The following is a 112,385-nucleotide window of genomic DNA, read 5'->3' on the forward strand; positions in this document are numbered from 1 at the left end:
AACACGGCCACCCCGACGACCTCTTCGACCGACCCCAATCCCCCCGCCTCCGCCGATTCCTCAGCGAGGTGCTGTGATGACGGATGCCGCAGGCACGCCGATCCGCACCGCCGTCGTCGGCTTCGGTACGAGCGGCCGGGTGTTCCACGCCCCGTTCCTCGACGCCGACCCCGCCTACTCGCTCGACCTGATCGTCACGCGCGACGCGGGCCGGCGGGCCGCCGCCGAGGCGCGGCATCCGTCGGCCTCGACCGTCGCGACCGTCGACGAGCTGTGGACGGCCGCCGACCGGCTCGACCTCGTCGTGATCGGCTCGCCGAGCGGCACGCACGCGTCGCTCGCCGACGCGGCGCTGGACGCCGGGCTCGACGTCGTCGTCGACAAGCCGTTCGCGGTGACCGCCGACGAGGGCCGCGCGCTCATCGCGAAGGCGGCACGGCTCGGCCGCACGCTCACGGTGTTCCAGAACCGCCGCTGGGACGGCGACTTCGGCACCGTGCGGCGGCTCGTCGAGGCCGGGGAGCTCGGCGAGGTCCGCCGCTTCGAGTCGCGCTTCGAATGGTGGAAGCCCGAGCCGGCCGCCTCGTGGAAGACCGAAGCGACGGTCGCCGAGGGCGCCGGCATCCTCTACGACCTCGGCACGCACCTCATCGACCAGGCCGTGCAGCTGTTCGGCCCGGTCGCCGAACTGACGGCCGTCGAAGTCGAACGGAGGCGCCCCGGCGCCGCGGCCGACGACGACGTGTTCGTCGCGCTGCGGCACGAGTCGGGCGTGCGCTCGCACCTCTGGATGAACGCCGTCGCGCCGGCCTTCGGCCCGCGCTTCCACGTGCTCGGCTCGCGCGCCGGGTACACGAGCTGGGGCCTCGACGGACAGGAGCCCGCGCTCATCGCGGGTGCGCTGCCCGGCGACCCGGGCTTCGGCGAGACCGCCGAGGCCCGCTGGGGCATGCTCGGCGTCGACGGCGCCGCACGTCCCGTGCCCACCGAACGCGGCGACTACGGCGCGTTCTACCGCCTCCTCGCCGCCGCGATCCGCGACGGCGCACCCGTGCCCGTCGACCCGGCCGACGCGGTCGCCGTGCTCGAGCTCATCGAGCGGGCGCACGCCGCGGCATCCGTCACTGCCTGACCCCCGAGATCGAGAACACGAGAAGGACCACTGGAACCATGACCGCAACCGAACAGAAGCACGTCGTCGTCATCGGCGGAGGCATCCTCGGCGCGTCGACCGCGGCGCACCTCGCCCGCGGCGGCGCCCGGGTGACGCTCGTCACCGCCGGATCGCTCGCGGACGGCGCCTCCGGGCGCTCGATCGCCTGGCTGAACTCGTCGGGCGACCGCTCGGCCGAGTACCACTACCTCCGCCTCATCGCGCTCGACCGCTACCGAACGTGGAGCGCACGCCACCCCGAGAGCCGCGCCTACCTGCGCTTCGACGGGGCGATGAAGTGGGCCGGCCCGGGCGAGAGCTTCCGTGAGACGTTCGCGTTCGAGCGGGCCGGCGGCTACGACGCCGTCTGGGTCGACCGCGCCGACGTGGCCGCCGTCGCCCCCGACGTGAACGCCGACGCGGTCGCCGCGGAGGGCGCGATCTTCAATCCCGGCGAAGGCTGGGTCAGCCTGCCCGACCTCATCGGGGCACTCGTCGCCGAGGCTGTCGCCGACGGCGCGGAGGTCGTCGAGCATGCCGGCGACACGCGGGTCGACGTGCAGGACGGCGCGGCGACCGGCGTGATCCTCGGCGACGGGACGCGCCTGGCCGCCGACCGGGTCGTGGTCGCGACCGGCGGGTCGGTTCCGGCGCAACTCGCCGCCCTCGGCGTGACGGTGCCGGATGCCACGCCGGCAGCGTTCGTGCTGTTCACCGACCCCGTCGACGTCGAGGTGACGACCGTCCTCAACACGCCGCGCGTGGCCGTCCGCCCGACGCCGGACGGCCGACTGGTACTCGACGCGGACTGGGCCGAGCAATCCGTGCTGGTCGGCGACGACGGCTCGATCACGGTGCCCGAGTCGTCCGTGCAGGGCCTGCTCGACGAGGCGTCCAAGGTGCTCGCCGGCAATCCGAAGCTGACGGCCGAGCGCGTCGGCGCGGGTCTCAAGCCGATCCCCGGCGACGGCGAGCCCGTCATCGGCGCGGTACCGGGCATCGCCGGCCTGTTCACGCTGTTCACCCACTCGGGCGCGACGCTCGGGCTGGTCCTGGGCGAGCTGCTCGCCGAGGAGATCCTCTCCGGCGCGCCGTCGCCAGTCCTGGCGTCGTTCCGCCTCGACCGGTTCGATGTTGCCGGTATGCCCGCGGCTGTCGGAACCGGTGCTTGGTCACCCGTCTCGTAGGCCGGAACTGCCGCCGCAGCGGTTGAGCGGCGAAGTCGTGAGCGGCACTACTACCTTGCGGCTCATCCGGCGTCGTTCCGGTGCCCAGGGACCACAACAAGTCGTCGTGCAGCGAGCCGACGTGCTGGTGGGTGATGTCCACGGCGGCGACCGGGTCGCGCCGTTCGAGCGCGTCGACCTGGGCACGGCGCGGGTCGTTGGAATGCCTGAGCCCTGCGGGCCCGCCGATCCGCGCCGCCCGAGACCGCATCGGCTAGAGCGGCGCGGCTGCGGCGGCCGCAGGAACGGCTAGGCCTCGGCCTCCGGGGCTTCTGTTCGCGCGCTCCGTTCGGCGATGCGCAACATCAGGTCGGCGAGGTGGATGATGTCGGCCGCTTCAGTGGGGTCGTCGAACTCGACCGCGCGGTGGCTCGCGGGGTTCTTGAATGCGCCGATGGTGCCGGCGAAGAGGTTTGCGATCGCCTCCTTCTCCGACTTCACATCGCCCGTGGCAAGACGTCCGGACTCTGGATTGAAGGCCGCGCGCATGAGTCGGTCGCCGTACAGTTCTGGTCCGGCGCCGGAGAGCTCACGCACGCGCACCTCAACCTGATGAGTGGCGGCGAAGACCGCGGTTTGGTAGCTGCCGCGCTCGAAAAGCGTCCGCGCCTCCTCCAGCGCGGGGTGAAGGTCGGCTTGAAGGCGGTAGGCCGCCTCCGCGCGGCCACTGTCACCGGACTCTGCCGCAGCGATTCCAGCGGCGGTCAGGCTGTACTCCCCAGTCGCCCCACTGTTGAGGCAAGCCGGTCCTACGAGGGCACGCGAGATCAACCAGGCGAACGCGTCAGTCAGCACCTGCGGGAGATTCAACTGAAGGTATGCCTCAGGCAGTTCTCGCTGATTGCTGAGTCGGCGGGCCCGCATGCGAACACTCGCTTCGGCGTGCGCGCGCATGTTCGGAACGGACCATTCCGGTCTCTTCGAAGCGTGCATGGCGCGGAGGATCAGCAGGCCGGCCTCGGACGCGGTCATCAACCGCAGCTCATGCGCGCTCACGCTCACGACCTCAGCAATCGTGATCATGACTTCCTCGGATGACTCGCTGGCGGTAGTCATTCGCTCGCTCCGTGGACTTGCATTGGGTCAACGTAACGCACCGGCACGGATGCAGGCCCGGGGGCCCGCGGCTCCTCCTCCACCGTGCGCCCCGGGCTCATCGCGGGCTTCGTATTGGCCACCCGCGGTTGTGAACGCAGCCGGAGCCATATCGGCCGAAGAGTTGAGCGCAGTTCGCTCACCAAAACAAATCGAATCATTAACCGTGAGTAAACCGTGACTCGGCGAAATCAAATCGAATCGACGAGCATCGATCGACGGTCAGAAAGTTGCTCTGATCAGGCAAAAAGCACGAAGAGCCGATGACGGGAATCGAACCCGCGCTGTCTGCTTGGGAAGCAGAAGTTATCCAGTAGTGATTCACTCCACTTCACTCGGGCTCACGAGCCCCGGAATCGCGGGGAAGTGTGAACTCGAGTGAATCAACGTGAGCCCGATTTTGTGACTATTTAGTGACTACGAGGCGGGGTCCGGTGCCGCGACTGACCATCCGGCGGCCTCCTCGGCGAGTCTGACACGGTGCCGTCAACCGTGGGGCCCCGTCCGGGCGATTCATCGGGCAGGCCTATGGCGAATGACGCCGTAGCCGGCGCTCGGCTCCCTTCGCTGTGGAGACTGCCTCATCGAGGGAACGCGGCCGCGTCGGCCGACCCGTGGCACCAGGTTCGGCGGTGCTATCGCCCGCGCCATCCGCGGGCTTATCGCAACGAGTGGGGAGCTACGTTCCGATCAGGATAGTTGGCAGCCCAGCGCAACCTTCAGGGATGTAGCTATCTTCCGAGGCAGTTCCCCCGCCGCCGAACGATACCTCCTCGCCTGCACGATAGTCGTTTCCATTCCATGTCAGGACGCCGTCGTTCCACGACACATCGCTTGCATCGGGGAAGACGGGTACGACGTACGAGCCTTCGCCCCCCATCACGACACAGTTATCGACGAGCTGCAGCGTCCCCTGTATCGCTGCGTCAAAGCCGACGCCCGTTCCTGGGTATGTCGCCACTGGACTTGACTCTGTCGGCGCGGCCGACGCAGTTCGGTTCTCCTGCTGCGGGAGACCGTCACCGATGGCTGAGCAGCCCACCAGCGCTGAAGCAACGAGCGGCACGAGCGCGACGGAACAGGTGATCCGATCCATGTGGGACATGGTACGCACTAACCGATCTGCGTCGATACCGATCTCTGGACATCCCTTGGATTGGGACCCTACACTCCAATTCGAGTTGGTAGATACGGGAGAGTGGATGCGCACTGTGACATGGTCCGCGACTGCTGCGGCAGTTCTGATCGTCGGGTCTTTATACGCAAGCACTCCGGGGGATGCGGCGATAGCTGCCCCGTCTAGCGAGCCAGTAATTGAGTACGTCGACGCCTTGCCTGGATTCCCAGAGCCCGTGCGCGACGAGTCTTTGGCTGAGAGCGCCGAAAGTACTTACATCGCAGACGTGATCTGGTCCAACCCTGGTGTGTTTGCGAGCGGGGCGTGGATTGGCGGCGAAACACTTCGTGAGGTCTATGTCAAGTCTGGAATGCGGGCTATCGCCGCTGGAATCCTTAATGAAGCGGGCGTGTCGCCTGCTTCCTACGAACTCATCGATGTTCCGCTCTCTGCCGATGAGCTTGAAACTGCCCTATTAGATGCCTCCGCGGCGCTTCACGACACTGGTGTCGTGTACAGCTCGATCGCGCCTCTGCCAGAAACCGGAGAACTGAGCGTCGCTGCTCCATCCGGGTCCTCTCTGGTGACAGCTACTGATCCCACCTTGGCGAAGCTGCGTGTGAGCGAACCTACGGCAATACTGCTGGCGAAGCTCGAGGACCTAGGCGTTCGCTGGGTGACTACGCAGGAACTTGGAAGTGCTGACAGCGCCGTCGCCGACGATGCGACACCAAACGGCGGATCAAGGATCGCCGCGACAGATGGCCAGAATACATACTGGTGCAGCATCTCCTATCCAATCCAAATCCCGGCACTCTCGGTCAACGGCACCCTAACTGCCGGACACTGTTTAGACCGGTCCTGGTCAAACAATGGGTACTACCGTGGATCTCAGTTCACAACCACATACCCGAGCGCCGCAGATCTTCGTGGTGATTGGCAGATCCTCACGGGCGGAACTGCTGCGAGTACGCAGCGCTGGATCTGGACAGGCGGCATCACGTCGAGCACGTCATCCCAGATCACCGCGATGCAATTCAACTCCTATCGTTTGGCAGGACAGCAGTTGTGTGCCTCCGGATCAGTTACCGGCTCGACATGCCGCTACTACGTCGTGAACCCAGTCCTTCAGGTCAATCAGGATGGGGTTTACGTCTGGCCCGTCACGACTATGAATGCCGACTTTAACAATAACGGCGTGCGTGGTGAAAAACCTGCTGACTGTGGGGGGTGGACCTCCGGTGACTCTGGCGGCGCCACCTACTTTGGTAACGCGTCGGGCGTGACCGGATATGGAATCATCAATGGCTCCACGAAACCTTCCACCTGTCCAATTCGTGCTGACAATGGGAAGCACATGGGATCCTACTGGTGGACGACGCCGGTGAAGGCGGTCAAGGACTTCTATCCGGATGACACGGCGATCGGCGGGTTCAGTCGGTGTAGTGGAGACCCCTGCCCGCCAGGGGGATGAGTGAATGGCAGCGCTCTTGGCAGTCGATGCAGACGGCAAAGCGAACGGCGCCGGCGCCCCTACCCTCAACGCCCGGTTCACGCGCTGCGCCGCAGATGACCTACTTCGTACGAGACCGAACCTGGCCGCGCCGGGGTGGGGATGCGACTGCTCATGTTGGCGGGCCATGTCTCTCCTCGCCTGGGCCGACATGGTCACCACAACTCTGGCCTATTGCGGCGGGACCCGGCATAAGCGCAACGCCAATCACCCCTTGACCCTTCGAGGATCACTGCACCAGATCGCCATGCGCCGCATGTGTCGAGCGGTGCTTGCTGGCCAGACGATGCCTCATTGAGGGATGCTCTGTCGGCCCCGACGGCGAGACCTTCCTATATTCCAGTTGATTGAGTATTCTCGCCGTCATGAGGTCTGAGATGCGCGAGCCGACGTTCTGGACGTTGGTCTCCCTGAGCGGCGGCCGCCGGCACGGCTACGCGCTGATGCAGGAGGTCCGGGATGCCTCGGACGGGCGCGTGGAGCTGAAAGTGGCGACGCTGTACGCGGTCCTTGAGCGTTTGCAGCGGGAGGGGCTCGTGGCCGCGGACGGTGACGAAGCGGTCGACGGTCGGCTGCGCCGATACTTCCGCATCACTCAGCTCGGTGAGCAGGCCGTGGCGGCTGAGTTGGAACGCATGGAGACCGCCGCGCGACTTGCCCGGATCCGGTTGGGCTTGAGATCGGCAACAGCGCAGTGAACGCAGTTGGCATGAACGGAAGTGGGCGTATGGGTGAGACAGGGCGGGCGGAACGGTACCGGCGGATGCTGCGGTGGTACCCCGCCGATTGGCGCGCCGAGCATGAGGCGGTGGTCGTCGGTATCCTGCTTGATCAGGCCGACGCGCGCGGCGACGTCCGCCCGCGTTTCGGCGATCGGCTTGCGCTGGCCATCGGTGGCCTGCGACACCGGTTCGGCGTGGCAGAGGGCCGGCGGGCTGCCGTGATGGTTCCGTTGGTGCTCGCGGTCGCGTTCCTGCTGTTCTACGTGTCGGTGATCACCTGGTCGCCCGGGGTCGTCTACCCGGGAGCGTTGGGACCCTTCAGCAATCCGACTGTGATCGTCGCCGGGCTCTTCGTCGTGGCGCTTGCCGCGGCAGCAATCGGGCGCAACGCTGCCGCGCGCTGGATCGCACTCGGCGCCGTGGGCACGCAGCTCTGCCTCTCACTAGTGGCGGCGCTGTTCGGCTGGCTCGGACCGAGCCTGCCCACGACCGTGCTGATCGTTGGCTTCGGCGTGATCGCCGCGCTGCCCTGGCAAACGCCCCTCGCTACCGCTATCTCACTCAGTGCGCTGCTCGCGCTGTTCGGCTACATGCTGATCGGCGACATCGCCGCGGCGGCCCTGCCGATCCCCGGAGCCGACATAGGCATTGCATTCGCGCAGGTGGCAGTGCTCGTCGCCGTCATCGCGGTGATCGCGATCGCAGCCCGACACGCCCGCAGACTCGAGCCGCAAGCGAAGCCATCGTGAGACCTACTCGACGGTGGCTCGTTGAGGGATCGTCCTTGCGCCGACTTCATCGTGTTCGTCGGGCCCTGCGAGCCGAGTGCCACCTAGGGTGATCCATGATGGTCCACCCGATTTCCAAGTCTGCCGTGACAATCGCCATCGTGGGCTTCGTGATCGTGGCCGCATACGCCGTCTTGGGTGCGCTGCAGATTCTCGTGCTCAACCCCATGGCGGCCGCGCCGGACCTCACTCTTGCGGAGATTCAGGCTGCCGTGGCCGAGGCAGGTGAATCGTTGCCGCCCTTCCCGGTCGTCGTTTTCGTCAGTCTCGGTCTCCTCCTTGCAGCCCTCGTCATGCTCTACGCCATCACGGCGCCGGGCCCGCGGCCAGGGGTCGTCGCGGTCATGATGCTGGTCATCGTCGCTCTCGGTGCTCCCGCCTACTTCGCTGCGTCATTCCCTGCCGGTATGGCCCTCGCCGATACCTTCATGATCTCCGGCGGGGACCATTCGCGCTGGTCGGCGTTGCTCTTCCTGACCAGCGCGACTGCCCTCGTTTCCGCGATCGCTCTCGCGATCGTTCTCGCGCTTCGAGCGCGCCGCGCCGCACCTGCTGCCCGCGACCATTGACGCGGCCCGCTGAGAGATCGCCGGCGAGCAGACCGAGTAACGGGGCTTGAACCCGAAACTCACTCCGTGGAGAGATCCTCTCCGGCCGCGATCCGGCGCCGAGCCAACTGAGCCGCGTACGGTCGAGATGTAATGGGCTACGAGCGACCCGAGCTCCCGGCGGGTGTGTATGTCGATGAGGATGGCACGCCGATCGAGTACGGCAACCGGTGGGGCGTGAACGGACCTCCTGAGGACGCCTACTCGCGCACCAGCAACCTCGATCGCTTCGCGGGCCTGCACACCGTCGCGTATGCGCTGATCGAGTGGCTACGGTTCACGTTCGATGTCGATGTCGAGACCGGCCCGCAGGTGGCGGCGGACCTGCTTCTCCTACCCGTCGATCCGATTCACTCGGTGCGATTGACGCCCGGGTCGACTGAGTCGGCGCCGTTGACGTTCGTGCTGACGTCGTTCCCGGGCGTGTACTTGCACGCGGGGGTGCTGCATGACTTCCACTTCCCGGTGTGCGGGTGCGACGCGTGCGATGACGATGTCCGTTCCCTCGCCGACGAGCTGGAGTGGACGGTGCGCATGGTCGTCACCGGCCACTACCGCGAGTCCGTGAAACCGCAAGGGAGCGGCTGGCTCGGATACCGCCTGGAGGAACCCGGCGTCCGCACCAGCTCGAGTCGATCGCGAACAGACGAAGTACCGGTCGAGCGCCTCGAACGCACACGCGGCCTCGTTCCCGCTGATGGGCTGTGGCGACCGTGGCCGGCGCTGGTGCGCTGACCCAGCGTTCGATCGCTCAATCGTGCGCTGCCGGATAGCGCGTGCGAACCGAACCTTCGCGCCGAGCTCGTCACGCGGTCGGTGAACCGGTGCTCGCGTAAGTGATGACGACGGTGTCGTCGTCTCCGCAGAGGCGAGGGTCCGCTGGAATTTGTGACTATTAAGTGACTACGAGAGCGATTTCGCAATCGAGAGTCGCGGCTCCGCAGTAGTCGAAATCCCTGATCAGCCCCGCGAACTTATCGAGGTGCATCCGCGTGGACTGTTTCCGTGCGTAATGTGGGATTGCACGCCTGCTGTCGGAGCATCGAAAGTGCGTCTGATCTGGGGATTTGCGAAGAGCCGATGACGGGAATCGAACCCGCGCTGTCTGCTTGGGAAGCAGAAGTTCCTAAGTGCCGGTTCACGGCGGTTCACTCGGGCTCACGAGCCGCGGAATCCCGCGGAACATGAACCACAGTGAGTCAACGTGAGCTCGGCAAAACCGTGAGTTAACCGTGACGTACTCATTCGGGATAAGGCCCGCGCAATCACGGGACATCCACGCCCGGGAGTCCGGGTGCGCTCGGCGAAGCCACTCCCGGGTGTTTCCCCGGTTCGGTATCCCCTCGACCGGCGCCACGCTGTCGAGTGCAGGATCGATGCCACTCGAGCAGTTTGGAGGCCATCATGACCACGACACCTTCCACCACGCCGGTCCACTCGTATGCCGAGGCGGCAAGGCGGACACGGGAGGCTCCGACCCACCCTGTTCCCGAGAACGCGAAGGGACCGGCAGTGGGGAAGGGCGGCTACGTGATGCAGGAACTCGCGGATGGCGTGTTCTGGCTGAGCGACGGCTCCTATCAGAGCATCTTCATTCGCACCGACGAGGGCGTCATCGCTGTCGACGCTCCGCCGACCCTGGGCAACAACATCCTCCGGGCGATCGGAAAGGTCACGTCCAAGCCGATCAGCGCGGTGGTGTACAGCCACCAGCACTCAGACCACGTCGGCGCCATGTCCATCTTCCCTGCTGATGTGCCCTACTATGCTCAGCGGGCGACCGCCGAGCGGCTCGTCTCGCTGGGCGACCCGCATCGTCCGCAGGCGACGCACGTCTTCGACGAGACGATCACGATCGACGCCGGTTCCCACAGCGTTCGTCTCGACTTCCCGGGTCCCAACCACGCCGAAGGAAACATCTTCATCCACGTGCCCGAGCAGCGATTGCTCATGCTCGTCGACGTGATCTTCCCCGGCTGGGTCCCCTTCTCGAATCTGGCGCTCTCCGCGAACGTCCCCGGGTACATCAGGGCGCACGAGCAAGCACTCGCGTACGATTTCGACACGTTCGTCGGCGGCCACGTCACCCGCCCAGGAACGCCCGAGGACGTCCGCGTGCAGCTCGAATACATCACCGACTTGCGCAGTACCGCCGAAGCCGCGCTCTCCGGGGTGGATCTGCCCGTAGTCATGGCGTCGGTCGACCCGGAGAACGTCTGGGGGGTCTTCCGTGCCTACTTGGACGCCGTGGCCGCTCAGACCGCGGACGAGATCGTCCCCCGCTGGAAGGACAGGCTCGGCGGTGCCGACGTGTTCACGCTGCCCAACGCCTGGGCGATGGCGGAGACGTTGCGACTCGACCTGAACTCCATGGGGCCCTTCGGCATCACCCCGTGAGTATTGCGGCCCGAAAAAGCTGCTTCCATCCCACGCAGACAGGTTGAACCAATGGATCGCGTCAAGCTCTCGGTGATCATCTCGACGCCTTCGCGCCCGATCGAGTTCGAGAGCGCATTCCCGGCGCTGCTCGACGCCGTTGGCCTGCTGCCGGGGATGCTCGGCATCGAGGTCGCGCGCGTGCTCCCACGAACAGGCGGTGGACCGGCGGGCATCTACCGCACGCTAGACCTGTACTTCGATTCCTATCGTTCTGCCCTGCGGGCTGGCGATGGCCTGGAAGGCAGAATGTTCCTCCACCACCTCGCTGAGGCCGGTGGGGTATACAGCGTGCTGATCAGCCACGTCGAACGCCACACATGCAACCTGCAGGACGCGCATGAAATGGAGGCCGGGGTAAGCCCGCACGCTGCAGCCGTGCCCTAGGGGCCGGGCGGGCTCGGGTTCGGGCTGGCCCCGGCAAGGTGGGAGGAAGCACCGCTGGCAGTCGGTTACAGACAGGAGTGAAGCGCAGCCCGGACACCTCGGGGCGTGCCGCGCGGTCAGGATCAGCGAAGCTCGACCGCGATGAGGTCGAGCGACACGAGCACCGGCGTGTCCTCCGTGTTCCCGGTTCGGGCGTCGCGTGGGACAACGCGTCGACGCGTCGGCAGGACGAGACCGCCGAACTCCCTATGCCGCTCGCTGTAGTGGGCGGTCGGGGCGCCGCCGAAGACGTCGGCCGCGTAGTCATGCCGGCGTTGACGGCCGTCGGCGTCGTAGTAGAACACCTGTGTCCTGTTGTGGGTCGCGATCGCCTCCGGAAAGGTCACCTCGAGTCGACGCCACTCCTCGGGTCGACCCAGCGTGTGGGAACTCGTCTCGGTCCATGGCTCGACCTCCACCACACCGACATCCGGGCGGAGAAAGAGAAATGGCACGTTGAGGTAGTTCCAGAGCGCATAACCGGCGAAGTACGCCGTGTCCAACCGGTCCCAAGGCGGCCCGCCGCGCCCGACGATAGCCGAGCGCGGCTTGGTACGCCGTTCGTCCGGAGTCCCGTCCTTGTAGCGTAGAAGCACTTCGGAGGGGGTGTACTCGGCGCCCGCCGCGGCTTCGCCGAATGAGCGGTAGGCCACCCGTTGCTCGTGCGCGGAGACCGTCGCCGAGATGTGCCCAACGACGTCCGCCTGGCCGAGCTGGGCCCAGATCGCCCCGCCGAGCTCAAACTCTACGCCGAGCTCGGCAATACCGGCCCATTCTGCCTCGCCGCCCGCGGCCTCGACGATCTGCTCGATCAGAGTGGTCATTTCCTGCTCCTCGATGATTGGACTCGCCCTGCTAGACCGTGTGCGTCGATGGCGACGAGCACAAGATCCCGCCGCCCAGCCCGCCGCGCCGGCCCAGTCGAGCCGGCGGGACGGGCAGGCGGGACGGGCAGGCCTGCAGTCAGCGACCGACCGATGCGGCCTGGTGATGACGGGCACCCGCCGAATACGGGGCGAGGAATCGGCGAAGGGCTTCGAGCAACTGCCCAGGCTCCTCCTCGGCGACCCAGTGACCGGCCCCTGAAATGACGACGCCGGTGACGTCCTCGGCGAGGCCCTCCATGTTCTCTGCGACGTGGCCGCCGTAGCTGCGCTCTCCGCCGATCGCGAGGACCGGTGCAGCGATCTTGCGCTCGGCGCGTTTCGCGTTCTGCGCCAGTGTCTCGTCGAACCCGCGGTAGAACCCCAGGCTGCCGGTCAGCGACTCCGGATCGGCGATCAGGCTCACGTAGTAGTCGATCGTCTCCTGGGGGAGGCCTCCGCCCTGAATCGCGAATTCGTACCCGAAGTACACATCCTCACGCCCCGCGATGAGCTGCTCCGGCAGCCCTTCGGCCCGGTTGAACGGAATGTGCCAAAGCTTCTCGTTGAGCGGCCGGGGGACGAACAGCGGCGGAGACGGGGTCGCACCGGGAGGGGCCGGGATCTCGGCAAGGGCGGCGCGAGCCACACGGTGGGGGTGGTCTGCGGCCAGCGCGTATCCCACTGCGAAGCCCGTGTCATGGCCGACGACGGCGAAGCGTTCGTGACCGAGTGCATCCATGAGCCCCACAAGGTCGCGCGCGACGGTACCTGTGTCGTACCCGCTCGTCGGCTTTTCTGAGAGTCCGGCGCCGCGCTGGTCTACCGCGATGACGGTGAACTCGCGCGCGAGCGGGGGCATCAGCCGTCGCCATGCATACCACGTCTGTGGCCAACCATGGATAAGCAGGAGTGCGGGCCCCTGCCCGCCGATGACGGCGTGTAGCCGAACCTCGCCGGTGTCGATGATGCGGCTGGTGAAGGTGTCGGCGAATCCTGCCGGTAGGCCAGGAGCCCCGGCGGCAGAGCCGGGGCTTGCCGGGACGGCGGAACCGGCGAGTGAGATGTTCATGTCCGTGTCCTTGTTCTGTTCTGTTGCGCATTGTGGTCGTGATGATGCTGTTGCGTTCGGGTCAGGGACCTACCCGCGGCGGGGTCCGGCACCTTCTCGGCCGGTGGTCTCCGATTCGTGAACGGCTGACGCCGGCGGTGCAGCCCCAGCCTGACGGGCGGCCCGGAGATCCACACCCGTCGTAATCCCCGGTCCCCCTGCACCCGTCGCGATCGCGGAGGAACGCGTACCAGGCGAAACCAACCGCCCGGGATGAGTTCGGAGGGCACCCGTGGCTTCGACGGGCGCGAAAGGCCCCAGAAGTAGTGAGGCTGCAGTGTGGGGCAACTCCCCGCCGTTTCGAGAGGAGATCACCATGACGAAGGTTCCCCCGGGGGATCGGCCGGCCGCCCACTTGGGCTCCGCCGCCGAACGGGCCGGCATCTCGCGCCGGGGTATGGTCACGGGCATGGCCGTGGCTGCCGGCACGGCACTCATCGCTTCGGCCTCACCCGCCGCGGCGGCGGGCCGAGGCGCCGCTCAGGCGGGCTCGGTCGCCGGCGCACCGCAACTCGCCCGCGGCTTCACGGACACGTTCCGCGACCGGTTCGTCGAAGCCAACGGCATCCGGCAGCACATCGTGATCGGCGGGGAGGGTCCGCCGTTGCTGCTGGTGCACGGCTGGCCTGAGAACTGGTGGGCATGGCGGTTCATGATGATGGACCTCGCGCGCCAGTACACGGTCGTCGCCGTCGATCAGCGCGGAATCGGCCTGACCGACCTGACCCCCACGGGCTACGACGCCGGGACGCTGGCGGCCGACCTCGCCGCCCTGATGCAGGCGCTCGGATACGCACGGTACGCCGTCGTGGGCCACGACACGGGGTACATCATCAGCTACGCCCTGGCCGCCGACTACCCCGATCGGGTGGCACAGGTAGTCCTCGCCGAGATCCCCGGTCCACCCGGCGTCGGCGAGCACCCGCTGGGACCACCGTTCTTCGTGCCGGCGGCTGACAACAACCGCCTCTGGCACATCGCCTTCAACCGAGTCGACGACGAGTTGATCGTCGATATGGTCAAGAGCAACGCGCTCAAGTATTACGGGTACGAGTTCGCCGTTCAAAGCGGCGGACAGACGCTGCCGAAGGAGACGGTGCGCTACTACACCGACCTGTATACGCGGAACCGCGAGACTCTCCGCGCGAGCTTCGGGCTCTATCGAGCTTGGGACCAGACCCTCGGCCAGAACATGCAGCGTGGGACCGTGTCGCTGCCCATGCCCGTCCTCGGTGTCGGCGGCGAGAAGAGTTGGGGCGCAGCTGCCGCCGGTGCGCTGACCGGAGCGGCGAACGATCTGCGATCGGCGGTCGTCCCCGGTGTCGGACACTGGCTGGCTGAGCAGGCGCCGGAACAGATGGTCCACATCATCTCGGAGTTCCTTGCGCCCTATAAGGCGGGAGGGTAGTCGCGAGTCACGCCTGGTCGGCCGCCGCGGGTGGAGCGTGGCGGTCGGCCAGTCCGCGTCTCTATCCGGCCCCTTGATGCGGCCCGAAGGTCCGGCAGGTTACCGACCCGGCCGCACTGCCCAGCATGGCGGTCATCCACCGTACCGGGGCGCGGGCCGGCAGCACCGTCTCGAAGAGAGGTACACGATGGGCCACCCGCGAGACTATGACACGGCGAAGATCGCTGTATTGGAATTCGCTCCGGCATGCGACATCACCGCCTGCTACCGGGACGCCGCAGCAGGGATCCGATGTCGCTTCTGCGGTGACATCCGATCTCTGCTCTGCTTGCGCCATGCTGAAGCGTGGAAGTCCGCGGATCGTCCCGCTCGATGCGGCGCGTGCAACGCGGCAGCCGCGCGCTATGCGGCCCTGTACGCGATCGTACCGCTCGGGGCGTTCCTGATTGGTGGCGCGCGCTGAACCGGTCTGAGGGCGCGGTGGGTCGGTGCACTCTCTGCGGATGGTCAAGCCAGCGACGCGGCCAAGCCCGCGACGCGGCGCGAGGATGGGGTGAAGGCGGGGCGATCAGAGCCCGAAATCCCAGTCGTCCGCTGGATCGCCGGGGCTCTGGCTGCCCCCGGCTGCGGCCGCGTCAGGGTTCTGCCAGGTATGCCAGGCCGTAGACGCGAGCGCGTACCACACCACGAGGTCGATGATCGCTGCGCCCGCGAAGGTGTTCATGTCTGTCCTGGACTGCACCCCCTCGAGCGTCTTCGTGATGAGGCCGGGTCGACGCCGTTCCGCTCGGGCCGCCCAGCGCGCCAGCATCTCGGGCTGAGCGGCGGTGGGCCGCTCGTCGTCTGCGGAGGCAGACGCCGTCATGCGCCTGTAGAGCAGGTCGAGCTGGGCCGGGCTGAGGCGAGCGAACGCTTCGACGTGCGCTCGTTCGATGACCTCAGTGGGTGCCGTGCGCAACATCCGCTCGTATCGCCTGACGGCCTCAGCGTCTCGCGTTGGGATGTCGACTACGACCTGGTCGGGGTCGAATTCCAACTTTCGGCCGAACAGCCGGTCAAGGAGCCCCATGATTCCATTCCTTCTGTCGTGGTGCGGGAGATCGAAGTTGATTGCGAGCTGTCGGGACCGCTTCGGGGGGCGCTCGCGCCGGCATCGCGTTGCTTCGCGACCTCGCAGACGGCGCTCGGACGCCCTGCACGCAGCATCGATAGTCGGGTGCCCACTCACACCCGTCGAAGGCACTGGTCCTACAGGTCCCGGGAAACGACTGCCCGGGTCCGGGGACCCGAGGTGGCGCACCGCAGTTCGGATGACGGCCGATGGTTCAGCGCGGATGTACCGCCACGAGGTCGAGTGACACCAGGACGGGACCGTCCTCGGTCTGCCCGGTGGCCGGGTCGCGCGGCACCACTCGGCGGCGGGTCGGCAGGACGAGCCCGCCGAACTCGCGGTGGCGCTCGGTGTAGTGAGCGGTCGGCGCACCTCCGAAGACGTCGGCTGCATAGTCGTGCCGGCGCTGGAGTCCGTCGTCGTCGAAGTAGAACACCTGCGTGGCGTTGTGGGTCGCGATCGAGTCCGGGAACGTCACCTCGAGGCGCCGCCAGGTCTCGGGCAGGCCGATCGTGTGCGCGCTGACCTCGGTCCACGGCTCGATCTCGACCACGCGCACGTCCGGGCGCCGGAACAGGTGAGGGACGTTGAGGTAATTCCAGAGCGCATAGCCGGCGAAGTAGGTCGCGTCTGCGAGGTCCCAGGGAGGGCCGCCACGCGAGATGACGACGGGCCGGGGATCGGTTCGCCGCTCGAGCAGCGCGCCGTTCGGGTCTCGGAGGACCACCTCCGTAGGCGTGTACTCGGCACTGACCTCCGGAGAGCCGAACGAGCGGTACCGGACCGCCTGCTCCCGGGTCGAGACGGAGGCGTCGATGTAGCCGGTGAGGCCGGGCTGGCCGAACTGGGCCCAGAGCGCTCCTCCGAGTTCGAAGCCCACGTCGATGCGCGTGAGCCGGTTCCAGCGGGATGCACCGCCTGCGGCGTCGGCGATCTCATCGAGCAGGGGCGTCCCGTCGATCAGGGTGGTCATGATGGTGTTCCTTTCGATCTGTGGGTGATGATGATGCTGTCGGTGGGTCAGCCTGTCGGCGATGGCGGGCGGGCTCCCCGTCACGCCGCTCCGGCTTCGGATGCCGCCCCGGACGGGCGTCGCAGGATGGCGACCGCGGCGGTGACGAGCGCGAGGACGGCGATGGGAGCCGCGATCACCTGGAAGGTGACCTGCAGGCCGAACGCGCCGACGAGCGAGCCGGCAAGGACGGCGGGTACCGAGAGGGCGAGGTAGGCGACGAGGTAGAAGGCGGCCATGACCGCCGCACGGTCGCCGGCGGGGATCGCGCGGGTCAGGAGGCGCAGCCCGCCGAGGAATCCCGTGCCGAAGCCGAGGCCGGATACGGCTGCTCCGATGAGGAACCCCGCCCCCGATCCAGTCGCGGCCGCGTGGGCGATGAGGACGACGCCGATGGCTAGCGCCGCCGATCCGGCCGCAGCGGCCTGGCGCGGTGGCAGTCGGCGGAAGACGACCTGCGAGACGGTCGCCGTGGCCGCCTGGGCTACGATCGCGGCACTGGAGACGATGGCGTCGGTGGTGTCGAAGAGCCGGGCCCCGAGCGCCGGCCCGAGGCTGAAGAGCAGGCCTCCGAGCGACCAGGATGCGGTGACGGTGAGCGCCGCGACCGTGAACGGTCTTCGCACTGCGGCGGGGATGCTCGGGCGTCGGATCCGCCAGCGGATGGCGTCGCGCCGACCGACGGTCTCGGGCAACGCCATGACGCCGACGGCGGCGATGACGAGCAGGACCAGCTGCGCCAGGTAGGGCAGCAGGCGGGGCGCCCAGTCGAACTCGACCAGCAGCGACGCCACGAGCACGCCGAGCGCAATCCCGGCGGTGCTGGCGGCGGTGTTCGCGAGACCGGCGGCGGCGGCGTCGCGGCGGGGATGCAGTTCCAGCAGCGCCGCTCCGGCGGTGCTGAGTGCGAGTCCCGTGGCGACTCCCTGCACTGCGCGAGCGACGACGAGCCACACAACGCCTGGTGCGAGGGCGGAGAGGACGCTCGCGGCGATGAGACCAGCCACCGCGACCAGCAGCACCGGTCGCCGCCCGAATCGGTCGGAGGCCGATCCGGTAATCAGGAGGGCGAGCAGGACGCCGATGGCGTACGTCGCGTAGACGAGGGTGAGCGTCAGCGGCGATAGGTCCCACGCCGATCGATAGATCGAATACAGCGGCGACGGCGTCACTGAGGCGAACAGCCCGAGGCCGACGATCGCCGCGGCCAGCACGTACGCGGGCACCGGCGGGAGGGTCGGGCGACGTCGTTCTCGGGCGCGGCCGGTCCGGTCCGCTGATGCGGGGGTGAGGAGCTGGGTCGTCATGTGGGGTCTTCCGTTCCGTTCCGTTCCGGTCCCTTCCGGTCCGCCGCCCGCCGGCGATGTGCTCGGCGGGGCGGCGGACGCGTCGGCGGATCAGCGCGCGGCAGACGCCGCGAGGTCGGGAGCGAGGAAGGTGCGGAGCGCGTCGAGCAGCTGTTCCGGCGCCTCCTCGGCCACCCAGTGGCCCGCGCCCCGGAGGACGAGACCGGTCACGTCCTCGGCGAGGCCGTGCATGTTCTCCTCGACGTGGGCGCCGTAGCTGCGCTCGCCGCCGATCGCGAGGACCGGCACCGTGAGCTTGCGCTGGGCGCGCTCGGCGTTCTGTGCCAGCGTCTCGTCGAAGGACCGGTAGAAGCCGAGGCTCCCGGTGAGCGACGTCGGATCGGAGACCAGGCTGATGTAGTAGTCGATGGTCTTCTGGGCCACGCCGCCGCCCTGGATGGCGAACTCGTAGCCGAAGTAGACGTCTTCCCGGCCAGCGATGAGCTGCTCGGGGAGCCCGGCCGCGCGGTTGAACGGGATGTGCCAGAGCTTCTCGTTGAGCGGTCGGGGCACGAACAGCGGCGGAGCCGGGGTCGCACCGGGGGGCGCGGGGATCTCGGCGAGTGCGACGCGCGTCACCCGGTCGGCGTAGTCGGCGGCCAGGGCGTAGCCCACGGCGAAGCCGGTGTCGTGGCCCGCGACCGCGATGCGCTCGTGTCCGAGTGCGTCCATGAGGCCGATCAGGTCGCGGGCGACCGTGCCGGTGTCGTATCCGGATGCCGGCTTGTCGGACAGGCCGGCGCCGCGCTGGTCGACCGCGATGACCGTGAAGTCCTTCGCGAGTTCGGGCATCAGCAGGCGCCAGGCGTACCAGGTCTCCGGCCATCCGTGGATGAGCAGCAGGGCGGGACCGCGTCCGCCGATGACGGCGTGCAGCTGGACCTCGCCGGTGTTGATGATGCGGCTGGTGAAGGTGTCGCCGAATCCTGTGGGGAGGTCGGGGGCGCCGGTGACGGTTCCCGGTCCTTCGGGGATGACGGGGTCGGTGAGTGAGGTGTTCATGTTCGTTTCCTGTTCTTCGAATGCAGATGGATGGGAGAGGTGGGCGTTCAGGCGGTGATGGGGTGCAGGTCCCACCCCCTCTCGATGCGGGCGGGACGCTCGGCGCTGTCGCGGCCGTACGTTTCGAGCAGTCGCAGCCAGATCTCGCTGACGGTGGGATACGCGGGGACCGCGTGCCACAGGCGGTCGAGCGGCACCTCGCCGACGATCGCGGTCGTCGCGGCCTGCAGCAGTTCGGCTACGTCGGGGCCGACGAAGGTGGCGCCGATGATGACGGAGCGGTCCTCGTCGACGACCATGCGGGCCTGTCCGCGATAGTCGTCGGCGTGCAGGCTGGCACCTGCGACCCAGCCCAGCTCGTAGTCGACCGCGCGGGCCCGGTAGCCGGCCGCTTCGGCCGCTTCGAGGGTCAGACCCACGGATGCCACTTCGGGATCGGTGAATGTGACCTGCGGCACCGCGGCGTGGTCGGCGGTTGCGACGTGCGCCCCCCATGCGGCATCCGACACGGTGGTGCCGTTCGCCCGGGCGGCGATCACGTCGCCCGCGGCGCGCGCCTGGTACTTGCCCTGGTGGGTGAGCAGTGCGCGCCCGTTGACGTCGCCGACGGCGTAGAGCCAGTCGAAGCCCGGCACCCGGAGGGTGTCGTCGGTCTCGATCCAGGTGCCGGGGCTGAGCCCGACGGTCTCGAGGCCGATGTCGGTCGATCGGGGAGTGCGGCCCGTGGCGACGAGCAGCTGCTCGGCGCCGACGGCGTCGCCCGTCATCGTCTCGACGGTCACTCCGGCCTCACCGCGCAGGACACGCGCCGTGCCCGTGTGGAGCAGCAGGTCCACCCCTTCGGACCGCAGTGCGTCGGCGACGCGCTCGCGGGCGAACGGCTCCGTGCCGGGCAGTAGGTCGCCGCGGGCGATGAGCGTCACCTGGGTGCCGAACGCTGCGAATGCGGTCGCCATCTCGGCCGCGACGACGCCGCCGCCGATGATGGCGAGGCTCGCCGGGACCTCGCGGACGCTGGTCGCCTCGCGGCTCGTCCAGGGGTGCGCGTCGCGCAGGCCCTCGATGTCTGGGATGGCGGCGTCGGATCCGGTCGCGATCGCGACGGCGTGCCGCGCCGCGAGAACGAGGGTCGAGCCGTCGTCGGTCCGCACGGTCACTTCGCGGATGCCGCTCAGCCTGCCGTGTCCTCGGATGAGGTCGATCCCGGCGCCGCGGGCCCAGGCCACCTGCCCCTCGTCGGACCAGTTCGACGTGAACCGGTCGCGGCGTGCGAGCACGGCGGCCACGTCGAGATCGCCGGTGACCGCCTGGGCTGCGCCGGGAACACTGCGCGCTGCGCGGAGCGCGGACGGCGAACGGAGCAGCGCCTTCGAGGGCATGCACGCCCAGTAGGAGCATTCGCCGCCGAGCAACTCGTGTTCGACGATGACGGCGGTGAGGCCGCCCTGGACGGCCCGGTCGGCGATGTTCTCGCCGACCGCGCCTCCGCCCAGGACGACGAGGTCGTATTCCTCGATGAGGGTGGTGTCCATGCTGATCAGTGCTCCTCGCGCCGCGTGGGCGTCAGACCTGGCCGTTGACGATGCGGTAGCCCTGCGCGGCGAGCGCCACGGTCATGTGCGCCGCATACCACTGGGGCCAGCCTTCGTCGTAGATGCCGTCGAGTTCTTCTGCTTCGTAGATGCCGTGCGCCGCGGCTGCTCCCGTGAGCAGGCCGAGGATGGCGTCGTACGTGGTGTCGTCGTTCATGCGTCCGCTTCCGTCCGTCTCGTTCCGCTCAGCGGCCGGGGAGTCGATCGGTGACCTCCTGGACGATCCAGCGGTTCCCGTCGGGATCGGCGAAGGTCGCGTAGGAGCCGTAGGTGGCCCGCTCCGGGTGTGCGCCGGCGATGCGGTGCTCCTTGCCCGGGTGAATGAAGACCTCGGCCTCGTGGAAGACCTCAGAGATCTCGATCCCGCGCGCCGCGACCTCGGCCCGCGTCGCCTCAATGTCCCGAACAGCCAGCAGCAGGCCGTCGCTTGATCCCGCCGGCGATGTGGTGACGCCCGTGCCGAAGATGATCGAGGCGGTCGATCCGGGCGGGGTCAGCTGGACAACGCGGTACGAGTCGTCCACGATGAAGTCGCCGTCGAGCCGGAAATCCAGCCGACGGTAGAAGTCGATCGTGCGATCCACGTCGGTGACGGGGATCAGGGCCACTTCGAGCTTAAGTTCCATGATGTCGATACTCCTTTTCTAGGACTAAATCATCCTGATGTGGGAGTCAACCGTGCGAATGCGGTACTCTATTCCCATGAGTTCGAGAAAGTTTGCCGACGCCTGCGGGATCGCGAGGTCCCTCGATGTGATCGGCGAGCGGTGGGCGCTCCTAGTCGTACGCGAACTCGTGTTCGGCCCGAAGCGGTTCACCGACCTGCGCAACGGTCTGAACGGCATCAGCCAGAACGTGCTCAGCCAGCGGCTGCGAGACCTGGAGACGGCCGGCGTGGTCCGGCGGACCATGCTGGGCCCCCCTGCCAGCACGCAGGCGTACGAGTTGACGCCCGAGGGTCAGGCCCTCGAGCCGGTGCTCATCGCCATGTCGCGGTGGGGGGCGCGCACGCCGGTCGAGCCCGGAACCAGGATGAGCGACGACGCGTTCGCGTTGGCGCTAAAGGCACTGTTCGTACCCTCGGCCAATGCTGGCTTCGTGGGGCGCGTGCGACTCAGGCTCGGTCACGACGCCTTCGACGCCGAGCTCGGTCTGGCCGACATTTCGGTGGCGCGGGCCAGCGGTCCCGATCCGGACCTTGTCCTGATCGGAGACGAGTCGGTGCTGCGAGCGGTGATGTTCCGCCATGAGACGCTGAAGTCCGTCACGGCAACGGGAGCGATCGAGGTCCACGGCGAACTCGATCGGGCAGCCGAGTTCTTGGCGCGCTTCGCTCTGCCGGCGGCAGAACCGGCCGTGCGGGGCTGAGCTTCGGTTCCTCGATCGATCCGGGGGCGACTACCCGGCGCTCGTAGCGCGCGACCAGTGGGTTTCCAGGGTGCGGGGCTGTCCCCCGTCCGGTGACCCTCAGGGAGTGAGGATATTCGTGGAGGGGATGACGGGAGGCAGGGGGGTGACTGCTGCCGGCCCAAAGGCTGATCGAGCAGATTCCGGTCGCCCGATGCGCGAGCAGGTTTTAGGTGAGCGCGAGGTGCTTGGCCGGCCGCCGACGGCTGGAGTTGGCGGCCGGTCCGGTCCGCGAGGGCGGTGCTGCTGCAATGGGCGGCTCCTCTGGCGCTGCCTGCGGACACGACGACGCCGCCGGTCCCGATGCAGATTTCCCCGATCGAAGCCGACGGCGGGAGTGTCGTACAGAAGGGATCCGTTGTGAGTGGCGGTCGCCAATGTCTCAGCTAGGTGCGATCGCGCGTCGCGGAGTCACGGGGCGTGACATCCAGACGGGTGACGGGCAGCGGTGTTCCCGTCAACATCGCCGCCATCTCAGTCGCAGTGATCCGAGTGTGAGGGCTGCGTCCCAGCAATACGTCCGTGAGCCACATGTGTATCTCCGTTTCTATAGTAGTAGACCGGTCGTCTACTCAGTTAAGTGATAGAACCCCGCCACGGGGTGCCGCATTCCCACCGGCCTCGTGGGGAGCAGGAGGAGTTGATATGACGCAGAAGCGACGGGCGTCGGCGCGTGCGATCGCGCATCGGAGGCGCGGAGGCGAGTGGCAATTGCCGGACGAAGGGCGGCTGGGATCGCTCGACGGCGCCACCTCGTGGATCAACTCGTCACCGTTCACGAGCAGAGACCTCGAAGGACGTGTGGTGCTCGTGGACTTCTGGACGTACACCTGCATCAATTGGCTTCGAACCCTGCCGTACCTTCGCGCTTGGGAAGAGGCGTACTCAACTTCGGGCCTCGCGATCGTGGGCGTCCACACGCCTGAGTTCTCGTTCGAGCGCCGTCGGGAGAACGTAGTGCAGCAGGTGCGGCGGCTGGGCATCACCTATCCCGTCGCGATCGACAATGACGCGGTGGTCTGGACCGAGTTCGCGAACCACTACTGGCCGGCGGTCTACATCGCCGATGCACATGGTCGGGTGCGGTACCACCATTTCGGTGAAGGGGAGTACGCGCGGACGGAGATGGTCATTCAGCAGCTGCTCCTTGAAGCCGACGCGATGGACGTGGGCGAAGATCTTGCGACGGTGTCGCCTACAGGTCTAGAAGTCGCCGCGGACTGGTCGTCGCTCCGATCGCCGGAGACATACCTCGGCGGAAGTCAGGGGAGTGGGGGGAATCTAGCCCTGAACCAGTGGGGCGTAGAGGGGCGCTGGACCATCCGTCCCGAGTCGCTCGAGCTTGGCGCAGCGGATGGGTCGGTGCGCTTCCGCTTCCAGGCTCGTGATGTCAACCTGGTGATGGGACCGGGGGAGGCCGGCGCAGTGATTCCATTCGTCGTCCTCCTGGACGGAACCCCACCGGGCGACTCCGCCGGGGCCGACGTGGACCGACTGGGTCGCGGGGCATTAGCGGAGCAGAACGTGCACCAGCTGATCCGTCAGTCGGGAGTGATCCGGGAGCGGACGGTCGAGATCCGGTTCCTCGCGCCAGGAGCGCAGGTCTTCTGCTTCACCTTCGGGTAGGGGATCCGGCCGAAGGTCACCCAGCCGGTCGTAGGATGCGGTCATGGGCCGGACATCCGATTCGCGTTCGCGCATCCTCGCCTCGGCGACGAGGCTCTTCGGCCAGCGTTCGTACGCCTCGATCGGCGTTGCCGAGATCGCGGCAGATGCGGGCGTGCCGAAGGGGAGCTTCTACCACTTCTTCCGATCGAAACAGGGTCTCGCCCTAGCGGTCATCGATGCCCACTGGCAACAGCAGAGCGGCGCTTGGCGGAGCATCCTCACGCAATCGGCACCCCTTCAGGTCCGCCTTGGGGAACTCGTCGCGTACATGGCCGACGTGCAGAAGGAGACGGCAACGGGGACCGGTTCTGCGGCCGGATGTCTCTTCGGGAACCTATCCATCGAAGCCGGCGACGCGGAGAGCGACGCGGTCACAGCCAGACTCCGGGAGATCTTCGACGCGCAGGTCGACATGATCGAGGAAGCGATCCGAACCGCGTCGGATCTCTCGCCAAGCCGGCGAGCCGACGCCCGTGCCAGAGCCAAGGCGATCGTCACGCAACTGGAAGGCGCGTTGCTCTTTGCGAAGCTGTTCAACGACCCCCGTCAACTCGATCGTCTCTGGACGGACAGCATGCTTCTCCTTGGGGCGGAGGAGCGCGTCACCACAGGCGCGTAGCATCGGCGTGCGTACGGCGAGGGAAGGAACCCACGAGGGTCTCAGCCGGCTTCGATGTCGAGTTCCTGCGGGCGATTGCGAAGCGTGCTCCGCAGCGCGCGACGGGAGCTGATCCCCAGCTTGAGGAACACCTTCTTCAGGTGCCATTCGACGGTACGGGGACTCAGGTACAGCTTGGCCCCGATCTCGACGTTGGTATGCCCATCCGCGGCCAACTGTGCGATGTGGGCTTCCTGCGACGTGAGTTCCTCGTGGTCGACGGCGGCGCGCTTACCGACCACGACACCGGTAGCCAGCAGCTCGTGCCGTGCCCGGTCGGCAAAGCCCTCCGAGCGCATCTCGGCGAACATCGCATGGGCGGTCTGGAGATGCTCCCGTGCGTCGATGCGACGCTGCTCCCGACGCAGCCATTCGCCGTATACCAAATGCGCCCGGGCGATCTCCGGCTTCAGCCGTGTCGATTCGAGGTGCTGGATAGCACGCCGGTAGGCGGCTTCCGCGTCCGCTCCATCCGTGAGTAGCGCCGTGGAGCGCGCAGCGATTCCGGCGCCCCAGTCCGTTCCGCCGACGTCGGCGCTCGCGAGCAGGCGATCGTGCGCAGCCAAGACCGAGCCTGAGCGACCCAATCTGGCAGCGGCCTCGATCAATTCGGCGGCCGCGAAGATCGAGATGGACCAGTCCGGCCAGAGGTCCCAGGCTCGCTGGGCAGCGCGGAGTGCCTCCTCATACCGCCCGAGGCTGTTGTAGAGCATGGCCGTCGTCCATTGGGCCCATTGGAGTCCGAAGCCGGCACCACTGGCGTTCGCCTCCCGGGCGTTGCCTTCCATGAACGCGACCGCCACGGATTCCTGGCCGCGAAGTGCCGCGAACAACATGCCGCCGAAGGGCGGCACGCGGCTCCCGGTGGCCTCGGTGACGGCCTCAGCCTCAGCGCACAGTCGTGCCGCCGCCTCGAAGTCGCCGGTCCAAGCCGCGGTGATCGCGTTGCCGTTGAGGGCGAACGCGAGGGGAGCCAGTGCCCCGGCCTGGCGGGCCATCCTGAGGAATCGGGTGAGCACGGCGTCTCGACTCTCGAAGTCCCAGATCTCCAATGAGGCGATGGAGGCGATCACGCTCCAGCGCATGCCCTTGTCGACCGGCAACTCTTCAGCGAGGAAGCGCTCGATCGCATGGCGGAGCAATGGGGCGGCCGGCTCGCGCCCATCCGTCATCAGGACCGACATGCTCTCGAGGAGCAGATCCGATGCGTGTGGGTGAGGCGGCCGGATCGGCCGTGAACGAACCACCCGTGACACGTCGCGCATGTTCGCGTTGGCGAGACTTCCGGCGAAGAGGGCTGCGCCCCAAGCGTCGAGGTACGAGTCCCTCGCCAGCGCCATGTCCAGTGGTTCGAGTCGCTCGGCCGCCGCAAGGAGTAGCGCTGGTGTCTGGCCCAGCGCTCCGGACGCGGAGACGATCTGGGCGCGGAGCAGTTCCGCTCTGGCCTGTTGGAGTTCGTCGAGTGAGCCTGACCGGACGCTCTCGAGCAGGTCGAGCGCCGACTCGTACTCGGCGGCGTGAAGGCTGACGTGCGCGGCAGCGAGCGCGCGTTCGGCACGTCTGCTCGGGTTCTCGGTCAGCGCAACGGACCGCCTGAGGAACGCCGCGGCCGCCGAGAGTCCGCCCCGCGCACGCGCCCGTCCCGCGGATTTCTCGAGCTCACTGGCCACCGCCTCGTCGGGCCCGACTGCCGCAGCGGCGAGATGCCAGGCACGTCGATCCGGATCGGCGACGGCGTCTGTCTCGTGCGCCAGCGCGAGGTGCGCCGCTCGTCGATCGATTGGGTCGGCCGACCGGTAGACGGCCGACCGGACGAGTGGGTGGCGGAATCGCACCCCACCGTCGATGGACAGGAGCCCGTCGCTGGCGGCGAGTTTCCTCGATGAGACATCGATCCCGAGCCGCTTGGCGGCCTTCCAGAGCAGGAGGGGATCATCGCCGGGTTCGGCCGCAGCGAGCAAGAGGAGCAGGCGTGCGTCGCGCGAGAGCCCGGCGAGGCGGTCCACGAAGGAGTCCTCGATGCGCTCCGCGAGGTCCTTCGTGCCACGGCGAGTGGCCAACCCCGGCAACTGCTTCGAATCGAGACGACGGGGCAGCTCCAGCAACGCCAGCGGGTTGCCGCGCATCTCAGCAAGTAGTCGATTCCGCACATCGACATCGAGCGGAGCGCGGATCACCGACGCGAGGAGGACGCGCGCATCGTCATCGGGGAGTCCATCGAGCCGCAGTTCGGGGAGATCGTCGAGCTCGCGATTCGACGTCGGTTCCCGCACGGCGAACACCATCGCCACCGAGTCGGCCAGCAGTCGCCGGGCAACGAAACCCAGCGCCTGCGACGATGCACTGTCAAGCCACTGGGCATCGTCGATCACGCAGAGGATCGGCTGGTGCGCCGCAGCTTCAGACATGAGATTGAGCGTTGCCAGGGAGACGAGAAAGGGATTCGGCGGCGGCCCTTCAACGAGTCCGAGCGCCACGCCCAGAGCCCCCCGTTGCGGTGCCGGCAGTGAGTCGAGATGGACGAGCAGCGATCGGCACAGCTGGTGCAATGACGCATAGGGCAGTTGCATCTCCGACTGGACACCCACTGTCGTGTGCAGCTGGAAGGCGGAAGTAGCGCGATCGCGACAGTACCGCAGCAGCGCAGTTTTTCCGACGCCGGCTTCGCCGCGGATCACCTTCACCGCTCCGCGACCGGCCCGCGCTTCGACGAGGAGGCGGTCGAGCACGGCGCGTTCATCGGCACGCCCGAGCAGGACCGCCTCGTCCAGACCCACGTCCGACCTCTTCCCCGACCCCGCACACGGTTACCGCGCTCGGAAGCGCCTCGAGGCATCCCCCTACGGCCGCGGCCCCGTCGATTTACTCGACGGGGTCGCCGAACGCGAATAGCACGATCGTCAGCAGATATCTGAGGGAATCTCGATGTATATTCCAGCGTACGAGGGAGGTTCGGGGTTTGCAACGAACGCGGTGCGGACGTCGGTCAATGAGATGGATGTTCCCTCCACGGCAGGCGCCGGAGCGGCTCACGCAGGGCAGCTGCGCCGGCTGCGCCGTATCGCTCGGCCCAGCGCCCGAACCAGTCATCGTCGTCGAGGAAGAACTTCCAGTCGCTCACCACACCGTGACGCACGAACACGAACGGGACAGGCGACTGGAACGGGCGGAATTCAGAGTTGTAGATGGCGGTGCCGTCATTGCCCTCGTAGAACGGGCCGAAGACGATTCCTTCGTCGACGTACGAAGCGGCGGCGACCTCGTCCAGGATTCCCCCGAACACGTCGGCCGCGCGGTCGGCTGGAAGGTCGACGAAGACGACCACGATGACCCTGCCGTCGACGCCTTCGCCCTCGATCGGCTCCGCCTGCAGCAAGCGCCGCCTGTAGTCGTTCATGAGGTCCACGAGATCGCTCGGGCCGCGGTCTCCGATCGTCTCGGCAGCGAGCCACAGGGTGTTTCGGTCCAGCGCGCCGGGGACGAACGGGCAGATCGGTCCGGAGCGGCCGAGATGGGCATGCGGTTGTGTGATGAACGACTCGATCCAGTCGCCCACCTGGCGGAGGGCGGATCGCTCACGCGCGCTCAGTCCGCCCGTCTTCTCGGAGTCCTCGAGATCCTGGATGAGGAAGAGATCTCTTGTCTGCGTCGTCATCGGTTCCTCCTAGCCGTGGGTGGCCTGACCGAGCCTGGCGCGCGAGATCGCCACCGTCACCCGTCACCGTCACGGGTCGACCTACTGGTCGGCGGTGCGCTGAGCGACCAGTCATGCGGAGCCCGTCGAATCCGACCGGAGGAGACGGCAGAGTGCGAGGGTATGTGTATGGCGTCACTGCTTGAACAGGTCGTCGAGGCGAACGGTGGAGCTCGCCTCGCATCGTTCTCGAGAGTGACGGCTCGTGTGGACTACGGCGGCACCCTGTGGGGCGAGAAGGGCCATCCGAGCTTTCTCGGCGGGGCGGTCGTCGAGGCGAGGGTGCGCGACCAATGGATCCGGCAGACGAACGTCGCCAGTGGACGACAGATGATCTTCGACAGGTCACGCGACTGGATCGTCGTCATGGAACCGAACGGCGACGTCATCGAAGAGATGACCGATCCGCGTCGCACCTTCGACGGATACTCGCGGGGCTCGCCATGGGACGTCGCTCAAGCGGCCTACTTCCGGTGCTACACGACCTGGCACTACCTCCTCGAGCCGTTCGACTTCACCTTCCCGGGGACCACGAGCGGCGAGATCGAGGGACACGCAGAGCACGGGGAACGGTGGCGCGGCCTGCGCGTGACCTTCCCACCCGAGGTGGATAGCCACAACCAAACCCAGTTGTACTACTTCGACGAGGAGTATCGTCTCCGACGGACCGACCTCCAGCCTGAGGTGAACGACTTCTCACGGACGACGCAGTATTCGTACGACCACGTCACCGTCGACGGCATCACACTCCCTAGGAGCCGCCGGGTCTACCTCCGACGTCTCGACCGTTCTCCGGACACTGCGCACGTTCCACTGACCGTCGACGTCAGCGAGGTCCGCTACGCCTGAGTCGTGGTCTCCGCGAGGCGCCGTCACCGGAGCAGACCGAGGAGCTGGTCGGCCCTTTGACTAGGGGATGCACCAGTGGCTTCGCCGGGGTCGCCGAAACCCCTGACCGCTCATCGTTAACCGGGATCCGCCGTGGATACGTCGGATGGCCGCCCGTGGCGTCCAGCCGTTCGAGTCAGTTACCAGAGGAGTTCCAGCATGTCCGTTCCAGCTCTTCAACCGCGCTCCAGGAGAAGGAGGACGCTCGCGCTGGCGTCGACGATCTCGCTCCTCGTCGCGATGGGCGTCGCGACGGCAGCGCCGGCGAATGCGGCCACTCCCGAATGCGGCCCAGCGTGCATATCCGTGTTCAGCACGGAGCTCGGCCCGTCCTTCGTCGAGGCGGTCCTCGAGGGAGGAGACGCCCAAGTGGGTCAGCCGGTCGGACTGAGGCCGGCCAGCGGCACCGATTCGTCCCTCGATTTCGTACCCGGCGGGGCGACGACCACCGCTCAGGGCCAGTCGGCCACGGTCGCGGACTTCTTCGCAGACGGCATGGTGTCCGCGGAAGCGAATGAGGAATACGGCTCCCGGGTCGCTGTGCAGCAGATCTACGCGCCCTACGGCATCCGGACCGACTTGTGCGTCGGCGTCGAACGTGTGACCCAGGGCGAGGACCTCGTGCTCATTCCATGCAGCGAGCCGGGCAGAACCGTGTGGATCGTCTACCCGACCGCCCAGACGAGCCCTGGCTTCGCCATCGTCAACGCGGCGACGACCGACTTCGACCGGCCGTTCGCCATGCACCTTCCCGTGCAGGAGACCGCGACCGGCGGCCAGGAGTTCCAAATGGAACTGCGTCGTTTGCAGTTCGTCGCCGGGGACGGCGTGTTGCCGATGAGGCAGGTTTGGGGGGCCATCTTCGGCCCTCGGATGTGAACGCCTCGACGCGGGTGATGACCACCGGCCGATCGCGGTGGCGGTGGAAGGGCCGGCTGGAGGGTCGAGCGCGTCCACGAAGACAAACTGAGATATTCACCGTGAGTCACCGGGGACGCGACGAGATCAAATCGAATCGATCAATGTCGATGCATCGATGAAAACAGGATCTAATCCGCCTAAGCGGACGATGAGCCGATGACGAGAATCGAACCCGCGCTGTCTGCTTGCAGAAGATATCCAGTAGCAATTCTCTCGGCTTCACTCTGGTTCACCAGCGCCGGAATCACGGGGGAGTGTGAACTCGAGCGAAGCAACGTGATGCCGATTTTGTGACGATTAGGTGCTACGAGCCCGGCCCCCGGTCGGTCAGATCCCCTGCCATTCGGGCTTGTTGTTCCACGCGTGGCGATAGTAGTCGGCGAGTTGGAGCTGGGATGCAGCGTCCTCGTCGACGATCACGGTCGCGTGGGGATGCAGCTGGATGGCCGAACCCGGCCGTGTCGCAGATACGGGTCCCTCCACCGCGTCTGCGATCGCGCCCGCCTTTGCAGATCCGAACGCCAACAGCAACAGGTGCCGCGCCCGCAGGATGGTGCCGATTCCCTGGGTGATGCAGTGGGTTGGCACTTCGGCCGCCGCCGCGAAGAATCGGGCATTGTCGGCGCGGGTCGCCTCGGCCAGCGTCTTCACCCTGGTCAGGGATGCGAGCGAGGATCCGGGTTCGTTGAACCCAATGTGTCCGGTTCTGCCGATCCCGAGGATCTGAAGGTCGATGCCGCCAGCAGTGCGGATCGCCGTCTCGTAGTCGGCGGCGGAATGCTCGATGCTCGCCGGGTCGCCGCTGGGCACATGCACGAGGTCTGGAGTCAAGCGAAGGGGCTCGGTCACCTCGCGCGTGATCACCGATCGGTAACTCTGCGGGTGTTGCGGTGGCAAGCCCACGTACTCGTCCAGCGCGAACGCTCGCAGACGTGACACATCCAGTCCCTCGTCCGATATCCGGGTTGCCAGCAACCGATAGCTCGCCAGGGGGGTGGAGCCGGTCGCCAGGCCGACGACGGCGTCCGGCTTCCGACGTATGAGTTCCAGCATCGCCGCCGTGACCAGCGTCGCGGCCGCTTCTTCGCCGCTGACGATCACAACCTCGGCCATGTAGCTCCTCTGCTGTCGGTCACGGAGGGCGAGCGCCCCACGGCAACAGTATGCAGGAAAATTTCACACAACAGTTGACAGCGCGAAAATGAGTTTCCTATGCTGACCGCAACCCGCCGCTGACGAGCGGCCCAGCCACCCCCGACGAAGGGCCCAGAGGCAGAACATGAACGAACCCACTACCCGGGCGCGGCGTCTCGCCGCTCCGGTCACGCGCACCACCGCGCTGTTCCTCGGCGCGGCCATGCTTCTCACCGGCTGTGCGGTCGCGCAGCAGAATGCCACTGCCGAACCGGCCAGCGAGCCGGTTGAGGGTGGCACGCTCCGCGTCGCCGCCGCAGCCGACGCCCAGCCGCAGTTCGTGATGGCGAACCGCGCCGGCAACTGGTCCTGGCGCCGGCTCGTGTTCGAGTCGCTCGTCGAGATCGACGACAAATCCCAACCGCAGCCGCTGCTCGCGACAGCCTGGGAGTACAACGACGACCGGACGGAGCTCACTCTCGAGCTGCAGGAGGGTGTCACGTTCCATTCCGGTCGCCCGTTCACCGCAGACGACGTCGTCTACACCCTCGAGCAGGTGAAGGACCCGGCCAACGGCTCGCAGCTCGCGAAGGTCGCGGCGAACATCGAATCGATCGAGGCCGTCGATGACACCGAGGTCGTGATCGACCTCGCCGAACCGAGCGACAGCCTGTTCGACTTGCTCGACCTCACGCCGATCGTCGACGAAGCGTCCTGGCCGGGCATCGCGGACGGGGCCGAAGTCGTCGGCACCGGCCCGTTCACCTGGGAGGCCTGGACCCCGGGAGCCTCGATCGAGCTCGCCGCGAATGAGGACTACTGGGGCGACGGCGGCCCGTACCTCGATGGCGTCGAGGTCTCGATCATCCCCGATGCCACCGCCATCCAGTCGGCGTTGAAGGCCGGCGCGGCGGATGTCGCGATCGGGATGCCGCAGAGCGACGTCGCATTGCTTGCAGACGACGCCGACTACGTCCTCGAGAACGCCGGAGGCGTCTTCTACCCCTTCGGGATCGACGTCGACCAGGCGCCGTTCGACACTCCCGAAGCACGCCAGGCGCTCGGGTACGCACTCGACCGCGAGCGCATCGCGGAGCAGGTCTTCGGAGGCGACGCGGTCATCACCGACCTGTGGTGGACGCCCGGATCGCCCGGCTACCCGGACGACCTCGCGGACCGGTTCGACTACGACCCGGAGAAGGCACGCGAGCTCCTCGAATCCTCCGGTGCGGCCGGCGCCGACCTCACGATCACCTTCGCGAACCTGCCGGTGATGAAGAACCTGTTCGAGATCGTCCAGAACAACCTCAGCGAGGTCGGCCTGAACGTGACGGCAGAGGCGCTCGACCTGCCCGACTACGACAAGCGCCAGGTCGAGGGCACCCTCGGCCAGTCGTTCCTGCTCCTGCACGGCATGGTCGGCTTCTCGTCCGCCACGATCATCGACGCGATGCCGTCGATTCGCGATGGCAACCCGTCCCACTTCGACACGCCCGAGTACGCGGAACTGAAGGCCGCCGTGCGCGGGGCCGATGACGAGACCCGCGCCGCCGCACTCGAGGAGCTCTCGGCGTACATGCTCGAGCAGTCGTTCAACCACATCATCGCGGTCGCGCCGCAGTACCACGTGCACACCGCGGCGCTCCAGGAACTGGACGTGGTCACCCTCGGCAGCCTCGTGGCCACCGACGCGTTTCTGGCCGAGTGACGCCATGATCGCGTATCTGATCCGGCGGCTGCCCTCGGTCGCCTTCCTCCTGCTGGCGACGACGGTGGTCGCGTTCGCCCTGCCCCGCCTGGCGCCCGGTGACCCGGCCGCGGCAGTCGCCGGATCGGATGCGTCCCCCGAGACGCTCGCGCAGATTCGCGAGCAGATGGGTCTGGATCAGCCGATCCTCACCCAGTACCTGGACTGGATGGGCGGCGTGCTGACGGGCGATCTCGGCACCTCCTTCACCACCAACCGCCCGGTCTCGGAGCTCATCGCCGCACGGCTCACGAGCACCATCGAACTCGCCTTGGTCGCCGGCATCCTGATGGTCGCCATCGGAGTGCTGCTCGGGGTGGCAACCGCGACCACCCGCCGTCCCCTGACGCGGGGCCTCCTCGATGCGGTGAACTCGGCACTGCTCGCGGCGCCGCCGTTCCTCACCGGCCTCCTGCTCATCCTCCTGCTCGGCATCGCGGTGCCCATCCTGCCCGTGTCGGGCGAGGTCTCCCTGGCCGAGGACCCGATCATCGGCATCCAGTACCTGATCCTTCCGGCGCTCGCCCTCGCCCTGCCACAGGCCGCCGCGATCGGCCGCCTGGTCACGGCATCCATGATCGGCACCGCCGCAGAGGACTTCGTCGACCTCGCCACGGCGAAGGGGGTCCCCGGTTCGACGATCGTGCGGAGGCACGTGCTGCGCAACAGCATGGCTCCCGCACTGGTCACCATCGGACTGCGCTTCGGTGAACTGCTCGCCGGAGCGATCGTCATCGAGGCGATCTTCGCCCGACATGGCCTGGGCAGCCTCGCGGTCACGAGCGTCCAGACCCGTGACTACTTCGTCGTGCAGATCCTCATCGTCGGCGCCGTCGCGGTCGCAGTGGCAATGCAGGTGCTCACCGACCTCGGGGTCGCCGCCCTCGATCCTCGCATCCGGTTGGGAGCCGCATCATGACCGCCACCGACACCCTGGTGAAGTCCACGTCCGCGACGCACCGTTCGGGATTCCGGGCAGTCGCCCATCGCTACACCACCGCCTTCCGCTCGCCCCGCGGCGTCCTCGGCGGCCTGATCGTCCTCCTCCTCGTCACTCTCGCCCTCGCCGCGCCGCTGCTGTTCCCCGGCGGATACGACCAGCAAAGCCGCGACGCCCTCGCCGGCCCATCCCTGGCCGCCCCATTCGGCACGGACGAAGTGGGCCGCAACGTCTTCGTCCGCAGCATCTTCGGAGCCCGCACCGACCTGTCCCTCGTCGCGATCGCGGTGCCCGTCGCCGCGATCATCGGCACCCTGCTCGGCCTGCTCGGCGCCGTCAGCCGGCCGCTCGGCAGCCTCGCGCAGCGGCTGCTCGACCTCATCATGGGATTCCCGAGCCTGATCCTCGGCATCTGCGTGGCGCTCGTGATCGGGCCCGGGTGGTCGGCGCTCGTCATCGCCATGACGATCTACGCCCTCCCAGCTTTCGGCAGGCTGGCCAGGGCGACGCTCCTCGCCCAGGAGCATCGCGATTACGTGCTGGCAGCACGAATGCTCGGCGTGGGCAAAGGGCGCGTGATGATGCGCCACATCCTGCCGCACACGGTCGACACGATGATCGCGCAGATGGTGGTCGCCGTGACCGCGTCGATCTTCCTCGAATCCTCGCTCAGCATCGTCGGCCTCGGCGTGCAGCCACCCGAACCGTCGCTCGGCGTCCTCCTGAACAGCGGCGCCCGGTACATGGAGCAGCAGCCCTGGTACGTACTCGGACCCGCCGCGCTGCTGTTCCTGCTCGTCCTCGGGTTCAGCCTGATCGCCGATGCCATCACCCGGAAGGAAGGACGGCCGTGAGCGTCGTCGACGACACCGCCCGAGCCGCCATGACCGATTCGCAGCATCCCGCGAACGCGTCGTCCGCGTTGCTCTCCGTACGTGACCTCCACGTCCAATTCGGCGAAGGCCCCGCCGCGATCGAGGCCGTCCGTGGCGTCAGCGTCGACGTCGCAGCCCGACAGGTCGTCGGGCTGGTCGGCGAATCCGGCTCCGGCAAGTCCGTCACGGCCCGTTCGGTCATGAACCTGCTGCGCCCGCCCGGCCGTGTCACCGGCGGGAGCATCCGCTTCGACGGCCGAGAACTCCTCGGGCTGCCCGAGCCGGAATGGCGCAGCATCCGCGGCAAGCGGATCGCGATGATCTTCCAAGATCCGCTCTCGGTGCTGAACCCGTCGATGCGCATCGGAGCGCAGGTCGCGGAAGCCCTCGAGGCGCACGGAGTCGACCGTGCCGCCGCACGGACCCGCGCGATCGAACTGCTCGACCGGGTCGGCATCCCCCGCGCGGCGCAGCGTGCCCGGGCGTACCCGCATGAGTTCTCCGGGGGCATGCGCCAACGCGTCGTCATCGCCGCGGCACTCGCCAACGCCCCCCAACTGCTGATCGCCGACGAGCCGACGACGGCGCTCGACGTGACGGTGCAGGCGCAGATCCTCCGACTGCTTCGCGAACTCAAGGACGAGTTCGATCTCGCCACCCTGTTCATCACCCACGATCTCGGAGTGGTCGCCGAGCTCTGCGACGAGGTCACGGTCATGCGACGAGGCGTGGTCGTGGAAGCGGCATCCGCCGGCGACCTATTCACCTCGCCGGCGGAGGACTACACGCGGATGCTGCTGGATGCCGTGCCGCGAATCGACCGTGCCGCGGCCCGCACGGCCGGTCGGCCCGTGGCGGAGGCGCACGACGGTGCCGGGGCCTCGGCGCCCATCCTCCGCGTCACCGACCTGCGCGTCGATGTCTCGGGCGGCCGGCGCCTGCTTCGGCGCACGGAGCCCGTCTACGCGGTCGACGGAGTCAGCCTCGAGATCCGGCCGGGGGAGACGCTCGGCCTCGTCGGTGAGTCCGGATGCGGCAAGTCGACCCTCTCGCGAGCGATCTCCGGCCTGATGCCCGTCGCCTCAGGGCGCGTCGAGGTCGCAGGGGCCGACGTGACGAACCTGCCTGTCGGCCACCCGGACCGACGGGGCGTGCAGTTCGTGTTCCAGGACGCGTACGCCGCGCTCAATCCGCTGCGCACGGTCCGCCAGTCCTTGGAAGAGGCCCGCGCCTGCGCGGTCGCCGACGCTCCCGACGTCGACGAGCTCATGCGACTTGTCGGCCTCGACGACGACATGCTCGACCGCCGCCCGGCCGCATTCTCAGGCGGTCAGCGACAGCGCGTCGGAATCGCCCGTGCCCTGGCATCCCGACCGAGCATCCTCCTCTGCGACGAGCCCGTTTCGGCGCTCGACGTATCGGTGCAGGCCCAGGTCATCGCGCTGCTCGAACGGCTCCGCGACGAGCTGGGGCTCGCCCTGCTCTTCATCGCCCATGACCTCGCAGTGGTGAAGCACCTCAGTGACCGTGTCGCCGTGATGCGAAGCGGATGCCTCGTGGAGACCGGGCCGGTCGAGGAGATCTACGAGCGACCCACGCACCCCTACACCGTGCAGCTGCTGCAGGCATCGCCGTTGCCGGAAGTCGGCGAGGCGCGCGAACGTATCCTCGCGGCCCGTCGCGCCTGGAGCGATTCGTGACCGCGGCCGTCCTACCTCGCAGGTCCGCGTACCTGCGACCGTCGACCATCCGATCCTGGAGCCGGGACGAGTTGCGCACCTGGGCCCGAGCGGCGTCGAGCCACGGAATCGAGGCGCTCGTGACGAAGCTCGCGGTGATCGATGGCGACGTCGCCGCGATCGCCGCGGACGCCGGCATCCGCCTCATCGGCTCCTTCACCTGCTACTCGGATCACGACCCGGCCAGCAGGGTGCCCGGCGGCACCCGCCCGGTCGGTGCCGACGGGGTGCCGCTGTCCGCGATGGAGTGGTATCGAGGGATCGTCCCCGGCGATCCGGCGTTCGATGACCGGCTCGCTGAGGAGTTGTCGCGTCAGATCCGCGACGCGCCCACCGACCTCGTCTTCCTGGACTTCGCGCGGTGGCCCGGCCACTGGGAGCTTGAGAGTCGTCATGGAGGATCGCCCCGTCGCGCGTCGTTCGACCCCGGCACGCTGACGCGGTTCCGTACCTACCTCGCCGAGCGCGGTCTCGACGGCGCCGGCATCGACCCATCGGATGCCGCCGCCTCGGCTCAGGTCATCGCTGAGCGCCTCGCGGATCCCTGGACGGCGTTCCGCGCAATGACCATCACCGCCGTCGTCACCCGACTCGCCACGATCCTGCGGGAGGCCGGCACGGCAACCGGGATGTTCCTCGTTCCAGTCGACCACGAACGCCGCCGCCGCGACTACGGCCAGGACGTCGACGAACTCGCCACCGCCGTCGACGGCTTCGCCGTCATGACGTACCAGGCGATGACCGGACTCGACGCCGAATCGAGCATCCACCTCGCGGAGGAGACGTCGCTGCGCGCACGGCGCCCCGTCATCGCGATGCTGCAGACCACCAGCGACCGACGTCTCAGCGGCGGCCACGACTGGGGGCCACCGCGAAGCCCGGACCAGGTCGCCGCCGACGGCGATGCCCTCGACACCGCGGTGCGCGCAGGCCGACTCGCCGGCCTCTGCCTCTTCCCCGGCGAGGCACCGATGCCCTCGTTCGACCCGAACCTCTCGACAAACCCTGTCACCCGACTGGAAGGACCCATCCGATGACTCACGACACCGCTACCGCCCCAGATGTGCTCGAGCTCATCGAGATGCGACGTGCGACACTCTCCACCGCCGAGCGCGCGATCGCCGAGGTAATCCTCGCCGACCCGGTGGGCGCCAGCGGGAAGACCATCGGACAGCTCGCACAGCTGGCCGGGAGCTCCGAGGCGACCGTCACGCGGTTCTGCCGCAGCATCGGCCTGCCCGGCTACGCCCATCTCCGTCTGCGCCTGGCCGTTTCCGGCGACCGCCGGCGCAATGGCGAGGAGGTCGACGGCGGCATCGCGATGCTCGGCGACCTCGACCCCGCCGACCCGCTGTCGGAGATCGTACGAAAGGTCGCCCACGCGGACACCCGGGCCGTCGACGTCACACTGGCCCAGGTCGACGAAATCGAGCTTGCGACCGTGGTCGACCTGCTCGCCGACGCTCGCCGCGTGCTCACCTACGGCGTCGCCGCGAGCGCGACCGCGGCGTTCGATGCCGCAGCCAAGCTGAACCTCAGCGATTGCGCCGCCACGGCCGCTCACGATGTGCACTCGGCGCTGATGCTCGCCACCATGTACGGCCCCGATGACGTGCTCATCGCCTTCAGCCACTCAGGTCGGGCACGCGACGTCGTCGACCTCCTCCAGACCGCGAAAGAACGAGGAGTCGCGACCGTAGTCGTGACCAGTGACGCCGCCTCGCCCGCGGCCAGGGTCGCCGGCCACGTGCTGCTGACCGCGGCGCGGGAGCTGCGGTTCCGCAGCGGCGGCGTCGCATCGCGGATGGCACAGCTGGCCATCGTCGACGTGCTGTTCGTGCTCCTCGCCCACCGCAGATTCGACGCCTCCGTCGACGCGGCGGACGCCATGCACGAGGCAGTGGCCCCGTACGTCATCGGCTCCGAGAAGGGCGGCAAGTGACCCTCTCCGACACCGTCCACGACTCTGCCGTGACACCCTCGCCCACCGAGGTCCGCCTCCCGCGATCGGTCGAGATCGATCGGATGCCCGTCCTGGACCTGCTCCAGCTCATCAACGATGAAGACGCGGGCGTACCCCACGCGGTTCGAGCCGTGTTGCCGCTCCTTGCCGGTGTCGTCGAACGTGCGGTGGCGAGTATCGGTCACGGAGGTCGCATCCACTACTTCGGCGCCGGCACATCCGGGCGATTCGGAGTGCTCGACGCGGCAGAGGTGCCGCCGACCTACGGTGTGCCGAGCGGGCTGGTGGTGTCGCACATGGCCGGCGGCGCCCGTGCGATGACCGCCGCCGTCGAGGACGCCGAAGACAGCGAAGCGGCCGGCCGCCGAGAGGCGATCGCGTCGGTCGCCGCCGGCGACATCGTGTTCGGACTCGCCGCAAGCGGGCACACACCCTATGTGGCAGGTGCGCTCGCGGAGGCGCGCGCACTGGGCGCGCACACCGTCGCGGTGACATCCAACCCCAACGCCAGCCTCGCCGAACTGGCGGACCTGCACCTCTGCGTCGCGACCGGGCCCGAGGTCGTCACCGGGTCGACGCGGATGAAGGCCGGCACCGCGCAGAAGCTGGTGCTGCACTCCTTCTCCACCGCGGTGATGGTGCGATCGGGCCGCACCTTCTCGAACCTCATGATCGACGTCGTCCCGACGAACGAGAAACTCCGCCGCCGCGTCATCCGCCTCCTGCAAGAGGCGAGCGGCATGCCAGAGCCCGCGGTCGTCGAAGCGCTCACAACGGCCGACGGCGACACCAAGCTGGCCCTGGTGATGCTAGCCACCGGGCTGAGCGCGGATGCCTCCCGGCATTCGCTCCACGCGAGCGGCGGCGACGTGCGCGCCACCCTCGATCTCGCGCGGGCCGCTCGCCGGCCGATCGGTCCCGGCTCCGGGTATCTCGGCGTCGACATCGGAGCGAGCGGATACCGCATCGTGCTCGCCGACCGCAGCGGCGTGATCGCCGAGCGGCAGGGCGAGACGCGCCCGACCATCGGGGCCGGCGGACTGGACGCGGGTTCCGTGGTGCAACAGATCGAATCGGAACTGCGTCATCTGCGCGACGCTGGAATCGATACCGGCGTCGACGTCGCTGCGGTGGCAATCGCTGGCGGCGGGTTCTTCACCGCTGACTCGTCGGCGCTCGCCCGCGATCTCGCCGTCGCACTCGGCGCACCAGACGTCCTATGCATGTCCGACGCAGTCGCGGCATACGCGGGAGCCGTCGGCCTCGGTGCGGGCGCAGTGCTGGCGGCGGGCACCGGGGCGGTCGCCGTCGCAAGCGACGGCGCCTCCGAATGGCGTCGCGTCGACGGGCTCGGCCACCTGCTCGGCGACCTCGGTAGCGGCGCATGGATCGGACGCCGAGCCCTGGAAGCGGCAGTCGCTGGCGCAGCCGGACGCCGGCCCACCTCGCCGGCACTCGCCGAGGCCCTGAGACGCCGGTTCGGCGACGTCGAGCACCTGGTCCGCGACCTCTACGGCACCGCCGAGCGCTCAGCCCTGCTCGCGTCCTTCGTGCCCGAGGTCATCGCCGCAGCCGAAGACGGCGACCGACTGGCGAACACGCTGCTCGACGAGGCAGCCGATGCGCTCGCCGAAACGCTGCTCGCAGCGGCGCGTGGGATCGATGGACCGATCGCGGCGGTCGGCGGACTCGTCGCATCAGGTTCGATCATCCGAGCGCGTCTCGAAAGGCGCCTGGCCGATCATGGCACGACGCTCACGCCCGCTCACACAAGTCCCGCAGGAGGTGCGGCTGACCTCGCCCTCGCGGTCCGCGACGGCGAGCTCTCCCAAGCGCTGCAGTCCCAGCTCACGCACCACACCACGTAGATCCGACAGCTGGAGGTCTGAGGCGAACGTCCGCTCGAATTTGTGACTATTAAGTGACTACGAGAGCGGTTTTGCAATCGAGAGTCGCCGCTCGATGCTAGTCGAAATCCCTGATCAGCGCAGTGAACCTATCGAAGTGCATCCGCGTGGATTGTTTCCGTGCGATACGTGGGATTTGCATGCCTGCTGCCGGAGCATGGAAAGTGCATCTGATCAGGGAATTTGCGAAGAGCCGATGACGGGAATCGAACCCGCGCTGTCTGCTTGGGAAGCAGAAGTTATCCAGTAGTGATTCACTCGACTTCACTCGGGCTCACGGGCCCCGGAATCACGGGGAAGTGTGAACTCGAGTGAAGCAACGTGATCTCGATTTTGTGACTATTAAGTGACTACGAGCTCCTTCCAGCCTCCCTGAGATGTGTGCGAAATGGAGTTCCTTCCGGCGGTCCACCGTCGGGCATCTCATCGCACGCTTCACCATAATGGCGACGCCGATCGACCCGCCAGCGGCGAAGCGACCGGATCGCGCCGAGGGGATGTCCGAGCGGATGGAGCGTTACAGCTGGCGCCCCTTCATCGGGCACCCTTCTGCAACGGCTTTCGGAGATTCGGACCATCTTGGCGGCAGACGTCGTTTGCTGCCTGCGGTTTCGCCGAGTCGCGACCGGCTACCAGGCGACATACGATCGCGCGGAGAATGGCTTCGATGAACGAAAAGAGCCGCGCTTCGACGGAACGGTGCCGGGGTAGGCGGATGCTTCGTGGCTGACCCCTTTGAACCGGACGACTATTACACGGGACCGCGCCTGCAGCCCGGAATGGTCGAAGCGGCCGAGCGGCACTTGGGAGTGCGGCTCCCGCGCGCATACACAGAGCTGCTCCGCCAAAGAAACGGCGGCACCCCGCTGCGTCGATGTTTCCCGACAGACCTCCCGACATCCTGGGCGCCAGACCACTTCGAGATCAGCGCGATTCGCGGAATCGGCGGAGCGTGGGGAATCGACTCAACGGAAGGGCTCGGAAGCATCGACATGATCGCTGAATGGGGCTACCCAGCCATCGGCGTGGTCATCTGCGATACGCCCTCAGGCGGGCACGATGCGGTCATGCTCGACTACTCGGGATCAGGGCCGGACGGCGACCCCTCTGTGGCCTACGTCGACGAAGACCGCATTCCTCGGCGGATCGCTGCATCGTTCGACGAGTTCTTCTCACGGCTGATCCGGTGCGACGAAGTTGGTGCGCGCGCCGAGTGATTCGTCCGCGGCTCCCGGCCGAAGTCAGTCGATAGAGGACCGGCTACCGGGCCGATGTCTGGGTGGCCGGTTGAGACGGGATGCCATGCTTCTGAGGTGGGTACGCGTGGGCCGGGACGATTTGTTGCGACAGCAGGTGTGGCTGTCGCCTGTCTCGTGCTCGTAGGATGCACAGCGGCCGAGCGCGGGCTCGTGGGCATCAGTCTCGACCCGGACGGCGAGCCGGTGGCGGTCTTCGAGCCCTGCGAGAACCGCGTCGCCGGGGTCGCCGTGATCGAAGTAGACCACGACGGCAGAGCAATGAATCGGCTATCGCGAGTAGAGATGGACGGCTCCGAGGATGTCCGGGAGTATGCGTTCCTGAACGCCGACGTCCAGATTGAGGCAGGTCAGCGCTATGAACTTGCTGCTTGGGCCGAGGGGACAGCGGCGTGGCCGTTCAGCTCCGGTGCCAATCTCGCTTCCGTTTGGTTTGAGGCATCGGACATCGCCAAGCTCGAGCCCGGGAAAGTCATGTACCGGGATCCTGACCGGTTCACCGCTTCCCGCATAGGCGATCCCGAAGAGTTCGTAGCCGATGCCTGCCCCTAATGACGGTCATCCGCGCGCTGGCGGTCACCGATTGCGTCCGGATGGACATCGGCTTCGGTTCTAGCACGCCGGCTCGGACGACCTGACCGAAGCGTGGGCTTCGTCGGGGTCGGTACGTGTGAACTCACCGAAGTACCTGGGAGAGTCCGGATCGCCGGCGATGAACTCCAGGTACATCGCTCCGGTAGGACTCTCGACTGTCTGCCATTGCAGACTGATCGACTCTCCGTCCTCGCAAGTGAGAACGACGCGGGGCGATGGGGGCGGCACCCATGCCGCCTCGCCGGTGAAGGTCTCGGGGAGGTCGGGAGCGTCATCGAGCCACTCGAAGCTCCACGCTGCCATGGACGGCACATCCTCGACTCTCGCCGACCCATCCGATCTCAGTTCAATCGCGGCCGTGCCCTCCGAAGACTCGCTGACCCAGCGCCCGACCAGGTCACTGGCGGATACGGCGACGGGCGACCGCCACTCGACCAGAACCCAGACGACCCCGGCAGCGGTCGTCAGGAGAACGACAGCGGCCGAGACTCCGACCGTCCTGAGCATCGCGGCAATGCCGCGCTGCCGCGATCGCATGATCGTCCAGATCATGACGAAGATCACCACCCCGGCTGCCACCAGGAGGTACAGCAGGATGACGGGGGCAAACAGCACCCCCGAAGGTTACAGCTGGCGGCGCAGTCGCCTGATGCGGTCTCCGTGGCTCGTGACCCGACGATCTCGTCGAGGGATCGTCCGTGCACTACTTGCGTCCACGGCGACCCTCCGCCGCGGCGATTAGCATGAGCCAGCTGAGAAAGCCGAACCCGCCGATTGCGGCGAGCCCTCCGAACCCGAACAAGGCGACGAGGAAGAGAGTCGGGGCTCCCGCCCAGCGTCCTTCATCGACCGGCACGAGGACGTCCCCATCGACGGACGCATAGAGCAGGGCTGCGAGCCACCACATCCCAACTCCGATCGCAAGGATGCCTAGCATCCCGAGGGCGATGGCGAACCATGAACCACTCTCTTCCTCGCGGCGGCGTCTCACTGCTGCAGCGTAACCCGATTCGAAATGACCGCTGAGGATGGGCAGCGGTCGGCGTCCCGTTCGACGTGGCAGGCGCTGACGTGGGAGCATTCGGCCATGGCATCGCCCTGCAAGATCGCCTCGCTCGCCGGCACCTCGCTGTTCGCTGTACTCGCGCTGACAGGATGCATCGATTCGGGATCAGGCTTTGCCGTCTTGGAGCGTGAAGCCGTGGCTGCAGACGCGCTTCCAGCAGATCTCCCCGCCTACGCTGACGACGACTTGGAGCCATCGACTAGCCGGTTCGTTGGCGAGCACGACGGCAACATGCTCTTCTTGGCCAAGGGCAAGGAGCCCGGGACTGTCTGCCTTGCGGTCTACCCGAACGCTACGGACTGGGTGATCGGCTGTGGTGGTGGCGGCGCCGAGTTCGCAGTCGGCGGTCCCAGCGGTGGCTACACCGTCCGGCCCGATGGTGCTCCGGTGCCCGAGTTGCACCGCGAAGTCGCGACCAACGTATTCGCGCGCGGATAGCCCACGTCACCGCTGAGTGGTCGCGAAAGACCATCGGATCGTCGCACTGCGGGATCGTCCGCGTGACCTCGGCGGACGGACCTGCTGCCGACGATGGCCACGATCGGCGTCGCCGCTGCCCGACATATGCTGACTCGAGTGACCAGCGGGCCCGATTGGGACGAGCGGGAGATCCTCGCTCGATTCGACGACCTCGAGCTGCTCCTTCGAAGTATCGCCGGCGAGAACGCCAGCATCAGCAGCTCTCGAGATCCCGACTCGAACGGGATCGTTGCGGATCTGACTATGGAGCCTCGTGTGGGCGACGGATGCCCGGCCTACGTGGTCGCGTTCGGCGAACTGGTCGTGGGCGTAGGCCAGACGAACTGTCGAATCGAACTCGAGTACTCTGACCAGAACTTCCGGCTGGTCAAGCGAATCCTCGGCGCTGTCGTCGATGGCCGCGTGACTGAGACCTTCGGCATCCACCGATCCCGCGTAGTCATCACCTTCGAAGACGGCAAGACGATGTCCTTCACCGACCTCGACGGGTGCCTCTCACTCCTGGTTCCGCAGCCGGGTTGGCATCGATGGGGGCGACGACTTCACTATGCGCCGTACGTGTAGCGGGAAGCCCGCAGTAGGTGCGTTAGCAGGCCGGGAACGCTTCGCGTTGAGGGATGGTCACACGGACGGGTCCCAGGCTGCGAGCTGATCGAAGATACGACGGTCGCCTTCGAACTTCAGCGAATCCAGCGAAATGCGGCCGTAGAAGAACAGGACGAGGTCACTGGCCGTGCCCCGGGCGGAGGCGTCGATCGGGTCCGGGCTCTCCCCGGCAGCGGGCGTGAGGCGGGCGGCCTTTGCGCCGTCGTGGGAAAGGTGAAGGCGCCAGGAGTGGCCCTCGATTGCGTGGTAGTCGACAACGGCGGGTTCGTGTGGCCAGGCGACCGTGGTGGCGCAGAGGGTGAACTGGCAGTCGTCGAAGCCGTCGAGGGCGACCTCCGCTGGTATCGGCTCCGGGGCACCCCCGGTGAGCTGGGCGTCGTAGGTGAACACCCCGATCTCGCAGACCTGTCGCCGCGCCCAGGCGCCGGAGGTCTGCGGTGACGGCGAGTCATCCCACCATGTCCAACAACCGAGGGTCGGGCCGACCTCACGCAATACGCTCGTCAGTTGCTCAACGGACTCGGTCCACCAGGCCAGAAGAGCCTGTCGTTCCCGAGGCGCACCCAGGCCGTCATCCCAAAGCGACTTCTCCGGGGGCGCGTCCGCGGGCCCTGCGGCGACGATAGCGGCCGATTTGCGGCGGCCCATCCCCACGTGTTGCACGAGATCGAACAGCGTTCGCCCAGGATGCGTCGGCACCTGCAGGTCGAGGCTGGGTGCCGCGGCGACCGCAGCGCGGAAGGCGGCCGACCGTTCGTCGATCAGCCGCAGATGATCAGTGAACGTGAGAATCGTGGGCACCCCAGCTTTCTATCACTGTGCTCCGACGACGGGGCGGCGACTATCGCGGCCCACGAGGTATCTCGGCGATCTGGCCAGGAGCCGGCGATCTCTCGAAACCTGGTTGGGGACAGACGATTTCGGGAGCAGGGTTCTGGTGGAACGTCCGCATGAGGATCCCCTCGGGCACGCTGACCGGCCTCTGTGCAGTCGAGTTCGAAAAGCTGTGCAGTCGACTTCGGAGATCGACAATCGGCGGTTCGTGCACGGACTCGATGCGAGACGCCTCATATTCCATGGGTTACGAGACGATGCTTCCTTCGCCACCTTGCTCCTGCTCGCGGGCGGTTCTTGGTCAGCGGCTCCGCTCGGCTGCTGCCCGAGCCTTGTTTCGGCCCTCGGCATGTCGTTTCCGGTAGGCATCGCTTAGCTGGATCTCGGACGTTATGTCGAGCTTCTTCGCGGCTCTGCGTAGGGAGCTGCGGTAGAAGTCGTTCTTGCTGATGTAGGTCACCGCCCGCCCACTCCACACCATGCACGCATCCGTCAGGAAGAGAAGAAGGTCGTCACTCAGAGCGGTGTTGGGCGTCGAGCGCGGCAGCGGCAACATTTCCCCGGGTTCGGGTGGCGAGAAGTAGAGGTCCACAACACGTACCCCTGCGTGGCTGATCGAACTGAGTACCCGGTAGTAGATGTAGGCGTCGGTGCCACCGGGGGCGAGGTCCTCACAGATCAATTGAAAGTGGCGAGCATTGTCCGTCGATCCATCGTGATCCTCAAGGTTCGTGTCCGCGACGTCGCCGGCACCGTCACGGAACGTCGATATGATCGCTCGTTTCAACGTCGACTGAAGGTTGAACTGCTGCCTCGCGTACTCGTGCATGAACGCCTTCACACCGTCGTGGTCCTCGCTCTGCACGAGCCAGGTCGCAGTCAATGCGCATTCGTACGCCTGCCTTACCAAGGGCACGGCAGCATTGCGATGATCGCCGTCGATCAGCGCCCGGATGGCGCGTGCCGTCTCGTGGACGTGCCGGGCGAGGCCAACCACGGACAACATCCGCGCGACGTCCGCCTTCATAATCGGCTTCCCCGACCGGGCTCGGGGCTGCGACATTTCTGTCGGATGACCTTCCGCCTCCCACGCGTGAAGAAGCTCGTCCAGGAGTTCGCGCAGTTCGGACGCATCGAGAGCCACGAATGCACCCTACGGGATGCTCTTTCGGATGCCCGATCACACATCTGATAGAAAGTCGCCGCGCCGGGCTCGCTCAAGCGCAGCCCGCCGGTATGGAACGAAGTCGTCATCGTTTACGCGCGCGCCGTTGAACCAGCTCACCACGGCGGCGTTCGCCTCCCGCATGACGTCGACGGCCTCGTCAAACTGCTGCTGCTGCAGGAGTTCGTTCGCAGTACGAGCCTTTTCCTGGAACTGCGGAATCACACGTTTTACGTCTTCGACATCGTGATCCATCCCCTTCCAGCGTCTGCCCCGCTGACGCTGGGCATCTTCGTGCCTTTCCCCGAACGCGATGAGGATGATGCCGGCCTCGCTGTGTAGTCGTCTGAACTCGCTGATGCACTCCGCGATATGGGCGGCCTGTTCGGGTGTGGCATTGTCGAGATCGTCCATCTTGTGAACGCGCTTCGCGTGGTCATTGACCGCGACCACCTCGAGCGTCGACGGCGAGAATGAGAAAAGAGCGATGCCCAGCTCGTCGGCCACGCTGATGGCAGCGCGGGAGTAGCCCGCGGATGAGTAGAACAGGACGTTCTTGCTGCCGTGGGCCGCTCCCTTGAGGCGCTGGATGTCGGGAGAGCCCGCTGGCTGAGAGAGAAGTTTCACCTGTGCAACCGCGCGCACCGAGACAGCATCGATCCCCCGATCGGCGCCGCCCGCCGTCTTTCTCGCATCTGTGAAGCCGAGAACGTGCATGTGAATGACAGCGAGGTCTTCCGCCTCCTGCCAACTGATTGCCATGCGCGCCAGTGTGGCACGACGCGATGGTGCCCGAGAGCTGTGCAGTCGACTTCGGAAATCGACACCCGTCGCCAGAACACTCTCGCCCCCGGGTGGCATGACATGCGTACACCGCTAATCGCGACGTCGTATGTTGTTGATCCGGTAGTGGTCTCCCTCGAGGACGACATCCTCAAGTGCGGCGTTGTAGCCCCCGATCGACAGCTCTGAGCAAAGCTGTTCCCCGATGTTGCCGGGAATCAGATTCCGGTCGTAAGCGAGCCGTTCCCACACTGGGTTCGGGTCGTCATCGTTGAAGACCTCGATCTTCCATGCGTCCCGATTGGGCGGGAACGCGACGTTGTTCCTCTTCGCGATTGCATACATGATTTCAACCCCTACTTCGCCCAGCGGGCGTCTCCCTTACTATCGACCAGGCCGCGTGCTGCAGTGCACCAATAACGACCGTCTATCGGGCAGGCCCGGGTGTCAACAGCTGGGTTCGTCGGCGGGGTCTGGAAGGTAGGGGGTGAGGTCGGCCGGCTCGGGAGTTCGAGGCGAGGTGCCGAACGGCTCGGCAGCGGGATCGTCCACGTTCTGCGTCCTGTTCAGTTGGTCGGCGCGAGGCCGAGTTGCCGGCAGAACGGCTCGTGTGGTTCGCGTTGCTCGTTCGGGAACACCGCGGTCACGCCGTCCAGGCGGAGGCATGCCTCGAGCGGTGGGATCGCGTACTCGATCCCGTCGACGGGCGGTTGGGTGGCGTGGGGGCCGACGGCGCCGATCCGCCACACCGCTGCGCACATATCGAGCGCGTCCGCTTCTTGCGGGCGAGTGGTGCCGTCGGGTGCTTCGGCGGCGGGCGCCCCGACAGTGACGAACGCCGAGTTCTGGTCCTGTTCGCTGTAGCAGTACGCGGCGCTGTCTCTCAGGACGGGGTTGGCCAACGCGGCCCATGCGGCTCCCATTCCGGCGATGCCGACCAGACCGATCGCGCCCGCGATCGTGGCGCGCCGCTGCAGTGTGCGTCGCCGATCCTCGGTCGCGGCACGCGCGAGCAGCGTTTGCCCGAGCGCGGCGAACTCCTGTTCGGTCGGTTCGATAGATCGCATCAGTTGCCTTCCGTGTATGCGGCAGCATCCGCGCGCAGCACTGCCCGGGCCCGGCCGAGCCGATTGCGGACCGAGCCGTGGCTGATGCCGAGCGCGTCGGCCGCTTCTTGATAGGTGAGGCCCTCGACGGCGCACAGGCGCAGTATCTCTTGGTCGATGGGCTCGAGTCGTACGACCGACGCATCGATGCGGGCCATGAGTTGTGCGCGAACCACCTTGGCTTCGGGCTGGGAATCCGCGCCGGTAGGCAGGTCGGCGGGCAGTGCCTGGGTCGTGCGTCGGTGATTGTGTCGGCGGCGATTGGCGGACAGGTGCCGGGTACACACGAGCAGCCATGGCAGTGCCGAGGTTCCGGCGAACTGGATCTTCCGGCGCTTCTTCCACAGCAGCAGGAACACGTCCTGCATGAGCTCCTCCGCGTCGGCGCGCGAACCCGTTTCGAGGAAGGCGCGCGCGAACACCACTCGGCAGTACTGCTCGTAGAGCGCCGACAGCGCCCGGGTGTCGCCCTCTCGAGCCCGGCTCAACAGCTCCGCATCGTCAGCCATTCCACTCCTGTCGGATTACCTAATGATGGATGTCCGGTCAGGAGAAACCGTCTCAAACTCGCATCGGGCGCGGTCGCGCTGAGGGATCCCCCAGCGGGCACTTCCATCGGGCGGGCCATAAGAACGCATTGAAGGCAGAGTCCTCCCGTTCGCGCACCATCACACCTGCGAGCGGCTTCGCTGCCGTCGAGGACCCCAGCGGGACGGTTTATGTGAGTGATGGAAGTGGCGCTGCATCCTGAGCATGAGCACACGACAACACCGCGACGGATTCGCATGGAGTCGCGACTCGCCGTCAATAACCGACCTGAAGGGGGGCTATCGCGCGCATCTGAGCACCACTGCGACGGAAAGCCTCGACACGAACCCGATCCATCGGCCCGGTACGACAGTCTGGGTGCATGGAGAACGATGTTCGACAGAGCGATGTCGAAGAGGTGAAGGCCCAACTGGCCATCAATGGCGCCTTCGTCCTGCTCGGACTCGTTGCTACCGCAGTTGCTACGGTCCTGTTTACGCTCGCAGGGGTTTCCGCCGTCACCGACAGGCCGCCGCTCCTCGCCTGGGGGATCACCATCACTGTCGTTGCCGTGGCGGCCGCCGGTACCGGCGTCGTGCGCGACGTTCGTCAACAGATACGCACCGCTGCTGCTATCAAGACGGCCGATGACGCGGCCGCCGACGCGGAGACCGCCCTCGCCGCGGCCTACAAGGAGGGCCTCGAGCAGCTGGCGGACGCGATCGCAGAAATGCCGCACCTCACGCGTTCCAAGCACGACGCCCACCTCCGCATGGTGGCGAAGCTCGCGGTCGACGCCGTGAACCTCCTCGGCTCGCAGCGTGTCCCTGGAATGCGCGCGAACGTATTCGAGCTGACTCCAACGAAAGACGGACTCCGATGTGTCGAGTCCACTGCAAAACGGCATCCGGCAGACTTCACAGCGGGCGAGGATGAAACTGATGAGGCACTTGCGTTCCTGAACAGTGGCGACCCGCTACTGTTCTATCCAGATCTGAGCACGGAGACACCGAAGGCTGATGGGCGGCGCCGATCGGGCTACGAGACCTTCATGTCGCTTCCGATCGCAGCACCAATCCCGGACGCTGGTGGCCCACGTAGGAACGTCTACGGGATGCTCACGGTCGACGCTCCCGCGGCGAACTCCTTTGCGCAGCGCGATGTCGATACCGCAGAGCTCGTGGCGGACATACTCGCCACCGCCTTCGCGATCGTTGAGAAGGCTCGTTAGGAACTTGGCCCACGGTGGGCGAATTCTCGAAGCGACGCCCTACACTGGGGCCATGGTGGATGACCGCACCCCGGGGCTGGCGTCGAACTTCGGCGTCATCTCAGTGCGCCCGCGCGAGCTCAAAGAAGTCGTCGACTATTCCGAGCAGGAGAACGTCGATGCATTCTGGGCGAACGCCCGCCGCTCCGCTCAAATTGAACGGCTGCGGCGGAATGACGCTGCGCACCGGGGGCGGCTCGCTCGAAAGGCGGGCTGAGCAGCCCTTCACCGCTCGCGCTCAAGAGGAGCATTGGCTGCCGGGCCACCCTCGAGCTGACGTTGGCGAGAAGGCTGTCGTTCGACGTTCATCTCGGCGCGGCACGCTTTCCGCGTCGCTCCGGCTCGGTCAGCTCTCGCGCTGCACGGAGCCATCCGGCCCCTCGTGATCGGGGCTGCCCCGTGCCTCGTCACCCTCGTCAACGGACACTGGCCGCAGGTCTCCCTTGGAGTGCAGGTGTGCCCGCCGTTCTCACTTCGATCGAGCACAGCCAGTGTCTGGCCCTTGGTCGACGGGTGCTCTGCGCCGCCTGCGAGTGCAGTTCGCGTCTTGACGCCAGCGTGGGCTGGGCGGCGGACCGCGATGGGTGTGCTCATCGGAGTCGGAGTCGCCAGCGGCCCTTTCGGTCCTGGTCGCCGCCTTCTAGCCTCATACCGGCGCCAAGGATCGGCGTCTGCCGCGCGGCGCTCTCTGCGCAGCGGGGTACAGCGAGACATGTGTCGGGCTCAGCCTCCGATTGCGCGCACATAGTTCCCGACGTCGAAGCTCTGGAGCGGCCAGCTGTAGCTAGCTCTCGATGGGTGACGCGGGTGCCCGCTCTTGAGGAAGTCGCCAATCGAGACCCAGGTGCATCCTGAAGCGTCGGCGAGCGAGACAATGCGCTTGAGCATCTCCGTCAAGTAGGGCCGCGTCTGGATCAACTCGCCCCAGGCGGCAAGGAGCGTGAGCTGGCGGCCATCGAGTAGCTCGCTGATGTGTCGCTCGTTGTCGAATCTCAGCTCTGGGCTGAACGCGAGATGCATTCCCCGGGGGTCGGTCGATCGTTGTGGGTAGAGGTTGAGCATCACCCAACTGTCGAACCCGTTACGCGATGCGAAGCCCATCACCTTGCTGACCGTCAGGTCGGGGTCCCCCGGCGCCGCAGTGCTGGGGTTCACTCCGACGCACACGAGCGGGTTGTCGCCGATGGTGCCCAGCACGAAGCGCGCTGAGTTGTCCGGGTTGTGCTCGTAGATCCATTCCTCAGTCAATGCGATGCCCCTCGTCGTCCGGGTCCCACCGTAATGCGCGGAGCGCGAGCCCTTTGCCTGATGGTGGATGGGGCGTTTTTTCGGGATCGTTCGAGTCAGCGACAACCGCCCCGGGCCTCTTATCGGGCAGAGCGTCGACGGCGGCGACTGAGCGCGCCGAGCAGTGCGAATCCGGCGAGCATCGCCGCCACGATCAGCCACGGGCGGGCCTGGGTCGCGCTCGAACACGGCCCAGAGCTGCCCAGGCGCTCCGAGCAACGCGTTCAGGACCATGGCGCCGACGTCGGGAGATTCCATGGGACGGACACTAGGCCCAACCGCCCACAGCAAGGCAGGCGAGCTGACCGGGCGTCGATGGCCGGTGGGTCCACGTAGCATGTGAGCCTGGGCGGGCCTGCGCGCTTCCCGCGAGAGGAGCCGCCACCAGATTGGCCGTGGAGTACCGCCCGCGCTGGCATTCATTCCTCGCCGCCGACGAACGCGAGACGGGCGCTTGAACGCTGGTCGACACCCTGGGGCGCGACTAGGGCCGGGTGCGGATCGTTCGGGCCCGCTCGGAGGTCGGGTACGTCGGCGAGCTCGACGAGCACCTCGTCGGCCGGTATCGCCCGCTGCGCGCCGCGCTCGAGGCCGTGCACGTCGCGTTCATTCGTGCGCATGCTCCGGGCGGGGCACCGAACGGCGGCCAAGGATACGTGCTCGGCACGTGATGCGCGGCTAGCATGACGTCAACTCGGGGAAGGTGATCGCATGGCCGGGAAGGGCTACGAGCTCGCCGTGCAGGGCATGCCGGTGCCGGACGGGCAGATTCCCTTCGCAGAGCTCGGCGCGCTGGCGACCAGCATCCAAGACCTCGTGCTCAGGATCGGGCGTCAGCTCGATGAGCGCAGCGGTGCCGGCCGCACGCCGCTCTCGCTCGGGCGCGCGACTGAGGTGCGCCTGGTCGCGTTGCGGGAGGGCTCCACGCTGCTTGACTTCGAGATCGGCGATCCCGACACGATCGACCTTCCCGACGAGACGCACGCACTCCTCGCCGAACGGTTCGAGGAGATCGTGCAGCACGTGCAGATCAACGAACCGCCGCCGTGGACCGATCATCTCGTCGGAGAAGCAGCGGGCCGCGTCGTGGCCAGCCTCCGCTCGCTCGGCGCCTCTAGCGTCACGCTCAGCCGGACGGCCGCTGAACGGGTGCCTGTGGCCTCTCTGGAGCCGCTCGCGCTCGATCCCGCCGTGTGGGCCATTGAACCGCCTGCACTATCCGAGGCGACTTTGGTCCAGGTGCAGGCCTCCGGCGTGCTCGAGGCGGTCGACCTCCGCTCGCACCGCTTTCGCGTACGCGATGACACTGGCCGGGGCATCGCGCTCGAAAACGTCGCCGACGCCGAGGAGGTCGCTCGCCTCGTCGGCTCCCGAGTGATCGCACATGGCGCCGCACATCGAGACGCGCGCGGCATGCTCGCCAAGATCGAGGGCGCGAGCATCGTCCCGCAGGGCGATGTCAGCGTGAGCGATGACCTACCACTCGTGCGTGGCCGATACGGGCCCATCGAGCCGGCAGGGTTAAGTGACGACGAGCTCGACGCCTTCCTCCGGGACATTCGGTCGTGAGCCGCCTCGAGGTGCTCGTGGACACGAACGTCGCCACGTGGCTTTGGATGTCCACGGGAACGCAGCGGCGCGGCCGAGCGCAGACTCAGCTCGCGCGCTATGGCGACCAGCTCACCGGGAAGACGCTAGTCATAAGCGGGCAGACGCGCGCCGAACTCCTGCAGCTCAAGAACGGGCGCGGTGAGCATCACCACGGGGCGCTCCTCGCCGCGATCGACCGCATTGCCTACCTACCCCTGAACAAGGCCGTACAGGAGCGCTACGCCGAGCTTTCCCACTGGGGCCGGACGAACGGCCATGAGATCGCGCAGAAGCAGAACGCCGCCGACCGGTGGATCGCCGCGACCGCCGTCCAGTTCGCCCTTCCTCTCGCGAGCGAGGACCGGGTCTTCGACGGCCTGCCGCAACTCGAGCTGATCGCGCCGGTCGGCTAGGGGATGTCTGACAAATGCTTTGCCCAGGTGATGACGGCGTGGAGGATTGCGGCGGCTCGGTAGGTGATGGCGAGCTTGTCGTAGCGGGTCGCTAGACCGCGCCATTGTTTGAGATGGCAGAAGCGGCGCTCGATAACGTTGCGGCCGCGGTACTCGTCCGGGTCGAACAATGGTGGGCGCCCGCCGCGTGAGCCGCGGCGTTTCCGGTTGCGTTGCTGGTCGACCGGCTCGGGGATCACCGCGACGATGCCGCGCTCGCGCAGGTGGGCGCGGATCGCCTTCGACGAGTACGCCTTCTCGGCCCGCAGCGCATCCGGACGCACCCGGGGTCGTCCCGACCCGACCCGTTCGACACGTAACTGCTCGAGCATCGGCAGCAGCATCGGCGAGTCGCCGGCCTGTCCTGGCGTGCAGGAGATCACCAACGGCAGGCCGCGGCCGTCGACGAGCTGGTGGACTTCGTGGACAAGCCGCCGCGGGATCGGCCGACCGCGTGATCAGGAGGCTCGATCAGCGGATTCTTGTAGGTCGACCCAGCCACCTGTGAGGCGGGTCACATGGTCGCATGCTGATGGGCACGCGCGATCGTCGAGTCCGCCGACACCGACCAGTCCACCCCGCCAGTCGCATCGGCGGCCGCGAGGAGTCGGGCGTGGATCCGGTCCAATGTGCCCTCGCCGGCGAGGCGTCGGTGCCATGTCCATACCGTCTGCCACGGCCCGAATACCTCAGGCAGATCCCGCCAGGCGATCCCGCACCGGTACCGGTACGCGATCGCCTCGACTATCGTCCGCGCATCCGAGAACGGGCGACCCTTGCGGCCGGTCGGCCTCGGCAGCATCCCCTCGATCAACGACCACTGAGCATCCGAGAGCAACTGGAACCGCGACACCCCAAACGGTTCCCAGAAGCCAGCCCGACTACTTGTCAGACCTGCCCTATCTGTTCCCCAGCCGCAGGAAGTTCGATGATCTGGCGGCTGATCCGACGGCCCCTGACGCGCGCCTTGAGTCGCCGTATGGGCCAGGAGACCGGGCCGTTCTTGCGTGGGTTTGGTCCATCTGGGTCGATCACGAGAGTGGATCCGACGATGACGTCTCCATCGAAGTCCAGGGTGACCCGCGTGGGCCCGAGCGTGGCCGCGACTGCCAGGTCGATTCGCTCCTGAAGGGTTTCGGGGCGATCTTCGTCGTCGTATGCAAAGTCGGCACTGCTGTGACCGCAGAAGCCAACAAGGAAAACCTCAGCCCCCGCATTGACTCGGACTGTCGCAATACGCTCAGGGGCGGTCGTAGGAAACAGGGTGACCACGAGGTCCTCGCCCGCGCCCTTCGGCGACGTCAGGATCCACTCGTGCCCCGCGTGCTGGGCCATGAAGCCCGGAACCAGGGCGGCAAGTTCAGGTGTGTCCACAACCGGAAGTTAAGCACGGCCGATGAAGAGCTCCGTGGCCCGGGGCCCAGCCGACTACTCGATCGAAAGAGCCGCCGCCGTCCTCGACGCCGCATCGCCAGCGCAAAGCGTTTGTCGGACATGCCCTAGGTCCTGTCGGTCCCGCTTAGCGGCGGCCGGTCACTCATGGCCGCGGCCGCGCGCTCGATGTACGCCTAACCCTCGTCCGTCCGTGGCCACTTCCGGTCTGTCGCCGCCGCGCCAGCGCGTCTAGGAGGGTCCCCGACGACGCCTCGGCACCGCATCTTCGTTCAGGCGACGGGCGAGATCCACGTACGAAATCGATAGGCGCCGCATGATCATCACGCTCCGCCGGGCCTGACGCTTCTGCTCAACCAGGCCGTTGCGTTTCAAACTGAATCATTAACCGTGAGTTAACCGTGACAAGCGACGCCTGGCGGGCATGCCGGCGAGTGGAGAATCGGCGTAACCCCTGATCAGAGCCGATGACGGGAATCGAACCCGCGCTGTCTGCTTGGGAAGCAGAAGTTCTACCATTGAACTACATCGGCGTGCGGCATCCGGAGACGCCGCGGTGACCATCGTAGCAAGGTGACGGGTCTCGACACGCGTCCGCCTGCGGCGGGCGATACTCGACCACCGAGCGCGGGGTCTCGGGACGCTCCGCCACTCGACCACCGGCACCGCTCCTCGACCACCGGCCCTCGATAGGCTGGCACCGTGCTTCTCTCGGATCGCGACATCAGGGCCGAGCTCGATCGCGAGCGCATCCGCCTCGAACCCTACGACCCGGCGACGATCCAGCCGTCGTCGATCGACGTGCGGCTCGACCGGTACTTCCGGCTGTTCGACAACCACAAGTACCCGTTCATCGACCCGGCGGAAGACCAGCCCGAGCTCACCCATCTCATCGAGGTGCGGCCCGACGAGCCGTTCATTCTGCACCCGGGGGAGTTCGTGCTCGCGTCCACGTTCGAGGCCGTCACCCTCCCCGACGACGTCGCGGCGCGCCTCGAGGGCAAGAGCTCGCTCGGCCGGCTCGGCCTGCTCACGCACTCGACGGCCGGGTTCATCGACCCGGGCTTCACCGGGCACGTCACCCTCGAGCTCAGCAACGTCGCGACGCTGCCGATCAAGCTCTGGCCGGGCATGAAGATCGGCCAGCTCTGCTTCTTCCGGTTGTCGTCGCCGAGCGAGCGCCCCTACGGCTCGCCCGCATACTCGTCGCGCTACCAGGGCCAGCGGGGCCCGACGGCGTCGCGGTCGTTCCAGAACTTCAGCCGAGCGGATGTCGGCGTGACCGACGCCGGTTCGCAGGGCGGCTGAACGGCACGCGCCGCCCCCAGATGTGGGGACAACATGCCCGCTATCGGCGTGGGTGCCTACCCGGGCCCCTTCTGTCCTCCGAAATGCGAACATAGGATGCCGGTACGCGAGCCGCCCGCGTGACGGAAGCGGTCCGTCCGACAGGTGCGCCCCCGGAGCTCGCAAGGAAGCAGAAGCGCGTGCCCGAAATCGTCCTGGCCCATGACTACCTCGTCCAGTGCGGCGGGGCGGAGCGCGTGGTCGCGCACTGGGCCTCGGCGTTCGGCGCGCGCACCCTTTACACGCTGGCCTACTCGCCGGAGGGGACGTTCGCCGAGTTCCGCGATCTCGAGGTGCGTCCGAGCATCCGCGGATCGCTCACCGCGCAGGTCGAGCGGCTGCTCCCGGCGCTCCCCTCCATCGCGGCCCGCACCAGCGTCACGGGCGGTGACGTCGCCCTCGTCTCGAGCAGCGGCTGGGCGCACCGGTTCGCGTACGAGATCCCGCACGTGGTCTACGTGCACAGCCCCGCGCGCTGGCTGTACGCGGCATCCGACTACCGGATGAGGCTGAGCCCGCTGCGACGCGCGGGCCTCTGGGCGAGCACGCCCCTGCTGCGCCACGGCGACCGCGAGGCAATGCGACGCGCGCACAGCGTCATCGCGAACTCGGTCGTGACCCGCGACCGCATCCGCGAGGCGTACGGCCTCGACGCCGAGGTGGTGAACCCGCCCGTCGAGCCGGTCTCGGCCGAGGCGCGCGCCCCGCGGCATCCGCTGCCCGACGCCTTCACGCTCTGCGTCGCACGCGACCGCGGCTACAAGAATATCGCCCTGGCCGTCTCGGCCTCGCGTGCCGCGGGACTGCCGATCGTGCTCGCCGGGTCGGGCTCGGAGCACCTCGACCGGCCGGGCGAGGGAGTGCACGGCCTCGGCCGCGTCACCGATGCCGAGCTCGCCTGGCTGTACCGCCGCGCCGAGGTCGTCATCGGCTCCGGCCGCGAGGACTTCGGCCTCACGATCGTCGAGGCGGCGCTCGAGGGGACGCCCGCCGCCGTGGTGCCCGCCGGCGGGTACCTCGAGACCGTCAGCCCCGGCGTGAACGGGTTCCATGCCGCGTCGGCGACCGCCGACGGCCTCGCGGCCGCGATCCTGGCCGCCCGCGAACTCGACCCCGCGTGGAGCCGCGACTGGGCGCGCCGCTTCAGTCTGGCTGCCCATATCGACAAGATCGAGGGAGTGCTGGAAGACGTCGCGCAGCGCGCGTGACGCTGCTCTCGCCGCACGGGCCCGCATGCAGGATGCGGACTCGGTACTGTAGCAGTGTGGTGACCAAGGAGCGCGACGCGCACCGTCCGCGGTGGCGTCGTCTCCTCGGCGGGTTCTGGGCGCAGCTGCTGCTCGCGTTCGTCGTCGTCGGGCTGATTTTGTCGTTCATCGCGAAGCCGTATGTCGTGCCGTCCGGGTCCATGTTGCAGACCCTCGAACCCGGCGATCGAATCCTGGTCAACCGGCTCGCTTTTCTCGGCGGTTCTCCCGCGACTGGTGATGTCGTGGTCTTCGACGCGGATGACTCGTGGGAGACGCCCGCGGCGACTGAGGTCGATCCGGCGCGAGCGGTCCTGCGGTGGGTGGGGGAGGTGACCGGGTTCGGGCCCTCAGGGCCGCGCACGCTCGTGAAGCGGGTGATCGGGTCGCCTGGTCAAGTGGTCGCGTGCTGCGACGCTTCCGGCCGTGTGCTCGTGGATGGGGAACCGATCGAGGAGCCCTATGTCTCCGATGACTTCGCCTTCGAGCGTGGAGTGTTGGACTGCACGACGACTCCCAGGTCCTCGAGATGTTTCGACAGGGTGACCGTACCGGAGGATTCCTACCTCGTTTTGGGCGACCATCGCTCGGGATCCCGCGACTCAGCGCTGGGATGCCGCTCGTCCGGGCAGAGCGATGGCTGTTGGCGCTGGGCCACGCAGGCAGGCATCGTCGGAGAGGTGGTCGCCATCGTTTGGCCCATTCCACGATGGACGACGCTCGGCTGAACTGCCGCCACCGCATGCCCGGGTGGTGGTGGAGTACCTTGGATGGTTGTCCCACCTTCAGTGAGAGCGTGCACGGCGCCAACGCACGAGAGGATAGATGCATGGATATCCGCTGGTCTCTCGGCGCGGATCGGCTCGACCGACCCCCATCCTCGGAATCCCGAAACAAGCGGGCGGAGACCACCGCAGGCAGCGGTCGCGGGACGAGCAGGTGAACGGGGACACTGGAGCACCCGCCGATTACCTCGACGTCGCGGCCATGGGTTCCACGGTCCGTATCGAGTTCGCGCCGGACGTGTCGGACTCGAGGCGTGCACGCGTGCTCGATGCGTGGACGGGCGCGTTGGCCAGCACTGAGATGCCGGACGCGATCGTCCGGGTCGATGCACACGGTCGAATCGATTCATTGCTGGAACAGCTCTCGGTTCGCGTGACCCTGGCAGCGCTGGAGCACCAGCGTGGCCGAATGATAATGATGCACGCCGCAGGTGTCGCGCTGGACGACGGCCGTGTCGTCGCTTTCGTCGGCCCCTCCGGGCGGGGCAAGACGACGCTCAGCTCGGCCCTCGGGGCTCATTTCGGTTATGTCTCGGATGAGACAGTCGCTGTTGACCTGGACCTGGAGGTTCGGGCGTACCGCAAGCCGCTCTCGCTGGTGCGCTCGGATGGACCCAAGGAACAGGTCTCCCCCGTCCGGGCTGGGCTGATGGACTTACCGGACGCACCGCTGCGGCTCGCGGCACTGGTTCTGCTCGACCGCCGATCAGGTGTCACCGAGCCGGTTGCATCGCGCGTTCCCGTGATCGACGCGATCGCTGAGCTCGTTCCGCAGCTCAGCTTCATGAATGACTTCGACGCTCCACTGCAGCGGCTCGCAGGCCTCTGCGACGCCGTCGGCGGCGTCTGGCGGCTGTCGTACGGCGAAGCTGCCACGCTGGTCCCATTGGTCCCGGAGCTTGTGCGAGCGCCACCCGGGATCCGCGGCGCGTGGCGACCGGTCGTGCCGACGCGAGCCCGCCCGACGAGCGCACCGGCGCCGTTCGAGTGGGCTGCGATCTCAGACGCCATCGCAGCCGAAGAATCCGTCGCGGTGATGAACGACGGGGTCTACCGGGTCCTCGCCGGCATCGCTCCGAGCATCTGGCTTGGCATCGGTAGCGGCCTTTCGGTTGAGCAGCTGGTGGAACGGGCAATCGAGGACTTCGGCCCGCCACCGCATGGTGACGCGTCTGAGCTCGTCGCCGCAGCCATCGATGAGCTGGTCGGTGAAGGACTAGTCGTTCGGGGTACCGCACAATGAAGAACACCGGCCCGTAGACGGGCCGGTGTTCTTATCGGAGCTGCATTACGCCGGGCAGGTACCGATCGGGTTGGCGGTCTTGTTGCAGTCAGGCGGCGAGCTGACCTCTTGGGTCAGGACGGTGTCGGTGCCCTTGACCTTGTACTCGATGATCAAGAAGTTCCCGCTGTTGTTCGCAGCGCCCTCGATGACGATGCAGTCGCCGGTGGCAACCTCCTGGCTCCCTTCCCAGATGGTCCGGGGCTGGGCATTCGCCTTCGTGTAAACCTTGGTGACCACGAGTACCGCCGAGCTCTCGGGGCAAGCGACCCCTCCCGCGCAGATCCTGAGGAAGTAGTTCCAGGGGAGGCTGGTGCTCTGGCCAGGGCACTTACAGCTACCCGGGCCCAGCGAGACGGTGGGAATACAGCTCGCGGCGGCGAGCGGCGTGGTTGCGGCAATGGCGACGACGGGCGCTGCCCATGCCATTGCCTTGGTGACGGTCCGGCGGCTGACACCGGTCTGTTCGGGCTGATCGATCTCGGCCATGGCCTGGTCGCCTCCTGCGCTGTGGTTTGGGTGGGCCCTGATCCTGGGTGGGGACGGGAATGCTGAGAGAAACCCTAGAAGCGTATCGCATCGCCCGGTAGGAGCAACACTCGTTTTACCCCCTCATCGGGGGGCGAGGCAGTCGTCTCGCCCTGCTGACGGTCTCTCCGATACCGCGTATGGGTCGCGCGAAGAACTCGCGTACGAGATCCCAAGGCGTCGGGCGCCGTCCGAGCGCGTGCTCCAGGTGCGTGCCGTTGACCAGCGGCGCACGAAGGACGAGGACCAATCGCGCACCGAGTGTCGGTGCGGCCTGCACACGGCCAAGCCACTCGTCGATGCGGCCGCCGCCTTCAGTGACCGCCTTCCAGAGACGGTACTCCCGAGCTCCGCGGTGCTCGTCGAGCCTGCCGAAGGCTGCGTCGAAACCCAGCCGCGCGTCGAGTTGGTCGACCGCTGATTCGATCTCGCGTCGGCGATCGGCGTCGTTCCAAGCACCGTCGGGATCGAGTGAACGGCGGGCGCGAGCCGCATTCAGGATCACGATCACAGCCTGTGCCGGAAGGCTCGGCACGAAGCAGCGAACTCCGGCGAAATCCATGCTTCGACGCCCGTCCCACAGCCTTCGGAACGCTGGTGACGGGGCGAGACCGATGCCCGGGAAGAACCGGTGCACGTCCAAGAAGCCCCAGATGTCATGGTGATAGGTCTGCGCGTGGCCGAACGGCGACCCGCTGAAGAAGGTGCTGTACACCGACCAGCCCGACTGGCGGAGCGCGCGATCGAACGGTCTCGCGTGCTCCGGACGCACGAGCACGTCCACATCACTGCCGGGCGAGGACGGCGGGCGGACTGCGGCTTCCACTGCATCACCCTTGATGTGCAACAGGTCCACGCGACTTCGCTCGGCGAGCACCTGGACCGCCGCGCGCCCGAGATGCAGTCGCGCCACCGCCGGCGCTGCGGTCAGCGGAGGGTCCGCCGTTTCGCTCATACCGACGGCTCCTCAGCGACTGGACGCGGCCCCGACATCGGTCATGCCGACTCTGTCGCTGCCCGGCCCTGTGATCGCCTGCGGCTGTTCGCAGCGGCGTAATCCTGGACGTACGCGGCGGCCGCATACGGCGAGGCATCTCCGCCCTTCATCGGCGCCTTGTTGAGCACGAGGCCGAGAGGTCGACCGTTGGCCTTCCTCACCGTATCGAGCGCCTTCTCCACGAAGTCGTAGTTCGTCTTGCCGACGCCGACGACGAGCAGGGCCCCGTCGGCCTGCTGTGTGAGCACGGCACCGTCGGTGACGGCGAGCAGCGGTGGGGCGTCGATGATGAGCGTGGCGTGCTGAGCCATATCCTTCAGCAACCGCCGCATCCGGTCCGATCCGAGGACTTCGCTCGGGTTGGGTGGAATGGTCCCGGCCGCGAGGACGAGCAGATGCGGGTCGTGCGGAGTGCGCTGAAGGACCTCGGCCACGGCGGCCCGGCCGGTCAGCACATCGCTCAGGCCGGCACCGCCGGGAAGCCCCAGGTTCGTCGCCACCATCGGACGGCGCAGGTCACCGTCGATGAGCACTACGGGCTCACCGCTACGAGCAAGCGTCAGGGCGAGGTTGCACGCGATCGTCGACTTGCCATCGCCCGGCAGCGGGCTCGTGACGACGATCCTGCGCGGCGGACGGTCGACATCCATGAAGCGAAGATTGGTGCGCAGCGTGCGTAGCGCCTCGGCAACCGGGAAGGTCCGCTCATCGGCAGCGCCGGTCATCAGCGTGCTCGTGCCGCTGAGCGCTGGGGATGCGGGGATCGTTCCCATGACCGGGACGTGCAGCTTCGCCTCGACGTCATCGGTCACTCTGATGCGCCGATCCGACGCGGTACGGACGAGGGCGAACGCGATGCCGGCTCCGAGGCCGAGCACGCCGCCGACGATCAGGGCGGTCCGCGTGTCAGGAAACACCGGCGTACTCGGCACCGTGGCCGCGGCGGCGGAGTAGATGCTGATCTCCGTCACCGCGTCGTCGCCATCCACGGCTGCGACGGTGACCGCGAGCGCGTCGATCCATGCTTGAGCGAGGGCTGCGGCATCTTCCGGGGTGCTCGCCCTGGCGGTGAACCTGATGACGGAGGTGCCTTCGGGGTTCTCCACCGTGATGCGCGAAACGACCGACTCAGGGCTCTCGGCGATGCCGAGGTCGTCGATGGCGCGCTGCGCGACTTCCTCCCAGCCCGCCATGTCCAGGAGCGTTGGCACCTTCAGCCTGGCGGAGCTGTCGTCACTCAGGAGCTGGCCGTTCTCATACTCGGTCTTCGCCTGAACGAGTCCGCTCGCCGTCGCTTCATACACGGGCGACTGAAGGAGGGACCAGCCGTACGCCGCGCCGATGCCGAGCAGAGTCATGAGGGCGATCGCAAGCCAATGTCGGCGCAATCCACGTAGGTAGTCGCGCAGCTCCATGCGCCCCCCTGCTCGTCAGTGACCGCCGGCCGACCGGCCGACGCGTCTATCGTAGGCCAGCGGAATCCCAAGTCCGCGGGGAAACAGCCGCCGGAGCGGCGACCTGCGAATCTGCCGGCGATGATCGGTGCAGGGCCATGGCACCGAGACAGATCCCGGCGATCACGAATGGGACCGAGGTCTGGACGCCCGCCCAGAACAGGTCGAACTGGGCCTGGACGATCCGGCTCAGCACGGCCGCGAGAGCGAGAGTGCCGTAGTTCTTGTCGACGCGCCACAGCACGACGATGAATCCCACCCACATGACGATGAACCCAGCGAGCCCGACCAGGCCGGCAGAGGCGGCCACCTCGAGTTCGGCTTGAGGGGGCTGGTACGGCAGAGTCGGGTCGACGTACCAGAAGCGCAGCCCGTGTCCGAATATCGGGGAATGCTTCCAATAGGCGTACACCTCCCGGAACCACTCCAGCCGCTGGAACATGGAATTGTGGCGGTTCTGCGACTCGAGTTGCTCCAGAACCATCGACACGGCCAGCCAGATCGCCGGCACGGCGAGCACTACCAGCACCTTCGACTGGCCGCCGCGCCGAACGAGGATCACGATCGCAGCGACGATGAGCCCCATCCACGCCTGACGCGACTGGCTCATCGCGATCGCGATGAGCAGCAGCCACAGTGCCAGGCGCGTCCACCGAGGGGATAGACCCGCCCAAGGCGGATGCACATACGCGATCAGTGCGACGAATGCGAGTGCCGTCCCGACGAAGTTCTTGTGCATCGGCCAGGGGATCTGCGGGTAGACCGGGCCGAAATTCCCGCCCGCGTACTGGATGATCCCCCAGATGACCGTCCCCGCGGCGAGAGCGCACCCGGCGACGAGCATCGCCGTGAAGGCCCACCGAGCGTATCCGGCTCGGCCGACCGCCCAGCCCACCACCAGCGCGCCGGAGATGAGCAGCCAGGCGTGGAACCATTCCACGGTGTTCTGCATGAACGGGTTGACGATCACGGTGAAGAGCGTCGCGAACTGGTAACCCAGATTGAACCAGAGCATGGCGCGGAGTTCTGGGCTGTACGGACGGTGCCCAAGCAGCACGGCCGATCCGAATGCGGCGGCCAGCGCGACATCTGAGGCTGAGACGTCGGTGCCGCCGATCGCGGCTCGCTGGGCCACGAAGAGCGCGGGCATCGCCATCAGCGCGATTGCGAGCGGCTTGGACATGGTCAACACGACACCGACGATCAGCGCCGCGACGGCGGTCCCGGTGACGAGCAGGCCATCGCCCGCACGATCGAGCAGGATGAAGAGGGCCGCCACCATGGCTGCGGCGAGCGCGGACCAGCGCCACGCCCCGGCCCACCAGTCTGCAATTCGATCGCGTACCGAGCGGTCCATGCCGTGGGCTCTCATGAGTCCGACACCTCGAGGAGGACGCCGCGCGCGACGAGGTCGTCGAGGAACGCGCGCGTGTGCAAGGTGATCTCGTCGATCGGGCCGTCGATATGCGCGACGAGTCGGTCGAGAAGACCCGCCGCGTCGCCCCGGGTGGCCTCCCTGAAGATCAGGGCGGCGACGCCGTTGAGCGCGAGGATCGGCCCGTCGGGCAACGGGGCGAGGTAGACGGCGTCATCGTACGGTTCGAAGCCGACGTCCGGCGCGAGCGCGTACCTCATGGCCCGGGCGATTCTTCGCGCCGAGGGCGCTCGCCATGGAGGCTCTCGTAGATGTCGTCGACGAATGAGAGGATCGCCGTCGCGCCCTGCTCGGGCCCGCCCGCGAGGAGTCCGTCGATACCGAGCAGCACTGCTGCCGGGGTGCCCCAGTCAGCGATCGAGGCCCGCACATTTCGTTCGGGATCATGCAGCGTGTGGGGGTGCTCGCGCTCGGTGAGCGCGCTCAGTTCGGGTGGCGCCGAGACGAGCATCCGCACCTCGACTTCGGGCAGGAGCGCGCGCCACTCAGGTACCCGCTCGATCACCGCGGCGCATGAGCCGCACGTCTCGGAGACCGCGAGGAGCAGGATCGGCCGCGAGCGCGACAGGGTGCGCAGGTTCGCCGGCGTGCCGTCGCCGAGCGTCACCGGCACCGCCGGCGTCCTGGTTCGGATGTACTCCAGCTCTCCGCGGTCCGCGAGTGCGAGGTCGCCGGCCGTCGGGCGCGGGGCGACCTCGGTTCGTTCCGGGGCGCGCCAGACGATGAGGGCACTAGTCGCCGCCGCCGCCGCGAGAGCGACGATCCAGCCCCACTCCCCACCGAGCGCGGCGAGGGCGCCGCCGAGGGTCGGTGTCGCCCAGATCGTGGAAGTCGTCAGCAGAGCGACGAGGAGGAGCCAGGCATTGCGCACCAGGGTCACCCGTGTGACCGGCGTGGACTCTCCGAAGCACGCGCACGCGGCATCCGCGCCGGACTGCCGCGCCGTGTTCAAGGCCCGCGCGATCAGCCAGGTGTACGCGCCCATCAACGCGACCGAGGCGAGTCCAGCGAGCGCGCCGAGCCAACCGCCGAGCAGTGCGAGCGCCAGACCGAGCGCCAGCTCGCCCCATGGGTGCAGGCGAAGGAGCCACTCGCGGCGGAATGCGGAGGGAACGCCGAGCTCTGCCCACCCCGTCAGGTCGTCCGGTCGCCGCAACTTCCCGATGCCGCTCGCGACCATGACCCCCGCGAGGATGAGCGCGGGGGCGGTGATGAGAACGGTCGACACGACATGATCCTACCGAGGTCGCCCGTATAGGCTGCTCTCGCGAGTCGGGACGGGAACGGCCCGCGATGACGAGGGAACGATGGCATCACCGGCACGGGGCGACGGGCTCTTCGCTCAACTGAAGCGGCTGCTCGGCGTCGCAGGCGCGCGTCCGGCGAACTGGGTCGTGTCGACGGTCACGGTGTCGCTGGTGCTTGCCGCGCTCGACACCCTCGGCGTCGCCGCGATGGTGCCGCTCACCCAGCTCATCGGCGGTGCCGACCCCGAATCCGGTGCGCTCGGGGTGATCTCCGGCGTGGTCGGCACGACAGACCCGACGGTCCTCATCCCGGTGGTGGCCTCCGCCGTCGCCGTGCTCTTCGTGGTGAAGAGCCTCGCGTCGATCGCGTTCCGGTGGCAACTGCTCGGCCGCACGACTCGGGTGTCGGCCGACGCGGCATCCGCACTGCTCCGGGGGTACGTGCTCGCCCCGTACGCCTCACATCGTGCGCGACCGCTACGAGAGGTCTACCGGAACATCAACGATGCGGTCTCGCAGGCCACCTCGGTGCTGCTGGCGGTGGTCAGCATCTGCACGGACCTCGCGGTGCTCGTGGCGATCACCGCCGTGCTCGCGATCACCGATCCGGTCGTCACCATCGTCACGGTGGTCGTGTTCGGCGTCTTCGTCGTCGGCCTGCAGCGAATGCTCCGCCGGACGCAGACCCGCCTCGGGGAAGAAGCCGCGGAGGTGGGGCTGGAGGCGTGGCAGTACCTGCTGCCCAGTCTCGACGGCTTCCGCGAGGCCCGGCTCAGCTCGCGCGGCGAAGACTTCGTTCGCGGCTACCGGACCGCACGACTTCGTGGCGCACGACTCAATCGCGACATGGGGGTCATCGCCGAGATCCCGCGCTACTCGCTCGAGATCGGATTCGTTCTCACCGTCGCTGCGATCTCGGCGTACCTCTTCAACGTGGGCAGCCCGGCTGAAGCGCTCGTCGTCCTCGGCGTGTTCGCGGCAGCCGCCCTCCGGGCTCTCCCGACCCTCACCCGTGTGTCCGCCAACATCGCGACGCTGCGCACCGGGCGACCGGGTCTCCGCATCTTCCTCTCTGCCGCAGACGAGCTTCGTCGCGTCGGCGAACACGATGAGCGGCCGCGCGACCACAACCGGTACGACGGCGACATCGTCCTGGACGACGTGGAGTTCCGGTACCCCGATGCCGACTCGCCGGTCCTCGACGGCGTCTCCCTGAAGATCCCGAAGAACACCACGATGGCGTTCGTCGGGTCGAGCGGAGCGGGGAAGAGCACCCTCGTCGACCTCGTGCTCGGCCTGCTCGATCCGACGCACGGGTCGATCGAGTGCGGAGGCCGGAGCATCGCCGACGACCGGGCGGCCTGGTATGCGGGCCTCGGCGTCGTGCCGCAGGACGTCTTCCTGTTCAACGACACGGTGGCGATGAACGTGGCGTTCGAGGCGGACCCCGAGCGAGTCGACCTTGACCGTGTCCGAGCGGCGCTCTCGATGGCTCAGCTCGACTCCGTCGTCGACGCCATGCCCGACGGAGTGGATACGCTCGTCGGGGAACGCGGGGTCCGCCTCTCTGGTGGGCAGCGTCAGCGGCTGGGGATCGCGCGCGCGCTGTATCGCCGGCCGAGCCTCCTCGTGCTCGATGAGGCCACCTCCGCGCTCGACAACGAGACCGAACGGCAGATCTCCGAGACGATGGCCACCCTCGCGGGCACGATGACGATCCTCATCGTGGCGCACCGGCTCTCGACGGTCCGCCATGCCGACACCCTGATCTTCCTGAAGGGCGGCCGCATCGAAGCGCAGGGCGGCTATGAGGAGGTCCGTGCCACGAATGCGGAGTTCGCCCGGCTTGTCGAGCTCGGCCGGCTCGACTGAGGTCACGACGCCGGACCCCGAGCGTCGGCGAGCGCGCCCTTCAGAACACCCCACGCCCACGTCCAGTCGTGGGCTTCGGCCCATGCCCGGGACTCCGCCCCCACGCGGCGGCGCAGCTCGGGATCCGAGGCGAGCGACTCGATCTCACGCGCGAGTGCCGCCGGGTCGCCCGGGGGCACGAGCCTCGACGAGGGCGGGACGATCTCGGGGATGCCGCCGATACGGCTCGCGACGATCGGGAGGCCGGATGCCAGTCCCTCGCCCACCGTGAGCGGACACGGGTCCGGCCAGCGGGACGGGATGACGAACACCTCGGCGTCTGCCAGCACCGCAGGCAGCGACGCGCGATCGACGAAGGGCTCGAACCGGATGCTCGCGCTGCTCCGCTGCGCGAGTCGGCGCAGGCGCGCCTCGTACTCGGAGAGCGGAGCGTCGCGCGCGAAGCCGGCGCTGCCGACGACGACGAACTCGACGCTCGGGTCGTTCACGAGCGCCGCCGCGCGCACGAGAACGTCGGCGCCCTTGTCGGGGATCACCCGCCCGACGAACAGCACTCGGACGCGCTCGCCGGACTGAACTGGAGCGGGACGCGGCGCGGCGCCCTCCGTGAGCTCGGCCGAGCGGTCGGTCCAGGGGACGAACCTCGTCGTATCCGATCCGTTCCGCACCACTCGGACGCGGTCGGCGAGCGGCCGGGGCAACCGGGCCCGTGTCGCGTCGGCCAGGGAGTCGCTGACGCAGACGATGGCCGCGGCGCTCTGCAACATCCTGCCGGCCTCGGCTCGGGTGTACGTCCGCAGGAGTTCGTTGTGCGCGTAGAGCACGACCCGGTGTCCACTCCCCTCGAGGAGGTCGACCAGGACCGGCGCGTTGTGCGCGAGGACAACCCCGGGCGCGAGTCCGCGAATGGCGTCCGCGACCGGGCGATAGTACGCGGCGATCGCCGGTCGGCTCCCGCCGAGCGCTCCGCGGAGGACGTCGAGGCGGCGGGCGCGCCCGGCGGGAGCCGGCGCTCCGGTGTACTCGACGACCTCCGCGCTGTCGTAACGCGGCCGGTAGGTCGAGCCATCGATGACGACGCGGTGCGGAGCGTCGCCCGAGGCGACGGCCGCTGACGCGATACCGTGCACGACCGTGGGGATCGCCGACCCCGTGCGCGGGGAGAAGTGATCGCCCGGCGTGATCGCGTGGATGATCGACGGGCCCGGCATCAGGCGTATCCCCACGACGCCAGCAGCTGCGAGAAGCGGTGCTTCATGGTGTGCTCAGACAGGGTGCGCCGCTGACTCCGCTCGGCCATCGCCGCGGCGAGCGCCGGCTCTCTGAGCAGGCGCATGACCGGCTCGACCAGCTCATCCGGGTGCGACCAGTGGATCATCTCCGTATCGGGCTCGAAGAATTCGGGTGCATGCATGCCATCCGTGGCGACCACACCGCCCGCGCCTCCAATCTCGAAGACGCGCGGGCTCACCCCGGTTTCTGGACTGCGATGGCCGTTCACGCAGATCCTCGCGGCTCCCGACATCGAGACGGAGCGCTCGAGGCTCACATCGCCCTCGTGCCCGATCTGCGCTGACGGCGTCACCCACTGCGGCCACAGTTTCCCCACCACGTCGACCGCGATGCCGGCGCCGACCAGGGCGTGCACCGCTTCACGCCGGCTCGGGTACGGTGCTCCCAGCACGAGGGGACGCCCGGACGAGGGCATGGGCGCTGGCGCGATCGGTGCGAACCCCTGCGGGACGTAGTCGAAACGAATGCCGCGGGCGTCGGAGAGGGAGCGCGCCTCGATGGGATTGAAGGTCGCGCGATGGTCGAACGAGGCGAAGTCGAGCCCCGAGCGCGGGATCGTGTCGAAGTCGTCGAGGAGCCAGACGCCGGAGGCCCTCGCTCGTTCGTCGAGTTCGCCGAGGATCCGGTCGTTCGCCAGGCGGTCGGCGTTCACGAACAGTGCGAGATCGTAGGTCTCCTGCGTGCGGCGCACGAACGCCCGGAAACGCGATTGCTCGGACCACAGGTAATCGCGCTGGACGCCGAAGGCGGCGGGGACGGTCACGGTGAGCGTCCGCCGGGCTCGCGTGAGGAAGTCGTACTGACGGAGGCCGACGTACGTCGTGACCTCGTGCCCCAGTGAACGCAGCGCCTGCTCGTACGTCGCGGTGTACCCGCGATACCCGATCCCGACGAGCAACAGCTTCACACGTCGACCCTATGCCGTGCGTGCAGCGACCTCGGCCCGAGTCGACAGGCCCCGACTCTCGATGCCGTGACGGCGTTCACCTCGCAGAGGTCACGATGGAGATCAATTCGCTCAGCCTCCGCGCGTATGCGTCCGTGCCGTACCTCTCGCGCGCTTCTGAACCGACGCGCGCGTCGGAAGCGGTTCGCCCGAGAAGGACGTCGATGACGGCGTCGGCGAACGCGCCCGGTTCGTCCGTCACGATGAACGGATGCCGGCCGTGGGCGTCGAGCACGCCCTCAGCGCCGATCCTCGTCGAGACCACGGGAAGGTCCCGCACGAGCGCATCGATCGTCTTGAACTTCACGCCGGCACCCGAGTGCAGCGGAACCACGGCGACGGTGACGCGGCCGTAGAGCGCTTCGAGGTCGTCGACGTAGCCCGTCACCACGATGTCGGGACGTCGTTCGGCGGCTGCGCGGAGGGCATCCGGCGGATGCGCGCCCGCCAGCACGAGCCTGGCCTCGGGAACGGCAGCGGCGACGCGCGGCCAGACGTCGTGCATCAACCACGTGGCCGCCTCGACGTTCTCGCGTCGGTTGAAGGCCGCGACGAAAACGGCCGTCGGCTCCTCCGGCGCGTCGCGATGGGGGGGCTCCGGGCCGGAATCCCACAGCGGCGGATCGATCCATTCGGCCGGGCTGCGGCCCCGCGATCGGCCGGAGATGTGCGCATCCTTCGGGCTCAGCGTGACGAGGATGTCGGCCGCATCCGACGACCGCCGGTGCGTCGCGGCTGCGGCCGCCGTCCGCCAGGCACGCCAAAGCACCTTCTTCGGCGCTCGCTGGCGCCATGCCGCGATCAGCCACCTCACCTCGCGCTGGAGAGGGATGTCGTGGGCGAACAGCATGGTCCGCGTGGATGGCGTCGCGGTCCGAAGCGCGAACGCCATCTCGGACCAATGCGCCTCCACCAGATCCGCTGCCTCGACGAGGGCGATCACACCGGCATCGCGGAGTATCGCGGAGCGCCGGCTCCATTCGAGCTGATGCGGGGCGATGAGGCGACCCGCTCGGTCGATCAGCGCGGTCGTCCGACCGGCCCGTCGATCGACGAGCAGGATCCGATCAGGGCGTTCGGTGCGCCGGATGGCATCGCGGTTGAGTTCGCTGCTCGGTGCCACGATCACGACGTCGTGGCCGAGTCCTTCCAGGGTCGCGATGTGGCGACGGTAGAGCTCGCCGCCGGCGTGCGGGACGCCGGGGTAGGGGACGAAGAGCGAGAAGCTGACGATGTGCATATCGGGCGAGGATTCACTGAGCTTGTCTTGTGATGTGGTCGCTGGCGTCCGCGCGGCCACGCTCGGCAGGCGGATCTGAGGTTCGCACTCTACCGCTACGGCCGTGAAGGCGACCGTCCGTCAGCTCAGCGTCGCGCGACGATGAGCCCGTCGAGCGCGTCGAGCAGCGCCCCACTGACGATCGGGTCGACCTTGCGGCAGAAGGGCGATCCGGACGCGAGCAACGTCTCGAGATCGTCGCGAGTCCATGTCGTCGGCTCGTCGCGAGCGACGTCCCACACCATGCGGGTGACCGGCGGCATCGGGGCCGGTGGGCTCCGCCATGCGAGCGGGGTGACGAGGGCGGACTCGTCCGGGATGACGGAGCGACGGTACACGCGCCGGAGTCGGGAGCCGGGCGCGAGATCCACGTCGAGGAGCCGGTCCAGCTCCGGTCGTCGTAGAGCCAGCCACTGGCTGCCGTACCAGCACGGCATCGCCGGTTCGAAGGGCGACGGGATGCGACGCAGGCCCCAATGCACGCCACGCCCCCGATCCACGTGGCGCACGCTCAGGATCGGCTCCATGCGCAACGCCAGTGCGTCGCGGACGCGGCGCAGGAACGCTCCGCCCCTGCCGGGGACCCGGAGGCCCATACGGCTCGCCGGCGTGCGGAACCAGCGGTAGTCGTAGCGCGTGAGAATGTCGCTGCCCTCGCCGTGACGGCGACCCCATCGAGGGGTGTACGCGACGGGCTCGGCAGAGCCGATCCAGCTCTCGGCGGCCATCGCCTCGGACTCCCATTCCTCGAGCCTCCGGACCGGATAGTCCTGGCCGGAGACCAGGCAGACGAGGTCCGGATCGGTCCGCTCGCGCGCGGCGGACAGGCCGCTGAGCATCGCCTCGACGAGCTCCCACGAACCCCAATCAGCATCGAGACCGTGCTCGACGATGTCGACCCGTTCGTCGACCGGGTGCGCGGGGAATCGCTCCCGCCGGCTGTCATGGGCGATGAGCACCCTCGAGTGCGGACTCGACATCAGGATCGCCCGAGCCAGCCGGTGCACCTGCGGCCAGCCCCGGTGGCTGAGGATCACGTAGCAGATCCGAGGCCGCTGGGCGTCGGGCGCCGCTGGGGCTTCTTCCGAGTGCACGCAGCCAGCATAGGATCGAGCCGGCGCGTGGGCGATCGTGCCGGCACCCGGAGCCGACGGATTCCGGGCGGGTGGAGCTTGGAACATGAGCGAGGCGGTACGGCTCAGCGTGTGCGTCGTCACGTACGAGCGTACGGCGTTCCTCGAGCGGTGCCTGGCGGTCCTGGCCGCGGAGCTCGACGACGACGCCGAGGTCGTGGTGGTCGACGCTTCGCGCGCCGACCACACGCGCGAGGTCCGCGCCGTCATGCCCGCGGCGAGGTACGTGCACGCGCCCTCCCTCGCGGGGTGGATGACGCGATCGCGCAACGAGGCGCTCCGGCACGTCCGCGGTGACCTCGTCGCCTTCCTCGATGACGACGTGGTCGTCCGGCGGGGATGGCAGGCGGCCCTCGATGCGGCCTTCGCGGACGAGAGCGTCGCCGCGGTCGCCGGTCGCACGTGCAACGGGCTGCCGGGTGAGGAGGAGTACGACCGGGAGATCGGTCGCCTGCTTTCCGACGGCACCCTCACCGACGGCTTCGCCGCGGACGTCCCGCAGCTCGTCGACGTCGACCATGGCATCGGCGCGAACATGTCCTTCCGTCGCGCGGTCCTCGCCGAGTTGGGCGGCTTCCGCGACGACTACCCGGGCACGTCCATCCGCGAGGACACGGACATGTTCCTGAGGGTTCGCGCGATGGGCGGACGTTCGGTGTTCGCGCCCGAGGCGATCGTCGACCACCTGCCCGCGCCCCACGTGCGCGGTGCACGGTTCGACACCCGGTACAAGCTCTACGGTCGGCGCAATCACATGGTGCTGCTCGCGCGTGACGGAGGCATCGGTTCGCGCATGCTTCGGCGGTGGGTGGCCGCGCAGTTCCGGAACGTTCGGGCCGCCGGCGGCTTTGGGGCGGGGGCGAAGCGACTCGGGGTGACGACCCTCGGCGTGCTCTGGGGTGCGGGCGCCATGCTTCGGGATGCCCGCTGGCGACCGACGCCGCCGCAGCGGACCGACCCCGTCGGCAACGAGCTGCGGCGCATCCTCGGCGGCGAATCCGCCTGACCGCATCTCAGCGGGCAGGTCCATGCGGGTCCTCACCCCCGCGCAGCCGCTCCAGCGCCCCGGCCATGGCGTCCACACGCTCGCTCCAGTCGGCGACGCGCGCGTCGATCCGATCTGGGAAGTGCCACCTCGCGGGCAGAGACGCGGCGACGGCCTCGGGGAAGTAGCCCCGGCTCGCGACCGTGATGCGCGCATCGCCGGCGTCGCGGAACCCGGCGACCGCGGTGGTCACGACGGGCCGCCCCACCGCCTGGTACTCGTAGAGCTTCAGGGGGTCGAGGCTCTCGGTGAACGCGGTGACGACGTGCGGCACCACGAGCACGTCGGCGTGCTGGAGGTAGCCGATGACCTCGTCACGCGGGCGGGGGCCGAGTAGCCGCACACCGGCGTGCCGCAGCTGCTCCTCCTCGGTCGGGGTGAGCGCGTTCGGCCCGACGAGCACGAGCGAGCCGCGCGCACCGATCGCCCGTGCCGTGGCCGCGCAGAGGTCCACGTCGAGCCGGTCGCGGTGCAGCGTGCCGAGGTAGAGGGCGACGGCGCCCTCCGGCAGGTCGCTCGGTCGGAGAGCCGGTCGGCGGTACGCGGCGGTGTCGACCGCGTTGGGCACGAGCGTCACCTCCCGGACCGCCTGCTTGCGCCGGACCAGCTCCGGCGAGCAGACGACGACCACACGGGCGAGGCGCATGAGCGACGCCTCGCTAGCGGTGATCCTCTCGAGTTCGGCTGCCGGGCGGTCGGCCGCGAGCCAGTCGTCGGTGATGTCGTAGAGCGTCGGCCAGCCGGTGCGTTCGGCCAGTACCGCCATCCCGGGGTCGTTGATCCAGAGCAGCGGATGGCGCATGCCTAGTCGATCGGCTCCGATGAGGATGCCGCGCACGAGCCGGTCGTCGGCCCGCGGGTCGAGCCGGCGCGGCATCCACTTGGTCAGCTGAAGCCGGTGGAGCCGACCGTCGGCCACGCCCTCGACCTCGGCGAGTCCGGCTCCGCGGCGCGGCCGGCGCTTCGAGCGGAGGTCGTGCGTGGGGTCGGCGGGCGGCTCGACGAAGAGCACCCGAAGCGCCGGGTCGCGAGCGAGGAGACCGGCGACGAGGTGCTGGTTGCGTCGCCAGACCTGGTCCCAGCCCTCGAGCGAGACGACGATGAGGTCGGTCATTCGGCTCCGTCCGCGGGGAGGTGACGACTCAGCGTAACGGAGGCGGTCCGGGCGGGACGCGGCCGGGCGGCGGATATCGTGGTGCCGGGAGGTCCGATGCGCATCGTGCAGATCGTGCCGTTCATCGGCCCGGGAAGCGGTGTCGCGGGAGTCGCGTGGAACCTCGACCGGGAACTGCGGGCGCTCGGCGCGACCGTCGAGAGCTTCACCTACGCGTCGGCGGCGAAGGGGCTGCGCGAGGTCCGGGTCCGCGGATGGCGCACCGCGCGCATCGCGCAGGCGCAGCGCATGGTGTGGTTCAGCCTCGTCGGCACCCGGCGGGCCAAGGCCTTCCTCGCCGAGCGGCCCGACGCGGTCTCGATCTGCCACAACAACGCCATGGTGGGTGACGTGTACGTGAACCACGGCGTGCTGCTCGCCGCGATGCGCGCCCGCGGCAACTCGGCGTTCCGGTTCCTGCGCGATCCGACGCACATCTTCACCCACCTGCGCGACGTGATCCGCTACCGCTCGGGCATCCACCGTCGGATCGTCGCGCTGAGCGACGCCGAGATCGGCGTGCTGACCCGCACGTACGGGCAGGTGCGACCGCCGATCGTGGTGATCCCCAATGGCGTCGATCCGGAGCGGTTCCGCCCGCCCACCGATACCGAGCGCCGGGAGGCGCGCGCGCGGTTCCACCTGGACGATGAGGACCGGGTCGCCGTGTTCGTCGGACACGAGTTCGACCGCAAGGGATTGCCCATCGTGCTCGAGGCGTTGGCCTCGGCGCCGACCCTGCTCCTCATGGTCGTCGGAGGCAATGCACGGCTGCTCGAGCGGGCGAAGGCGACGGCCGACCGCTTCGGCGTCGCCGATCGCGTGCTCTTCGTCGGTCAGCACGGCGACGTGCGGCCGCTGCTCGCCGCCGCGGACCTGTTCGTGCTCCCGAGCTACTACGAGTCGAGTGGCCTGGTCTTCCTCGAGGCCCTCGCGAGCGGCCTGCCGGTGATCGCGACCCCGGTGGGCGTCGCGGCCGAGCTCGTGCGCAACGGCGAGAACGGGTACCTCGTGGGGCCCGACTCGCACGAGGTCGCAGATCGGCTCGAACAGCTCGCGGCCGTGGACCTCGCGTCGTGGCGCGAACGAGCCCGCGCGAGCATCGAGGGGTGGACCTGGACGGATGTCGCGCGCCGCTACCTCGAACTCGCTGAGCAGGTCGCGATCGAGAAGGCGCGCTGACCGGTGCCGATCAGCGCAGGACGCTCCGGTAGACGCGTTCGGTTCCGGCGGCCTGGGCCCGCAACGAGAAGCGTCGTTGCTGCACGCAGTGCATCACGCCGCCGAGCGCCAGCCGGCCATCGTCGTCGTCGGCCAAGCGGCGGAGGCGCGTCGCGGCATCCTCGATGTCATCGACCGCGAACAGGCACCGATCCTCGAGCCCCTCGAACACCTCGAGATGACCGGCGGCGCCGGCTGCCAGCACGGGCAGTCCTCCAGCCATGGCCTCGAGCACCGTCAGGCCGAGACCCTCGATCGGGCACGGCGCGATGAGCATCCCGGCACGATCCATGACGTCGGGGAGGTCGGCGCGATATCCGAGGAACCGCACGGCGGCGCCGACGCCGAGCTCGTGGGCCAGCCCCTCGAGCGCGGACCGCTCCGGGCCTCGGCCTGCGATCTCGAGTGTCCAGCCCGCCTCGGCGAGGCCCGCCGCGGCGAAGGCGCGGATGCCGACGTGCCCGTGCTTCTCTGGCTGCAGTCGCTGGGCCATGAGGACGGTCCGTTCGCGCAGCAGACCGTCGCGCAGTGGCCGAGCCTCGACGCCCGAGTAGACCACCGTGCTCGGCCCGTCGATCGCCGAGGCGACGGCCCGGCTGATGGACAACTGCGCGTCGATGGTGGGCCTGAGGAGCGGGCTCACGGGGACCGGGCCGATGCGCCCGCGAGGCTTGGCGAAGTGCCGGGTCGCGACGACTGCCGGGCGACGGAGCCGTCCGACCAGGCCGGCGGCCGTGCCCAGTTCCGCGGCGGTCATATGCGTGTTGACGACGTCGACGCCGGAGCCCAGTCGCCGGACGGCGCGCGCCACGTCGAGCGTCCGCGCGGCTGGGGCGTGCAGGACACCGATCGGATCGAGCGCCTCCCGCATGCTCTCCACCGCTCCGCCGATGACGGCGACCTCGTGCCCGTCGGCGTGCTGCTGCCGCGCCAGGCGCAGGACGAAGCGTTCAACGCCCGAGAACCCGTCGGAGCGAATGGCGTGGAGGACGCGCAGCCGCGTCACCGTCACCGCCGTCCCCGGCTGAGCAGCTCGCCGAGCAACTCGAGGTAGCGATCGGAGATCGCAGGCCATCCGTGCTGCTCGGCGGTGGCGCGAGCTCGGTCCCGCCACGCGGAGCGGTCGAGCTCAGAGAGCTCCTTCAGCCGCGCCCCGATCCGGTCGGCCCGACCGTCGACGAGGTACCCGTTCTCGCCGTCGGCGATGAGCTCGGGCGCGAAGCCGACCGGGGTCGCGATCACCGGCAACCCGCAGGCGAGCGCCTCGAGGAAGACCAACCCGCTCGACTCGTAGTGGCTCGGCAGGACGAACAGGTCGGCGGCGTGGTAGAACGGCACAACGTCCGGCCGAGAGCCGACGAACGCGACCCGGTCGGCCACGCCACGGCGCTCGGCCAGTGCCCTTGCCTGACGGATCATCGAGGATGTGCCGCCGACCACGACGAGTCCGACGTGCGGAGCCGCTCCGAGCGCCTCGAGCACGAGCGGAAGCCCTTTCCGCTCGAACTCATGGCCAACGAACACCGCGAGCACCAGGTCGTCGGAGAGCCCGACCCCGGCGCGCCCCGCGGCCCGCTCCTCCGGTGTGGGTGGTCGGTACGCCTCGGTGTCCACCCCGTTCGGGATCACCCGGATCGGCGGCCGCACGCGTCCGTAGGTCGATACGAGCAGTTCGGCCTCGTGCGCGGTCAGGGCGACGACCGCCCGGTGTGCGCGCCCCCGGTAGCGCACGCGGTCCCTGGCCGCCGTGAAGAGATGGACGGGGTTGCGCACCATGCGCCAGAAGTAGTTGCCGCGCGCCCGCATGGCCACCTGCAGCAGGCCGTGGTTGACGTAGACATCACCCGTCATGACGTCGTTGTGGCAGATGCTGACGGCGCCGGGTCGTTCAGCGAGGAACCGCTTCGCCCGCGCGGTTCCGACTGTGCTGAACCAGACCACGTTGACGGCGCGCTCGAGATGCATGCCGATCCCCGATCGCGGATGTCGCCGCCGGCGACGGCCCGCGGTGTCCGCGGTGAAGCGCTCGACCCTCGCGCCGCGCGCGAGGAACTCGCGCTCGAGTTCGAAGGCCACGCCCTCGACCCCGCTGCCACGGGCGATCGCCGGTGCGATCTGCACGATGTGGAGGTCGTTCGCGGAGGGCCCATCGGCTCGCGCCGGACCGGTGCGGTCGGCGCCGGGCACGTTGGAGTCGCTCCACGCATCCGATGCTGCACCCACGACTCTCCCAGCTCCTCGCGACCTCTCGGCGGCTTCGGCCGGCCGGAATCCAGCAGCAACCCTATCCGCACACGCACGTCGGTGCCTGAGCCCGCCGGCCGGAGCACGTAAGCTCCCATGTCGTGCAGGACAGCGCAGGCGACCGGTCCCGCCGGGCTCCGTCGGTGCTCACTATCGCAACCGTCGCGGTCGCGGCGCCGATGGGGGCGTCCGTCTACCAGGAACGCATCGCCGACCGCGCACCCGATGCGCTCGGCGCCGACTGGGCGGTGCGTCGGGCGGTCTTCCGATCGATGTCCTCCCCTCTGCCCGGCAATCGGCGACTGCCGTTCGGCGCTGTCACGCGAGCTTCCCCGCGGGTCAGGAGAGCGCTCGGGCGGCTCGTCTATCCCAGGGGCGCGGTCACGCACCGGATGAACCTGGAGCTGCCGCCTGCTCCGAACGGGGACGTCATCACGCTCCACGATGTCGTCGCCTGGAGGTTCCCCGATGAGTCGGCGCCGGTCGCGGCCGCCGAGGAGGAGGCCCGTCGAGCGGACGCCGTCATCTGCGTATCGGAGTTCAGCGCGAACGAGGCCGTCGACTTCCTCGGCATCCGCGACCCGTACGTCGTGCACAACGGCATCGACGACGCGTTCTTCGACGCGACGCCCCTCAGCGCCTCCGACCGGGGGGCGCTCGGCCTGCCCGCCCGCTACGTGCTCCATGCCGGCGGAGCATCCAGCCGGAAGAACCTGCCCGCGCTTGCCGAGGCGTGGCCGATCGTGCACCGGAACCGGCCCGACCTCGAGCTCGTTCTCAGCGGCCCCCCGCACCCGACGCGCACCGCGCTCTTCAGGGGCATGCCCGGCACCCGCATGCTCGGCCGGGTCGCCGACGCGCTCGTGCCAGGTCTCGTCGCCGGCGCGGCTGCCGTCGTCGTGCCATCGCTCTACGAGGGGTTCGGGCTGCCGGTCCTCGAGGCGATGGCCGCCAATGTGCCGGTGGTCGCCGCCCGGACGAGCAGCCTTCCCGAAGTGGCAGGAGATGCCGCGCTGCTGGTCGAGCCGACCGCTGCAGGCGTGGTCGAGGGGCTCCTCGCCGTCACTGTTGACGATCCGGCGGTCCGGGCACTCGTCGCCGCCGGGCGGGCGCGAGCCACGGGCTTCACCTGGGATGCCTCGGCGCGGGCGCACGCGCGCGTCTGGCGCTCGCTGGAGTGACCGGGCGTATCACGCCAGGTCGTAGAGCGAGCGGTACGCTCCTGCGACGCGACCCCAACGGAATTCGTCGATGCGTTCGCGGCCGGTGCGAGCGAGCCTCGAGCGCAGCGCGGCATCGTCGTGCAGGCGCCGCAGCGCACCTGCGAGGGCATCGCCGTCGAGAGGATCGACGAGGAGTCCGTCGATGCCGTCGTGAACGAACTCCGGGGCGCCGCCGCGGCTCGTCATGATCAGCGGCGCGGCGGCGCGCCATGCCTCCAGGGCGACGATGCCGAACGGCTCGAGTCTGCTCGGGACGGCGACGGCGATCGACCGCTCCATCACCGAGGCGACCTGACCGGCATCGAGGCGACCGAGCATCGCGACTCTGCCATCGAGGGCGAGGTCGGTGATGCGTCGCTGGAGTGCCGCGCGCTCGGGGCCGTCGCCGCCGATGAGCAGCCGCGTGTCCTCGGGTAGCTCTGCAGCGGCGAACGCATCCAGGAGCAGGTCGAATCCCTTGTGGGGACCGAGTCGGCCGACTGCGGTGAAGAACGGTCGCGGATCATCCAGCGCCGCGAGACGCGGTTCGGATTCGCTGGCGCGCACGGAGCCGTCGACCCCGTTCGGCACGACGCTCCCGCCGCGCAGGCCGTACGAGGTGCGCAACTCGTCGAGCACCCACTGGGATGGTGCGGTCACGAATCGGGCGCGGGCGAGTGCCGAGCGGAGCGAGCGTCTCAGGAGGGCCGATCTCGCGAATGCGCCGCGGTCGTCGGCGGAGGTCTCGCCGTGCGACGTCACGGCGATGGGCAAGCTCCAGAGCCGCCCCAACACCAAGGCGTAGACGCCGTTGGGTCCGAAGCAATGGACGTGCAGCAGCTCGGGCTCGAACGATCGCCGCGCTCGGGACCATGCGAGGAGGGCCGGTGGAGCGTCACGCACCAGCCCAGCGATCGAGCGGAGGTTGCGGGCCGGAAGCGGCGTGGGGAGGTATCGCACGACGACGCCGTCGACCTCGCGAACACCCAGGCGCTCACCCCGGTCGACGGTCCACACTTCGACATCGATGTCCGGATGCTGCGAGAGTTCATGCGCAACCTGGCGGACATGCTCCTCGACGCCACCGAAGTGCGGCGCGTAGGACGATGCGACGAGGGCGACCCGCCGTGGCCGCATTCTGCGAGCGTCGGCCTCCTCGACGGCCGGCCGGAATCGCCCCTCGACCCGCACCGGCCCGAGCCGGTAGATGGCCGCGCGCCGTCGCGCGGCCGCCCCGCGGTCGCCCCGCAGCACCACGGCGCGTGCCGACGCCCCGAGCCACTGCCCGATCCGCGCCCACTGCCAGCCCAGCGCGCCGTAGTGCTTGCGCAGGTAGCGCTCCTGCGAGGCGTGGAAGTGCGCCTCGCGTCGGCGCGGGTCGCCGCCCGTGCCGGCGCCGACGTGCACCGCGCGCGCAGCCGGGACCGCGGCGTGCCGCCATCCGAGCCGGTGCGCGCGGAACGCCCAGTCGGCCTCCTCGGCGTAGAGGAAGAAGCGCTCGTCGAAGCCGCCGACCTGCGCGAGGGCCTCGGCACGCAGGAGCAGCACGGAGCCGATGACGTAGGTGGGGTCGCGGCGCAGCCGCGCGAGGCCGATCGCCTCGAGCCAGGTTCCCGCGGGGGACGGCAGCCACCAGTCGACCCGGGCGGGACGACCGTCGTCGCCGACCTGCACCGGCCCGACGCTGGCGAGGTCGGGCTCCGCGCGCAGGGCGCGCTGCAGGATCCCGATGTCGTCGGGGGCGATCGCGGCGTCGGGGTTCAGCAGCAGCACGTCGGCACCGGGCACCAGCCGGTCGCCGAGGCCCACGTTGACGCCCGCGGCGAAGCCGCCGTTGCGGCCCGGGTCGACGTACCGGACGCCGAGCTCCGCGCAGAGGGCGGCGATCTCGGGCATCGACGAGTTGTCGACGACGGTCACGGGCAGCTCGCGAACGGGCTCGAGCGCGCGCCGGAGCAGGTCGGGGGAGCCGTAGGCCACGACCACGACCTCCACGGGTGGCGCGACCGCGCTCGGGGTCGCGGCGTCGACGGATGCCTCGTGGCGCACGGACCGGTAGAGCTCGAGGTAGTCGCGGGCCACCGCGGTCCAGCTGCATTCGCGGGCGCGGGCGGCGCCCAGTGCGCGGAGCTCCGCCGCGCGCGGACCCGCCGCGTCGCCGAGCGCGGTCGCGAGCGCCGCCGGGTCGCCCGCGGGCACCACGATCCCGGCGCCGCCCACCACGTCGGGCAGCGCGCCCGCGTCGCTCGAGACGACCGGAACGCCGCACGCCATCGCCTCGACCGCCACGCGCCCGAACTGCTCGGTCCACGACGTCGTCGGCAGGGACGGCACCGCGAGCACGTCGAGCGAGCGGAGGAAGCCTGGGACGTCGTCGGGGTCGACCGCGCCGACGAGGTCCACGCGGTCGGCGACGCCCGCAGCGGTCGCGAGCGACGGCAGGGCGTCGTGGAGCGGGCCCGTTCCGGCGATGCGGAGGCGCAGCCGCGGATCGCGCGCGAGCGCGTCGAGCAGCACCCCGAGGCCCTTCTCGGGGACCAGGCGGCCGAGGAAGCCGACGGTGATCGCGCCATCGCGCGCAGCGCCATCCGTCGTCGCGTCACCTCGCGTCACGGGACGGAACCGCTCGAGGTCGACGCCGAGCGGGATGACCCGCGCCCGCCCCGCGAACCCCTTCGCCTCGACGATGCGCGCGGCCTCGGTGTTGCACGCCGAGACGCCCGAGGCGGCGCGCAGCGCACGGCGCTCGAACCAGCGGAACGGGATCGGGTAGCGCTTGCGCAGGTTCTGCGCGGTGTAGAGCACGACCGGCGGGCGGTCGCGTCGACGCCTGCGCAGCGCCCGGAGCAGCAGGATCTCGGCCGTGGCCAGCGCGAACGGCTCCTCGTGCACGTCGAGCACGTCCCACGTCTCGCCGAGCGCTCGCCAGATGGGTCGCGGGTCGTAGACGAACAGGGCGGGGTGGCGGCCGAGCGTACGGGCGCCCACGACGCGCTCACCGTCGGATGGCGCTGCACGCCCACCGGCACCCAGGGCGACCTCGACGCCACCGGCGTGCCACGACCGCGCGCAGACGACCGCGACGTCGACGCCCAGTTCGGTGAGCTCGCGCTCGCGCCCGCGCCACTCGTCGACGACGGCGCTGTGCGACACCCGCAGTACGCGCACGGCACCCCCCTCTAGACTCTGAGGAAACCTTATCCGTGGCGAGCGCGGGTCGTCTGCGGAGCGTGGGGGTGATGACGTGCAGCGGGAGTCCTTCACCGTGCTCGTCGTCTGCACCGGCAACCTCAACCGGTCGGCGCTCGCCGGGGCGCTGCTGCGAACCTGGGCCGACTGGTACCTCCCCGCGGGCGTCGCGTCGCAGGTGACGGTGGCGAGCGGCGGACTGGCCGCGCCGGTCGGCAGCCACATGCGCAGCCGCACCCGAATCATCGCCGCGGCGCTCGGCGCCGACGGGTCCGAGCACCGTGCCGTCCAGGTGACCGAGGCGGGGATCCGCGCGGCCGACCTCGTGCTCGTCGCCGAGGCGACGCAGCGCGACCAGGTGCTCGGGTTCGCGCCGGGCGCCTTGAAGCACACGTTGACCATCCGCGAGGCGGGCGCCATCGCGGCCCGCATGACCTCCGGGGCGCCGCCCGCCTCGCTCGACGAGCTGCACGCGCGCGCCTCCGCACTCGCCGCGAACCGCGCGCTCGCCACGGGCGTCCCGACCGACGTCATCGACCCGCAGGGCCGGGACGACGACGCGTACCGCGAGATGGCCCGGCAGGAGGTTCCGGCGCTCGCCCGGTTCGCCTCGGTGCTCTTCGGCATGCCGCCGCGCGAGGTCGCCGCGTACGACGAGGCCGTGACGGATGCCGCGGCGTTCCCGTTCGAGGATGCTCGTGGCCGTGACGGCGGGGGCCGGGTCCGGCCCCGGGCCGGCGCGACGGCCGCCGACGGCGACGGATCGCGCACGCGCGGGCGGCGCCGGGCATGACGCCGGAGACGACCCCGGGGGCGCCGGCTCCGGCGACGCCTCCGGAGCTCGACCGGCGGCTGCGGGTGCTCCACCTCGATCACACCGGGGTGCCCGGCGGTGCCGAGTTCGCCCTGCTGCGGATGCTGCGCGCCCGGCCGCGCTGGGCGCCGGTCGTCCACCTGGCGCCGTCGCCCGAGGGGGCCGGCGTCTACGCGGGGCTCCCCGCGCGGGTTCCGACGAGGATCGCCGGCGTGCGGCAGCCGGCCGGGGCGAGTTCGGGCGGCCGGCTCGCGGCGCTCGGCGTCGGGCTTCGCGTCGTCGCCCAGGCCGTCGTCGTGCGCGCCTCCCGCGCCTTCCGCACCGCCGACGTGATCGACGCGAACACTGCGCGATCCGCGGCGTACGGGGCGCTCGCGGTCCGCGGCACGCGACGGACGTTCGTCGTCCACCTCCGCGACCTCGTCGAGCCCGAGGCGCTCGGCCGCGCCGGGCATGCGCTCATGGTGCGGGTCGTGCTCCCGCGCGCCGACGGCGTGGTCGCGAACTCGCGCGCGACGCTCGAGTCGGCGCACGCGCACCTGCGAACGGCGGCGCTCGCCGAGGTGATCCCGAGCGCGTCCGGGCTGCGCGTCGGCTCCACCCCCGCCGCGGGGTCACACGAGGCCGGCGTCCGGACGGTGGGCATGCTGGCGCGCATCGATCCGTGGAAGGGCCAGCTGCAGCTGCTCGAGGCCTTCGCCCGTGCGTTCCCCGCCCGCGACACGCGACTCCAGCTCGCGGGCTCGGCCCCCTTCGGGCACGAGGCGTTCGCCGCTGCGCTGGTCCGGCGTGCCGACGAACTGGGGGTGCGGGATCGGCTCGACCTCCTCGGGCACGTCGACGACGTCGACGCGGTGCTCGCCGGCTGGGATGTCGCGGTGCAGGCCTCGACGCGTCCCGAGCCGCTCGGGCAGAACGTGCTGCAGTACCTCGCCGCGGCTCGCGCGGTCATCGCCGCCGACGAGGGCGGACCCCGCGAATGGATCGTCGACGGCGTGAACGGCGTGCTCGTTCCGCCGCGCGAGGTCGACGCGCTCGCGGCGGCGCTCGTCCGGCTCGACGCGGATCCGGCGCTCCGCGCCCGCCTCGCCGCCGGAGCGGCCGCCACCCCGGGCCTGCTCGACGACGAGGCGGTGGCGCGGGCGCACCACGCGTTCTACGCGCGCGTGCTCGACTCGGTGGCGTCGCGCGGGTCGCGCTCGTCCGCCTGAACCGACGCATCCAGCGCGTCGACGCCCGCCGGTCCGGCGGTCACGAACGCCGTGATCGCGTCGAGCGCGGCATCCGCCCCCAGCACCCGGTTGTGCCCGTGCCCGTCGGTCACGACGAGGCGCGAGCGCTCGCCGTGCGCGGCGTGCAGCCGTTCGGCCTCGCCGACGGAGACCTCGCGATCGGTGCGATCGTGCACGACGAGCAGCGGCATCCGCTCGGGCAGCGGGCTCGAGACGCCGTCGAACCGCGGCCACGGGTCGGCGAGGTGGGGCAGGATGCGGCGGCCGAACCGGCGGGCGAGCGCGTCGGCGCTCGCGGGGCCGATGCCGACCCTCCCGGCGAACGTGTCGACCAGGTAGCGCGCGTCGGCCATGCCGGCGATCGCGACGAGGGCACCGGCGGCGACGCCCTCGCCGACCGCGGTGCGCGCGGCCATGGCGCCGAACGAGTGGCCGATCACGGTGTGGAAGCGCCCATGGCGGGACTGGAGCGCCTCGATCGCCGCGAGCCAGTCGCGGATGTCGGTGCGGCGCCCCGGTGAGTCGCCGTTCGCCGGCGCGTCGAAGGCGACGAGCCGGAAGCCCTCGGACCGCAGCTCGCGCACGATCGGGGCGAACTGCGAGGCGCGGCCGCGCCATCCGTGCACGAGGAGGATCGTGTCGGGACCGCTGCCCCACTCGTAGGCGACGACCTCGCGACCCCGCACGTGGAGCGTGCTGCGCCGCGCGGCGTCGTGGATCGCCCGGTCGCCCGGCCGGACGGGCAGGGGACTGCCGACCCGCATGAACAGGGGCAGGGCGAGGCGCGCGGCGGCCTGCGGGGAGACGCGCTCGGCGGCTCGGACGGTCGCGGCGACGGCGGCGAGGGCGCGGGACATGGTGGCTCCGATCCGGCGGTGGCGCGGGTCGGGGGCGGCCGCGGCATCCGCTCGATGAATCAATACGAACGATCGTGCGTTGAGTATACGAACGTTCGTACGTAGACTGCAAGCGATGACCGACGAACTGCTGACCCTGACGCCGACGGATGCCGCGTCCGCGACGGTCCACGCCGACGGGCGCCGCCTGCGCGGCGACGCCTCGCGTCGCGTCATCCTCGCCGCCGCGGTCGACCTCGCATCGGTCGAAGGGCTCGACCAGCTGTCGATCGGCCGGATCGCCCAGGCCGCCGGGCTCGCGAAGAGCAACGTCGCGACCCTGTTCGGCACGAAGGAACGGCTGCAGCTCGCCGCCGTCGAGACCGCGCGCGAGCGCTTCGTCGAGACCGTGATCCAGCCGGCGCGCGAACATCCGCGAGGCCTCGCACGCGTGCTCGCGCTCGTCGACGGCTGGATCGCGTACTCGCGCGACCGGGTCTTCCCCGGCGGGTGCTTCTTCGCCGAGGCCGCGGCCGACTTCGACGCGAAGCCGGGCGAGGTGCGGGACGCCGTCGCCTCGACCCTCCGCGAATGGGGCGGCTACCTCGCCGCGACCCTGCAGCACGCGCACGACCTCGGCGAGCTGCCCTCCCTCGACGACGCGAAGCAGGCGTCGTTCGAGTTCAGCGCGCTGCTCGAGCTCGCCAACCGCGACTCGCTGCTCACGGGGCGCAACTCGTCGTACCGCCGGGCGCGCGCGGGCATCGCCTCGCGCCTGAGCGCCGCGGGCGGCGACGCCGCGGCGATCGACGCGTTCGCGGCCGTGTCCGACGGCTGACCCTCGAGCGCCCGGCTCGCCGCGCCCCCGGCTCCAGCTCCGGCCACGGTCGGCTGCCCACGATTCAGGAACTCGCACGCAGGTCAGCACGGATTCCCCGATTCCGTCCTGATCCGGGCCCTGCTTCCTGAAACGGAAGGGATGAGTGCGGGGTCAGCCCGCGACGAGCGCGCCGTCGCGCGAGATCTCGACCTGCTCGTCGCGCGGCACGACCTTCACGCGCTCGCGCGCGACCGGGCCCTCGAACGCCTCGCCGAGCGAGCGCTCGTGCGCGTCGAGCGCCAGCCAGCCGTTCCAGGTCGTGTAGCGGACGCCGCGGGCCTCGAGCAGCTCGAGCACCTCGTCGCCGTCGGCGGCCCCGACGAGGGGCGCGGCGAGCACGCCGGCCGCGGCATCCGCCACGAGGTTCGTGATCGTCTCGAGCGCGTCGCCCTTCGTGTGGCCGATGAGGCCCACGGGGCCGCGCTTGATCCACCCCGTGGCGTAGACGCCGGGGATCGGCGCGCCCGTGGCATCCGTCACCCGGCCGCCCGCGTTCGGGACGACGCGCGCACGCTCGTCGAACGGCACGCCCGGGATGGGCGAGCTCGCGTACCCCACCGCGCGGTAGACCGCCTGCACCGGCACGTCGACGAACTCGCCCGTGCCCACGACGGAGCCGTCGCCGACGGGCCGGGTGCGCTCGAAGCGCACGCCCTCGACCGCGTCGGTGCCGAGCACCTCGACGGGGGAGTGGAAGAAGTGCAGGTGCAGGCGACGCGACGCGGTCGGCTGCCAGTCGGCGGGCTTGCGCCATCCGTTCAGGGTGCGCGTCATGACCTTGACCTGGTTGTTCGTCGCGAGCAGGTGCGCGGCGTGCTCGTCGCCCTCGGCGCGCGCGAAGTCGTCGTCGTAGACCACGATGTCGACGTCGGGCACCTCGCCGAGTTCGCGGAGCTCGATCGGCGTGAACTTCACCTGCGACGGGCCGCGGCGGCCGAACACGTGCACGTCGGTGACCGGCGACGCCTGCAGCCCGGCCACCACGTTCGCCGGGATGTCGGTCGAGAGCAGGTCGGCGGGGTGCTTGGCGAGCACGCGTGCGACGTCGAGCGCCACATTGCCGTTGCCGATCACGGCGATCGACTCGGCCTCGAGCGGCCACTCGCGCGAGACGTCCGGGTGGCCGTCGTACCAGGCGACGAAGTCGGCGGCGCCGTACGAACCCGGCAGATCGATGCCGGGGATGTCGAGCGGGGCGTCCTTCAGGGCGCCGGTCGCGAAGATCACCGCGTCGTAGCGCTCGCGCAGCTCGTCGACCGTGACATCGCGGCCCACCTCGACGTTGCCGGTGAGGCGGATGGTGCCCTCGTCGAGCATCTCGTGCAGCGAGTTCACGATGCCCTTGATGCGGGGGTGGTCGGGCGCGACGCCGTAGCGGATCAGGCCGTACGGCGCGGGCAGCGACTCGAACAGGTCGATCGCGACCCGCCCGCCTGCCTCGTCGACCTGGCGGCGCAGGATGTTGCCCGCGTAGATGCCGGCCGGGCCGGCTCCGACGATCGCGACACGGAGGGAGAGGGTCATGGGGTCATGGCCTTTCGAAGGGGTGCAGGGGAGGGTCAGTCGATGGTCGGCGGCGCCGCGAACGCGGAGGTCGCGAGCTCGGCGGGCGCGTACGGGCTGAGCCGCACGACGTCGCCGACCACCACGACCGCGGGCGAACGGACGCCCCGTACCGCCGCCTGGTGGGCGATCGTGTCGAGCGTGCCGATCGTCACTCGTTGGCGAGGGCCGTACCCATCCTCCACGATCGCGACTGGGCATTCGCCGCCACGCTCGCCGCGGGCGAGGGTGGTCGCCGAGTTCGCGAGCGTGCCGACGCCCATGAGCAGGACGACGGTGTGATCGGGTCCGCCCGAGAGCGAGCGGATCTGGTCGTGTCCGGTCACCACGGTGAACGTCGTCGCGAGGCCGCGATGCGTCAGGGGGATGCCGGCGATGGCGGGCACCGAGACCGCGCTCGTGATACCCGGCACGACCTCGACGTCGACGCCGCGGTCGCGGCAGTACGCGAGCTCCTCGCCGCCGCGCCCGAAGATGTACGGGTCGCCGCCCTTGAGTCGGACGACGCGCCTGCCGTCGCGGGCGAGCGTCACGAGCAGCTCGTTGATCGCGTCCTGCGGCACGGCGTGGTGGCCGGGCAGCTTGCCGACGTCGACGACCTCGGCCGAGAGCTCGACGCCGTCGGCGGCGAGGCCGTCGAGCACCGAGCGCGCGCCGAGGCGGTCGGCGACGATCACGTCGGCCGCCTCGAGGGCGCGCAGGCCCCGGATGGTGAGCAGGCCCGGGTCGCCGGGGCCTGCGCCGACGAGCGCGACGCGGCCGCTCACGAGTTCGCCCCCGTCAGTCCGCGTCGGCGCAGCAGGCCGCGCTCGATGGGCGCGAACACGAGCAGCTCGATCACGACGCCGATCGCGAGGATCACGAGGATCGTGCCGAGCGCGCCTGCGAGGTCGGCCAGGTCGCGGCTCTGCTGCAGCATCGAGCCGAGGCCGAAGCCGATCGTGCCGCCGAAGGCGATGATCTCGGCCGCCATCAGCGAGCGCCACGAGAACGCCCACCCCTGCTTGAGCCCGGCGAGGTACCCGGGCAGCGCCGCGGGCACGACGACTGCGGTGGCGAGCTGCCAGCGCGAGGCGCCGAGCACGGTGCCCACGCGACGCAGCTGCGGCGGCACCTGGTCGATGCCCGCGACGAGCCCGTTGGCGATGGATGGCACGGCGCCCATGAGGACGACGAAGTACACCGTGGCATCCGACAGCCCGAACCAGATGATCGCGGCGGGCACCCACGCGACCGACGGCAGCACCTGCAGGCCGGACAGCAGCGGGCCGAGCGCGCGGCGGAGCAGGCGCCACTCGGCGAGCAGCAGGCCGAGCGGCGTGCCGATCGCGATGGCGATGAGGAACCCGAGGACGCCGCGCTCGAGGCTCGTCGTCACGGCGAGCTGGAGGCGGCCGGACTCCCAGGCCTGCCCGAGCGCGGCGGCCACGTCGAGCGGGCCCGGCGAGAGGTCGGGGCGCGGCTGCGCGATGAGGGTGTAGGCCTGCCACGCGGCGATGAGCAGCGCGATGAGCACGACCGGCGGCAGCGCGCCGTCGATCAGGCGCCGCCACCTCGGGCGCGACGTGCGCCTCTCGGTCTGGAGGGCGTCGAGCCCGCGCAGGTCGGCGTTCAGCGAGTCGGCCGCCTCTGCGGGTCGAGGAGGCCGCGCAGCGGCCGTCTCGAGACCGGTCGGGTCGGTGGCGGGGGTCTCGAGACGGGCCTCCGGCCCTCCTCGATCCACGGAGACGAGGTCAGGCATTGCGACGGATCTCCCTTCGCAGGTGCTCGGTGATCTCGATCGAGAGCGTGCCGACCTGCGGCGACTCGATGCGACGGGGTCCCTCGTCGGCGATCTCCCACTCGCGCACGATGCGCCCCGGTCGGCTCGACATGAGCAGCACGCGCTGGCCGAGTCGCACGGCCTCGCGCACGTTGTGCGTGACGAACACGATCGTTCGGCCCGTCTCGCGCCAGACGCGCTGGAGCTCCTCGTGCAGCAGGTCGCGCGTGATCGCGTCGAGCGCCGCGAACGGCTCGTCCATGAGGAGCACCGGGCGGTCCTGCGCGAGGGCCCGCGCGAGGGCGACGCGCTGGCGCATGCCGCCCGACAGCTCGTGCGGGCGCTTCTCCGCGGCATCCGCGAGGTTCACGACCTCGAGCAGCTCGAGGGCGCGCGCCCGGCGGGCCGAGGCCGAGAGCCCCGACCCGCCGAGCCGCAGCGCGAGCTCGACGTTGCGCCGTGCCGTGAGCCACGGCAGCAGCGACGCGTCCTGGAACATCACCGCGGCGCCGCCGTCGGCGACCTCGACCGTGCCGCTGCTCGGCTTCTCGAGCCCGGCGACGATCGAGAGCAGCGTCGACTTGCCGCAGCCCGACGCGCCGAGCAGGCACGTGAACTGGCCCGGCGCGACGTCCAGGTCGATGCCCTCGAGCACGACCGGCCCGTCGTCGGCGTACCGCTTGCCGAGGCCGGCGATGCGGATGGCGGGGGCGTCGGTTCCCGGGGGTCGGGGCTCGAGACCCGCCTGCGGCGCGCCTCGACCCGCTGGGGGCGGCGCTCCTCGACCCGCGGAGCGTGCCGCGGTGATGGTGGACATGCCTACTCCGTCCCGAGGCCCGCCGCGCTCACGGGCTCCTCGCCGGCCTCGTCGAGCACGGCGTTCAGCGCCGACAGGTCGAACAGCCCGTCGATGTCCCCGGCCTTGGACGTGCCCGCGTCGACGCCGTCCTGGAGCAGCTGCTCGAACGTGCCGGCGTGCGGGTCGGTCGTGAAGGCGACGTGGTCGAGCGCCCGGTCGATGACCGCGTCGGAGAGCCCCTTGCCCGCGTCGGCGGTCAGCCGCGCGTTGATGACGTCGGCCGCGGCATCCGCGTTCTCGTGCAGCCAGTCGACGGATGCCGCGTGGCCGGCCACGAGCGCCCGGACCGTCTCGGGGTGCTCGGCCAGGAACTCGGCGCGCACGAGCAGCACCGTCGTCGGGAACTCGCCGTCCTCCCAGAGGTCGGCCTCGTCGACGAGCACGTCGGCGCCGGCGTCGACGACGAGCCGCGAGACCCACGGCTCGGGCAGCCACGCGCCGTCGATCTCGCCCGACTGGAAGAGCGTGAGCGTCTGCGCGTTCTCGGTCGGCGAGATCGTCACGTCTCCGCCGCCCGTGGTCGAGGTCGTGTACCCCTCCTCGGCGAGCCAGGTGCGCAGCGCGACATCCTGCGTGTTGCCGAGCTGCGGCGTCGCGAGGTTGGCGCCCTCGAGGTCCTCGGCGCCGTCGATGCCGGGCTGCACGACGAGCGCCGCACCGCCGCTCGCGGCGCCGGCGACGATGCGCGCCGACTGGCCGCCCGACGCGACGAACGTGTTGATCGCCGGGTTCGGGCCGATGTACGTCGCGTCGATCGCGCCGGCGGAGAGTGCCTCGATCGCGGCGGGGCCGGCGTTGAACACCTGCGTCGACAGCGCCGTGTCGCCGAGCGCGTCCTCGATGAGGCCCTCCTCGAGCCCGACGAGCGCGGGCGCGTGCGTGACGTTGGCGAAGTAGCCGAGGCGGAGCTCCTCGGCGGGCGTGCCGGTCGCCTCGGCCGCGGGCGCCTCGGGCTGCGTCCCCGCACCCGACGCGGGCGTGGCCGCGCAGCCGGAGAGGGTCGCGGTCGTGAGGATCGCACCCGCGAGCATCATGCCGGCGAGGTCTCCGAGTCGGGTCGAGCGGATGGCGCGCGGACGAGCGGTCATGCTGAATCTCCTTCGGTGACGATGCCGGCGGCGAGGGTTGCGCCGTCGTGCGGATGGATGACGAGGAACGCCCCCGCCCGGCGGTGTGCGGCGTAGGGCTCGACGGCGAGGTCCGCCGCGAGCTTCAGCCGCACGAGTCCGATGTCGTTGGTCTCGAGCGCCGCGGTCGGCGTCGACTCGAGCGTGTCGAGGTCGAGGCGGCCCCGGATGTCGGTGACGAGCGCCTGCACGGTCGTCGTGCCGTGCTTGACCAGGACGCGCGCGCCCGTGGTGAGCGGGCGCCCGTCGAGCTGGAACACGTCGGCGTCGATCTCGCGCCGCGGCGCGGAGAGCGACCCGGCCGCGGCGATCACGGCCCCGCGCGCCGCGTCGACGGGGTCGGCGAGCCGCAGCGACACCGAGAGCGGGGCGGAGGCCTCGTCGACGGCGACCGGTCCGCGGTCGATGGCCGCGACGGTGGTCCGGATGCCGGCGGGGAACACCTCGACTTCGTCGCCGACGCGAACGGTCCCCGACTCGATGCGGCCCGCGAAGGCGCGGTAGTCACGGAAGCGGTCCTCGGTCTCGAGACGCGACTCCGTCGCTCCTCGACCCGCAGCCAGGAGTTCCGGCGAGAGCGCGCCCTGCGGGCGGATCACGAGCTGCACCGGCAGCCGCAGCGCCTCGAGGTCGGTCTCGAGCTCGTCGATCGTCGCGAGCTCCTCGAGCAGCTCGAGCAGGCTCGGTCCGTCGTACCAGGGCGTCTCCGCCGAGCGCTCGACGACGTTGTCGCCCGCGAGCGCCGACACCGGGATGACGTGCGCGTCGGGCAGGCCGAGGTCGCGCGCGAGCGCGGCGACATCCGTCGCCACCGCCTCGAATGCGGCGCGGTCGTAGCCGACGAGGTCGATCTTGTTCACCGCCACGATGACGTGCGGCACGCGCAGCAGCTGCACGACCGCGAGGTGGCGGCGGGTCTGCTCCAGCACGCCGTTGCGGACGTCGACGAGCACGACGACCGCGTCGGCCGTCGCCGAGCCCGTGACCATGTTGCGCGTGTACTGCACGTGGCCGGGGCAGTCGGCGAGGATGAACGACCGACGGCCGGTCGAGAAGTAGCGGTAGGCGACGTCGATCGTGATGCCCTGCTCGCGCTCGGCGCGCAGGCCGTCGGTGAGGAGGGCGAAGTCGATCGCGCCGGGCTCGCCGCCGAAGCCGCGCTCGGCGCTCGTGCGCGCGACCGACTCGAGCTGGTCGGCGAGGATCGCCTTGGAGTCGTGCAGGAGGCGGCCGACGAGCGTCGACTTGCCGTCGTCGACCGACCCCGCGGTCGCGAAGCGGAACAGCGAACCCACGGTGGCAGCGGCGCCATCGATCGCGGTGGGGGCCGGAGTCGTCGCGCTCATCAGAAGTACCCGTCCTTCTTGCGGTCCTCCATGGCCGCCTCCGAGAGGCGGTCGTCGGCGCGGGTCGCGCCGCGCTCGGTGAGGGTGGATGCCGCGACCTCGCGGACGATGTCCGACAGCGTGGCGGCATCCGACACCACCGCGCCGGTGCAGCTCAGGTCGCCGACGGTGCGGTACCGCACGGTGCGGCGCTCGACCGTCTCGCCCTCGCGCGGCGCGGAGACGTCGCTCACCGCGAGCCACATGCCGTCGCGCGCATACACGTCGCGCTCGTGCGCGAAGTACAACGGCGGCAGCGCGATGCCCTCGCGCTCGATGTAGCGCCACACGTCCAGCTCGGTCCAGTTCGAGATCGGGAACGCGCGCACGTGCTGGCCGACCGTGTGCCGGCCGTTGTACAGGCTCCAGAGCTCGGGGCGCTGGTTGCGCGGATCCCACTGGCCGAACTCGTCGCGCAGCGAGATGATGCGCTCCTTGGCGCGGGCCTTGTCCTCGTCGCGGCGCGCGCCGCCGAACACGGCGTCGTGCCGGCCGGCCGCGATCGCATCGAGCAGCGGCTGCGTCTGCAGCGGATTGCGCGTGCCGTCCGCCCGCTCCTGCAAGCGCCCGTCGTCGAGGTAGTCCTGCACCGAGGCGACCTCGAGGCGGATGCCGAGGCGCTCGACGGTCTCGTCCCGGAACCGCAGCACCTCGGGGAAGTTGTGTCCGGTGTCGACGTGCAGCACCGGGAACGGCACGCGCCCCGGCCAGAACGCCTTCGCCGCGAGGTGCAGCACGACGACGGAGTCCTTGCCGCCCGAGAACAGCAGCACGGGCCGCTCGAACTCGGCGACGACCTCGCGGATGACGTGGATGGCCTCGGCCTCGAGCGCGTCGAGCGCGTCGAGGTGCGCCGCGGCCGGGCGCGCGGTCACGGTCGCATCGCTGGTGTCGGTCATAGGTGCAACCCGCATTCCGTCTTGGCGAGGCCGGCCCAGCGGCCCGACCTCGGGTCTTCGCCCGCGGCGACGGGCTTCGTGCACGGCTCGCAGCCGATCGAGGGATAGCCGTGCGACATGAGGAGGTTCACGGGCACCTGGTTGGCGCCCGCGTAGTCGAGGAGGTCGTCGAAGCTCCACGCCGCGACGGGGTTCACCTTCACGAGCCCGTTCCGCTCGTCGTACGTGACGAGCGGCGTGAGCGCGCGGGTCGGCGCCTCCTCGCGGCGGACGCCCGTGAACCACACCTCGTACCCGCCGAGTGCGCGCTGGAGCGGCTCGACCTTGCGGCGCGCGCAGCACAGCCCCGGGTCGCGCGCGAACAGCTCGGCGCCGAACCCGGCGTCCTGCTCCGCGACCGTCTGCTCGGGGAGCACGTCGACGATGCGCACGTCGAACGCGCGGGCGACCTCGTCACGCGTCGCGTGGGTCTCGGTGAAGTGGTAGCCCGTGTCGAGGAACAGCACGTCGACGCCGGGCAGGTGCTGCGCGACCAGGTGGGGGAGCGCGGCGTCGGCCATCGAGCACGCGACCGCCGCGGCATCCGTCGCGAAGTTCGCCGCGACCCAGGCGACGACCTCGGCGGGGGATGCCTCGCGGTCGGTGAGGCTCCCAAGGGCAGCGTTGCCGGCCTCGGCGAGGGCGCGGAGGTCGTCGGCGGAACGGAATCGTGCCGGTCGAGGGGGCCGCTCAGCGGCCGTCTCGAGACCGAGGCGCGACGGGGTCTCGAGACGCTCGCCGGCGTTCGCTCCTCGATCCGCGGGCGGGAGGCCGATGTTGCGCGCGCTCATCGCAGCGCCTCCTCGTCGGCGCGGTGCGCCCACTGCGCGAACGTCTCGCCCGCGCGCGCGTCGCGTTCGCCGAGGAACCGCGTCACCACCCGCTCGACGTAGTCCGCGATGCCGTCGGCCGTGACCTTGAGCCCGCGGACCGTGCGGCCGAGGCCGGCCTCGTCGCGGTCCTGCGAGGCGAGCCCGCCGCCGAGGTGCACCTGGTACCCGGGCACCTGCTCGCCGTCGATGGTGACGAGCTGGCCCTTCAGCCCGATGTCGGCGGTCTGGATGCGCGCGCACGAGTTCGGGCATCCGTTCACGTGCAGGGCGATCGGGTGCGGCAGGTCGAAGGCCGCGAGTCGCTCCTCCAGGTCGAGCACGGCGGCGGTCGCGAAGGCCTTGGTCTCCACGATCGCGAGCTTGCAGAACTCGATGCCCGTGCACGCGATCGTGCCGCGACGGATGAGGCTCGGCCGTGCCTGCAGGCCGAGCTCGTCCAAGCCCGCGATGAGCGACTCCACGCGCTCCTCGGCGACGTCGAGGATGACGACCTTCTGGTGCGGCGTGGTGCGCAGCCGGGTCGACCCGTGGGCCTCGACGAGATCCGCGAGGCGCGTGAGCGTCGGACCGGAGACGCGACCGACGATGGGCGTCGCGCCGACGTAGAAGCGTCCGTCCTTCTGCCGGTGCACGCCGACGTGGTCGCCGGGCGTCGCGGGCGTCGGCGCGGCCGGCCCGTCGGGCAGTGCGGCGCCGAGGTACTCGGTCTCGAGCACGGAGCGGAAGCGCTCGACGCCCCAGTCCGCGAGCAGGAACTTCAGCCGCGCCTTGTTGCGAAGCCGCCGGTAGCCGTAGTCGCGGAAGATCTGCGCGACCCCGTGCCAGACGTCGGCGACGAGTGACGGCGCGACCCACACGCCGAGCCGCTCCGCGAGCCGCGGCGCGGTCGACAGGCCGCCCCCGACCCACAGGTCGTACCCCGCGCCGAGCGTCGGATGCTCGACCGCGACGAACGCCACGTCGTTGATCTCGTGCACGACGTCCTGGCTCGGATGCCCGGTGATGGCCGACTTGAACTTGCGCGGCAGGTTCGCGAGCGACTCGTCGCCGATGAACCGCGCGGTGATCTCGTCGATCTGCGGCGTCGGGTCGATGAGCTCGTCGGCCGCGATGCCCGCGACGGGCGAGCCGAGGATGACGCGCGGCACGTCGCCGCACGCCTCGGTGGTGCCGAGCCCGACGGCCTCGAGTCGGCGCCAGATCTCGGGCACGTCCTCGACGCGCACCCAGTGCAGCTGCACGTTCTGGCGGTCCGTGAGGTCGGCCGTGCCACGGGCGAACTCGGTCGAGATGCCGCCGATGACGCGGAGCTGCTCGGTCGTGAGCTGCCCGCCGTCGATGCGGACGCGCAGCATGAAGTACTCGTCCTCGAGCTCGTGCGGCTCGAGCGTCGCGGTGCGGCCGCCGTCGATCCCGGGCTTGCGCTGCGTGTACAGCCCCCACCACCGGAAGCGCCCGTGCAGGTCGGTCGGGTCGATCGAGGCGAAGCCGCCGGCCGCGTAGGTCGTCTCGATGCGCTCGCGCACGCTCAGGCCGCCGTCGGCCTGCTTCCACTCCTCGTTGGCGTTGAGCGGCGTCGTGCCGTCGACCTTCCACTGCCCGTTGGGCTTCGCCGAGGGTCGGGGCGTGCGGATGTCGCGTGCCGGGCGCTCGGCGCGCGGCGCCCGCGGCGCGGCATCCGTCGTCTCGATCGTCACGGTTCCCTCCTCGTCCGCACCCCGTCCGGGGGCACGTGATCACCGAAGGTACGGATGTCGGCGATGGGCCGAAAGGCGCCTTCGTCACGTTCGGTCACCCCGTGTCGCACGGCGTCACATGCCGTCGCAGACGGTCACGCCGGTCGCTCGTCAGGGTCCCGCGCCTCGCGCAGGCCGTGTCCGGGTCCGGATCCGGGGCGCCGTGTCACCGGTGCGTGGGACGATCCGCACGACGGGCGATCGGCGGGAGGGCGTGGTGCGGGGCGAGGCGACCGTGTTGCACGCGGATCTCGACGCGTTCTACGCCTCGGTCGAGCAGCGCGACGCGCCCGAGCTGCGCGGCCGGCCGGTCATCGTCGGCGGCGGCGTCGTGCTGGCGGCGAGCTACGAGGCGAAGGCGCGAGGGGTGCGCACCGCCATGGGCGGTCGCCAGGCGCGCGAACTGTGCCCCGACGCGGTGGTCGTCCCGCCGCGGATGGAGGCCTATTCGACGGCCAGTCGAGCGGTGTTCGAGATCTTCCACGACACGACGCCCGTCGTGGAGGGGCTGTCCATCGACGAGGCGTTCCTGGAGGTCGGGGGCCTGCGTCGCATCGCCGGAACACCCGAGCAGGTCGCGGTGCGACTGCGCGAGCGGGTCCGCACCGAGGTCGGATTGCCCATCTCGGTCGGGATCGCGCGGACGAAGTTCCTGGCGAAGGTCGCGAGCGCGGTCAGCAAGCCCGACGGGTTGCTGGTGGTCGAACCCGAGCGCGAGGAGGCGTTCCTGCTGCCGCTGCCGGTCGAGCGGCTGTGGGGGGTCGGCGCCGTCACCGCCGAGAAGCTGCACCGGCTCGGCATCCGCACCGTCGGGCAACTCGCCGAGCTCGAGGCCGACGCCGCCGAGCGGCTGCTGGGCCGGGCGACCGGCGCGCACCTGCACGCGCTGGCGCGGCTCCGGGACCCGCGCCCGGTCGACACGACGCGACGCCGCGGCTCGATCGGTTCCCAGCGCGCCCTCGGCAGCCGGCCGCGCTCGGCGGAAGAACTGGACGTCATCCTGACCCAGATCGTCGACCGCCTCGCCCGCCGTCTCCGTGACCGGGACCGGGTGTGCCGCACGGTCGTCCTGCGCCTCCGCTTCGGCGACTTCGCGAAGGCGACCCGGTCGCGCACGCTGGGCTCGCCGTCCGATCGCACCGCGGTGCTGCTCACCGTCGCGAGAGGGCTGCTCGCGATCGCGCAGCCGCTGATCGCCGAGCGCGGCATCACGCTGATCGGCGTCTCCCTGTCGCAGCTGGCGCGCGCCGACAGCCTCCAGCCCGAGCTGCCGATCGACTGGGAGGACGGGGTGCGCCTCGATACCGTGCTCGATGCGGTTCGCGATCGCTTCGGCGCGGCGTCCGTCGCCCGGGCCGCGCAGCTCGGCCGCGACCCGGGCTGGGAGGCACCGCTGCTGCCCGAGCACGAGTGAGTCGGAAGTCCGGCGGTGCCGCACGCCCGAGACCGGCATGGCGGCAGCGTCGCGGCGCAACGCCACCCGTGAGGCGCGACGCCCGATCCCCGAGCGCGGCTACGCGGAGGCTCTCAGGTGCTCGAGGGCGGCGAGGACGAGGTCGAGGCCGATGGTGAACTCCCCTGCCGGGTCGTAGCCGGCGGCGACGAGCGCCGCGGCGGACTCGTTGAGGTACGGGAACTCGTCAGGCGGAAGCTGGGGCAGGTAGACGTCCTCGGTCATCTCCGCGAGCTCGTCGGCGGTGTCGAACGGCAGGCTCGCGGCCTGCAGGGCGTACCCGTAGACGTAGCTGTTGAGCAGCCAGTTGGCGTGCGTCGCCGTCAGGGCCGAGAAGCCGGCCTTCCGCAGGCAGGCGGTGAAGGCTTCGCGGTGGCGGAGGTTCGCGGGGCCGGGGGTCGTGCGCGACTCCATCAGGCCGATCGCCCACGGGTGCCGTGCGAGGACCTGTCGGGTGGAGACCGCCACCCGCCGCATGGCCGTCTGCCAGTCGGTGTCCTGCGGCGGGAGATCGATCTCCTCGAACACGACGTCGATCATGGCGTCCAGCAGCTCGTCCTTGCTCGCCACGTAGTGGTAGAGCGACATCGCGCCCGCGCCGAGCGCGCCGGCGAGTCGGCGCATGCTCAGCCCGTCGACCCCCTCGTGGTCGGCGAGCCGGATCGCCTCGACCACCACCCGCTGCGTGCTGAGGCCCGCGTCCGACGCGACCGGGCGGTGCTCCTTCGCAGACACGTGCCTCCTCGCTGCATCGAACGGCTTGACAATCGTACAGCGTACGCGCCATAGTACGGTGTACGACGTACGGTGTACGAAGAACGTGAGTCGCGGCTCGCACATGAGGAGGCTTCGGTGGGGATGGACAGCGATCGACCGCGGTGGCGCGTGCCGCACCCGCCGCCCATGCGCTCCGCTCCGTCGCGGCCGGCCACGCCCGAGGGAAGGTCGTGATCACCGTGTGACGACCGGACCGACGAGAACGACCCGACCCGTGCGCATGCACGCCCACACCTGCCGCCGCCCGGCGGACGGACCGCTCCTCTCGAAAGAAGAACCGATGACCGACCACACCACGAGCTCGAACCTGCTCGACGATCCGCCGATCCCCGTGCGGGCCAGGATCGCCGCCGCATGGACCAGCTTCATGTTCCTCTACGTCTACGTCGACATCCTGAACTTCTACAAGCCCGGCGTCGTCGACGGCATCCTGAACGGCCTCGTCTGGAGGTTCGACATCAGCTCGACGCTGCTGACGATCTTCCTGGTGTCCGTGTCGATCCCGGCCGTGATGGTGGTGCTCTCCATGACACTGCCCGCACGGGTGAACCGCGCCGTGAACCTGGTCGTGGCGTCGCTCCTGATCCCCTACTCGATGTTCAACGCGGCAGGGGCGACCTGGGAATGGGCCGCCTTCTACGGCATCTCGGTCGGAGTCGAAGTGCTGCTCCTGGCCTTCATCCTGCGCTCCGCCTGGACGTGGCCTCGAACTCCCGCCGTCCCCGCGGGTTCGGCGACGACCGGCCTGCGAGAGGGCGTTCGACCCTAGGCCTCCGTTCGCAGTCCCACGGCCCGGTGCCCGCCCCGCGGGCGCCGGGCCGATCGCGTGGGCGGCCCGGTCTCAGTCGAGTGCGCGAGCGGATGCCGCATAGCGGTCGAGCACGACGTCGACGAGTTCGCGCGGCGCCGGCTCGTCGGGCACGAGCAGGGGCTCGGCCGTGACATCCGCCCCCGCAGCGCGCGCGAGGTCGTCGAAATACCCGGGTGCGAGCAGGTAGTTCGCCACCACGACCCGACCGCCGGGGGCGAGCGACGCGCGCGCCGAAGCGACGGCGGTGGGCAGGCGCGGCTCGGCGGCCGAGAGGAAGCCGACCGTGACCTCGCGCTCGGCCGCCTCACCGAGGCGTCGCGCCTGCTCGAGGCAGTCGTGGACCGCGCGCCGGTCGCTCGAGCCGGCGACGGCGAGCACGATGCGGTCGCCGTCGCGCAGTCCGGCCTCGTGCAGGCGTCGCAGCAGCACGGTCGCGAGGCGGTCGTCGGGGCCGAGCGCGCCCGCGAGCACCACCGGGCGCGCCCGCTCCTCGTCGACCGCCTCGGTCAGGTCGACGTACACGTGGTATCCGGCCGAGAGCAGGAGCGGCACGACCACGGCCGGCTCGCCGTCGGCGAGGGAGGCCAGCGTCGCGGGCACGTCGGGCTGCTCGACGTCGACGTGTCCGAGTCGCACCGACGGCGGGGCATCCGGATGACGCCGCGCGACCGCCTCGACGACGGCGTCGTGGAGGCGGAGCACTGCGCGCCGTCCCTCGGGCGAGGAGGTGCCGTGGGAGATGCCCACGAGGGCGGGACGCCGTGTCATCCGATCATGCTCGCAGACGCGTCGCTCGCCCGCTCGCTCATGGCGTCCCGTTGCGGCGGGCGCCGGACCTCGACCCGGCGTCGGCGCGACGGTTCGACCGCCGGGACCGCCGGGGCCACCGGGACCGCCGGGGCTAGAAGCTCGTGACGAGGTCGCCGAGCACCTCGTCGACCTCGGTCGGGTCGGTCGCGTCGTAGTAGTGCGCGCCGGTCGCGCTCGAGATCGACTGCAGGGTCTTCACGTCGGCGTCGGCGCCGTACGCGAGCGTGAAGACGAGCACGGGCGTCGAGTGGTGCAGTTCCTCGAGCGTGCCGAGCATCTGCTGCGCCGAGATGCTCGGGGCCTCGGTCTCGTTCTTGCCGTCGCTCAGGAGCACGATCGCGTTGATGCGATCCGGGTCGAAGTCGTCCGCCTGCTGCGTGGCGAAGGTGTCGACGGCCTCGTACAGCGGCGTCCACTCCACCGGCTGGAGGGCGGCGAGGGCGGACTCGAACCGGTCGCGGGTGTCGGCGATGTCGGCCACGGCGCTCACCTCGCCCGGGGCGAGCGGGTTCGCGTCGACCTCGGAGAACGCCGCGAGGCCGACGCGGTCGCCCTCGGCGAAGTGGTCGAGCGCCTTCTCGATGGCGACCTTCGCGGCGGCGAGCTTCGACTCGCCCGTGGCGATCGGGTTGCCCATGGAGCCCGACACGTCGACCAGGAACAGCACGTTCGCGCGCTTCCGCACCTCGGGGAAGGCCTCGTGCACGGCGACGACGACCTGCGGATCGGGGAACGCCAGTCGGCCCTTCGGCGCCTCGGCCAGCGCGCCGACCTCGGCGACCTCGCGGTCGAGCTCGCGGTTCAGGTCGCGGTAGCCGGCCTCGCGGACGATCGCCTGGCCCTCCTTCGTGCCGGCGAACCGGATGAAGTCCTCGGCGGCGGCGGCCTCGAACTCGTTCACCCAGCTCCCCGTCAGCACGACGGCGGGGTTGTCGGCGACGTAGTGGCCGTCGGCGGGGTAGATCGGGACGAGCTGCTCGGCGGGCGGTTCGCTCTCGATGCGGGTGACCCCGTCACGGCTCGTGATGCCGCGGTTGTAGTCCCACACCGACTTCTCGTCGACGATGACGGCCGAGAGGAAGTCGGCCGCCGAACCGCCCTGCTCCTCGGTCTGCCGGGCGTGCCAGAGGAAGTGCTCCGGGGTCGCCATGTAGTGGCTCGTCGCGAGCTCGTGCTGCTGGACCTCGGCGGTGACCTCGTCGTCGGCGATGTCGTCGGCCGTGACGTCGGCGACCGAGCCGGCGGCGGACCCGTACGAGGCGAGCAGCGCGGCCTCGCCGGAGGTCGCGACGACCGGGCTGGTCTTGCCCAGCTTGAACTCGCCCCACTCCGGTCGGCCGAGGTCGGACCACACCTCGGCGTCGTCGGCGGTCTCGAACACCTCGGACCAGGTGGGCGGCTCGTCATCCCAGCCGATCTCGGAGGCGAGCTCCTCGGGCATCGCCAGGACGATCCCCGACGTGCCGATGCTCGTGCCCTCCTCGGGCACGTTGGCGGAGCCGCCCGCGGTGCGGGCGACGCCGAGCCACGTGCTGGCGTCGGGGATCCACGCGACGGGCCGCTCGTCCTCGCCCTGCTCGGTGAAGCCGACGGCCGCCTCCTCGGCGGCGACGCCGGACTTGTCCCTGCTCGCGACGACCTCGACGCACCTGCCGTCCACGTCGCGCGGCTCGGCGTTGTAGCCCTCGGCGAGCGAGGCGACCATCTCGGCGTTCTCGAACGACGAGAGCACGCGGATGGTGCCGCAGGGCTCCGCGCCGGCGACCGCGGCGGGCTCGTCGGCGGGGAAGACGACGGGCTCCGGCTCGGGCGTCGAGCTCGGGGCGGACGCGGTCGTGTCGCCCTGGCTGCCGACGACCGCCGCCGTGACGACCCCGGTCCCGATCAGGGCGACCGCGACGATGCCCGCGGCCGCGCCCCAGACGACGCGCTGGCGTCGCCGACGACCCTCCTCGCGGAGGCGGCGCCGGTCGCGTCGGGCGGGGGCAGGGGAATGGGTCATGTCGGTTCGTGAGCCTATCTCAGGTGGACTGGGCGAACACAGGGAGCCGTCCGCTCATGCGGTGGAGTTGAACATGCCGATGACGACCGCCGTCCACCAGGCGAGCTGCGACACCGCGCCGCTCGCCAGGTAGCCGATCCGCGCGGCGCGGGGGAGCGCGCGGAAGTGCGCCTTCGCGGGCATCCGGGCGAGGTCCGACGTCCACTTCGTGAGCGCGACGCCGTTGAGCGAGAGCACGAGCACGGCGACGAGCTTCACGACGGTGAGCGGCTGCGCGAGGTCGGGCTGCAGCAGCGCCCCGCTCGCGAGCAGCCCGCCCAGCCCGACCCACACGGGGAGGATGAGCGTCCGATCGGCCTGCCGAACCTCCCGGGCCGTGCTCCATCCCGTGGCCCAGAGCAGCCCGTGCCACTCGATCATGAGCACGGCGCCGAGCCCGACCACGAGGGAGGCGAGGTGGACGAACAGCACCGGCATCCGCGCCCACTCGGGCGCCGCGAGCATCGTGCTGAGCCAGACGGTCAGCGCCCACGCGAGGGTCACGCCCGCGTAGGCGGTCGCCCGCAGGCGGCGGCGACGGCGCCGCTTCTCGATCATGGTCACGCTCACGAGCCGACCACCGGTCCCTCGTCCGTCGCGCCCGGTGCTCCGGGCGCGTGCCATCCGTCGCCGTTCACCCTATCGAGCGACGGATGCCACGGACGAGACGCCGTGGCCCGGGGGCCGTGCTACTCGACGACGAGCGCGAGCGACGTGTCGCCGCACGGCACGACCGTGCCGCCGCCCGGCAGGTGCGCGGCATCCGTCACCCGCCCCGCGGCCTCGGCCTCGCGCAGCGGCGCGAGCGCCTCGGCGAGTCCCTCGAGGCGGAGCAGCGCGCCGGTCGCCCGGTGCGTCTCGCTCGACGCGACGATCCGGCTCGACGCGTTGACGATCGTGCACGTGCCGCCCGCGTCGCGGAGGACGGGCAGCAGCACCTGCTCGAGACGCGCCACGTAGACGTCGGCGCCCACGAGCCCGACCATCTCGCCGCCGACGCGCACGGGCGTGGTGATCGTGACCGTGTAGTCGTCGGTGCAGAGGTAGTCCACGTAGGGCCCGGTGAGGTGCCGGCTTCCGGTGCGCTCCGGCACGCGCCACCACTCGAGCGTCGTGTAGTCGCGGAACGCCTCGGCGTCGGGGTCGCTGACCGCGTCGAGACGCCGGATGCCGCTCGCGGCGTCCGATCGGAAGGGCGAGCCCCCGCTCAGCCACCAGGCGAGGTGCCAGGGCGCGTCGGCGAGGTAGCCGGGCGCGGCGACGAAGCCGGCGCCCGTGATGAGGGTGCCGGGACGCTCGAGCTCGCCGGCCACGAGGTCGTGGACGACGGGGTCGAGGACGGCCGCACGGGGCTCGGCTCCGGCGGCGAGTCGCCGCTCGGCCGCGTCGCGCCAGTCGTCGATCACGGCGAACACGGGATCGATCACGTCGGCGATGCGGCGCGCGATCGCGTCGGCATCGGTGGCGACGGCCTGCGTCATGACGCGCTCCCCTCCTTCGTCGGCGGAGTCCCGCCGGGCGGCTCGGACTCCGATTCCAACCGCGCCTTCTCATCGATGAGCCACTCGACGCACGACGTGATGTGGCCGACGGTCGCACGGCGGGCGGATGGCGCGTCCGCCGCGCGGATCGCGTCGATCACCTCGAGGCGCGACTCCCTGCTGCGGTCACGGTACTCCTGTCGGCGCAGGCACAGCCAGAGGAAGGAGCCGGATTCGGCCTGGAGGCGCAGCTCCTCGTGCACGAGCCGGGGCGACTGGCTGACCGCGGCGACCTCGAGCTGGAACCGGCTCACGGCGCGCCGCGCGCCGCCCGGGGTGCTGAGGTCGGCTCGCGCGTCGATCTCGACGAGCGACTGCACGTCATCGTCGCTGGCGCGGTCGGCCGCGACCTCGGCGGCCATGCCGGCGATCGCGGCGACGTGCAGGGAGAGGTCCCTCAGTTCGATGCGGCTCGTGGCGCGGAGGCGCTCGTCGAGGAGTCGTGCGGAGGTGTCGCGGTCGTAGGTGACGAAGCTGCCGCCGTCGCGGCCGCGCCGGGTGCGCACGAGACCCTTGTGGCGCAGGGCGACGAGGGCCTCGCGCGCCGTGACGAGGGCGACGCCCAGGCGCTTGGCCAGGTCCGCCTCGCTCGGGAGTCGCTCGCCGTCGTGGAGGACGCCCGACACGATCGCATCGGTCAGCCGCTGCTCCACGAGCTCGGCGCGCCCGGCGCCCTCGAGCGGAGAGAAGATCACGGCGCGGGCGGCGTCGGCGCGCGCGGTGGCGTGCGGCATCCGTCCTCCTCGATGGTGCGCCGCGGCCGGTCCCCCGGATTGGGGGCGGATCGGGCCGCTTCCGTGATCAGACCGTAACACGGGCCTATGGACTATGACATATGAAGCCATATGATTTTCCCCATCGACATCGAAGGAGATCGTCAATGACCGACCAGCAGCCGGCCATCCGGCTCACCGGGCTCACGAAGGAGTTCGGCGCCGTCACCGCCGTCGACCACGTCGATCTCGAGATCGGTGCGGGGGAGTTCTTCTCGATGCTCGGCCCCTCCGGGTCGGGCAAGACCACCGTGCTGCGCCTGATCGCCGGGTTCGAGCAGCCCACCGACGGCACGATCGAGCTGTTCGGCGACGACGTCACGAAGCGCGCGCCCTTCGATCGCGACGTGAACACGGTCTTCCAGGACTACGCCCTCTTCCCGCACATGAACGTCCTCGACAACGTCGCCTACGGACTCCGCGTGCGCGGCATCGGCAGGGCCGAGCGCAACGAGCGCGCGCGCCGCGCGCTGGCGTCCGTCCGCCTCGAGCAGATGGCCGACCGCAAGCCCGCGCAGCTCTCCGGCGGCCAGCGGCAGCGCGTCGCCCTCGCCCGCGCCACCGTCGTGCAGCCCAAGGTGCTCCTGCTCGACGAGCCGCTCGGCGCGCTCGACCTCAAGCTGCGCGAGCAGATGCAGGTCGAGCTCAAGCAGATCCAGCGCGACCTCGGCATCACCTTCATCTTCGTCACGCACGACCAGGAGGAGGCGCTCACCCTCTCCGACCGCGTCGCCGTCTTCAACAACGGCCGCATCGAGCAGCTCGGCACCCCCGCCGAGCTCTACGAGCGGCCGAGCTCGCGCTTCGTCGCCGACTTCGTGGGCACCTCGAACCTGTTCGACGACCGCGTCTCCCAGGCCCTCCTCGGTCGCGGCGGCGTGCACTCGGTGCGCCCCGAGAAGATGACCGTCGGCGCCGGCGAGACCGGAGCCGGCATCCGCAACGCGCCGGGCACCGTCGTCGAGACGATCTACCTCGGCAGCGGCATCCGCCTCGTGGTCGACCTCGACGCGGGCACGCGCATCAGCGTGCTCGAGCAGAACGACCGCAACCGGGTCCACGACGAGGACCGCGGCGACCGCGTGGTCGTCAGCTGGCACGACGACGACGTGATCGCCCTCGGCGGGGCGGATGCCGCCGCGCCGGCGCCCGCCGCCTAGGGCCTCGAGACGGCCTCCGGCCTGCTCGACCCGCACCTGCACCACACCACCCACCCACAGAGAAACCAGGAGAGAACCATGATGCGCATCCCGCGCACGGCGCGCCGCGGCGCGACCGTCGGCCTCGCGATCGGCTCGATCGCGTTGCTCACCCTCACCGCCTGCGGCACCACCTCGGGCGAGCCGGCCGCCACCGAGGACGCGGCGACCGAGCTCGGCGAGCCCGAGGGCCAGGTCTCGATCCTCGCGTGGCCGGGCTACGTCGAGGACGGCTCGAACGACCCCGCCGTCGACTGGGTGACCCCGTTCGAGGAGGAGACCGGCTGCGAGGTCACCTCGAAGACGTACGGCACCTCCGACGAGGCCGTGAACCTCATGAAGACCGGCGACTACGACGTCGTCGCGGCATCCGGCGACGCCACCCTGCGCCTCATCGCGGGCGGCGAGGTGCAGCCGGTGAACACCGACCTCATCCCGAACTACGAGGGCATCTACGACTTCCTGAAGGACAAGGAGTGGAACTCCGTCGACGGGCAGTCCTACGGCGTGCCGCACGGGTACGGCGCGAACCTGCTGATGTACAGCACCGAGGTGTTCCCCGAGGCGCCCACGTCGTGGGACGTGGTCTTCGACCGCGCGAGCGAGAACTCCGGCAAGGTGACCGCGTACGACTCGCCCATCTACATCGCGGATGCGGCGGTGTACCTCATGCACCACCAGCCCGAGCTCGGCATCGAGAACCCGTACGCGCTCGACGAGGAGCAGTTCCAGGCCGCCGTCGACCTGCTGAAGGAGCAGCGCCAGCACGTCGGCGAGTACTGGTCCGACTACCTCAAGGAGATCCAGGCGTTCGAGACCGGTGACTCGGTCGTCGGCACGACCTGGCAGGTCATCCAGAACGTGCTGGCCTCGTCTGGCGCGCCCACCGAGGTCGTGCTGCCCGAGGAGGGCGCGACCGGCTGGTCGGACACCTGGATGATCGCCTCCGACGCCGCGAACCCCAACTGCGCGTACGAGTGGCTGAACTACATCGCGAGCCCCGAGGCGAACGCCGCCGCGACCGAGTACTTCGGCGAGGCGCCGTCCAACCAGGAGGCCTGCGAGTTCCGCAGCGAGGGCTCGTGCGAGGCGTTCAACGCCGGTGACGAGGAGTTCGCCTCGAAGATCTGGTACTGGACCACTCCGATCGCCGAGTGCGTCGACGGTCGCACCGACGTCGAGTGCGTCGACTACTCCCAGTGGACGGCGGCCTGGCAGGAGATCAAGGGCTGACGCCGACGCGGGTCGAGGAGGCTGCTCGCAGCCGTCTCGGGGCCTCCCCCCTGGTCTCGAGACGGCCCCAAGGCCCCCTCGACCCGCACCCCGCCCATCCGCACCTCGACAGGAAAGCACGAATGACGACGAACGCGACGGCACCCGCCCCCGTCCGCGGCTCCGACCGCGACGACGGCTCCCGCAGCGCCATCCGCCGCCCCAGGGCCACCCCGGCCCGCCGCACGTCGGTGTTCCTCAGCACCCACCCCCGGATGCGGCTCGCGCTGCTGCTCTCGGCCCCGCTGTTCTGGCTGGGACTCGTGTACGTGGTGGCGCTCGCGGCACTGCTCGTCACCGCGTTCTGGACGGTCGACAGCTTCACCGGCCAGATCAAGACCGAATGGACGATCGACAACATCGTCACGGTGCTCACCGGCTCGCTCTACCAGACGGTCACGTTCCGCACGATCGGCGTCGCGCTGCTCGTCACGATCATCGACGTCGCCCTCGCGCTGCCCATCGCGTTCTACATGGCGAAGGTCGCATCCCCGCGGGCGCGCCGCATCCTGGTCATCGCCGTGCTCATGCCGCTCTGGGCGAGCTACCTCGTCAAGGCGTACGCGTGGCGCTCGGTGCTCTCGCAGGACGGCATCCTCGAGTGGGTGCTCGCGCCGTTCGGGCTGCACACGCCCGGGTACGGCCTGCCGGCGACGGTCATCACGCTGTCGTACCTGTGGCTGCCGTACGTGATCCTGCCCATCTACGCGGGGCTCGAGCGCGTCCCCGACTCGCTGCTCGAGGCGTCCGCCGACCTGGGCGGCAAGACCTGGCCGACCGTGCGCCACGTCGTGCTCCCGCTCGCGATGCCCGCGATCATCGCCGGCACGATCTTCAGCTTCTCGCTGTCGCTCGGCGACTACATCACGGTGAACATCGTCGGCGGCGCGAGCCAGATGCTCGGCAACCTCGTGTACACGAACGTCGGCGCGGCGAACAACCTGCCGCTCGCGGCGGCGATCGCGCTCATCCCGATCGCGATCATCTTCGGCTACCTCGCGCTCGTGCGTCGCACGGGTGCGCTCGACAACCTGTAGGGGCGAACGGATGCGACTCTCCCGACTCTCGCGCACGACGCTGGGCGCCGTGGCCGGCCTCATCCTCGTGCTCGTCTACGTGCCCCTGCTCGTGGTGCTCGTCAACTCGTTCTCGACGTCGACCTCGCTGTCGTGGCCGCCGCCGGGGTTCACGCTCGAGTGGTGGCGCCGCGCGTTCGCCTCCGAGGGCGCCATGGACGCCGTCGGCACGAGCGTCGTCGTCGCGCTCATCTCGACGGCGATCGCGCTCGTGCTCGGCACGCTCATCTCGTTCGCGTTGCAGCGCTTCGACTTCTTCGGCCGGCAGACGGTGAACCTGCTCGTGATCCTGCCGATCGCGCTGCCGGGCATCATCACGGGTATCGCGCTGAACAACTTCTTCCGCACGATCATGGGCATCCCGCTGTCGATCTGGACGGTCGTGATCGCCCACGCCACGTTCTGCATCGTCACGGTGTTCAACAACGTCATCGCCCGACTGCGCCGCACGGGCACGAAGCTCGAGGAGGCCTCGGCCGACCTCGGCGCGGGCGTGTGGACGACGTTCCGGCTCGTGACGTTCCCGCAGCTGCGGTCCGCGCTGCTCGCGGGGGGCCTGCTCGCGTTCGCGCTCTCGTTCGACGAGATCATCGTGACGACGTTCACGGCCGGGTCGGGGGTGACGACGCTGCCGATCTTCATCCTGAACAACATGTTCCGGCCGAGCCAGGCGCCGATCGTGGCGGTGATCGCGGTGGTGCTCGTGCTCGTGTCGATCATCCCCATCTACCTGGCGCAGCGGCTGTCCGGCGACGAGCAGCAGCGGCGCTGATCGTCCTCCGTCGTCTCGAATGCGGGTGGTTCGCAGGCGGGTCCCGACAGAATGGCGGTATGGATGCCGCGCCGCTGCCGACGTCGTTCTCCGCCTCCCTGCCCGACTGGCTCGTCGACGAGCTGCCGAGGCTGGCCGAGACGGTGCTTCCCGACGACGAGGCCCGGGTCGGCCTCGCGATCGAGCTCGCCGACCGCAACTGGCGGGCGGGCAACGGCGGCCCGTTCGCCGCGCTCGTCGTGGACGCGGCATCCGGTCGGCTCGTCTCGGTCGGCGTGAACGTCGTGCTGTCGAGCGGGCTCAGCTCGACCCATGCGGAGGTGACCGCCCTGAGCCTCGCGCAGTCCCGGCTCGGGCGCTGGGACCTGGGGGCGGACGGCGCGCAGCTCGAGCTCGTCGTCAACTGGGCGACCTGCGTCATGTGCTACGGAGCCACCATGTGGTCCGGCGTGCGGGCGCTCGTGCTCGCCGGGCACGGCGAGGAGTGCCAGCAGCTCACCGGATTCGACGAGGGACCGATGCCCGCGGACTGGATCGGCGAGTTCGAGCGCCGAGGCATCGCCGTGCGCACGAACGTGCGGCGGGATGCCGCGATCGACGTGTTCCGCGCGTTCGGCGCGTCGGACGCGGTGGTCTACAACGCCCGGGGTCAGGCGGGCGACTGAGGTCGGTTGCTCATCTGAGCAGATCTCGCGGCCGACGCTGCACATTGGCGTGGTTCCCGTGAACGTCTCGTGACGCATCTTCCCTGCACCGGGTCGGTTCCCTAGGCTGACGCGCGTCCGGGGGGTCATGGTGGCCCATCCCGGGTTGCGTGAGGAGCCCCGATGAAACGCCTTCTACGTCGTCCCACTGTCGCTGTCGCGACCGCTTCGCTGATGGCCGTCGGGCTGGCGGTCGTGCCCGCCGCCGTGGCCCAGGCCGCGACGCCGACCGAGCTGTTCATCAGCGAGTACATCGAAGGCAGCTCGAACAACAAGGCCATCGAGATCTCCAACCTCACCGCCGGTCCGATCGACCTCGGTGCCGGCGACTACGACCTGAAGTTCTACTTCAACGGCTCGGCGGCCCCCGGGCTGACCATCCCGCTCAGCGGCACGGTGGCCGCGGGCGACGTGCACGTCGTCGCGCAGGCCTCGGCGAACGCGACGATCCTGGCCGCGGCCGACCAGACCAACGGGTCCGGCTGGTTCAACGGCGACGACGCCGTGGTGCTCACGAAGGCCGACGCGGTCGTCGACGCGTTCGGCCAGACCGGGTTCGACCCCGGCAGCGAGTGGGGCTCCGGGCTCACCTCCACCGCCGACAACACGCTGCGCCGCGGCAACGCGTTCTGCGCCGGCGACACGAACCCGAGCGACCCGTTCGACCCCTCCGTCCAGTGGGTCGGCTTCGCGAGCGACACCTTCGACGGTCTCGGCGCGCACTCGTCGACGTGCGAGGCGCCGCCGCCCCCGCCCGAGGCGGACTGCGACGCCGACGTCGTGGCGATCGGGTCCGTGCAGGGCAGCGGGACGGCCACTCCCGTCAGCGGCCAGACCGTTCGCGTCGAGGGCGTCGTCGTGGGCGACTTCCAGGAGGACGGCGGCCTGGGCGGCTTCTTCCTGCAGGATGCGGGCGACGGCGACCCGGCAACGTCCGACGGCATCTTCGTCGCTTCGTCCGAGCCCGTCGAGGAGGGCGACTCCGTCCACGTCGTCGGCACCGCGGGCGAGAACTTCGGCATGACGCGGATCTCGGCGATCGACGCCGCGGTCTGCCCGGGCGACGTCGCGCTCCCGGAGGCCGCGGAGCTCCACCTGCCCGTCGTGCCGGCCGCGTACGAGGCGCTCGAGGGCATGTACGTGACGATGCCCGACACGCTGACCATCCTCGAGTACTTCGAATTCGACCGGTTCGGCGAGATCGTGCTCGGCACCGAACGGCAGCTGCAGCCGACCGCCACCTTCGAGCCCGAGTCGACCGAGGCGATCGCGCTCGCGGCGGCGAACGCGGCCAACCGCATCACGCTGGACGACGGGCGGAGCGCCTCGAACCCCGACCCCGCCATCCACCCGAACGGCGAGGAGTTCACGCTCGAGAACACGTTCCGCGGCGGCGACCTCGTGACGAACGTCACGGGCGTGCTCGACTTCGCGTTCAGCAAGTGGCGCATCCAGCCGACCCAGGGCGCGGACTACGAGGCCGTCAACCTCCGTCCGGGCGTGCCCGACGTCGGCGGGAACTTCACCGTCGCGAGCTTCAACGTCCTGAACTACTTCACGACGCTGAACTCCCGAGGCGCCATCACGCAGGAGGAGTTCGAGCGGCAGGAGGCGAAGATCGTCGCGGCGCTCGCCGCCATCGACGCCGACGTGTTCGGCCTGATCGAGATCGAGAACAACGGCGACGTCGCCGTCGGGACGCTCGTCGACGCCCTCAACGACGTCGTCGGCGCCGGAACCTACGACTTCATCTCGACCGGCAAGCTGGGCACCGACGTCATCACGACGGCGCTCATCTACAAGCCGACCGAGGTCCAGCCGGCCGGGGACTTCGCCGTACTCGACTCCACGGTCGACCCGCGGTTCAACGACGACGCGAACCGCCCCGCCCTCGCGCAGGCGTTCACCGACGTGGAATCGGGCGAGACGATCGCGGTCGTCGTGAACCACCTCAAGTCGAAGGGATCGGCCTGCGCCGGCGACCCGGACACGGGCGACGGCCAGGGCAACTGCAACCTGACGCGCACGGCCGCCGCCGAGGCGATGGTCGACTGGCTGGCCACCGGTCCCACCGATGCGGAGCCCGGCGACGAGCTGATCATCGGCGACCTGAACTCCTATGACAAGGAGGACCCGATCGACGTGTTCGTCGGTGCCGGGTACACCGACCTGCTCCTGCAGGAGCAGGGCGAGGAGGCCTACTCCTACGTGTTCGACGGCCAGGTCGGCTACCTCGACTACGCGCTGTCCGGGCCCGGGCTCACGCCGCGCGTGACCGGCGCCGCCGACTGGCGGATCAACGCCGACGAGCCGGACCTGCTCGACTACACCATGCAGTTCAAGAAGCCGGCCCAGGACGCGCTCTTCGAAGCCGACCCGTACCGCTCGAGCGACCACGACCCGGTGATCGTCGGCTTCGACTTCATCGCGCCGGAGCTCGAGGTCGCCGCGGACCCGTCGGAGGTCTTCCCGCCGAACAACAAGTGGCGCACGATCGACTTCGACATCACGGCCACGGATGACTCGGGCGAGGTCGAGGTCGAGCTGGTCGAGGTCGTGGCCGAAGGGCACAAGGCCGAGGGCCGCATCCTCTCCGACGATCAGGCCGAGGTGCTCGCGCGCTACGGCACCTCGTACACCTTCGTCTTCGAGGCGACCGACCCGAGCGGCAACACCACGACGGCGGAGGTGACCGTGCGAGTGCTGCCCTAGTCGGTCCCGCACGGCAGGCGAACGGCGCGCCGCTCCCGGTCGGGGGCGGCGCGCCGTCGTCGTCGCAGCGGACGGCTCACGCGGCGCGGTGGCCGCAGTGGCCGTGATGGGCGCGGCCGTGCCGATGCCCGTGCCCGCGCTCGGGGCCGTGCTCGTGCCCGTGGTCGGCCCCGTGCGCGTGCGGGTGCCCGTGCCCGTGCGCACGGCGGTGCCTCCGGCCCATCCATCGGCCGCGGCCGCGACGTCCGGATTCCCATGCGGCGTCCTCGCTCCATCCGAGCTCGCGGGCGATGGCCTCGAGCGTGGCGAGGGTGGTCGCGTAGTCGTCGGTCGAGACCGTGCCGGCGACCCGCGCGCGGAGGTCGTGCACGCGCTCGTCGAGGGTCGCGAGCATCGCTCGACCGTCGTCGGTGAGGTGCAGGCCGCCGTCGGAGGCCCGGCCGGCCCATCCGCGACCCACGAGGGCGTCGACGCGCCCGGGCCGGCGCGCGAGCTTCGCCGCCGTGCGCTCGTCGCGGACCTCGCCCGCGATGAGGTTGAGCAGGCGCCACTCGCGCGGCGTGACGTCGAGGTCGTCGAAGAGGGCGTCGAGTTCGCGCTCGATGGCGCGCTCGGCGGTCTTCAGCCAGAACCCGAGCGGGCGAGTCGATCGGGCGTCGTCCGAAGGGGACTGGGGGATGCCGGGGTGGTCAGGGGTGTTCATGCTGGGTCCTTCCGATGCGCCGTGCGGCGCGATGTTCGCCCCGGCGGACGGCCGGGGCGAAGCGGGAGCCGCGATCGCGGCGGCCGCGGCGAGGGCCGCGTCTCGATTTGCATGTCATATGGCATGCACATGTAGTGTGACATGTGACTGAACTGCATGTCAAGTTACATGTAAAGTGGCACGGTGGACGACGCACGCGACACCGACCCGACCGCTCCGACCGACCCGGATCCGGTGGCCCGCATCGAGCGCGCGCTGGCCTCGCTCCGGCGGGGCGGTCGGCCGCCGTGGGCCGGTGAACATCCCGCAGAGGGCCGCGGCGGCCCGCATCCTCGGTCGGGTCGGCCGCACGCGCACGACGCCGATGCTCCGGGAGGATCGGGCGGCCCGACCGGGCA

105 protein-coding genes, 3 tRNA genes and 1 pseudogene are annotated in these 112,385 nt (G+C 69.5%); 49 read left to right on the top strand and 60 right to left on the bottom strand.

Features of this window, described 5'->3' with window-relative positions:
* Positions 1 to 76: 76 nt before the first annotated feature.
* Both WBQ80_RS07255 and WBQ80_RS07260 read left to right on the top strand, forming a co-directional pair.
* Complete coding sequence (locus WBQ80_RS07255; RefSeq protein ID WP_336573418.1) at positions 77 to 1,132, top strand: Gfo/Idh/MocA family protein; 1,056 nt, start codon at positions 77 to 79, stop codon at positions 1,130 to 1,132.
* Positions 1,133 to 1,170: 38 nt separating this feature from the next.
* Positions 1,171 to 2,340, top strand: coding sequence for an NAD(P)/FAD-dependent oxidoreductase (locus tag WBQ80_RS07260; RefSeq protein ID WP_336573419.1), 1,170 nt, complete (start codon positions 1,171 to 1,173; stop codon positions 2,338 to 2,340).
* A gap of 288 nt (positions 2,341 to 2,628) precedes the next feature.
* On the opposite strand, the gene WBQ80_RS07265 is transcribed toward WBQ80_RS07260, so the two are convergent.
* The 3 genes from WBQ80_RS07265 to WBQ80_RS07275 all read right to left on the bottom strand — a co-directional run bounded on the left by WBQ80_RS07265 (position 2,629) and on the right by WBQ80_RS07275 (position 4,570).
* Positions 2,629 to 3,435 (bottom strand): TIGR02391 family protein, encoded by an 807-nt coding sequence (locus WBQ80_RS07265; protein WP_336573420.1) that lies wholly within the window; start codon positions 3,433 to 3,435, stop codon positions 2,629 to 2,631.
* A gap of 297 nt (positions 3,436 to 3,732) precedes the next feature.
* Positions 3,733 to 3,815, bottom strand: a tRNA-Gly gene (locus WBQ80_RS07270).
* Between the two features lie 338 nt (positions 3,816 to 4,153).
* Positions 4,154 to 4,570, bottom strand: a complete 417-nt coding sequence (locus tag WBQ80_RS07275) for a hypothetical protein (RefSeq protein WP_336573421.1) — start codon at positions 4,568 to 4,570, stop codon at positions 4,154 to 4,156.
* A 307-nt stretch (positions 4,571 to 4,877) separates the two neighbouring features.
* Between WBQ80_RS07275 and WBQ80_RS07280 the strand changes: the two genes are divergently transcribed.
* The 5 genes from WBQ80_RS07280 (at position 4,878) to WBQ80_RS07300 (ending at position 8,957) form a co-directional block, all read left to right on the top strand.
* A complete protein-coding gene (locus WBQ80_RS07280) occupies positions 4,878 to 6,065 on the top strand; it encodes a hypothetical protein (protein ID WP_336573422.1) in 1,188 nt (395 codons plus the stop codon).
* Between the two features lie 404 nt (positions 6,066 to 6,469).
* Positions 6,470 to 6,802, top strand: coding sequence for a PadR family transcriptional regulator (locus WBQ80_RS07285; RefSeq protein WP_336573423.1), 333 nt, complete (start codon positions 6,470 to 6,472; stop codon positions 6,800 to 6,802).
* Between the two features lie 65 nt (positions 6,803 to 6,867).
* Complete coding sequence (locus WBQ80_RS07290; RefSeq protein ID WP_336573424.1) at positions 6,868 to 7,575, top strand: hypothetical protein; 708 nt, start codon at positions 6,868 to 6,870, stop codon at positions 7,573 to 7,575.
* Positions 7,576 to 7,670: 95 nt separating this feature from the next.
* Positions 7,671 to 8,183, top strand: coding sequence for a hypothetical protein (locus tag WBQ80_RS07295; protein ID WP_336573425.1), 513 nt, complete (start codon positions 7,671 to 7,673; stop codon positions 8,181 to 8,183).
* Positions 8,184 to 8,315: 132 nt separating this feature from the next.
* A complete protein-coding gene (locus WBQ80_RS07300; RefSeq protein WP_336573426.1) occupies positions 8,316 to 8,957 on the top strand; it encodes a DUF6226 family protein in 642 nt (213 codons plus the stop codon).
* Positions 8,958 to 9,297: 340 nt separating this feature from the next.
* Here the strand turns inward: WBQ80_RS07300 and WBQ80_RS07305 are convergent.
* A tRNA-Ser gene (locus WBQ80_RS07305) sits at positions 9,298 to 9,367 on the bottom strand.
* A 259-nt stretch (positions 9,368 to 9,626) separates the two neighbouring features.
* Between WBQ80_RS07305 and WBQ80_RS07310 the strand changes: the two genes are divergently transcribed.
* The gene (locus WBQ80_RS07310) at positions 9,627 to 10,619 is read left to right on the top strand and encodes an MBL fold metallo-hydrolase (RefSeq protein ID WP_336573427.1); all 993 of its coding nucleotides are present in this window, start codon (positions 9,627 to 9,629) and stop codon (positions 10,617 to 10,619) included.
* Between the two features lie 51 nt (positions 10,620 to 10,670).
* Positions 10,671 to 11,045, top strand: a complete 375-nt coding sequence (locus WBQ80_RS07315; RefSeq protein ID WP_336573428.1) for a hypothetical protein — start codon at positions 10,671 to 10,673, stop codon at positions 11,043 to 11,045.
* A gap of 122 nt (positions 11,046 to 11,167) precedes the next feature.
* Here WBQ80_RS07315 and WBQ80_RS07320 read toward each other — a convergent pair whose 3' ends face one another.
* Together WBQ80_RS07320 and WBQ80_RS07325 are read right to left on the bottom strand one after the other, a co-directional pair.
* Positions 11,168 to 11,908, bottom strand: coding sequence for a hypothetical protein (locus tag WBQ80_RS07320; protein ID WP_336573429.1), 741 nt, complete (start codon positions 11,906 to 11,908; stop codon positions 11,168 to 11,170).
* 139 nt (positions 11,909 to 12,047) lie between these two features.
* Positions 12,048 to 13,019, bottom strand: coding sequence for an alpha/beta fold hydrolase (locus tag WBQ80_RS07325; RefSeq protein ID WP_336573430.1), 972 nt, complete (start codon positions 13,017 to 13,019; stop codon positions 12,048 to 12,050).
* Positions 13,020 to 13,374: 355 nt separating this feature from the next.
* Between WBQ80_RS07325 and WBQ80_RS07330 the strand changes: the two genes are divergently transcribed.
* The gene (locus WBQ80_RS07330) at positions 13,375 to 14,466 is read left to right on the top strand and encodes an alpha/beta fold hydrolase (protein WP_336573431.1); all 1,092 of its coding nucleotides are present in this window, start codon (positions 13,375 to 13,377) and stop codon (positions 14,464 to 14,466) included.
* A 568-nt stretch (positions 14,467 to 15,034) separates the two neighbouring features.
* Here WBQ80_RS07330 and WBQ80_RS07335 read toward each other — a convergent pair.
* The 7 genes from WBQ80_RS07335 to WBQ80_RS07365 form a co-directional block, all read right to left on the bottom strand.
* On the bottom strand, positions 15,035 to 15,535 hold the full coding sequence (locus WBQ80_RS07335) for a hypothetical protein (RefSeq protein ID WP_336573432.1): 501 nt from the start codon (positions 15,533 to 15,535) through the stop codon (positions 15,035 to 15,037).
* A gap of 256 nt (positions 15,536 to 15,791) precedes the next feature.
* The gene (locus WBQ80_RS07340) at positions 15,792 to 16,550 is read right to left on the bottom strand and encodes a hypothetical protein (protein WP_336573433.1); all 759 of its coding nucleotides are present in this window, start codon (positions 16,548 to 16,550) and stop codon (positions 15,792 to 15,794) included.
* Positions 16,551 to 16,630: 80 nt separating this feature from the next.
* Positions 16,631 to 17,896: an MFS transporter gene (locus WBQ80_RS07345; RefSeq protein WP_336573434.1), complete on the bottom strand. Its 1,266-nt coding sequence runs from the start codon at positions 17,894 to 17,896 to the stop codon at positions 16,631 to 16,633.
* Between the two features lie 90 nt (positions 17,897 to 17,986).
* Positions 17,987 to 18,937: an alpha/beta fold hydrolase gene (locus WBQ80_RS07350; RefSeq protein ID WP_337282504.1), complete on the bottom strand. Its 951-nt coding sequence runs from the start codon at positions 18,935 to 18,937 to the stop codon at positions 17,987 to 17,989.
* A 47-nt stretch (positions 18,938 to 18,984) separates the two neighbouring features.
* A complete protein-coding gene (locus tag WBQ80_RS07355) occupies positions 18,985 to 20,469 on the bottom strand; it encodes a dihydrolipoyl dehydrogenase family protein (RefSeq protein WP_336571949.1) in 1,485 nt (494 codons plus the stop codon).
* Positions 20,470 to 20,500: 31 nt separating this feature from the next.
* Positions 20,501 to 20,686 (bottom strand): hypothetical protein, encoded by a 186-nt coding sequence (locus WBQ80_RS07360; protein WP_336571948.1) that lies wholly within the window; start codon positions 20,684 to 20,686, stop codon positions 20,501 to 20,503.
* 28 nt (positions 20,687 to 20,714) lie between these two features.
* Entirely contained in the window at positions 20,715 to 21,137 is a 423-nt protein-coding gene (locus WBQ80_RS07365) for a VOC family protein (protein WP_336571947.1), read from the bottom strand.
* A gap of 94 nt (positions 21,138 to 21,231) precedes the next feature.
* Here WBQ80_RS07365 and WBQ80_RS07370 point away from each other — a divergent pair, with 94 nt between their 5' ends.
* The 3 genes from WBQ80_RS07370 (at position 21,232) to WBQ80_RS07380 (ending at position 24,223) form a co-directional block, all read left to right on the top strand.
* Positions 21,232 to 21,897, top strand: coding sequence for a winged helix-turn-helix transcriptional regulator (locus tag WBQ80_RS07370; RefSeq protein ID WP_336571946.1), 666 nt, complete (start codon positions 21,232 to 21,234; stop codon positions 21,895 to 21,897).
* A gap of 684 nt (positions 21,898 to 22,581) precedes the next feature.
* Positions 22,582 to 23,562: a redoxin domain-containing protein gene (locus WBQ80_RS07375; protein WP_336571945.1), complete on the top strand. Its 981-nt coding sequence runs from the start codon at positions 22,582 to 22,584 to the stop codon at positions 23,560 to 23,562.
* 43 nt (positions 23,563 to 23,605) lie between these two features.
* A complete protein-coding gene (locus WBQ80_RS07380) occupies positions 23,606 to 24,223 on the top strand; it encodes a TetR/AcrR family transcriptional regulator (RefSeq protein WP_336571944.1) in 618 nt (205 codons plus the stop codon).
* A gap of 41 nt (positions 24,224 to 24,264) precedes the next feature.
* On the opposite strand, the gene WBQ80_RS07385 is transcribed toward WBQ80_RS07380, so the two are convergent.
* Positions 24,265 to 27,039 (bottom strand): BREX system ATP-binding domain-containing protein, encoded by a 2,775-nt coding sequence (locus WBQ80_RS07385; protein WP_336571943.1) that lies wholly within the window; start codon positions 27,037 to 27,039, stop codon positions 24,265 to 24,267.
* 209 nt (positions 27,040 to 27,248) lie between these two features.
* On the bottom strand, positions 27,249 to 27,917 hold the full coding sequence (locus WBQ80_RS07390) for a DUF6875 domain-containing protein (RefSeq protein ID WP_336571942.1): 669 nt from the start codon (positions 27,915 to 27,917) through the stop codon (positions 27,249 to 27,251).
* Between the two features lie 234 nt (positions 27,918 to 28,151).
* On the opposite strand from WBQ80_RS07390, the gene WBQ80_RS07395 reads away from it, so the two are divergent.
* Both WBQ80_RS07395 and WBQ80_RS07400 read left to right on the top strand, forming a co-directional pair.
* Entirely contained in the window at positions 28,152 to 28,805 is a 654-nt protein-coding gene (locus WBQ80_RS07395) for a hypothetical protein (protein WP_336571941.1), read from the top strand.
* A gap of 198 nt (positions 28,806 to 29,003) precedes the next feature.
* Entirely contained in the window at positions 29,004 to 29,723 is a 720-nt protein-coding gene (locus WBQ80_RS07400) for a hypothetical protein (protein ID WP_336571940.1), read from the top strand.
* 369 nt (positions 29,724 to 30,092) lie between these two features.
* Here the strand turns inward: WBQ80_RS07400 and WBQ80_RS07405 are convergent, their stop codons facing one another.
* A complete protein-coding gene (locus WBQ80_RS07405) occupies positions 30,093 to 30,878 on the bottom strand; it encodes a glucosamine-6-phosphate deaminase (RefSeq protein ID WP_336571939.1) in 786 nt (261 codons plus the stop codon).
* Positions 30,879 to 31,044: 166 nt separating this feature from the next.
* Between WBQ80_RS07405 and WBQ80_RS07410 the strand changes: the two genes are divergently transcribed.
* The 9 genes from WBQ80_RS07410 (at position 31,045) to WBQ80_RS07450 (ending at position 41,878) form a co-directional block, all read left to right on the top strand.
* On the top strand, positions 31,045 to 32,607 hold the full coding sequence (locus WBQ80_RS07410) for an ABC transporter substrate-binding protein (protein ID WP_336571938.1): 1,563 nt from the start codon (positions 31,045 to 31,047) through the stop codon (positions 32,605 to 32,607).
* Positions 32,608 to 32,611: 4 nt separating this feature from the next.
* Positions 32,612 to 33,565: an ABC transporter permease gene (locus tag WBQ80_RS07415; RefSeq protein ID WP_336571937.1), complete on the top strand. Its 954-nt coding sequence runs from the start codon at positions 32,612 to 32,614 to the stop codon at positions 33,563 to 33,565.
* Positions 33,562 to 34,440, top strand: a complete 879-nt coding sequence (locus WBQ80_RS07420) for an ABC transporter permease (protein WP_336571936.1) — start codon at positions 33,562 to 33,564, stop codon at positions 34,438 to 34,440. The genes WBQ80_RS07415 and WBQ80_RS07420 overlap by 4 nt, the downstream gene beginning before the upstream one ends.
* Entirely contained in the window at positions 34,437 to 36,161 is a 1,725-nt protein-coding gene (locus WBQ80_RS07425; RefSeq protein WP_336571935.1) for an ABC transporter ATP-binding protein, read from the top strand. The genes WBQ80_RS07420 and WBQ80_RS07425 overlap by 4 nt, the downstream gene beginning before the upstream one ends.
* 119 nt (positions 36,162 to 36,280) lie before the next feature.
* Positions 36,281 to 37,237, top strand: a complete 957-nt coding sequence (locus WBQ80_RS07430; protein WP_336571934.1) for a hypothetical protein — start codon at positions 36,281 to 36,283, stop codon at positions 37,235 to 37,237.
* Positions 37,234 to 38,142, top strand: coding sequence for a MurR/RpiR family transcriptional regulator (locus WBQ80_RS07435; RefSeq protein ID WP_336571933.1), 909 nt, complete (start codon positions 37,234 to 37,236; stop codon positions 38,140 to 38,142). The genes WBQ80_RS07430 and WBQ80_RS07435 overlap by 4 nt, the downstream gene beginning before the upstream one ends.
* Positions 38,139 to 40,031, top strand: coding sequence for an N-acetylmuramic acid 6-phosphate etherase (gene murQ / locus WBQ80_RS07440; protein WP_336571932.1), 1,893 nt, complete (start codon positions 38,139 to 38,141; stop codon positions 40,029 to 40,031). The genes WBQ80_RS07435 and murQ overlap by 4 nt, the downstream gene beginning before the upstream one ends.
* Before the next feature lie 761 nt (positions 40,032 to 40,792).
* Positions 40,793 to 41,287 carry an SMI1/KNR4 family protein gene (locus WBQ80_RS07445; RefSeq protein WP_336571931.1) on the top strand — a complete coding sequence of 165 codons (495 nt, stop codon included), beginning with the start codon at positions 40,793 to 40,795 and terminating at the stop codon, positions 41,285 to 41,287.
* A 192-nt stretch (positions 41,288 to 41,479) separates the two neighbouring features.
* The gene (locus tag WBQ80_RS07450; RefSeq protein ID WP_336571930.1) at positions 41,480 to 41,878 is read left to right on the top strand and encodes a hypothetical protein; all 399 of its coding nucleotides are present in this window, start codon (positions 41,480 to 41,482) and stop codon (positions 41,876 to 41,878) included.
* Between the two features lie 60 nt (positions 41,879 to 41,938).
* On the opposite strand, the gene WBQ80_RS07455 is transcribed toward WBQ80_RS07450, so the two are convergent.
* Both WBQ80_RS07455 and WBQ80_RS07460 read right to left on the bottom strand, forming a co-directional pair.
* Positions 41,939 to 42,535: a hypothetical protein gene (locus WBQ80_RS07455; protein WP_336571929.1), complete on the bottom strand. Its 597-nt coding sequence runs from the start codon at positions 42,533 to 42,535 to the stop codon at positions 41,939 to 41,941.
* Positions 42,536 to 42,623: 88 nt separating this feature from the next.
* Positions 42,624 to 42,911: a hypothetical protein gene (locus tag WBQ80_RS07460; protein WP_336571928.1), complete on the bottom strand. Its 288-nt coding sequence runs from the start codon at positions 42,909 to 42,911 to the stop codon at positions 42,624 to 42,626.
* 96 nt (positions 42,912 to 43,007) lie between these two features.
* On the opposite strand from WBQ80_RS07460, the gene WBQ80_RS07465 reads away from it, so the two are divergent.
* Positions 43,008 to 43,424: a hypothetical protein gene (locus WBQ80_RS07465; protein WP_336571927.1), complete on the top strand. Its 417-nt coding sequence runs from the start codon at positions 43,008 to 43,010 to the stop codon at positions 43,422 to 43,424.
* A gap of 93 nt (positions 43,425 to 43,517) precedes the next feature.
* Entirely contained in the window at positions 43,518 to 44,030 is a 513-nt protein-coding gene (locus WBQ80_RS07470; RefSeq protein ID WP_336571926.1) for a hypothetical protein, read from the top strand.
* 57 nt (positions 44,031 to 44,087) lie between these two features.
* Here the strand turns inward: WBQ80_RS07470 and WBQ80_RS07475 are convergent, their stop codons facing one another.
* The 6 genes from WBQ80_RS07475 to WBQ80_RS07500 form a co-directional block, all read right to left on the bottom strand.
* Positions 44,088 to 44,873, bottom strand: coding sequence for a maleylpyruvate isomerase family mycothiol-dependent enzyme (locus tag WBQ80_RS07475; protein ID WP_336571925.1), 786 nt, complete (start codon positions 44,871 to 44,873; stop codon positions 44,088 to 44,090).
* 334 nt (positions 44,874 to 45,207) lie between these two features.
* Complete coding sequence (locus WBQ80_RS07480; protein ID WP_336571924.1) at positions 45,208 to 46,050, bottom strand: DUF5677 domain-containing protein; 843 nt, start codon at positions 46,048 to 46,050, stop codon at positions 45,208 to 45,210.
* Positions 46,051 to 46,086: 36 nt separating this feature from the next.
* Positions 46,087 to 46,833: a restriction endonuclease gene (locus WBQ80_RS07485; protein WP_336571923.1), complete on the bottom strand. Its 747-nt coding sequence runs from the start codon at positions 46,831 to 46,833 to the stop codon at positions 46,087 to 46,089.
* A 114-nt stretch (positions 46,834 to 46,947) separates the two neighbouring features.
* The gene (locus WBQ80_RS07490) at positions 46,948 to 47,199 is read right to left on the bottom strand and encodes a hypothetical protein (protein WP_336571922.1); all 252 of its coding nucleotides are present in this window, start codon (positions 47,197 to 47,199) and stop codon (positions 46,948 to 46,950) included.
* Positions 47,200 to 47,420: 221 nt separating this feature from the next.
* Positions 47,421 to 47,921 (bottom strand): hypothetical protein, encoded by a 501-nt coding sequence (locus tag WBQ80_RS07495; RefSeq protein WP_336571921.1) that lies wholly within the window; start codon positions 47,919 to 47,921, stop codon positions 47,421 to 47,423.
* The gene (locus tag WBQ80_RS07500; RefSeq protein WP_336571920.1) at positions 47,921 to 48,469 is read right to left on the bottom strand and encodes an RNA polymerase sigma factor; all 549 of its coding nucleotides are present in this window, start codon (positions 48,467 to 48,469) and stop codon (positions 47,921 to 47,923) included. Before WBQ80_RS07500 ends, WBQ80_RS07495 begins: the two co-directional genes overlap by 1 nt.
* A 401-nt stretch (positions 48,470 to 48,870) precedes the next feature.
* Here WBQ80_RS07500 and WBQ80_RS07505 point away from each other — a divergent pair, with 401 nt between their 5' ends.
* Both WBQ80_RS07505 and WBQ80_RS07510 read left to right on the top strand, forming a co-directional pair.
* Positions 48,871 to 49,719, top strand: a complete 849-nt coding sequence (locus WBQ80_RS07505; RefSeq protein ID WP_336571919.1) for a hypothetical protein — start codon at positions 48,871 to 48,873, stop codon at positions 49,717 to 49,719.
* 52 nt (positions 49,720 to 49,771) lie between these two features.
* On the top strand, positions 49,772 to 49,975 hold the full coding sequence (locus tag WBQ80_RS07510; protein WP_336571918.1) for a hypothetical protein: 204 nt from the start codon (positions 49,772 to 49,774) through the stop codon (positions 49,973 to 49,975).
* Positions 49,976 to 50,481: 506 nt separating this feature from the next.
* On the opposite strand, the gene WBQ80_RS07515 is transcribed toward WBQ80_RS07510, so the two are convergent.
* On the bottom strand, positions 50,482 to 51,303 hold the full coding sequence (locus tag WBQ80_RS07515) for a DUF1643 domain-containing protein (protein ID WP_336571917.1): 822 nt from the start codon (positions 51,301 to 51,303) through the stop codon (positions 50,482 to 50,484).
* 161 nt (positions 51,304 to 51,464) lie between these two features.
* Positions 51,465 to 51,665: a hypothetical protein gene (locus tag WBQ80_RS07520; protein ID WP_337282505.1), complete on the bottom strand. Its 201-nt coding sequence runs from the start codon at positions 51,663 to 51,665 to the stop codon at positions 51,465 to 51,467.
* A gap of 91 nt (positions 51,666 to 51,756) precedes the next feature.
* On the opposite strand from WBQ80_RS07520, the gene WBQ80_RS07525 reads away from it, so the two are divergent.
* Entirely contained in the window at positions 51,757 to 52,614 is an 858-nt protein-coding gene (locus WBQ80_RS07525) for a hypothetical protein (protein WP_336571915.1), read from the top strand.
* Positions 52,611 to 53,048, top strand: coding sequence for a PIN domain-containing protein (locus WBQ80_RS07530; protein WP_336571914.1), 438 nt, complete (start codon positions 52,611 to 52,613; stop codon positions 53,046 to 53,048). Before WBQ80_RS07525 ends, WBQ80_RS07530 begins: the two co-directional genes overlap by 4 nt.
* Here the strand turns inward: WBQ80_RS07530 and WBQ80_RS07535 are convergent.
* The 3 genes and pseudogenes from WBQ80_RS07535 to WBQ80_RS07545 all read right to left on the bottom strand — a co-directional run bounded on the left by WBQ80_RS07535 (position 53,045) and on the right by WBQ80_RS07545 (position 55,012).
* Positions 53,045 to 53,940: pseudogene (locus WBQ80_RS07535) on the bottom strand (IS5 family transposase). The gene WBQ80_RS07530 and the pseudogene WBQ80_RS07535 overlap by 4 nt on opposite strands.
* A gap of 35 nt (positions 53,941 to 53,975) precedes the next feature.
* Entirely contained in the window at positions 53,976 to 54,461 is a 486-nt protein-coding gene (locus tag WBQ80_RS07540) for a hypothetical protein (protein WP_336571913.1), read from the bottom strand.
* A 480-nt stretch (positions 54,462 to 54,941) separates the two neighbouring features.
* Positions 54,942 to 55,012: transfer RNA gene (locus WBQ80_RS07545), tRNA-Gly, on the bottom strand.
* 169 nt (positions 55,013 to 55,181) lie between these two features.
* Here WBQ80_RS07545 and dcd point away from each other — a divergent pair.
* The 4 genes from dcd (at position 55,182) to WBQ80_RS07565 (ending at position 59,101) form a co-directional block, all read left to right on the top strand.
* A complete protein-coding gene (gene dcd / locus WBQ80_RS07550) occupies positions 55,182 to 55,787 on the top strand; it encodes a dCTP deaminase (RefSeq protein ID WP_336571912.1) in 606 nt (201 codons plus the stop codon).
* A 179-nt stretch (positions 55,788 to 55,966) separates the two neighbouring features.
* Complete coding sequence (locus WBQ80_RS07555; RefSeq protein ID WP_336571911.1) at positions 55,967 to 57,034, top strand: glycosyltransferase; 1,068 nt, start codon at positions 55,967 to 55,969, stop codon at positions 57,032 to 57,034.
* A 56-nt stretch (positions 57,035 to 57,090) separates the two neighbouring features.
* On the top strand, positions 57,091 to 57,801 hold the full coding sequence (gene lepB, locus WBQ80_RS07560) for a signal peptidase I (RefSeq protein ID WP_336571910.1): 711 nt from the start codon (positions 57,091 to 57,093) through the stop codon (positions 57,799 to 57,801).
* Positions 57,802 to 58,060: 259 nt separating this feature from the next.
* Entirely contained in the window at positions 58,061 to 59,101 is a 1,041-nt protein-coding gene (locus WBQ80_RS07565; RefSeq protein ID WP_336571909.1) for a hypothetical protein, read from the top strand.
* A gap of 45 nt (positions 59,102 to 59,146) precedes the next feature.
* Here the strand turns inward: WBQ80_RS07565 and WBQ80_RS07570 are convergent, their stop codons facing one another.
* The 6 genes from WBQ80_RS07570 to WBQ80_RS07595 all read right to left on the bottom strand — a co-directional run bounded on the left by WBQ80_RS07570 (position 59,147) and on the right by WBQ80_RS07595 (position 64,782).
* A complete protein-coding gene (locus tag WBQ80_RS07570) occupies positions 59,147 to 59,629 on the bottom strand; it encodes a hypothetical protein (protein ID WP_336571908.1) in 483 nt (160 codons plus the stop codon).
* Positions 59,630 to 59,744: 115 nt separating this feature from the next.
* Positions 59,745 to 60,623, bottom strand: a complete 879-nt coding sequence (locus WBQ80_RS07575; protein ID WP_336571907.1) for a hypothetical protein — start codon at positions 60,621 to 60,623, stop codon at positions 59,745 to 59,747.
* A 41-nt stretch (positions 60,624 to 60,664) separates the two neighbouring features.
* The gene (locus WBQ80_RS07580) at positions 60,665 to 62,080 is read right to left on the bottom strand and encodes a polysaccharide biosynthesis tyrosine autokinase (protein WP_336571906.1); all 1,416 of its coding nucleotides are present in this window, start codon (positions 62,078 to 62,080) and stop codon (positions 60,665 to 60,667) included.
* A gap of 46 nt (positions 62,081 to 62,126) precedes the next feature.
* Complete coding sequence (locus tag WBQ80_RS07585) at positions 62,127 to 63,476, bottom strand: O-antigen ligase family protein (RefSeq protein ID WP_337282506.1); 1,350 nt, start codon at positions 63,474 to 63,476, stop codon at positions 62,127 to 62,129.
* A gap of 11 nt (positions 63,477 to 63,487) precedes the next feature.
* Positions 63,488 to 63,754, bottom strand: a complete 267-nt coding sequence (locus tag WBQ80_RS07590) for a PqqD family peptide modification chaperone (protein WP_336571904.1) — start codon at positions 63,752 to 63,754, stop codon at positions 63,488 to 63,490.
* A complete protein-coding gene (locus WBQ80_RS07595; RefSeq protein WP_336571903.1) occupies positions 63,751 to 64,782 on the bottom strand; it encodes a MauE/DoxX family redox-associated membrane protein in 1,032 nt (343 codons plus the stop codon). The genes WBQ80_RS07590 and WBQ80_RS07595 overlap by 4 nt, the downstream gene beginning before the upstream one ends.
* Before the next feature lie 79 nt (positions 64,783 to 64,861).
* On the opposite strand from WBQ80_RS07595, the gene WBQ80_RS07600 reads away from it, so the two are divergent.
* Positions 64,862 to 66,673, top strand: a complete 1,812-nt coding sequence (locus WBQ80_RS07600) for an ABC transporter ATP-binding protein (RefSeq protein ID WP_336571902.1) — start codon at positions 64,862 to 64,864, stop codon at positions 66,671 to 66,673.
* Positions 66,674 to 66,675: 2 nt separating this feature from the next.
* Here WBQ80_RS07600 and WBQ80_RS07605 read toward each other — a convergent pair whose 3' ends face one another.
* The 4 genes from WBQ80_RS07605 to WBQ80_RS07620 all read right to left on the bottom strand — a co-directional run bounded on the left by WBQ80_RS07605 (position 66,676) and on the right by WBQ80_RS07620 (position 71,285).
* Positions 66,676 to 67,884, bottom strand: a complete 1,209-nt coding sequence (locus WBQ80_RS07605) for a glycosyltransferase family 4 protein (RefSeq protein WP_336571901.1) — start codon at positions 67,882 to 67,884, stop codon at positions 66,676 to 66,678.
* A complete protein-coding gene (locus WBQ80_RS07610; RefSeq protein ID WP_336571900.1) occupies positions 67,884 to 68,729 on the bottom strand; it encodes a glycosyltransferase family protein in 846 nt (281 codons plus the stop codon). The genes WBQ80_RS07605 and WBQ80_RS07610 overlap by 1 nt, the downstream gene beginning before the upstream one ends.
* Before the next feature lie 220 nt (positions 68,730 to 68,949).
* Entirely contained in the window at positions 68,950 to 70,212 is a 1,263-nt protein-coding gene (locus WBQ80_RS07615; RefSeq protein WP_337282507.1) for a glycosyltransferase, read from the bottom strand.
* Positions 70,213 to 70,277: 65 nt separating this feature from the next.
* Complete coding sequence (locus tag WBQ80_RS07620) at positions 70,278 to 71,285, bottom strand: hypothetical protein (protein ID WP_336571897.1); 1,008 nt, start codon at positions 71,283 to 71,285, stop codon at positions 70,278 to 70,280.
* Positions 71,286 to 71,370: 85 nt separating this feature from the next.
* On the opposite strand from WBQ80_RS07620, the gene WBQ80_RS07625 reads away from it, so the two are divergent.
* Positions 71,371 to 72,330 (top strand): glycosyltransferase family 2 protein, encoded by a 960-nt coding sequence (locus WBQ80_RS07625; RefSeq protein ID WP_336571896.1) that lies wholly within the window; start codon positions 71,371 to 71,373, stop codon positions 72,328 to 72,330.
* Between the two features lie 7 nt (positions 72,331 to 72,337).
* Here WBQ80_RS07625 and WBQ80_RS07630 read toward each other — a convergent pair whose 3' ends face one another.
* Entirely contained in the window at positions 72,338 to 73,483 is a 1,146-nt protein-coding gene (locus tag WBQ80_RS07630) for a glycosyltransferase (RefSeq protein WP_336571895.1), read from the bottom strand.
* 96 nt (positions 73,484 to 73,579) lie between these two features.
* Between WBQ80_RS07630 and WBQ80_RS07635 the strand changes: the two genes are divergently transcribed.
* Positions 73,580 to 74,704 (top strand): glycosyltransferase, encoded by a 1,125-nt coding sequence (locus WBQ80_RS07635; RefSeq protein ID WP_337282508.1) that lies wholly within the window; start codon positions 73,580 to 73,582, stop codon positions 74,702 to 74,704.
* A 10-nt stretch (positions 74,705 to 74,714) separates the two neighbouring features.
* On the opposite strand, the gene WBQ80_RS07640 is transcribed toward WBQ80_RS07635, so the two are convergent.
* Positions 74,715 to 75,749, bottom strand: coding sequence for a glycosyltransferase family 4 protein (locus WBQ80_RS07640; RefSeq protein ID WP_336571893.1), 1,035 nt, complete (start codon positions 75,747 to 75,749; stop codon positions 74,715 to 74,717).
* A gap of 2 nt (positions 75,750 to 75,751) precedes the next feature.
* Positions 75,752 to 76,966, bottom strand: coding sequence for a glycosyltransferase family 4 protein (locus WBQ80_RS07645; RefSeq protein ID WP_336571892.1), 1,215 nt, complete (start codon positions 76,964 to 76,966; stop codon positions 75,752 to 75,754).
* Between the two features lie 413 nt (positions 76,967 to 77,379).
* Here WBQ80_RS07645 and WBQ80_RS07650 point away from each other — a divergent pair, with 413 nt between their 5' ends.
* Positions 77,380 to 78,168 carry a glycosyltransferase family 4 protein gene (locus WBQ80_RS07650; RefSeq protein ID WP_337282509.1) on the top strand — a complete coding sequence of 263 codons (789 nt, stop codon included), beginning with the start codon at positions 77,380 to 77,382 and terminating at the stop codon, positions 78,166 to 78,168.
* A gap of 9 nt (positions 78,169 to 78,177) precedes the next feature.
* Here the strand turns inward: WBQ80_RS07650 and WBQ80_RS07655 are convergent, their stop codons facing one another.
* Positions 78,178 to 81,357, bottom strand: coding sequence for a glycosyltransferase (locus WBQ80_RS07655; RefSeq protein ID WP_336571890.1), 3,180 nt, complete (start codon positions 81,355 to 81,357; stop codon positions 78,178 to 78,180).
* A gap of 76 nt (positions 81,358 to 81,433) precedes the next feature.
* On the opposite strand from WBQ80_RS07655, the gene WBQ80_RS07660 reads away from it, so the two are divergent.
* Both WBQ80_RS07660 and WBQ80_RS07665 read left to right on the top strand, forming a co-directional pair.
* Positions 81,434 to 82,171, top strand: coding sequence for an arsenate reductase/protein-tyrosine-phosphatase family protein (locus WBQ80_RS07660; RefSeq protein ID WP_336571889.1), 738 nt, complete (start codon positions 81,434 to 81,436; stop codon positions 82,169 to 82,171).
* On the top strand, positions 82,168 to 83,403 hold the full coding sequence (locus tag WBQ80_RS07665; protein ID WP_336571888.1) for a glycosyltransferase: 1,236 nt from the start codon (positions 82,168 to 82,170) through the stop codon (positions 83,401 to 83,403). Before WBQ80_RS07660 ends, WBQ80_RS07665 begins: the two co-directional genes overlap by 4 nt.
* On the opposite strand, the gene WBQ80_RS07670 is transcribed toward WBQ80_RS07665, so the two are convergent.
* Positions 83,349 to 84,281 (bottom strand): alpha/beta hydrolase, encoded by a 933-nt coding sequence (locus WBQ80_RS07670; protein WP_336571887.1) that lies wholly within the window; start codon positions 84,279 to 84,281, stop codon positions 83,349 to 83,351. The genes WBQ80_RS07665 and WBQ80_RS07670 overlap by 55 nt on opposite strands.
* A gap of 115 nt (positions 84,282 to 84,396) precedes the next feature.
* On the opposite strand from WBQ80_RS07670, the gene WBQ80_RS07675 reads away from it, so the two are divergent.
* Complete coding sequence (locus WBQ80_RS07675) at positions 84,397 to 85,098, top strand: TetR/AcrR family transcriptional regulator (RefSeq protein WP_336571886.1); 702 nt, start codon at positions 84,397 to 84,399, stop codon at positions 85,096 to 85,098.
* Positions 85,099 to 85,251: 153 nt separating this feature from the next.
* Here the strand turns inward: WBQ80_RS07675 and WBQ80_RS07680 are convergent, their stop codons facing one another.
* The 9 genes from WBQ80_RS07680 to WBQ80_RS07720 are packed head-to-tail and all read right to left on the bottom strand — an operon-like array spanning position 85,252 to position 95,304.
* Positions 85,252 to 86,664, bottom strand: coding sequence for an FAD-dependent oxidoreductase (locus WBQ80_RS07680; RefSeq protein ID WP_336571885.1), 1,413 nt, complete (start codon positions 86,662 to 86,664; stop codon positions 85,252 to 85,254).
* Positions 86,665 to 86,699: 35 nt separating this feature from the next.
* The gene (cobA, locus tag WBQ80_RS07685) at positions 86,700 to 87,470 is read right to left on the bottom strand and encodes a uroporphyrinogen-III C-methyltransferase (RefSeq protein ID WP_442893186.1); all 771 of its coding nucleotides are present in this window, start codon (positions 87,468 to 87,470) and stop codon (positions 86,700 to 86,702) included.
* Positions 87,467 to 88,444, bottom strand: coding sequence for an ABC transporter permease (locus WBQ80_RS07690; protein ID WP_336571486.1), 978 nt, complete (start codon positions 88,442 to 88,444; stop codon positions 87,467 to 87,469). Before WBQ80_RS07690 ends, cobA begins: the two co-directional genes overlap by 4 nt.
* A complete protein-coding gene (locus WBQ80_RS07695) occupies positions 88,437 to 89,282 on the bottom strand; it encodes an ABC transporter ATP-binding protein (RefSeq protein ID WP_336571485.1) in 846 nt (281 codons plus the stop codon). Before WBQ80_RS07695 ends, WBQ80_RS07690 begins: the two co-directional genes overlap by 8 nt.
* Before the next feature lie 2 nt (positions 89,283 to 89,284).
* Positions 89,285 to 90,412: an ABC transporter substrate-binding protein gene (locus WBQ80_RS07700; protein WP_336571484.1), complete on the bottom strand. Its 1,128-nt coding sequence runs from the start codon at positions 90,410 to 90,412 to the stop codon at positions 89,285 to 89,287.
* A complete protein-coding gene (locus WBQ80_RS07705) occupies positions 90,409 to 91,797 on the bottom strand; it encodes a sulfate adenylyltransferase subunit 1 (RefSeq protein WP_336571483.1) in 1,389 nt (462 codons plus the stop codon). The genes WBQ80_RS07700 and WBQ80_RS07705 overlap by 4 nt, the downstream gene beginning before the upstream one ends.
* Positions 91,797 to 92,735 carry a sulfate adenylyltransferase subunit CysD gene (gene cysD, locus WBQ80_RS07710; protein WP_336571482.1) on the bottom strand — a complete coding sequence of 313 codons (939 nt, stop codon included), beginning with the start codon at positions 92,733 to 92,735 and terminating at the stop codon, positions 91,797 to 91,799. Before cysD ends, WBQ80_RS07705 begins: the two co-directional genes overlap by 1 nt.
* On the bottom strand, positions 92,732 to 93,565 hold the full coding sequence (locus tag WBQ80_RS07715; RefSeq protein WP_336571481.1) for a phosphoadenylyl-sulfate reductase: 834 nt from the start codon (positions 93,563 to 93,565) through the stop codon (positions 92,732 to 92,734). Before WBQ80_RS07715 ends, cysD begins: the two co-directional genes overlap by 4 nt.
* Positions 93,562 to 95,304 carry a nitrite/sulfite reductase gene (locus WBQ80_RS07720; RefSeq protein ID WP_336571480.1) on the bottom strand — a complete coding sequence of 581 codons (1,743 nt, stop codon included), beginning with the start codon at positions 95,302 to 95,304 and terminating at the stop codon, positions 93,562 to 93,564. Before WBQ80_RS07720 ends, WBQ80_RS07715 begins: the two co-directional genes overlap by 4 nt.
* A gap of 256 nt (positions 95,305 to 95,560) precedes the next feature.
* On the opposite strand from WBQ80_RS07720, the gene dinB reads away from it, so the two are divergent.
* Positions 95,561 to 96,757, top strand: coding sequence for a DNA polymerase IV (gene dinB, locus WBQ80_RS07725; RefSeq protein ID WP_336571492.1), 1,197 nt, complete (start codon positions 95,561 to 95,563; stop codon positions 96,755 to 96,757).
* A 99-nt stretch (positions 96,758 to 96,856) separates the two neighbouring features.
* On the opposite strand, the gene WBQ80_RS07730 is transcribed toward dinB, so the two are convergent.
* Positions 96,857 to 97,531, bottom strand: coding sequence for a TetR/AcrR family transcriptional regulator (locus tag WBQ80_RS07730; protein WP_336571479.1), 675 nt, complete (start codon positions 97,529 to 97,531; stop codon positions 96,857 to 96,859).
* A 322-nt stretch (positions 97,532 to 97,853) separates the two neighbouring features.
* Here WBQ80_RS07730 and WBQ80_RS07735 point away from each other — a divergent pair, with 322 nt between their 5' ends.
* A complete protein-coding gene (locus tag WBQ80_RS07735; RefSeq protein ID WP_336571478.1) occupies positions 97,854 to 98,342 on the top strand; it encodes a DUF6326 family protein in 489 nt (162 codons plus the stop codon).
* A 72-nt stretch (positions 98,343 to 98,414) separates the two neighbouring features.
* On the opposite strand, the gene WBQ80_RS07740 is transcribed toward WBQ80_RS07735, so the two are convergent.
* From WBQ80_RS07740 to WBQ80_RS07760, 5 genes are all read right to left on the bottom strand, one after another.
* Complete coding sequence (locus WBQ80_RS07740; protein ID WP_336571477.1) at positions 98,415 to 99,152, bottom strand: sirohydrochlorin chelatase; 738 nt, start codon at positions 99,150 to 99,152, stop codon at positions 98,415 to 98,417.
* A 133-nt stretch (positions 99,153 to 99,285) separates the two neighbouring features.
* Positions 99,286 to 101,196 carry a vWA domain-containing protein gene (locus tag WBQ80_RS07745; protein WP_336571476.1) on the bottom strand — a complete coding sequence of 637 codons (1,911 nt, stop codon included), beginning with the start codon at positions 101,194 to 101,196 and terminating at the stop codon, positions 99,286 to 99,288.
* A gap of 54 nt (positions 101,197 to 101,250) precedes the next feature.
* The gene (locus tag WBQ80_RS07750; RefSeq protein WP_336571475.1) at positions 101,251 to 101,799 is read right to left on the bottom strand and encodes a hypothetical protein; all 549 of its coding nucleotides are present in this window, start codon (positions 101,797 to 101,799) and stop codon (positions 101,251 to 101,253) included.
* Positions 101,800 to 101,924: 125 nt separating this feature from the next.
* Positions 101,925 to 102,716: a PDC sensor domain-containing protein gene (locus tag WBQ80_RS07755; protein ID WP_336571474.1), complete on the bottom strand. Its 792-nt coding sequence runs from the start codon at positions 102,714 to 102,716 to the stop codon at positions 101,925 to 101,927.
* Entirely contained in the window at positions 102,713 to 103,510 is a 798-nt protein-coding gene (locus WBQ80_RS07760) for a FadR/GntR family transcriptional regulator (RefSeq protein WP_336571473.1), read from the bottom strand. The genes WBQ80_RS07755 and WBQ80_RS07760 overlap by 4 nt, the downstream gene beginning before the upstream one ends.
* Before the next feature lie 146 nt (positions 103,511 to 103,656).
* On the opposite strand from WBQ80_RS07760, the gene WBQ80_RS07765 reads away from it, so the two are divergent.
* From WBQ80_RS07765 to WBQ80_RS07790, 6 genes are all read left to right on the top strand, one after another.
* Positions 103,657 to 104,709 carry an ABC transporter ATP-binding protein gene (locus tag WBQ80_RS07765; protein WP_336571472.1) on the top strand — a complete coding sequence of 351 codons (1,053 nt, stop codon included), beginning with the start codon at positions 103,657 to 103,659 and terminating at the stop codon, positions 104,707 to 104,709.
* A gap of 78 nt (positions 104,710 to 104,787) precedes the next feature.
* Positions 104,788 to 105,981, top strand: a complete 1,194-nt coding sequence (locus WBQ80_RS07770; RefSeq protein WP_336571471.1) for an ABC transporter substrate-binding protein — start codon at positions 104,788 to 104,790, stop codon at positions 105,979 to 105,981.
* Positions 105,982 to 106,103: 122 nt separating this feature from the next.
* Positions 106,104 to 107,057: an ABC transporter permease gene (locus tag WBQ80_RS07775; RefSeq protein ID WP_336571470.1), complete on the top strand. Its 954-nt coding sequence runs from the start codon at positions 106,104 to 106,106 to the stop codon at positions 107,055 to 107,057.
* Between the two features lie 10 nt (positions 107,058 to 107,067).
* A complete protein-coding gene (locus WBQ80_RS07780) occupies positions 107,068 to 107,868 on the top strand; it encodes an ABC transporter permease (protein WP_336571469.1) in 801 nt (266 codons plus the stop codon).
* Positions 107,869 to 107,927: 59 nt separating this feature from the next.
* The gene (locus WBQ80_RS07785; protein ID WP_336571468.1) at positions 107,928 to 108,533 is read left to right on the top strand and encodes a nucleoside deaminase; all 606 of its coding nucleotides are present in this window, start codon (positions 107,928 to 107,930) and stop codon (positions 108,531 to 108,533) included.
* A gap of 213 nt (positions 108,534 to 108,746) precedes the next feature.
* Positions 108,747 to 111,284 (top strand): ExeM/NucH family extracellular endonuclease, encoded by a 2,538-nt coding sequence (locus tag WBQ80_RS07790; RefSeq protein ID WP_336571467.1) that lies wholly within the window; start codon positions 108,747 to 108,749, stop codon positions 111,282 to 111,284.
* A 76-nt stretch (positions 111,285 to 111,360) separates the two neighbouring features.
* Here the strand turns inward: WBQ80_RS07790 and WBQ80_RS07795 are convergent, their stop codons facing one another.
* Entirely contained in the window at positions 111,361 to 111,987 is a 627-nt protein-coding gene (locus tag WBQ80_RS07795) for a MarR family winged helix-turn-helix transcriptional regulator (protein ID WP_336571466.1), read from the bottom strand.
* Positions 111,988 to 112,385: the final 398 nt, after the last annotated feature.

The organism is Agromyces sp. CCNWLW213 (assembly GCF_037199545.1).
Lineage (GTDB): Bacteria > Actinomycetota > Actinomycetes > Actinomycetales > Microbacteriaceae > Agromyces.

Bases quoted from the DNA above. Each gene is read 5' to 3' on its own strand.
- WBQ80_RS07255 (WP_336573418.1), top strand. From the start codon at position 77: ATGACGGATGCCGCAGGCACGCCGATCCGCACCGCCGTCGTCGGCTTC.
- WBQ80_RS07260 (WP_336573419.1), top strand. From the start codon at position 1,171: ATGACCGCAACCGAACAGAAGCACGTCGTCGTCATCGGCGGAGGCATC.
- WBQ80_RS07265 (WP_336573420.1), bottom strand. From the start codon at position 3,435: ATGACTACCGCCAGCGAGTCATCCGAGGAAGTCATGATCACGATTGCT.
- WBQ80_RS07275 (WP_336573421.1), bottom strand. From the start codon at position 4,570: ATGGATCGGATCACCTGTTCCGTCGCGCTCGTGCCGCTCGTTGCTTCA.
- WBQ80_RS07285 (WP_336573423.1), top strand. From the start codon at position 6,470: ATGAGGTCTGAGATGCGCGAGCCGACGTTCTGGACGTTGGTCTCCCTG.
- WBQ80_RS07290 (WP_336573424.1), top strand. From the start codon at position 6,868: ATGCTGCGGTGGTACCCCGCCGATTGGCGCGCCGAGCATGAGGCGGTG.
- WBQ80_RS07295 (WP_336573425.1), top strand. From the start codon at position 7,671: ATGATGGTCCACCCGATTTCCAAGTCTGCCGTGACAATCGCCATCGTG.
- WBQ80_RS07300 (WP_336573426.1), top strand. From the start codon at position 8,316: ATGGGCTACGAGCGACCCGAGCTCCCGGCGGGTGTGTATGTCGATGAG.
- WBQ80_RS07310 (WP_336573427.1), top strand. From the start codon at position 9,627: ATGACCACGACACCTTCCACCACGCCGGTCCACTCGTATGCCGAGGCG.
- WBQ80_RS07315 (WP_336573428.1), top strand. From the start codon at position 10,671: ATGGATCGCGTCAAGCTCTCGGTGATCATCTCGACGCCTTCGCGCCCG.
- WBQ80_RS07320 (WP_336573429.1), bottom strand. From the start codon at position 11,908: ATGACCACTCTGATCGAGCAGATCGTCGAGGCCGCGGGCGGCGAGGCA.
- WBQ80_RS07325 (WP_336573430.1), bottom strand. From the start codon at position 13,019: ATGAACATCTCACTCGCCGGTTCCGCCGTCCCGGCAAGCCCCGGCTCT.
- WBQ80_RS07330 (WP_336573431.1), top strand. From the start codon at position 13,375: ATGACGAAGGTTCCCCCGGGGGATCGGCCGGCCGCCCACTTGGGCTCC.
- WBQ80_RS07335 (WP_336573432.1), bottom strand. From the start codon at position 15,535: ATGGGGCTCCTTGACCGGCTGTTCGGCCGAAAGTTGGAATTCGACCCC.
- WBQ80_RS07340 (WP_336573433.1), bottom strand. From the start codon at position 16,550: ATGACCACCCTGATCGACGGGACGCCCCTGCTCGATGAGATCGCCGAC.
- WBQ80_RS07345 (WP_336573434.1), bottom strand. From the start codon at position 17,896: ATGACGACCCAGCTCCTCACCCCCGCATCAGCGGACCGGACCGGCCGC.
- WBQ80_RS07350 (WP_337282504.1), bottom strand. From the start codon at position 18,937: ATGAACACCTCACTCACCGACCCCGTCATCCCCGAAGGACCGGGAACC.
- WBQ80_RS07355 (WP_336571949.1), bottom strand. From the start codon at position 20,469: ATGGACACCACCCTCATCGAGGAATACGACCTCGTCGTCCTGGGCGGA.
- WBQ80_RS07360 (WP_336571948.1), bottom strand. From the start codon at position 20,686: ATGAACGACGACACCACGTACGACGCCATCCTCGGCCTGCTCACGGGA.
- WBQ80_RS07370 (WP_336571946.1), top strand. From the start codon at position 21,232: ATGAGTTCGAGAAAGTTTGCCGACGCCTGCGGGATCGCGAGGTCCCTC.
- WBQ80_RS07375 (WP_336571945.1), top strand. From the start codon at position 22,582: ATGACGCAGAAGCGACGGGCGTCGGCGCGTGCGATCGCGCATCGGAGG.
- WBQ80_RS07380 (WP_336571944.1), top strand. From the start codon at position 23,606: ATGGGCCGGACATCCGATTCGCGTTCGCGCATCCTCGCCTCGGCGACG.
- WBQ80_RS07390 (WP_336571942.1), bottom strand. From the start codon at position 27,917: ATGACGACGCAGACAAGAGATCTCTTCCTCATCCAGGATCTCGAGGAC.
- WBQ80_RS07400 (WP_336571940.1), top strand. From the start codon at position 29,004: ATGTCCGTTCCAGCTCTTCAACCGCGCTCCAGGAGAAGGAGGACGCTC.
- WBQ80_RS07405 (WP_336571939.1), bottom strand. From the start codon at position 30,878: ATGGCCGAGGTTGTGATCGTCAGCGGCGAAGAAGCGGCCGCGACGCTG.
- WBQ80_RS07410 (WP_336571938.1), top strand. From the start codon at position 31,045: ATGAACGAACCCACTACCCGGGCGCGGCGTCTCGCCGCTCCGGTCACG.
- WBQ80_RS07415 (WP_336571937.1), top strand. From the start codon at position 32,612: ATGATCGCGTATCTGATCCGGCGGCTGCCCTCGGTCGCCTTCCTCCTG.
- WBQ80_RS07420 (WP_336571936.1), top strand. From the start codon at position 33,562: ATGACCGCCACCGACACCCTGGTGAAGTCCACGTCCGCGACGCACCGT.
- WBQ80_RS07435 (WP_336571933.1), top strand. From the start codon at position 37,234: ATGACTCACGACACCGCTACCGCCCCAGATGTGCTCGAGCTCATCGAG.
- WBQ80_RS07465 (WP_336571927.1), top strand. From the start codon at position 43,008: ATGGCATCGCCCTGCAAGATCGCCTCGCTCGCCGGCACCTCGCTGTTC.
- WBQ80_RS07470 (WP_336571926.1), top strand. From the start codon at position 43,518: ATGGCCACGATCGGCGTCGCCGCTGCCCGACATATGCTGACTCGAGTG.
- WBQ80_RS07485 (WP_336571923.1), bottom strand. From the start codon at position 46,833: ATGGCAATCAGTTGGCAGGAGGCGGAAGACCTCGCTGTCATTCACATG.
- WBQ80_RS07490 (WP_336571922.1), bottom strand. From the start codon at position 47,199: ATGTATGCAATCGCGAAGAGGAACAACGTCGCGTTCCCGCCCAATCGG.
- WBQ80_RS07495 (WP_336571921.1), bottom strand. From the start codon at position 47,921: ATGCGATCTATCGAACCGACCGAACAGGAGTTCGCCGCGCTCGGGCAA.
- WBQ80_RS07500 (WP_336571920.1), bottom strand. From the start codon at position 48,469: ATGGCTGACGATGCGGAGCTGTTGAGCCGGGCTCGAGAGGGCGACACC.
- WBQ80_RS07505 (WP_336571919.1), top strand. From the start codon at position 48,871: ATGGAGAACGATGTTCGACAGAGCGATGTCGAAGAGGTGAAGGCCCAA.
- WBQ80_RS07510 (WP_336571918.1), top strand. From the start codon at position 49,772: ATGGTGGATGACCGCACCCCGGGGCTGGCGTCGAACTTCGGCGTCATC.
- WBQ80_RS07515 (WP_336571917.1), bottom strand. From the start codon at position 51,303: ATGGAATCTCCCGACGTCGGCGCCATGGTCCTGAACGCGTTGCTCGGA.
- WBQ80_RS07520 (WP_337282505.1), bottom strand. From the start codon at position 51,665: ATGCGCACGAATGAACGCGACGTGCACGGCCTCGAGCGCGGCGCGCAG.
- WBQ80_RS07525 (WP_336571915.1), top strand. From the start codon at position 51,757: ATGGCCGGGAAGGGCTACGAGCTCGCCGTGCAGGGCATGCCGGTGCCG.
- WBQ80_RS07565 (WP_336571909.1), top strand. From the start codon at position 58,061: ATGGGTTCCACGGTCCGTATCGAGTTCGCGCCGGACGTGTCGGACTCG.
- WBQ80_RS07570 (WP_336571908.1), bottom strand. From the start codon at position 59,629: ATGGCCGAGATCGATCAGCCCGAACAGACCGGTGTCAGCCGCCGGACC.
- WBQ80_RS07575 (WP_336571907.1), bottom strand. From the start codon at position 60,623: ATGAGCGAAACGGCGGACCCTCCGCTGACCGCAGCGCCGGCGGTGGCG.
- WBQ80_RS07580 (WP_336571906.1), bottom strand. From the start codon at position 62,080: ATGGAGCTGCGCGACTACCTACGTGGATTGCGCCGACATTGGCTTGCG.
- WBQ80_RS07585 (WP_337282506.1), bottom strand. From the start codon at position 63,476: ATGGACCGCTCGGTACGCGATCGAATTGCAGACTGGTGGGCCGGGGCG.
- WBQ80_RS07590 (WP_336571904.1), bottom strand. From the start codon at position 63,754: ATGAGGTACGCGCTCGCGCCGGACGTCGGCTTCGAACCGTACGATGAC.
- WBQ80_RS07600 (WP_336571902.1), top strand. From the start codon at position 64,862: ATGGCATCACCGGCACGGGGCGACGGGCTCTTCGCTCAACTGAAGCGG.
- WBQ80_RS07605 (WP_336571901.1), bottom strand. From the start codon at position 67,884: ATGCCGGGCCCGTCGATCATCCACGCGATCACGCCGGGCGATCACTTC.
- WBQ80_RS07625 (WP_336571896.1), top strand. From the start codon at position 71,371: ATGAGCGAGGCGGTACGGCTCAGCGTGTGCGTCGTCACGTACGAGCGT.
- WBQ80_RS07630 (WP_336571895.1), bottom strand. From the start codon at position 73,483: ATGACCGACCTCATCGTCGTCTCGCTCGAGGGCTGGGACCAGGTCTGG.
- WBQ80_RS07635 (WP_337282508.1), top strand. From the start codon at position 73,580: ATGCGCATCGTGCAGATCGTGCCGTTCATCGGCCCGGGAAGCGGTGTC.
- WBQ80_RS07650 (WP_337282509.1), top strand. From the start codon at position 77,380: ATGAACCTGGAGCTGCCGCCTGCTCCGAACGGGGACGTCATCACGCTC.
- WBQ80_RS07665 (WP_336571888.1), top strand. From the start codon at position 82,168: ATGACGCCGGAGACGACCCCGGGGGCGCCGGCTCCGGCGACGCCTCCG.
- WBQ80_RS07670 (WP_336571887.1), bottom strand. From the start codon at position 84,281: ATGTCCCGCGCCCTCGCCGCCGTCGCCGCGACCGTCCGAGCCGCCGAG.
- WBQ80_RS07675 (WP_336571886.1), top strand. From the start codon at position 84,397: ATGACCGACGAACTGCTGACCCTGACGCCGACGGATGCCGCGTCCGCG.
- WBQ80_RS07680 (WP_336571885.1), bottom strand. From the start codon at position 86,664: ATGACCCTCTCCCTCCGTGTCGCGATCGTCGGAGCCGGCCCGGCCGGC.
- WBQ80_RS07690 (WP_336571486.1), bottom strand. From the start codon at position 88,444: ATGCCTGACCTCGTCTCCGTGGATCGAGGAGGGCCGGAGGCCCGTCTC.
- WBQ80_RS07695 (WP_336571485.1), bottom strand. From the start codon at position 89,282: ATGTCCACCATCACCGCGGCACGCTCCGCGGGTCGAGGAGCGCCGCCC.
- WBQ80_RS07700 (WP_336571484.1), bottom strand. From the start codon at position 90,412: ATGACCGCTCGTCCGCGCGCCATCCGCTCGACCCGACTCGGAGACCTC.
- WBQ80_RS07705 (WP_336571483.1), bottom strand. From the start codon at position 91,797: ATGAGCGCGACGACTCCGGCCCCCACCGCGATCGATGGCGCCGCTGCC.
- cysD (WP_336571482.1), bottom strand. From the start codon at position 92,735: ATGACCGACACCAGCGATGCGACCGTGACCGCGCGCCCGGCCGCGGCG.
- WBQ80_RS07715 (WP_336571481.1), bottom strand. From the start codon at position 93,565: ATGAGCGCGCGCAACATCGGCCTCCCGCCCGCGGATCGAGGAGCGAAC.
- WBQ80_RS07735 (WP_336571478.1), top strand. From the start codon at position 97,854: ATGACCGACCACACCACGAGCTCGAACCTGCTCGACGATCCGCCGATC.
- WBQ80_RS07740 (WP_336571477.1), bottom strand. From the start codon at position 99,152: ATGACACGGCGTCCCGCCCTCGTGGGCATCTCCCACGGCACCTCCTCG.
- WBQ80_RS07745 (WP_336571476.1), bottom strand. From the start codon at position 101,196: ATGACCCATTCCCCTGCCCCCGCCCGACGCGACCGGCGCCGCCTCCGC.
- WBQ80_RS07755 (WP_336571474.1), bottom strand. From the start codon at position 102,716: ATGACGCAGGCCGTCGCCACCGATGCCGACGCGATCGCGCGCCGCATC.
- WBQ80_RS07760 (WP_336571473.1), bottom strand. From the start codon at position 103,510: ATGCCGCACGCCACCGCGCGCGCCGACGCCGCCCGCGCCGTGATCTTC.
- WBQ80_RS07765 (WP_336571472.1), top strand. From the start codon at position 103,657: ATGACCGACCAGCAGCCGGCCATCCGGCTCACCGGGCTCACGAAGGAG.
- WBQ80_RS07770 (WP_336571471.1), top strand. From the start codon at position 104,788: ATGATGCGCATCCCGCGCACGGCGCGCCGCGGCGCGACCGTCGGCCTC.
- WBQ80_RS07775 (WP_336571470.1), top strand. From the start codon at position 106,104: ATGACGACGAACGCGACGGCACCCGCCCCCGTCCGCGGCTCCGACCGC.
- WBQ80_RS07780 (WP_336571469.1), top strand. From the start codon at position 107,068: ATGCGACTCTCCCGACTCTCGCGCACGACGCTGGGCGCCGTGGCCGGC.
- WBQ80_RS07785 (WP_336571468.1), top strand. From the start codon at position 107,928: ATGGATGCCGCGCCGCTGCCGACGTCGTTCTCCGCCTCCCTGCCCGAC.
- WBQ80_RS07790 (WP_336571467.1), top strand. From the start codon at position 108,747: ATGGCCGTCGGGCTGGCGGTCGTGCCCGCCGCCGTGGCCCAGGCCGCG.
- WBQ80_RS07795 (WP_336571466.1), bottom strand. From the start codon at position 111,987: ATGAACACCCCTGACCACCCCGGCATCCCCCAGTCCCCTTCGGACGAC.